The sequence below is a fragment of the Streptomyces adelaidensis genome (assembly GCF_016598475.1).
GTDB lineage: Bacteria > Actinomycetota > Actinomycetes > Streptomycetales > Streptomycetaceae > Streptomyces > Streptomyces adelaidensis.
Window position 1 is genome coordinate 1 of record NZ_JAEMUX010000016.1, and the last position, 115,343, is coordinate 115,343.

The following is a 115,343-nucleotide window of genomic DNA, read 5'->3' on the forward strand; positions in this document are numbered from 1 at the left end:
GGGGCCGGATGGCCAGGGGGTCAGGGGGCCGGATGGCCAAGGGGCTCCCTCGGCGGCCTCTGACGCGTGGGTGCTTCGAGGCCCAGCCGCCGGTCCTTCAGCGCCGGGAACTGCTCCCGGGTGGTCGCGACCTTCGCCGGGTCGAGATCGACGGTGAGGACCTCCTCGCCGGAGCCCGCCTCCGCCAGGACCTCGCCCCACGGATCGACCACGATCGAGTGACCGGCCTGCGGAACTCCGGCATGCGTACCGGCCGTTCCACACGCGAGGACATACGCCTGGTTCTCGACGGCCCGGGCCTGGGCCAGCAGGGTCCAGTGGGAGCGGCGGCGCTCCGGCCAGCCCGCGCAGAGGACGAACGTCTCGGCGCCGGCGTCGACGAGGCCGCGGAAGAGTTCGGGGAAGCGGAGGTCGTAGCAGGTGGCGACGCCGAGGGTGGTCTCGGGGAGCCGGAGCGTCACCAGCTCGGCGCCCGCGCCCATCAGCACGGCCTCGCCCTTGTCGAAGCCGAAGCGGTGGATCTTGCGGTAGGCGGCGGCGAGGCCGCCGGACGGTGAGAAGACGAGGGAGGTGTTGTAAAGACGTCCATCCGGATCACGCTCAGGGATCGAGCCCGCGTGCAGCCACACGCCCGCGTCGCTCGCCGCCTTGGCCATCGCCTCGTACGTCGGCCCTTGCAGCGGTTCGGCCGCCTCCGCGAAGGATTCGTACGCGAACGCGCCGGTGGTCCAGAGCTCCGGGAGTACGACGAGATCGGCGCCGGTCTGGCCCCGTACCAGCGAGGCCACGCGCCGCCTGCGCGAATCGACCGATTCGTCCTCATCTACGCCGATCTGGATGAGCGAGGCGCGCACACTACCACCGTCCTGGCATTCGAGACGTCCACTCCGGCCTACGATCGTCACACCAAAGCACTGCCGGGGTGCCTCACAGCAGCGTAACTTAACGTCTCAGAACACCCACTGACAGCCGCCGACGCCCACTCACCGCCGTCAACGCCGACGCCCCTACCGAAACCCGCCACCCACATACTGATACGCATCGACCGTACTGACAGGTACCGACCGCCCGAGGGGTCCCGTTCCGTGAGTCTGCATCCCACTCTTCAGCCCTACGCCGACGCCTGGACCCACTCCGTGGACGCGATATCCGAGCTGGTGACGCCGCTCGTGGAGGGTGAGTGGAACCGGCGGACGCCGTGCCCCGCCTGGTCGGTGCGCGATGTGGTCTCCCATGTCATCGGCCTGGACAGCGAGATGCTCGGCGACCCGCGGCCGATCCACACCCTCCCGCGCGACCTCTACCACGTACGGACCGAGCACCAGCGGTACATGGAGATGCAGGTCGACGCCCGCCGCCACCACACGGCGCCGGAGATGACCTCCGAGCTGGAGTACACGATCATCCGCCGCAACCGTCAGCTGCGGAACGAGTCGCGGGACCCCGGTCACAAGATGCGCGGCCCGCTCAGCACGGAGCAGACCCTCGAACAGGCCATGCGGAACCGCGCGTTCGATGTCTGGGTCCACGAGCAGGATCTGCGCGCCGCGCTGGGGCAGCCGGGGAACCTGGACTCGCCGGGCGCGTACGTCGTCCGTGACGAGCTGCTCTCCGTACTGCCGAAGGTCGTCGCCGAGGACGCGCAGGCGCCGCGCAGTTCGGCCGTCGTCGTCGACGTCCACGGCCCCGTGGAGTTCATCCGCACCGTCCGCGTCGACATGCAGGGCCGCGGCTCCCTGGAGACGTCCCCGGCCCTCGGCCCCGCCGCCACCCTCACCCTCGACTGGGAGACCTACGTCCGCCTCGCCTGCGGCCGCGTGAGCGCCGACGCCGTCGCCGACCGCATCAAGGGCGAGGGCGACCCCCACCTGATCGCGACGATCCTGCGCGCCTTCACCGTGACGGTGTGACCGCCCCGGCGGCCAGGGCTCACGGCTCACGGCTCACGGCCAGGCGAACTGATCGAACGCCGGCTACGTCACCCTCCCCACCGGCACGAGCATGGCTCCCGCGGCGTCGCCCACGGCCATGGCCAGGCCCGGCAGCACGGGGATGAGCGGCATGTCGTACAGAGCCCGCCCCCTACGCCGGGCGCGGCCCCTCACGCCGGTACATGCACCGTCTCCACCCGGCTCGCCACCAGCCGTTCGCGTTCGCGGCGGGCCGCGCGGCCTCGTAGGCGGAGGATCTGGCTGAGGCCCAGCGCCTGGAGGACGAAGACGACGGAGAAGGCGGCGCGGTAGTTGTCGTCGGTCGCGTCCAGGAGGACGCCGACCGCGAGCAGGGTGGTCATGGAGGCGACGAAACCGCCCATGTTGGTGATTCCGGAGGCGGTGCCCTGACGCTCCAGCGGGTTCGCCGGGCGGGCGAAGTCGAAGCCGAGCATCGAGGCCGGTCCGCAGGCGCCGAGGACCGTGCACAGCACGATCAGGAGCCACATCGGCGCGTGCTCGCCGGGGTAGACCAGCGTGGTCGCCCAGACCGCCGCCGTCGCGAGGACCGTGCCGAGCGCCAGCGGCAGCCGCGCCGCGTGGTGCCGGGCGACGATCTGGCCGTACACCAGTCCGACGACCATGTTGGAGAGGACGACGAGGGTGAGCAGCTCGCCCGCGGTGCCCCTGCTCAGGCCCTGCGCCTGGACCAGGAACGGCAGCCCCCACAGCAGCAGGAACACCATCGCCGGGAACTGGGTGGTGAAGTGCACCCACATCCCGAGCCGGGTGCCGGGCTCCCGCCAGGACGCGGCGATCTGCCGCCGCACATACGCCGCCCCGTGGTGCGGGAACGGCTCCGGCTCGTGCCCCTCGGGGTGGTCCTTCAGAAACAGCTGGGTCAGTACGAGGACGACGAGCCCGGCGACCGAGCTGCCCGCGAACGCCGCCGTCCAGCCCACCCCGTGCAGCAGCCGGGCCAGCAGCAGCGTCGAGACGAGGTTGCCCGCCATGCCGACCAGCCCCGCGGACTGCGCGATCAGCGGCCCGCGCCGGGCCGGGAACCAGCGGCTGCCCAGCCGCAGCACGCTGATGAACGTCATCGCGTCGCCACAGCCCAGCAGCGCCCGCGAGGCCAGCGCCGTGCCGTACGACGGCGACAGCGCGAAGCCGACCTGGCCGGCCGTGAACAGCAGGATGCCGATGGTCAGCACCTTCTGGGTGCCGAGCCGGTCGACCAGCAGGCCGACGGGTATCTGCATGCCCGCGTAGACCAGCAGCTGGAGTATCGAGAAGGTCGACAGCGCGGAGGCGCCCACATGGAAGCGCTCGGCGGCGTCGAGGCCGGCCACCCCCAGCGACGTACGGAAGATCACGGCGACGAAGTAGACGGAGACGCCGATGCCCCACACGGCGAGGGCACGGCGGCCCCCGGGTGGATCCCCCGGCAGCGACGCCGCGGACGAGGATATGCCGGGGCGGCTCAACGGACCTCCCCCCGCGCCAGGTCGGAGAACCAGCTGACGTGCCGGTGCACCAGGGCCACGGCCGCCTCCGCGTCGCCCGCGCGCAGCGCCCGGAGGATCTCCTCGTGCTCGGTGAGCGTCTTGGTGATGCGGTCGGGGTGGGCGTGCATCACGGCGACGCCCATGCGCAACTGCCGGTCGCGAAGCTGGTCGTAGAGGCGCGAGAGGATCTCGTTTCCGCCGCCGCGGACGATCTCGGCGTGGAAGCAGCGGTCGGTCACCGCGGCGGCCGCCAGGTCCCCGGCGGCCGCCTGCGCCTTCTGCTGCTCCAGGAGGCCCTCCAGGCGCTCGATGAGCTGCGGCGAGGCGGGGACGACCTTGCGGACCGCGTGCTCCTCGACCAGCTGCCGGGTCTCCACCACGTCCGCGATCTCCTGCGCGGAGACGGGCAGGACCAGGGCGCCCTTCTTCGGATAGAGCCTGATCAGCCCCTCGACCTCCAGCCGCAGCAGCGCCTCCCGCACCGGCGTCCGCGACACCCCGACCGCCTCGGCCAGCTCCCCCTCGGTGAGCAGCGTGCCGCCCTCGTAGCGGCGCTCCAGAACACCCCGTTTGACGTGGGCGTAGACACGGTCGGCGGCGGGGGGCTGCTTCACGGCGGGGGCGGGGGCTGGCGCGGAGGGCATGCCCACAGCATAGATACAACACGTACGCATGGCTGCGGACGTCCAGAATCCGGGACAGTCACCCCATCCCGATCCTGTCAGGGAGCTGTCAAATGGACTTGAATTGACCCCCGCCTCACCCACCGCACAACCTTTTGTGCTACTCACTTGTCACACGAGAAGCGGCCCCGCCGTGCCTGCTCGCCGGCGCCCAAGTGGCCGCGCTCCTCAGACATTTGACGCAATCGGGGTACTTGACTTGATTACCGCCATAAAGGGCGCACGTGTCCGCAGGGCCGCCGCGGTCGTCGTGACCACCGGCGCGATGATCGCGACCGGAGTCATCGGCTCCGCACCCGCGCAGGCAGTTACGAAGCCCACGATCACCGCCAAGGGCGGGTTCGTGATGAACAGCGCCAACGGCAAGGCGCTCTTCACCAAGGCCGCTGACACCAAGAGGCTCACCGCCTCCACCACGAAGATCATGACCGCCAAGGTCGTGCTGTCGCAGTCGAATCTGAACCTCGACGCCAAGGTGACGATCAAGAAGGCGTACAGCGACTACATCGTCAAGAACGGCGCCTCGTCGGCCAATCTGATCGTCGGCGACAAGGTCACCGTTCGTCAGCTGCTGTACGGGATGATGCTGAAGTCGGGCTGCGAGGCCGCGATGGCGCTGGCCGACAAGTTCGGTTCCGGCTCGACGGTCTCGGCCCGCACCAAGAACTTCATCGCCAAGATGAACACCACGGCCAAGAGCCTCGGCATGACGAACACGAAGTTCGACTCGTTCGACGGCATCAGCAAGGGCGCGAACGCCTCGACTCCGCGCGACCTCACCAAGCTCGCGCGCAACGTCATGAAGAACGCCACGTTCAAGAAGGTCGTGGCGACGAAGTCGTACACGGCCAAGACCATCACCAAGAGCGGCAGCACCCGCACCATGGCGGCATGGGTGAACACCAACACCCTTCTCGGCTGGAAGGGCACGATCGGCATCAAGACCGGCTCCGGCACCGAGGCCAAGTACTGCCTCGTCTTCTCCGCGACCCGCAGCGGCAAGACGATCGTGGGCACCGTCCTCACCGCCTCCTCGGAGGACAACCGCACGGCGGACGTGAAGAAGCTCATGAACTACGGCTTCGCCACCCTCTAGGCCGCACAGGCCTCCCCAGAGGTACGAGAAGGGGGCCACCGCTCACCGCGGTGGCCCCCTTTGTAGTTCAGTGAGGGCGCCCCACATGCCCCGCGAACGATGCCCAAGCCCTTGGCGTGAGCCGGAGTATCGGCCCGTCGGGGTCCTTGGAGTCTCGGACAACGACGGCGCCGGGTATGTTGCAGGCGACTTCAACGCACTCACCGTGTGCATCGCCGCTGCTGTACGTGGACTTCATGAACTCGAACCCGGGCATGCCCGCCTACACCTCCTTGCGAATGCTGTCGATGAGGCTGAGGGATTCGTGCCGCGCCAGCCCCAACCGGGTGAGGCGATCGAAGATCGCGTTGTGGCGCGTGGCATCAGTCTCACTCTCCAGCCAGACCTTCGTCGAGACGGTGTCCGCCTGCACCAGGTCCAGGGCACCCGGCTCGGCGAAGGAAATCACAGTGAAGGCGCTGGTCATCCCTGGGTGGGCACCCGCGAAGAACGGGACGACCTGTACCCGAACGTTGGGCAGTTGCGCCGCTCCAAGGAGGTGGTCCAACTGGGAGCGCATGACGTCTCGCCCACCGACCAACTGGCGCAGCACGCCCTCGTGCAGCATCGCCCAGAGCTGCAACGGACGCTCACCGGTCAGCCGCGCCTGACGCGCCATCCTCGCCTCGACGAAGGACTCGATCTCACCGGGGTCGTCCCAGGTCCCGTTGCCGACCGCGAGAGCCCGAGCATAGTCCGACGTCTGCAAGAGACCTGGGACAAAGGCGAGCTGCCAAGTACGCAGCTCTGTGGCGATGTCCTCCAGGACGACATACTCCATCTGCGCCTTCAGCTGGGGGTACTGGTTCCACCAACCCTGGACCTTGCGTCGGTCTCGGTCGGCCTTGGCAATGGCCAGCAGCCTCCCGATCACCAACTCGTCGCTCTCGCCGTACAGATGACACAGCGCCCTGACGTCGGGATCCCGCAACGGCACTTGGCCACGCTCGATCTTCGCCACCTTCGTGATGGACGCCGTCAGCGCTTCGGCAGCGTGCACTTGACGCAAGGAGCAAGCCTCACGCATGCGCAGCAGCTCTCCGCCAAGCCTGCGCCCCAGGACGGTTGTGACAGTCCGTCCACGGTCAGGGTTGTTGCCCATGCAGGGATCCTTCCAGCTGAGTGACCCCAGTCTGTAGGTCTGCAAGAGGACCTCACAATCTGGGCAGGGATATTTCTGCCACGTTCGATTGCTGCCAAAGCGGGAGTGACGCTACGGTCGGTATCCGATCGCCCACTCAGCGACACCAGTTGGCGGAAGGCACCGTGCTGCCCAAGCCAGAGCCTGCACGGCAGAGCCACCACCCCCACCCACCTGGCCACCGCCACGGGCACCCGGCAACGCACAAGGAGGTGCGCCCATGACCGATTCCTGCCCTCCCCCCTTCAACCGGCCCAAGGCCTACGATCGCTACGACGCCGCCAGCTACACCCCCACGCCGGGCAACATCCCCGTCGCCCGCAGACACGTCGCCGGGCTCGCCGCCGACTGGGGCCACCCCGGCGCCGCCGGCGACGCGGCGCTACTCGCGAGCGAGCTGTGCACCAACGCCCTGCTGCACGGGTGTCTGCGAGACCGGCTGTTCCGCGTGGAGACGTCCCTGAACGGCAACACGCTGCGCGTCGCCGTCACCGATCCGAGGGGTGAGCGGCTGCCGGAGGCGCGCGGGATCGAAGACACCGATCAGTCCGGGCGGGGGCTGCTCATCGTCCGCGCGCTCGCCGCCCGCTGGGCCGTCGAGAAGCTCACCGTGGGCAAGAGGATCTGGGCGGAGCTGGACGTTCCGGGAGGAGCGGATGCGTAGGCTCCTCGGCCGTCTCCGAAAGTGCCGCGGCGGTACCTTGGCCGCACGGCGAAAGGGGACGCAGATGGCAGCCGAGTGGCAGACCGTGGTGGCAGAGGCTCTGGAAGTCACGGGATTCAACAGCGTGGTCGTCCAGCGCAACGTCGACGGCATCGGAGCCGCCCTGCGACTCGATCACCGGGCCGGCTTCTACGCGGAACTGGGCTCCCTCGCCGACTCCGGCGGCTTCGATGCCTTCCTCAACCACTGGTGGACCCAGGCGCTCGCCGACTCGGCGCCCGACGAGGACGCACGCGAGCGGGCAATCGAGTTCGCCGACGTGACCGTGTCGCTGTACGCGCGATCCACCGGCGGACCCACATCCACCCAAGCCGAAATCGAAGCCCTCGTCGCCGGAGCGGAAGCCCCTTGAGCTACACGATCATCTGGGAGCGAGCCGCTTCCGAAGGCCTCAAGCGGCTCCGGGCGCGCGACGGCGACGCCGTGAAGCCTCTCGTCCAAGCGATCAACGCACTCGCCCGTAATCCCGAACCCGCCACGAGCGGCAAGCTCGGCAACACCAACCTGCGACGCATGCGCGTCGGCGTCTACAGGGCCACGTACGAGATCGACGGTGGAACCGTCTCCGTCAAGATCCTCATGGTCGGCAGCACAGCCGTTTGACCGACAGCAGAACTGGACAGGGCTGTCCCTTCGCGGCGACGAAGGGACAGCCTTCTTCACTTTCGTGTCGTGGTTCAAGTGATCGAAACCCAGCAGTCACCAGGCCGACCCCCGCACACGGCAGGACCCATAAGGCTCTCCTCGGCCACATCCCGGAGTGGCATCGAGAGCGATCTCGGCGAGAGATTCTTGAGACCGTAACTGGAGGTTACGGTCTCAGCGTTCCCGCAGGTCAGGAGTGGTACCGAGACATGAATCTGACGGCTTCCGCGCGTTGAGGCAGAAGGGGCCTGCCGCAAGTCAAGGTTGCGGCAGGCCCCTTCGCGCTGAGCCTATCCAGTCACGCCCTCACGCCCACGTGATCAGCCTCTTCGGCTGCTCCAGGATCGCCGCCACATCCGACAGCACCTTGGAGCCCAGCTCCCCGTCCACCAGCCGGTGGTCGAAGCTCAGCGCCAGGGTCGTCACCTGGCGGGGCTTCACCTTGCCCTTGTGGACCCACGGCTGGAGCCGGATCGTGCCGACGGCGAGGATCGCGGACTCGCCGGGGTTGAGGATCGGCGTGCCGGTGTCGATGCCGAAGACGCCGACGTTGGTGATGGTGACCGTGCCGCCCTGCATCGCGGCGGGCGAGGTCTTGCCGTCCCGCGCCGTGGAGACCAGCTCGCCCAGCGACTCGGCCAGTTGGGGCAGGGTCTTCGCGTGGGCGTCCTTGATGTTCGGGACGATCAGGCCGCGCGGGGTGGCCGCGGCGATGCCCAGGTTCACGTAGTGCTTGACGACGATCTCCTGGGCGGCCTCGTCCCAGGAGGCGTTGATGTCCGGGTTGCGCCGGATCGCCACCAGCAGGGCCTTGGCGATCAGGAGAAGCGGGTTCACCCGCAGCCCCCGCATCTCCTTGTCCTCCTTCAGCTCCTCCACGAGCTTCATCGTGCGGGTCACGTCGACCGTCACGAACTCCGTGACGTGCGGCGCGGTGAACGCCGAGCCGACCATCGCCGCCGCCGTCGCCTTCCGGACACCCTTGACCGGGATACGGGTCTCGCGCGCGCCGTCGTACGACACCGCCGGCGCCGGGGCGACGGCGGGGGCGGCCGGGCCGGGCGCCTCCACCCCGGGAACCCCGGGAACCCCGGGAACCCCGGGAACCCCGGGCTCCGGGGCCTTCGGCGGGGACACCGCCGCGTGGACGTCCTCGCGGGTGATGACGCCGTCCGGGCCGGACGGGGTGACCGTCGCCAGGTCCACGCCGAGGTCCTTGGCCAGCTTGCGCACCGGCGGCTTGGCCAGCGGGCGTCGGCCGACGGAGACCTGCCCGTGCCCATGCCCGTTCAGCTCGCCCTGGATGGCCGTGGCCGCGTACAGGGTGTCCTCGGCCGGCGGGGCCACGGCCCCCTTGCGGGGGCGGCGCTTCGTGGACGACTCGGCGACCCCGTAGCCGACGAGGACCGGCTTGCGGCCCTCGGCGGTCTTCTTGGGTGCGGGCGCGGGCGCCGGCTTGGGCGGCGCCGGCTCCTCCTTGGCGGGAGCAGCCCCCTCGACGGCCACGGCGATGATCGACGTGCCGACGTCGACCGTGGTGCCCTCGGGGAAGCGCAGTTCGCGTACGACACCGTCGTACGGGATGGGCAGTTCGACGGCGGCCTTGGCCGTCTCGACCTCGCAGACGACCTGGCCGTCGGTGACGGTGTCACCGGGCTGGACGTACCACTTGAGGATCTCGGCCTCGGTGAGTCCCTCACCCACGTCGGGCATCTTGAACTCGCGCAGAGACGTGTCTGTCATCGTCGTCACCGACCTCTCCCTCAGTACGCCAGCGAGCGGTCGACGGCGTCGAGCACCCGGTCCAGGTTCGGCAGGTACTCCTCCTCCAGGCGGGCGGGCGGATACGGGGCGTGGTACCCGCCGACGCGGAGGACGGGGGCCTCCAGGTGGTAGAAGCACCGCTCGGTGATGCGGGCGGCGATCTCCGCGCCCGAGCCGAAGAACACCGGGGCCTCATGGACCACGATCAGGCGGCGGGTCTTCTCCACGGACGCCTGGATCGAGTCGAAGTCCAGCGGAGACACCGACCTCAGGTCCAGGACCTCCAGCGCCCTGCCCTCCTCGGCGGCCGCGTCGGCGACCTCCTGGCAGAGCTTCACCATCGGGCCGTACGCGGCGAGGGTGACGTCCGTGCCCTCGCGGACGACACGGGCCTTGTGGAGCGGGCCGGGAATGGCCTCCGGGTCGACCTCGGCCTTGTCCCAGTAGCGCCGCTTCGGCTCGAAGAAGATCACCGGGTCGTCGCTCTGGATGGCCTGCTGCATCATCCAGTAGGCGTCCGACGCGTTCGACGGCGAGACCACCTTCAGGCCCGCCACATGCGCGAACAGCGCTTCCGGGGACTCGGAGTGGTGCTCGACCGCGCCGATGCCGCCGCCGTAGGGGATGCGGACGACGACGGGCATCTTGACCTTGCCCAGCGAGCGGGCGTGCATCTTGGCGAGCTGCGTGACGATCTGGTCGTACGCCGGGAAGACGAATCCGTCGAACTGGATTTCGACCACCGGGCGGTAGCCGCGCAGGGCGAGGCCGATGGCGGTGCCGACGATGCCCGACTCGGCGAGCGGGGTGTCGATGACGCGGTCCTCGCCGAAGTCCTTCTGGAGGCCGTCGGTCACCCGGAACACGCCGCCGAGCTTGCCGACGTCCTCGCCCATGACGAGGACCTTGGGGTCGGTTTCGAGGGCCTTGCGCAGCGATTCGTTGATCGCCTTGGCGAGCGCCAGGTTCTTCACGGCCGGCTGCACGGCCGCTGTCTGCGTGGTCATCGCTCCTGGCCCTCCTCTACGTCCACATCGGCGAACGACTCCTGGTACGCGGCGAACTGGGCGCGCTCCTCGTCCACGAGCGCGTGTCCGTCCGCGTACGCGTTCTCGAAGATGGCGAAGTGGTCCGGGTCCGGCATGGCACGCACCACTTCGCGCACTCGCCTTCCCAACGCCTCGCTCTCCGTTTCGAGTTCCGCGAAGAATCCCTCGTCCGTGTCAGTTTCGGACTCCAGATAACCGCGCAGACGCGCGATCGGGTCCTTCGCCTCCCAGGCCGCCCGCTCGTCGTCGTGGCGGTAGCGGGTCGGGTCGTCGGAGGTGGTGTGGGCGCCCATGCGGTATGTGTACGCCTCCACCAGGGTGGGGCCCTCGCCCCGGCGGGCGCGCTCCAGCGCCCACTTGGTGACCGCGAGGCAGGCGAGGACGTCGTTGCCGTCGACGCGGACGCCCGGGAAGCCGAAGCCCTGGGCGCGCTGGTAGAGCGGGACGCGGGTCTGCTTCTCGGTGGGCTCCGAGATGGCCCACTGGTTGTTCTGGCAGAAGAACACGACGGGCGCGTTGTAGACCGCGGAGAAGGTGAACGCCTCGGCGACGTCGCCCTGGCTGGAGGCGCCGTCACCGAAGTAGGCGATGACGGCCGAGTCGGCGCCGTCCTTGGCGATGCCCATGGCGTAGCCCGTGGCGTGCAGCGTCTGGGAGCCGATGACGATCGTGTAGAGGTGGAAGTTGTTGCTGCTGGGGTCCCAGCCGCCGTTGTTCACACCGCGGAACATGCCGAGCAGGTTGGCCGGGTCGACGCCGCGGCACCAGGCGACGCCGTGCTCGCGGTAGGTCGGGAAGACGTAGTCGTCTTCGCGGGTGGCCCGTCCGGAGCCGATCTGGGCGGCCTCCTGGCCGAGCAGCGAGGCCCACAGGCCCAGCTCGCCTTGGCGCTGCAGGGAAGTGGCCTCGGCGTCGAAGCGGCGGGTCAGCACCATGTCGCGGTACAGGCCGCGCAGCTCGTCGGGGGTGATGTCGGCGACGAACGGGTCGTACTCGGGATTCTTGACGCGCTTGCCCTCGGGCGTCAGCAGCTGAACGAGTTCGGGCCCGGCGTCGGTCGGCTTCTTCGCAGCGGCGCGCTTGGTGCCGGTGGTGCCGGCCGCCCTGCTGCCGGTGGTGCCGGTCTTGCCTGCGGCGCTGCGTCGCGGCTTGCGCGCGGCGGTGCTCTCCACGGTCACGTGTGCTCCTCCGTCGGTCCGGCCCCCGGGGTTGCCGGAGACCAGTGCGGCTCGCCTGATCCCGGAAACCCGTGCACGGGGTGGGTGCCCTTGGCCGGGAACAGACGTGACAGGTGCCCCGGCGAGCGCCCTGCACGAGGCACGTTACCCAGTACGCCACATTCCTGTGAAACCCCTATTGACCTGCGATTTTCCTTGGATTTCCAAGTAATTCGGTACTAGGGGGTCCAAGTAAGTCGCGTCCGTCGGGAACAGCTGCTGGTCACAGCACTGGATTACAGCCTGACAGGGGGCCGGAACACCGGCACGTTATCCCGGCCACCCCGGCCACGGGAAGAGTTCGCCGCGGGCGGGCCGGGAGATCGTGGCCGAGAGTTGCTCCATGCGTGAACCCCGGACATCTGCACGTCGAGCCACAGTTCGGGTCTGCGCACTCTGCGACCGGTAACAACTGTCCGTGACAAGCGACAGGTCAGCGGCTCGACACGTGCCCTAACATCTGGCGCGTGCCGCGCTCATCTGTACCACCCCCTGTGCTCCACGCACCCCCTCTGGGGCCCCTGTTTCAGCAGTACGCCGCTGGTTCGGCACTGACCTGTGAACCCGTCGACGAGGGGCTGCTCAACCGCGGCTACCGGCTCTCCACCACCCGTGGCCGGTACTTCCTCAAGCACCATTTCGACCCCGAGACCGCCGGCCCGGCCGCGATCGTCCGCCAGCACCGGGCCACCCAGCGCCTCGCCGACCTGGGCGTCCCCGTGGCCCCGCCGCCGGCCGGACGCGACGGGCGTACGGTCGCGGTCGTCGGCGGCCACCCCTACGCCCCGCACCCCTGGATCGAGGGCCGGCACCGGCACGGCGGCCGGCTCACCACCGGGCAGTGCGCCCGCCTGGCGGCGCTCCTGGGCCTCGTACACGCGCCCCTGGAGCGGGTGATGCCGGCGCAGGACCCGACGCGGGAGCCGGTGCCGTCGGCTCGGAGGCCGCTGATCCCCGCCCAGCGACAGGCTCGGCGAAGGACGCCCGCCGAGAGCGTGGACCCCGTCGCCACCTTCGCCCTCATCCACGACCTGCTCGACCGGGTACGACGTCATCGGCCGGCCGACGCGTTCGACGCGCTCGCCCGGTATCGGCTGCTGGAGCGGCGAGAGCTGCTGGAACGGCACGCGCGACGGCGGCCGCCGAGGAGCGGCTCGACTGGGACCGGCTCGGCGTGCAGCCGCGCGCGGAGGAGGCCGTCCGGGCGGCGGTGATCTTCTTCGTACGGCCCGTCGGCGCCCTCGACCTGACGAACTCGACCTGACGAAAGTGCGGTCCTACGCGCGTCCCGCCGCGCCGCGGGCGTACGCGCCCTCCGAGCTCGTGGCCGCCGCCCACCGGGTGCGCCGACCCGCAGTTCCCGGCGGCCTCGGGGCTGGTGGTGTGGTGGACGCGGGAGTACGACGCGGTGTGCGAGGCGTTCGCGGAGTGAGCGCGGTGAGTGTGGGGTGAACCGGGCCCGAGGAGGGCCGCCGGGTCACTCCTCGTCGCCCCCGGTGGCGGCACCCGTCAGGCCGCCGGCGTCACTGCCGCTGCCGTCGTCGGGCGTCGGGCTCACCGGAGTCTCCGGATCTTCCTCCGAAGGCGTCGGGTCCGTGGTCGTCGGCTCCTCGTCCGTCGGCTCCTCGGTCGGCTGGCTCTGCGTCGGCGACGGGCTGTAGCTCGGGCTCTGCGAGTACGAGGGGGTGTAGTCGGAGTTGTCGCCCGAACCGGTGCTCTCGTCCGTGGGCTCCTCGGTCGCCTCGTCGCTGGGCGACTCGCTGGGGTCCTTGTCCTTGTTGGACGTCGAGACCGTGGGCGAGGGCGTGGTCCCGGTGTCGCCGTCGTCGCCGCCGCTGTTGTTCAGCGCCAGCGCGACACCCGCCGCGATGGCGACCACCGCGAGGAACGCGAGGATCCACAGCTTGCCGCGGCCGCTGCCCCGGTTGCCGTGCCCCTCGAAGCCGCCGTCGTCCCGGCCACCGCCGCCACCGCCGTACCCGGGCAGGATCGGCTGCGGGATCTGCGAGGTCCCCGGTTCCCCGGGGTGCGGCATGACCGCCGTACCGGACATACCGCCCGGCGGCGTGTGCCTGCCCTCGTGCGTCGTCACGGGCCCGGTGTTCCAGGTGCCGGTGTGGCCGCCCTGGTCGTACAGCATCTGCAGGCCGTACTGGATGAGGCCGCGCATCTCCTCGGCCGTCTGGAAACGGTCGTCCGGCTCCTTGGCGAGGGAGCGCATGACGAGCCCGTCGAGCTCCGGCGGCGCCACCCCCTCGGACACCTCGGAGGGCGGGACCGGGATGTCCTGAACATGCTGGTAGACCACCGACAGCGGCGTCTCGCCGATGAAGGGGGGCCGCAGTGCGAGGAGTTCGTAGAGCAGACAGCCGGTGGCGTACAGGTCGGAGCGGTGGTCTACGGCCTTGCCGAGCGCCTGCTCCGGGGAGAGGTACTGGGGCGTGCCCATGACCATGCCGGTCTGCGTCATCGTCGTGGACGCCCCGTGCAGGGCGCGCGCGATGCCGAAGTCCATCACCTTCACGGCGCCGTTGTGCGTGATGATGACGTTCGCCGGCTTGATGTCGCGGTGCACGATGCCGTGCTGGTGCGAGTACGCCAGCGCCTCAAGGACACCGGAGACGATGATCAGTGCCTGCTCGGGTCCGGGTGCCTCGGCGTTGAGCAGCAGGTCACGGATGGTGCGGCCCTCGACCAGCTCCATGACGATGTACGGCACGGGGGTGCCGTTCACGATGTCCTCGCCGGAGTCGTAGACAGCCACGATGGAGTGGTGGTTGAGACCGGCCACCGCCTGGGCCTCACGCGTGAAGCGGGCCTTGGAAATGGGGTCTTCGGCGAGGTCGGAGCGGAGCAACTTGACCGCGACCGTACGGCCGAGGCGCACGTCCTCGGCCGCGAACACCTCGGCCATACCGCCCCGGCCGAGTCTGTGGGTCATCCGGTACCGACCGTCGCCGACAAGCCCGCCGTTACCCCACAACTCCGGCGCATCTGACATTCCGCCGCCAGTCGCCTCGGGGTCGGACGGGCCCTGAGAGCGCTGCTGCTGTGCCATCAGTCCTCGCCGTCGTTTCTGCCCGCGGTCCGCGCGGTTCTTGTTACGGTCTCCGTCGGCCACGCTACAGCCTTCACGCAAGAGGCCGGTCCGGCTTGGCTGCGCGACCGGCAACGAGGGCTCGCGGCGGATTCAAGGTGGATCCGAGCCGGATCCGCGGTCGATCCAATGCGGATCCAATGCGGATCCAATGCGGATCCAATGCGGATCCGAAGGCCGATCGGCCATGAAACCCGCAGCGCGCGCACTCGTGCAAGTTCTGTGTACCGGGCGTACGCCCCCTGTAACGCTTCCGCGACGCTTCTTTCGCGTACGGTCACGGATCGGGCACCGCGCTTGACGTGTCAGTGCCCTGGGGCAGACTTGGCCGGGAATAGCTCAAAGGATCACCAGCATCATCAGGGATCACCGATCGCGGGAGCCGCACCAGGCGCTTTCGCGCGCGCCGATGGGGGACGCAGGAAGATGAGCCAGGACGCCGCACAGGGCCGGTACGCGGGGCGTTCGCTCGCCGGCGGCCGTTATCAGCTGCGTGACCTGCTCGGTGAGGGCGGAATGGCCTCCGTCCACCTCGCGTACGACTCGGTGCTCGACCGGCAGGTCGCGGTCAAGACGCTGCACACCGAACTCGGCCGTGAACCGGCCTTCCGCGAGCGTTTCCGCCGCGAGGCCCAGGCGGTCGCGAAGCTCACCCACACCAACATCGTCTCGGTCTTCGACACCGGCGAGGACGAGATGGACGGCATGACGACGCCGTACATCGTCATGGAGTACATCGAGGGCAAGCCGCTCGGCTCGGTGCTCGACACTGATGTCCAGCAGCTCGGCGCGATGCCCGCCGACAAGGCGCTGAAGATCACCGCGGATGTGCTGGCCGCCCTGGAGATCAGCCACGAGATGGGCCTGGTCCACCGGGACATCAAGCCGGGCAACGTGATGATGACCAAGCGGTCCGTCGTCAAGGTCATGGACTTCGGCATCGCCCGCGCCATGCAGTCCGGCGTCACCTCCATGACGCAGACCGGCATGGTCGTCGGCACCCCGCAGTACCTCTCGCCCGAGCAGGCGCTCGGCCGTGGCGTGGACGCCCGCTCCGACCTGTACTCGGTCGGCATCATGCTGTTCCAGCTGACCACCGGACGGCTGCCGTTCGAGGCGGACTCGCCGCTGGCCATAGCGTATGCGCACGTCCAGGAGGAGCCGGTCGCTCCCTCCTCGATCAACCGTTCGCTGCCGCCGGCCGTGGACGCCATCATCGCCCGCGCGCTGAAGAAGAACCCGAACGAGCGGTTCCCGAGCGCCGAGACGATGCGCGACGAGTGCCTGCGGGTCGCCGCCTCCCTCCAGCCGGTCGCGCCGAGCATCGTGCCGGGCGTGCAGACGTCCAGCGGCGCAGGCGTCGCCTCCGCGGTCTTCCCGCCGATCGACCAGACGGGCACACCGCAGTCCGGCAGCGTCCAGACGCCGTACCAGCCGCATCCGCAGACGGGCGGGTACGGCCCGCCGACCCCCGCGCCCGCCCCGTCCTACGGCTACCCGCAGCAGGGCGGTTACCAGACGCCGCCGCAGACCGCCGCGTACGCGCCCCAGCAGGGCGCGGCCACCCCGCCGCCGTACAACCTCGCTCCGCAGCAGTCGTCGCTCTCGGCGGGGCGTTCCGGGGACGGGAAGAGCGGCAGGGGTGTCGTGGTGGGCGCGATCCTCGTGTCGCTCGTCGCGATCGGCGGTCTGGTCACGGCGCTCATGCTGAACGGCGGCAGCGAGGACGAGGGCGGCGACACCAACGCGAGCGCGTCGGCCTCGCCGACCGTGGTCGAGGGGCACAAGGGTCCGGACACGTCGAAGGTCGTCGAATCGACCGCGTGCACGGAACCCACGGAGTCGTACAACGACCCCGACAAGATCGAGCTGCCGGACTTCACCTTCAAGAACATCGACTCGGTGAAGAAGTGCCTCCAGGCGGCGGGCTGGCAGTACGACACCCAGGACGTCGACGAGAACACGTACGGCGAGGGCACCGTCATGGAGCAGTACCCCGCCGCCGACGAGGACGTCGACCCCAAGGACATGCCCACGATCATCCTCAAGACGTCGACGGGCGACCCGGCCTGACACCCGGGGCCCTGTGGCCCTGTGGCCCCCTCGGCTTGGCATAGGAAGGGCCCGGCACTTCACGTGCCGGGCCCTCTGTGTACGTACGGGGGGGGTGGCCGGAGGCTAGAGGTACGGGCCTCCCGAGCGGCCGACGGTCCGCGGGTCGTCGTCGTCCTCGTGGCCGCCGACACCGGGCGGAAGGGCGCGGCGCATCTGCTCCAGCTGGGCCCGGGCGGCCATCTGCTGGGCGAACAGCGTCGTCTGGATCCCGTGGAAGAGGCCTTCGAGCCAGCCGACCAGCTGCGCCTGCGCGACCCGCAGTTCCGCGTCGCTGGGGATCGCCTCGTCCGTGAAGGGCAGGGAGAGCCGCTCCAGTTCCTCGACCAGTTCGGGCGCCAGCCCGTCCTCCAGTTCCTTGACCGAGCTGGCGTGGATCTCCTTCAGCCGGGCCCGGCTCGCCTCGTCGAGGGGGGCGAGCCGCACCTCTTCGAGGAGTTGCTTGATCATGCTGCCGATGCGCATGACCTTGGCCGGCTGTTCCACCATCTCCGTCACCGGGACCTCGCGGGAGTCCTCGCCTCCTCCGCCGCCCACCGCCATGCCGTCCTGGCCCACGACCAGGATCTGGGGCTGTTCGGGCGACCGTTCGTTCCTCGGCATCTCCATGCCGCCATTCTCTCGCACGCGTACACCTCATCAGCGTGGTGCCCCCTGCGGAGGGTGATCCGCCGTTTACGTACCACCCGTTCGTGTCACCACCGGGGGGACTTCCCGGTGGTGGGGGAGGTCGGGGAGGTCGGTGGCCGGGGTGGCCGACATGACCGGGGTCCTCGGGGTCCTCGGGGTCCGGCGGGCCGAGATGCCGGGGTGCGGGTGGCGTGTGAGTCTGGGGGCGTGGCTCCTTGGCTCCGCTTGTCGCACGTGACGGGACTGGTCCTCGTCACGGTTCTCCTCGTGGCCGGGCTGCTCGTGGTCCCGGTGGCGGGGGCCGTGCCGTCCGGGTACGCGGCCGAGCCCGACCCCGTGACCTCCCGGGCCGGCAGCCGCGCGGGCGAGGGCCGGGAACGGCCGGGGCGTCACGACGCCGGCTCCCTGGAGGCGGAGGACGAGTACGCCGAGGACGAAGGTGTCGAGGACGAGGGCGACGAGGCTGACGAGGGCGATGCCTACGCGGATCCCGGCGGCCCGGACGCCGGGATCGCCCCCGAGCCGTCGCAGAACGCCGCCCTGCCCGTCCCGGCCGCCCCGCCCGGCCCGGGCGCCGCCACCACCGAGGAGCCCGTACTGCAGGCCCTCGCGCTCGGCACCGGCCTCATACTGATGGGCCTGGGCCTGGGGCTGGCCTTCGTGGGGCTGCGGATACGGCGGGAATGAGCGGGGCGGCCGGGACGGGCAGGACACCCGTACGGCGGGCCCACGGGCCCATGTGGTCTACGTCCCTCATGGCGACGTCCTACGGCACGACCAGGAGCACCTTGCCGATGTGGCCGCTCCCCTCCAGTACCCGGTGGGCCTCGGCCGCGTCGTTCATGGGGATCTCGCGGTCGACGACCGGGCGTACGTGGCCGTCGGCGATCAGCGGCCACACGTGTTCGCGTACGGCGGCGACTATGGCGGTCTTCTCCTCCAGGGGGCGGGCGCGCAGCGAGGTCGCACTGATCGCGGCGCGCTTGGCCAGGAGGGCGCCGATGTTCAGCTCGCCCTTGATGCCGCCCTGCATGCCGATGATCGCGAGGCGGCCGTTGACGGCGAGGACCCGGATGTTGCGGTCGAGGTACTTGGCGCCCATGTTGTCGAGGATGACGTCCGCGCCCTTGCCGTCGGTGGCCTTGCGGACCTCCTCGACGAAGTCCTGCTCGCGGTAGTTGATCAGGATGTCCGCGCCCAGGGCGGCGCACTGTTCGAGCTTCTCCCCGGTGCCCGCGGTGACGGCGACCTTCGCGCCGACGGCCTTGGCGAGCTGGATGGCCATGGTGCCGATGCCGCTGGAGCCGCCGTGCACGAGGAGGGTCTCGCCGGGGCGCAGGTGGGCGATCATGAAGACGTTGGAGCTTGTGAAGTCTCCCCCACCGACTCCGAAGAGGTTGGACCAGACCGTACAGACCGCTTCCGGCAGTGCCGCGGCGGTCGCAAGGTCCACCCCCTTCGGAATGGGAAGCACCTGACCAGCGGGAACGGTGACCTTCTCGGCGTACCCGCCACCAGACAGCAGAGCGCACACCTCATCGCCAACGGCCCAGCCACCGACGCCGGGTCCAACGGCAGCGATACGGCCGGAGCACTCCAAGCCGGGGTACAGAGATGTACCGGGGGGCGGGTCGTAGAAGCCCTGCCGCTGGAGAATGTCGGCACGGTTCACGGCGCTTGCCGCTACGTCGATGAGGACTTCCCCGTTCCCGGGCACGGGGTCCGGCACGTCCGCCCACTTGAGCACTTCGGGGCCGCCTGGCTGCGTAATGGTGACTGCCTTCATGGGGCCCGACGCTACTCCTGCCACGCATGAGCCTCGTTTTCCGCCCTCAGCGAGCCGGGGCGTCGGGCTACCGCCACGCTCCGGGAACGAACCGGTACGGGCGGGTGATCACTTCCCCGTACCCAAGATGAGCCGGGTTGCCCTTCAGATGGTCAGCGGCCCACGCCGTACCGTCCTCGGCCTTGCCGCTCATCTCGGCTCATGGCCGTGCAGCCGGTTGCCCCGCACCGCATGTGAAACGTCGTCGGCTCAGCGTCCGGCCGCCCGATGTCCGGCCGTAGCACGTGCTCGCGGAACCCGTACGTTGCGCGCCTCATGCGGTCCGCCTCCGTACGCGGTCCGGGTGCCGGTTGATCAACACGTGGTGATCGCTGACCGTGCTGTGGTCACCGGCCTCCCGCGCCGCTTCCTGTTCGCTCCTCGGCCGCTCACACTCCAGGGCCCTCCCTTGCGTTGAGGGCCCCACCCCCGGCAGGGGAAGCGACCGGCGGGACGTGACGGTGGGCGCCCGCGGGTCGGTGCGCCCGTCGAGGTGTTCGCTTTCGGCGTGTACGCCGAGTTGGTCAACCACCGCTTCCTGAGGACTCGGGTCCGGGTTGCGGTCCCCGTCATGTCAGTCCGCCCGCGGACGGTCCATGTGGTCGGCTCACCTGGAAGGGCGACGGCCCCTGCGGTTGCGCCGGTCCGTTTTCTCGTGTGCGGTCGGCGGGTCGGGAGGCGGTGCCATGAGTCGGTGGGAAGCCGCGTATATGACGGCCTGAGTGCGGTCGCGCAGCCCCAGCTTCGCCAGGATCCGGGACACGTGCGTCTTGACCGTCTCGTCGCCGATACCCAGGCTGCGGGCGATCTCCGTGTTGCTGTATGCCTGGGCCACCAGCATGAGGACTTCACGCTCGCGAGCCGTCAACCTGTCGAGCCCGGTGGGGGATGCGGGCGGGGCGATGCTGTCGGCGAAGCGGGAGATGAGACGGCGGGTGACCGATGGATCGATGATGGCATCGCCTCTGGCGGCAATGTGGATGGCCGCGATCGTCTCTTCGGGAGGGACGCTCTTCAGGAGGAACCCGCTGACTCCCATATTGAGGGCGCTGTAGACGTAGCGGTCGTCGTCGTAGGTGGTGAGGACGATGACTTTCGTGGTGTTGCCCGGCCTGCCGAGGATGCGTTCCGCCGCACGAAGTCCGTCCAGCCGAGGCATACGGATGTCCAGAATGGCGACGTCAGGCGTCAGCCTGATGACCTCGTCCAAGGCCGCCTGGCCGTCGGCCACTTCCGCGACACAGCACAGGTCGTCCTGGGTATCGAGGGCCGCTCTCAGTCCCGAGCGGAACATGGCGTGATCGTCGGCCAGGAGAATACGCAGACTCATGTGCCATCCATGGAGAAGGTGACGGATGTCTTCCAGTCGGCTCCGCCGTTCACGGGTCCATACGAGGCGAAGCCACTGAACATACTCGCTCGGCTGCTGATGCCCTCCAGACCACGGCGCGGAGAGTCCTCCACGAGCCGCTTCGACGCGGCTATGGGGTTGATCGCGATGACGCTGACGCACGGAGTTTCGTAGCAGATGGTGATGTCCACACGGCCGTTGCCGTGGCGCAGGGCATTGGTCAGCATCTCCTGCACGACGCGGTAGACGGCGATGTCCAAGGACCCTTCCAGCTCCAGTCGTGCGCCTTGAACGCTGATGTTCGCCTCAAGGCCGGCGGCGGACACGACGTGGATCAGTTCGTCGAGGTTGCCCAACCCCGGTTGCCGGGCGCCCTCCACGGGGCTGTCGTGCAGGAAGTCCAGCAGGCGGCGCAGGTCGAGGAGGGCCGCACGGCTGGAGGTCTCCACCGCTGCCAGCGCCGTCGACACCGGCGAGGCCTTCTGCCCGGAGAGTCCCAGCCGGGCTGCCCCGGCATGCACCCCGATGGCGCTCACATGATGCGCGATGACGTCGTGGAGATCCCGGGCGATGGCACTGCGGTCGTCGGCGATGGCATCCGCGAGCTCTTGCCGGGCACTCTCCCGCTCCCGGGAAGCCCGCTGTTCCAGTTCGGCGATGTGCGCGCCGCGAGCCGTGGTGTAGCGGCCGACCAGCCAGGCGAGCAAAGCCTCCTTCACCGTGCCCAGCAGAACGGTGCGCCAATCGGTGATGTCGGTTGATCCGCCGAGTGTCCTGGCCCCGATGGACCCCGCGACCAGGAACAGGAGAGCCAGCACGGCCGGTCGGCCGTTCAGCCAGGCCCCCGCGCGATAGGCCGCTATGAGCATTCCGGCGTCGTTGAGGTCTCGCCCTGGGGTACCGCCGGACAGGAGCAGCGCACCGGCCACGGCCAGCGCCGCGTGGGCGAACGCCACGACTCCGGAGAGGCGGGCCGAACTCGCCAACGCCGCATCCACCAGGACGACTCCGGCCAACAGGCACCAGAAGGGCAGGGCGGGATTCACGTGCACACCCGCGTAGTAGAAAGTGAGGGTGTCCGCGAGCAGGCAGAACCCCGCCACAAGGACGGACTGCCGGGTGAGGGACCCACTCATGTCCCGAATCTGAACCAACACGGCCCCCATCGTGCACGAGCCCAGCGGAAAAACATTCCTGCCCCCGGGGGAGGTCGTGTCCCCCGGGCGGGGGACATGCCGTAACCCGAATGCGTGACGACACCGCATGGGGGCTGTTTCTACTGTCTGCCGCGTGAACGAGAACGCACCCCCCACAGCGGTTCGCCACAGATTCACCGGTCTCAAGTGTCTTGGCATGACGTGTGTGACACGCGTGCTGGTGGCCGTGCTCTGTGTCCTTGGTCTGTCCGTCACCGCGGGCCCCTCCGCGTGGGCGGACTCCGCGGCCGGGGGTGACCTGCAGGTGGCGCAGACACTCGGCGACCGCGACCTGACCATCATTCTGCGGCGGGTCACCGGTCTGCCCGGCCCGCTGCAAGTGGATGTGCTCACCCATCAAGGCACTGCGGCGGGCACCCTGCGTCTGGGCACCGTTCCCACAGGTGCGTCGGCGGATCCTGCGGAAGGTTCCTCGGTGGGGACCATCACCAGTAGCGCCTCGGTCAGTCTCGGCAGCACGCCGGGGTCCTACGGCGTCGCCCTCGACATCGATCGAGCCGGGCCCTGGGAGCTTGTCGTCGATGACGGGTCCCGCAAGGCGCGGATCCCCTTCGTGGTGCCGGGCCAGACCACGTCCCCGCCGGAACTCGCGGTGTTCGGCGGTTTCGTCACCGCTGGTGTGCTCATGCTGGTGACGCTGTTCGTCGCTGTGCGGGCCCGCCGCGGCGCCTGGGTGGTGCTGCCGGCCGGAGGTGTCGTGGCCGCGCTCGCGACAGCCGTCACCGCCGCGCTGCTGTCCGCCTCTCTGCCGATGCCGCCGGAGCCGGGCAGCCAGGTGGATGCCACGAACGACAACGTCAACGATCCCTACGCGGTCGTCCGGCCGGTGAGCAATGACTACTCCCGGCCGCCCGCCTCAGTGGAGTTGGGGCCGTACACGGCGAAGGCGGCAGAACGGGGCACGCTCCGGCTGAGCGTGACCGACGGCTCCACCGGCCTGCCCGCGGACGATCTCATCGTCCACGACGGTGCTCTGATGCATCTGCTGGTCATCGGACCGACCGGCCAGCTGTGGCACCTGCACCCCATACGTACCGCGCCCGGCGCCTACGAGGTCCAAATGCGGCTGCCCGTTGCCGGTCACTACGCCGTGTCCGCGGAGTTGGCCCGCCGCGGTGGTGGGGTCCAGCATGTGCGCTCGGCGACCGGTCTGACCGTCGGCGACGGCTCCCCACGCGGCGACGCCCCGGCCACGCCCGCCGAACTCACCCCGCAGGGGCCGGGAACGCGGACGGTCGACGGTGTACCGGTGCGCCTGTCGGCGTCCTCTCCCACGGCGGGAGCGGCGAGCACCCTGACCGCGCGCGTCGGCGACACACCGACGCTTCAGCCCTGGCTCGGAATGATCGGCCACATGATCGTGGTCGGGCCGCTCGACAAGGCGGACGCGACCAGCGCGACGCGTATGGGCCAGGCCGCCCAGGATGCCCCCGTCTGGGCTCACGCGCACTCCATGGGCGGCGACATGAGCGACCACTCCGAACACGGTGCGGGACAGGCTTCGGATAGCGGTGGGGGCGACGCGGAAGACGGAAGCGGGACGAGCACGGACGCGATGAGCGGCCTTATGCCACTCAACGGCGACAGTCCTGCGGACGAGACCGTGGCTGCCTATGGACCGGACGTCTCCTTCGTCTACACCTTCTCCGCCCCCGGCTACTACCGCGTGTGGATCCAGGCCGAGCGCGACAGCACCGTCCTGACCATCCCTTATCTCCTGCACGTGTCGCCGGCGGGAGGAGTGCGGTGAACGCCCTCAGCACTTCCGGCAACCCGACGGTCCGGTTTCTTCGTGCGGGCGCCGCGGTCCTGCTGGCGGTGTGCCTCGCTCTGGCAGCCGTCGCGTTCCTTCCCTCCTGGACGGACGACGCCGTTTCACTGACCGGGGGCAACGCCACCGATGAAGTGACACTGACCGTGGCCCGGCCCCGCAGCGGCACGACGGACGTCGACATCCGCCTGACCTCGCGCCAGGGGGAACGCCGACGGGAAGGGGACGGAGGCTCGCCCACCGTCACACTGCAGGCCGTGCTGCCCACCCACGGACACGCGACGCCCGCGGCACCCGCACAGGTTCACAGCCCGGGCAACTACTCCACAACCCTCCACCTGATGATGCCGGGGCGCTGGACCTTCCACGTCAACGTCGACTACGGCACGCGCAGCGACCAGTTCGAATTCCCCCTGGTGATCTCCGGCTGACCAACCGACCGCGCGACGACGTCAGTAACCGCTCATGCACGGCCAGGAGAAAGGCATATCCATTGAGTACAGCACTTCCCGTCAGCGGTACCAGGAGGGCATCCCAGCCGTCCCCCGCTGTCAGACTCTCCCTCGACAGCCGGACGGGCCCCATCGCCGCGAACACCGTCCTCTTCGGGGTCATGATTTCCCTGTTCGGCCTGAGCTGGGACATCCAGTGGCACGTCGACGTCGGCCCGGACACGTTCTTCACACTCTCGCACGTCATGTTGTACGCGGGCAGCGCCTTCGCCGGTCTCGCCAGCCTGGCCATGGTCCTGATCGCGACCGCCGCTCAGCGCGCAGGCCAGTCCGTGGACCAGTTCCCGGGCGGCAAGCCCGTACGTGTCCTCGGCGGAGCCTTTCGAGCCCCGCTGGGCTATCTGATCGCCGGTACGGGTGCCGCGCTGTTCCTTCTCTTCGGGCTTCTGGATCTGTGGTGGCACTCGCTGTACGGCTTTGACGCGGTGCTGGGCTCGCCGCCCCACGTCGGGCTGTTCCTCTCGATCTCCTTCACCATGGTGGGGAGCATCATCGTCTTCGCCGCGGCGCATGACACCCGTTGGGGCCGAGCAGGCCTGATCGTCAGTATCCCGGTGCTCATCGTCTTCACCCCGATCACGACGGCGGCTTTCAACGGGCTCCCGCTGCCCGTCGACCCGCAACTCGTCGGCAACATCCTGTTCGCCACCCTGCTGCTGATCATGGGTACGCTCATCATCGGCCGGCGGAGCACCGCGCTGATGATCGCTGCGGCCCTCGGTTCCCTGCAACTCGTCCTGTGGTGGTTCTCGCCCTGGGCGGCCCACGCCTACGCCGACTCGCAAGGCCTGCCCCTGCGCGACAACCTCCGTGACGAAGCGCCCCAAATGCCTGCCGGCATTCCGGCGTTCATGCTCCTCGCGGCAGCGACCGTCACGGCACTGCTGTGGCTGAGCAAGAAGCAGGGCTGGTCGGGCCGCATCGCGCCGCAGATCATGGGCGCCGCAGGCGGAGCCGTCATCGGCCTCTCCCTCCCCATCCAGGCTGCCCTGTTCGGCGATTCCAGCCCGACCGCGGGCGAGTTGCTGACGATGACAGCGGTCGGTCTGGTGACAGGCGTCCTCGCGGGATTCGTCGCCGCCCGACTCGCTGTCCTGCTGCGGGAAAATTCCACCGGACCCGTCACGAAGGACCGATGACCCATGAGCTCCTCACGTTCGCGACTCTCCTTCGCCGTAGCGTCGACATCCCGGCGGGTCCTGGGCCACGCGCGCCGTCTGGTGCCGGCCGTCATCGTCGCAGTCGCCCTGTTGGGGGTGTCGACCGCACCGGCCTCGGCGTACGCCCCGGTCGGCATCGTCCACACCGAGCGGGTGCAGGCAGGGCCCTACACGGTCACCGTCGGGTTCTCCGAGTGGCCCCTGCGGGCCATGCAGTCACTCGACTTCACGTTCGCGCCGGACGGCGGCATCGCGGGAAAGTCAGGCACGCTCACTGTCGACGGGCCCGGCGTCGAAGCCAACATGCAGGAGAACCCGCTGAGCCGGCACCCCCGCAAGCGGGATGTATGGGGCCTGGACGTCCAGGCCCTGCCGGAACCCGGTACGTGGAGCTTCACTTTCGACATCGACGGCCGGGCCGGCCACGGCAGCGGTACCCTGCGCGACGTCCCTGTGCTCGAACAGCCGGGCCCGCCGTTGGCCGTCAGCTGGGCCGTCTGCGCGCTCCCGCTCGTCGGAATGCTCACTTACCTCACGGTGGGCTGGCGACGCAACAAGCCTTCGGAGAAGGTGGCCACACTCATTTGATCCGGCCCAGGTCGTACCACGGTCACTGTCGGCCGGGCTCAGCTCGACTCCCGCACTACCAGGGGGCGGCCGAGGGGAGACCCCGGCCGACGATCCCTCCTCTCCCCGGAGTGAGGAGGCGAGAGGTCGGGCGGCGTTCGACTGGTCCAAGGGCGAGGTGGTGAGCGGCGGGGCGGCAAAGCGGCCGTGGGAATGTCGTCGACGCCGAGACGGCAAGGTCGCCGGGCAGGGCGAGAACCCAGCCTGCGGGCGCCCGCGGCGACCGCACATGACGCCGCGCGGCTGCTCCGTCGCCCTGAAACGCGGGGCCTGCCCGGTAGGGCGTCACCGACGCAGCGATGGCCGGGACAGCAGGTGTTCGGCCTGGAGCCGCCCAAACGTCCGCCAGCGGGCGGATGCGGTGAATTCGAGGGGTCGTTGCAACACGTGGTTGGTTGTTCAGGCCGCGAGCAGTTTAGACAGGCGCTCGGCTGGGGTTTCCCAGCCGAGTGTTTTGCGTGGGCGGCTGTTGAGTTCGGCGGCCACTGCGTCGAGGTCTTCGCGGGTGTGCCGGGCCAGGTTGGTGCCCTTGGGGAAGTACTGGCGGAGCAGGCCGTTGACGTTCTCGTTCGAGCCGCGCTGCCAGGGACTGCCGGGGTTGCAGAAGTAGACCGGGATGTCGGTGGCGATGCTGAAGGCGTGGTGAGCGGCCATCTCGGATCCCTGGTCCCAGGTGAGGGACCGCAGCAGGTGGGGCGGCAGGGTCTTCACGGTGTCGGTCAGAGCGTCGCGCAGACTCTCGGCGCTGTGGTCGCCGGGCAGGTGGACCAGCATCAGGTAGCGGGTGCTGCGTTCGACCAGGGTACCGATCGCGGATCCTCTGTTCGCTCCGATGATGAGGTCCCCTTCCCAGTGGCCGGGCACGGCCCGGTCGTCGGCCTCCGCGGGGCGGTCGCTGATCATGACCATCGGGGTGGAGAAGCGGGGCTGGCGCTTGGCTGCCTGGCGGTGGGGCCGGCGGCGCGCGCGTCCGGTCCGCAGGGCCCCGGTGAGTTCGCGCCGTAGTTCGCCGCGGCCCCGGACGTAGAGGGACTGATAGACCGTCTCGTGGGTCACATGCATCTCCGGCCGGTCGGGGAACCGTCTACGAAGAGCGTGGCAGATCTGTTCAGGGCTCCACCGCAGGGTGAGGTGGTCCTGGATGAACTCCCGCAGTTCGGGGTTCTGGCCGATCTTGCCGGGCTTGGGACGGGGCCGTCGTTGCTCGGCGCGACGCTGGGCGGCATGCGGCCGGTAGACCCATCGGGAACCGTCCCCGCGCAGGGCCATGCCGTTGCGGCGTATCTCCCGGCTGACGGTGGACGGACTACGGCCCAGCTCGGCCGCGATGGCCCGGACGGTGGCCTTCTCCCGCAGCCGGTCGGCTATGTGGATGCGCTCGTCCTCGCGTAGGTGTCTGGACACGCCGGAAGCCGAAGCCTCCTCGGTGACCGGAGGCTTCGGCTTCCCGGTGGGCGGCGAGTGCCAGCCGTTGCGCCATCTCTTGCCGGTCCGCACGTTGATGCCGACGATCCGGCAGGCTTCCGTGCTGCTGTACCCCTGCTGCATGAGCTGAAGGTATGCCTCGCGCTCACGCGTCAGACGGCGCCCCTTCCGGTTCCGGTCCTCCCGGATCTCGAAGTCCATCGCATCCCCTGAGCTGGGGTGTTGCGACAACCACTAGAACTCAAGGTATGGCCGGGGGCGTTCCCATGCCCACGACGGCCACAACCGCCAGAACGGCCACGACGGCCTACGCGGCCCTCCACCGGCCGTGACGGCCTCGCCCGTCCCGCTACGGCAGATGCTTGGTCTCGGGGGTGACCTTCGTGCTCGGCGTGGCGCGGACGATGGTGATGAGCCGGTCCGTCAACTGGAGCTCGCCGATGGACTGATCGTCGTAACCGAGCACCCGGTGGCCGCGCAGCACGCTGACCACCAGATCCTCCGTCTCCCGTACGTTGCGCCCCACCTCGGCTTTTATGACCGGCCGTTCGACGATGTCGAGCCCACTGCCCTGCTGGATGAGGTCCTCCATGACCATGCCGGCGGCGGGGCTGAGCACGGAGAGCCCGAGGAGCCGTCCGGCCGCGCTGGCACTGGTGATGACGACATCGGCCCCGGACTGCTTCAGCAGCGGCGCGTTCTCCTCCTCCCGTACGGCGGCCACGATCTTCGCCTTGCGGTTGAGCTGGCGGGCGGTCAGCGTGACCAGTACGGCGGTGTCGTCCCGCGCGGTCGAGATGATGATCTGCCGCGCCTTCTGCGCCTCGGCCTGCAACAGCACATCGCTACGGGTCGCGTCGCCGACGACCCCCGTGTATCCGTCGGCCGTCGCCGCCTCGATGACCTTGGAGCTGGGGTCCACGACGACGACCTGCTCCTTCTTCAGCCCCGTCGCACAGACGGTCTGGATCGCCGAGCGCCCCTTCGTCCCGAAGCCGACGACAACGGTGTGCTCCCTCAAGGCCGCCCTCCAGCGGTTCAGTCGCCATTCCTCACGCGTGCGCTCCGTGAGGACCTCCAGCGTGGTTCCGACCAGGATGATCAGGAACAGCACACGCAGCGGCGTGATCACGAAGATGTTGGTGAACCGGGCGGCGTCGCTGACCGGGGTGATATCGCCGTATCCGGTGGTGGAGAGGGTGACGGTGGCGTAGTAGAACGCGTCGAGCAGGTCGACGGCGCCGTCCGAGTTGTCGGTGTATCCCTCACGGTCGGCATAGACGATGAACGCGGTCGCGAACAGCACGAACAACGCCATCGCCAGCCGCTTGCCGACCTGACGGATCGGGCGCTCGACCTCTCTTCTCGGCATTCTCACCTGGTGGGTCACGAGACGCTCGTCCGCGTTGCGGGCGATCACGTCATGGCCCGGCAGTTTCACGTGAAACACTCCCCGTTTCGGCGTACGTCCCCTGGCGGCGCTTCGCCCCGGCCTCCCCGTTGTTTCACGTGAAACACCTTGGTCCCATGGTCAGTTGGGCGGGTGGATGTTTCACGTGAAACACACCTGGATCCCCGCTGTCGCCCAGGGCAGATCGAGCAGTTCCAGCTCCTGTCCGGAGCGGGCGCCGCCGGGCGGCACAACAGCGAGGGCGTCGGCGGTGGCGATGCCGCGGAGCATAGCGGGGCCGTTGTAGTGCAGCGGCACGGCATCGTCACCACGCAGGGAGACGGGGATGAGCCGGGTGTCGTACGGGTGCCCGTGCACCCCCTCCCGCAGCGGCATCGCGTACGGCTCCGGGGCGGCGCGTCCGGCGAGGGTCCGCAGCAGGGGCTCGGCAAGCGTGAACAGTCCGGAGACGGCGGCCAGGGGATTGCCGGGCAGCCCGACGAGGTGCTGGTCCTGCTTGATACGGGCCAGCAGCATGGGGTGGCCCGGGCGCACCTTCACACCGTTGACGAGGAGTTCCGCGCCGACGCGGCGCAGGGTGGGGTGCACGTGGTCGACGGGTCCGGCGGCCGTGCCGCCCGTGGTGACGATGAGGTCGGCTGAGGACTTCTTCACGGCCCGGTACAGGGCGTCGGCGTCGTCCCCGAGGCGGCGTACGGCGGTGACCTCGGCGCCGAGTGCCCGGAGCCAGGACGGCAGCATCGGGCCGAGGGCGTCCCGGATCAGGCCCTCGCGCGGGAGGCCGTCGGTGAGCAGTTCATCGCCCAGGACGAGCAGTTCGACGCGCGGGCGGGGGAGCACGGTCAGCGTGTCGTACCCGGCGGCCGCCGCGAGTCCGAGCGCGGCCGGGGTGATCTGGGTGCCGAGCGGCAGCAGTTGGTCGCCGTTGCGGCACTCCTGGCCCCGTGGGCGGATGTCCTGCCCGTGTGCCAGGTCCCGGGTCGGGTGAAGCCGCCCGTTGGCGTCCGTGCGGCCGTGCTCACTGCGCAGGACGGCGGTCGTGTCGGGCGGGATGCGCGCGCCGGTGGCGATGCGGACCGCCTCGCCGTCGGTGAGCCGCCCGGGCCCGGCGTGCCCTGCCAGCACACCGTCCTCCCGTACGTCCCAGGGGCCGGGGCCGGCGACCGCCCAGCCGTCCATCGCGGAGGTGTCGAAGGAGGGGAGGTCGGTGAGGGCGGTGAGAGGGACGGCGAGGACGAGCCCGAGGGCTTTGTCGAGGGTGACGGACACGGGGGCCCGGCGCCCGGCCGAGCGGGCGGCGCGCTCGGCGACGGCGCGGGCCTCGGGCCAGGAGGTGGCCTGGTGGTGGGAGTCGTCCTTGGCGGGGCGCGCGGGTTCGCCCGCTGCCGGGGCTACTCGGGCGGAGCGGGGCTCACCCGGTCCGTGGGCGGCCCTGTCGTTGGCCACGGCCAGTGCCTCCTCCACGTCGAGTTCCTCGGCGTCCTGGGCGGTCATCCGGCGTCCGGGGCGGCGTCGGGGGCGGGGGTGGTGTCGGGGGCAGGGGTGGTGTCCGAGCCGGGCCCAGGCTTGGCGTCGGGGGTTTCGGGGGTGTCCTCGTCGGCCCAGCGGAGGGCCAGGGCCGAGGCCTTGCGGGCAGCTTCGCTGACCGCCTCGGGGCCTCCCCCGGCCAGGGCTGCCGCGTAACCGGCGAGGAACGTGGTCAGCGGGGCGGCGGGCCGGGCCACGCTGTGCGCGGCGTCACGGGCGAGATCGAGCAGCTCGGTGATGTCGACGTCGAGGTCGATACCCAGCTCGTCCTTGACTGCGGAAATCCATTCATCCAACACGTGGCCATGCTCCCTGATCCGTGCGCGGGCGGCGGCGATGTCGTCCCAGGTGTCGCAGTCGAAGGACGCGACCGGGTCGGTGATGCGGGTGAGACGGAGCGCGGCGGTCAGCCGCCTCAGCGGAAGCCCGGCCAGGCCTTCGTGCTCGTCGGCGAGCCGGGCGAGCTCCCGGCGCAGGGACTCGGCCCGGTAGGCGGCCACGAGGGGCTGGTCACGGCCGTCGGGGTCGGTGACCAGGACGCCGTCGGCGGAACCCGCGCTGCTCCGGAGGGCATCGAGCAGTCGCCGTACCTTCTCCTCGTCCAGGAACGGCAGGTCGGCGGAGAGGACGACGACCGAGGGCGCGGTGGTATGCCGGAGTCCGGCGTCCAGCGCGGCGAGCGGTCCGCCGCCGGGCGGCTCCTCGCGGGCCCAGCGCACGGGCCGCGCGGTGGGGCGGGGGCCGGCGACGACGACGGTCGCCCCGGCTCCGGCGCAGGCGGCCAGGACTCTGTCGAGCAGGGCCCGTCCGCCCACGCGCACACCGGGTTTGTCGGCGCCGCCGAGCCGCCGGGCGGCGCCTCCGGCGAGCACGACGGCGTCGAACGCCTCGGTACCGGGGCCGCCCGGGGGCTCGTACACGGTCACCCCCCGAGTATGCGTGCCGTCACGATCACAGGGAACGCTGGGGAGGCCGCGCCGTCCCGGTCGATCGGCGCCGGGGAAGGGGGAGAAGCCGGTGGATCAGAGTGTGCGCAGGAGCACCGCCGGCTGTTCGACGCAGTCCGCCACGTACCGCAGGAAGCCGCCCGCCGTACCGCCGTCGCACACCCGGTGGTCGAAGGTGAGCGAGAGCTGCACGACCTGCCGTACCGCCAGTTCGCCTTGGTGCACCCAGGGCTTGGGGACGATACGGCCGACGCCGAGCATGGCTGCCTCGGGATGGTTGATGATCGGCGTGGAGCCGTCGACGCCGAAGACTCCGTAGTTGTTGAGGGTGAAGGTCCCGCCGGTCAGCTCGCCGGGGGTCAGCGTCCCCGTCCGCGCGGCCTCGGTGAGCCGGGCGAACTCGGCGCCCAGCGACTCCGCGTCCCTGCTGTGCGCGTCCCGTACGACCGGCACGACCAGGCCCCGTTCCGTCTGCGCGGCGAACCCGAGGTGCACCCGGTCGAGCCGTACGACTTCGCGGGCCTGCAGGTCGACCGTCGAGTTGAGCTCCGGGTGGCGGGCCAGGGCGGCGGTGCAGATCCGGGCGAGCAGCGCGAGGAGGGAGATCTTCGGGCCGCCGGCCGCGTTCATCGCCGTGCGGGCGGCCATCAGCTCCGTCGCGTCGGCGTCCACCCAGCAGGTCGCGTCGGGGATCTCGCGCCGGCTCCGGGAGAGCTTGTCGGCGACGGCGCCCCGGATGCCGCGCAGGGGGATGCCGGTGCCGGAGAGGGGCTCCGCGCGCGTGGGTGCGGTGACGCCACCCGACTGCGCGGCCGACTGCCCGCCCGGCCGCACGGCTGGCTGCGCGGCCACGGCCTGCGGCGCCCGGGCCGAGAGGGTGGCGGCCCGCAGCGCGTGCTCCACGTCCGCCCGCAGGATCAGCCCCTCGGGGCCCGAGCCGTGCAACTTCCGCAGATCCAGGCCGTTCTCGCGGGCGAGACGGCGGACGAGCGGGGAGATGACGGGCACGGGTCCGTCCGGCCCGGCCGGGCGCGCGTGGGCGGCGGGCGGCGGCGCGGTTGCCGTCTCGACGAGAGCGGGCCGTGCCGCGGACATCGCGGGCATCGGCGACCGGACGGGTTCCCCCGGCCGCACCCGCCTGCGCCGCGCCGGAGGCGCACCGGTGCCATAGCCGACCAGCACGTTGCCGGAGCCCTCGTCGGCGGTGGCGCCGGAGGCGGGCGGGCCCACGGCGACCGTCAGGAGGGGCGCGCCGACGGGCAGTTCCGTGCCCTCCTCGCCGAAGCGGGCGGTGACGACGCCGCCGTAGGGGCAGGGGACCTCGACCATCGCCTTGGCCGTCTCGACCTCGACGACCGGCTGGTCGATGGCGACGACGTCCCCGACCTGGACGAGCCAGCGGACGATCTCGGCCTCGGTGAGCCCCTCGCCGAGGTCGGGCAGCTTGAACTCCAGCACCTGTGCCATCAGTTCCCCGCCTCCCACTGCAGGCGCCCCACCGCGTCCAGGATCCGGTCGACGCCGGGCAGGTGGTGGCGCTCCAGCATCGGCGGCGGATACGGGATGTCGAACCCGGCGACGCGCAGCACGGGCGCCTCAAGGTGGTGGAAGCAGCGCTCGGTGACGCGGGCCGCGATCTCACCGCCCGGTCCGCCGTAGGAGCCGGACTCGTGGACGACCACCGCGCGCCCGGTCCGTCGTACCGAGGCGGCGACCGTCTCGTCGTCGAAGGGCACCAGGGAGCGCAGGTCGACGACTTCGAGGTCCCAGCCCTCGGCCGTGGCCGCCTCGGCGGCCTCCAGACAGACGGGCAGGGACGGCCCGTAGGTGATGAGGGTGGCGCTGCGGCCGGCGCGGCGCACGACCGCGCGGCCGATCGGCTCGACGGCCTGCGGTTCCTCGGGGTTCCAGGAGTCCTTCGACCAGTACAGGCGCTTGGGCTCCAGGAAGACGACCGGGTCGTCGGAGGCGATGGCGGCGCGCAGCAGCCCGTAGGCGTCGGCGACCGTGGCTGGCGTGACGACATGGAGCCCCGGAGTCGCCATGTAGTACGCCTCGGAGGAGTCGCTGTGGTGCTCGACGCCGCCGATGCCGCCGCCGTACGGGACGCGGATGGTGATCGGCAGCGGCATCGCCCCGCGCGTGCGGTTGCGCATACGGGCGACATGGCTGATGAGCTGCTCGAACGCCGGGTAGGCGAACGCGTCGAACTGCATCTCCACGACCGGCCGGAGCCCGTACATGGCCATGCCGACGGCTGTGCCGAGGATGCCCGCCTCGGCGAGCGGGGTGTCGGTGACCCGGTCCTCGCCGAACTCCTTCGCTAGCCCCTCGGTGACGCGGAACACACCGCCGAGGGCGCCGACGTCCTCGCCCATGACGTGCACGGCCGGATCGGCCGTCATGGCGTCGCGCAACGCGCGGGTGAGCGCCTGCGCCATGGTGGCGGGCTTGAGCGCGACGGTGGTCATCGGTGCGCCCCTTCTTGCTCCGCCGCCAGCTCGGCCCGCAGCAGGGCCTCCTGCTCGCGCAGCTGAGGGGTGGGCTCGGCGTACACATGGGCGAACAGGTCCATGGGGTCGAGCACCGGGTCCTGGTTCATGCGCTCGCGCAGGTCGGCCGCCATCGTCTCGGCGGCGTCGCGTGCGGCCCGGACGCCGTCCTCGTCGAGGAGTCCACGCTCGGTCAGCTCGTGCTCCAGGAGCGCGATCGGGTCGTGCGCGCGCCAGGTCTCGACCTCGTCGGCGCCTCGGTAGCGGGTCGCGTCGTCGGCGTTGGTGTGGGCGTCGATGCGGTACGTCACCGCCTCGACCAGCGTGGGACCGCCACCCGCGCGCGCGTGGGCGACGGCTTCGCCGAGCACCTGGTGCACGGCCGCCGCGTCGTTGCCGTCGACCAGGCGGCCCGGCATCCCGTAGCCGACGGCCTTGTGGGCGAGCGACGGGGCGGCGGTCTGCTTGGCGAGCGGCACGGAGATCGCGAAGCCGTTGTTCTGGACGAGGAAGACGACCGGGGACTGCCAGACGGCGGCGAAGTTGAGCGCCTCATGGAAGTCGCCCTCGCTGGTCCCGCCGTCGCCGACCAGGGCGAGCGCGACCACGTCGTCGCCCTTGAGGCGGGCCGCGTGCGCGAGGCCCACGGCGTGCGGGAGCTGGGTGGCGAGCGGGGTGCACAGGGGCGCGATGCGGTGCTCGTGGGGGTCGTAGCCGGTGTGCCAGTCACCGCGCAGCAGCGTGAGCGCCTGCACGGGGTCGAGGCCCCGGGCGACGGCGGCGAGCGTGTCGCGGTAGCTCGGGAAGAGCCAGTCGCGCTCCTTCAGGACGAGCGCGGCGGCGACCTCACAGGCCTCTTGGCCGGTACTGGAGGGGTAGACCGCCAGCCGGCCCTGCTTCGTCAGGGCCGTGGCCTGGGTGTTGTAGCGGCGGCCGCGCACCAGCTCGGCGTAGAGCCGGCGCAGCAGCGCGGGGTCCACGTCGGCCGCGGCCTCGGTGCCGAGCACCCGGTACGGCCGCGCGTCGGGCAGCAGCGGCGCCGGGTTCGTGCGGGGCCGCCAGGCGGGCGGCGGTGTCGGGCGGTACGCGCCCCGCTGCTCCATGACCGTCATACGGCACCTCCTCATGGGAGTGGCTCCGGGAGACGGCACGGCTGTGACGCGTCTCACCTACCGATTGTTCGGTCGTTGACGCATTTTGGCTACAGGCACCCTCAGGCTGTGGACAAACGGTTCTGCACAGCCTCAAATGAACGCAGTACGTCCATGGTAGAGAGGCGGGGGCGCATGGCACCTGAACAAATGGCCGAGCCGCCGGAGCACGGCCCGGCCCTGCCGGCCCCTCGACCGCTGGACGCCATAGATCAGGACATCCTGCGCATGCTCCAGGGCGACGGCCGCGCCTCGATACGGTCCGTCGCCGAACGTGTGCACGTCTCCCGCGCCAATGCCTACGCCCGCATCAACCGCCTCATCGAGGACGGCGTGATCCGCGGCTTCGGGGCGCGCGTGAACCACGAACGCGCCGGCAAGGGAACCTCGGCCTACATCACCCTCAAGATCGTGCAGAACTCCTGGCGCACGGTCCGCGAGCAGCTGCGCCAACTGCCCGGCGCCGCCCACATCGCGCTGGTGGGCGGCGACTACGACGTCCTGCTCCTGGTCCACACCTCGGACAACCGGGCCCTGCGCGAGGTCGTACTCACCAAGCTCCAGGCCATCCCGGAGGTGCGCAGCACCCGGACGCTGCTGGTGTTCGAGGAGGAGGACGTGGAACCGGAGGGGTGAGCGGAGGCGGAGGGCGTGAGCGGAGGCGCAGGGCGTGAGCGGAGGCGCAGGGCGTAAATGGGGGGCGCGTGGGGTGATCAGTCCTGGGCGCGCAGCCCCGTGAACACCAGGTGTGCCACCGCCTCGGACACTTCCCGCTCGCCCATGCCCCGCCCCTCCGGCCGGTACCACTCCACGATCGAGTTGATCATCCCGAAGACCAGCCGGGTCGCGAGCCGCACCTCCACATCGCCGCGTACGTCGCCGTCGGCGGCCGCGGCCTTCAGCAGCTCGGCGACCTGGTGGTCGAAGTCGCGGCGCCGCTCCAGGGCCCAGCGCTCGGTGCCGGTGTTGCCGCGCACACGCAGCAGCAGCGTCACATAGGGCAGGTCGCTGATGAGGACCTCGACCATGCGCCGTACGACGTGCTCCAGACGCTCGACCGCCCGTCCCGCGCGCGCGGGTTCCTCGTCGAGGATCCCGAAGAGGCCGTCCAGCGCCCGGCTGACGGCCCGGCGCAGCAGCTCCTCCTTGCCCGTGACGTGGTGGTATATCGACGACTTGGAGATGCCCGCCGCCTTGGACAGGTGCTCCATGGAGGTGCCGTCGTAACCGCGTTCGTTGAAGACCCGGACGGCGACGGAGAGCAGCGTCTCCGGGGTGTACGTGTCGCGCTTGGCGGTGGTCATGAGGAGGTGCCCTCCCGCTTGTCGGAGGCGTAGGCGTGGCGGTAGAGCGCCAGGGACGGCGCGTAACGCCCGGAGGGGTCGCGCAGGTGCAGGTCGTCCAGGAGGGCGTACGCCCAGTTGCGGCCCAGCTTCCGGCTCCATTCGAAGGGCCCGAGCGGGTAGTTGACGCCCAGGCGCATCGCCGTGTCGATGTCCTCCTCGGTGGCCACGCCCTTGGCGACGGCGTCGTGCGCCAGATCGACGATCCGGGCCACCGTGCGGGCGACGATCATGCCCGGGGCGTCCCCGATGACGCTGACGTCCTTGCCGAGCGCCTGGAAGAGACCGATGGCCTCGACGAGCGTCTGTGAGGACGTGTCCTGGGACGCCGACAGGGCGATACGGGTGGCCCGGCGGTAGTCGAGCGACAGGTCGAAGTAGACGACGTCCCGGAACTCCACGGAGGTCTGCCCGTCGGCGAGGGCCAGCTGGCCGCCGCCCGGCAGCACCAGCCGTGTGCCGTGGTCCTCTTCCTCCTCCCGGATGCCGATGCCCGCCTCCCGGATCAGCGTGAGCAGTTCGGCCGCGGGACCCAGGTCGCCCTCCACGACGACGTACGCGGGCCGCTGGGCGGGCTCCGCTGTGTGCGGCTCGGGGCTCTCGGCGTCGTCCGCGTAGTCGTACCAGCCCTGTCCGGTCTTGCGGCCGAGCCGGCCGGACTCGACGAGCCGCCGCTGGGCCAGCGAGGGCGTGAAGCGCACGTCCTGGAAGAAGGCCTGCCACACGGAGTGGGTGACGGATTCGTTGACGTCCTGCCCGATGAGGTCGGTCAGTTCGAAGGCGCCCATCCGGAAACCACCGCACTCGCGCAGGATCGCGTCGATGGTGACGGGATCGGCGGCCTGCGCCTCGTACACCGCGAAGGCCTCGGCGTAGAACGGCCGTGCGAGACGGTTGACGATGAAACCCGGGGTGTCGGCGCAGGCGACCGGCGTCTTGCCCCAGGCGCGTGCCATCTCGTACGCGCGCGTGGCCGACGTGACATCGGTGGCGAACCCGGATACGACCTCGACGAGGGGCAGCAGTGGCGCGGGGTTGAAGAAGTGCAGGCCCACGAGACGGCCCGGGTTGCGCAGCGCGCCGGCGACGGCCGTGACGGAGAGGGAGGAGGTGTTGGTGGCGAGCAGGCAGTCCGCGCCCACCACGTCCTCCAGCGCGCGGAACAGCTCCTGTTTCACATCGAGCCGTTCCAGGACCGCCTCGATGACGAGGGAGCAGTCCGCGAGGTCGGCGAGGCGCTCGGCGGGGAGCAGCCGGACACGCGCGGCGTCCCGGTCGGCGCCGGTCATGCGGTCCTTCGCGACGAGCCGGTCGAGCCGGGCGCCGATCGCGTCGGCCGCCTCCCGGGCCCGGCCGGGGACGGTGTCGTACAGCCGTACGGAGTGGCCCGCTACCAGCGCGACCTGGGCGATGCCCTGGCCCATGGTGCCGGTGCCGACGACGGCCACGGGGCTGCTGAGGTCGAGTGCTGTCATGTGCGCGATCCTCCCGCACGGGGTTGTCCACAGATGCGGCGGACCCCCTTGTCCCGACCGATCGTTCGGTTACTCTAGCCCTGTCAGCCTGTTCCTGCCCAGGTCAGAGCCCAACGAAGAGCCCCTGACACGAGGAGTTGGTCACGCATGGCCGCCGAACCGTCCGCGCACTCCCTGATCGCCGAGCACCGGCCGACCCTCGACCAGGCGCTGGAAGCTATCCGCACGCGCGCGTACTGGTCCCCCCACCCCGAGCACCCCAAGGCGTACGGCGAGAACGGCAGCCTGGGCATGGCCGAGGGCAAGGCCGCCTTCGACGCCCGCCTCGGCACCCGCCTCGACCTCGGCCAGCCCGGCACCGACGACTGGGTCGGCGGCGAGACCTCCCCGTACGGCATCGAGCTGGGCGTCACGTACCCGCACGCGGACATCGACACGCTGCTGCCCGCGATGAAGGCCGGCCAGCGCGCGTGGCGCGACGCGGGCGCTCAGGTGCGCGCGGTGGTGTGTGTGGAGATCCTCAAGCGGATCAGCGACCGCACCCACGAGTTCGCGCACGCGGTCATGCACACCAGCGGCCAGGCCTTCATGATGGCCTTCCAGGCCGGCGGCCCGCACGCCCAGGACCGAGGCCTGGAAGCGGTGGCGTACGCGTACGCGGAGCAGGTCCGCACCCCCGACAACGCCGAGTGGACCAAGCCCCAGGGCAAGCGCGACCCGCTCGCACTCAGCAAGCGGTTCAAGCCCGTCCCGCGCGGCATCGCCCTCGTCATCGGCTGCAACACCTTCCCCACGTGGAACGGCTACCCGGGCCTCTTCGCCTCCCTCGCCACCGGCAACGCGGTCCTCGTGAAGCCCCATCCGCGCGCGGTGCTGCCCCTCGCCCTCACCGTCCAGGTCGCCCGCGAGGTCCTCACCGAGACCGGCTTCGACCCCAACCTCGTCGCCCTGGCGGCCGAACGCCCCGGTGAGGGCATCGCCAAGGACCTGGCCACCCGCCCCGAGATCCGCATCATCGACTACACCGGATCGACGTCCTTCGGCGACTGGCTGGAGGCCAACGCCCGCCAGGCGGAGGTCTACACGGAGAAGGCCGGCGTCAACACGGTGCTCGTCGACTCCACCGACGACTACAAGGGCATGCTCTCCAACCTGGCCTTCTCCCTCTCCCTGTACAGCGGCCAGATGTGCACCACCCCGCAGAACCTGCTCATCCCCCGCGACGGCATCACCACCGACGCGGGCCCCAAGTCCTACGACGAGGTCGTCGCCGATCTCGCCAGGTCCGTCGGCGGACTGCTGGGCGACGACGCGCGCGCGAACGCCCTGCTCGGCGCGATCGTCAACCCCGACGTCAAGGCCCGCCTGGAAGCCGCCGCCGGACTCGGCGAAGTCGCCCTCGCCTCACGCGAGATCAGCAACCCGGACTTCCCCACCGCGGTCGTCCGTACGCCGGTGATCGTCAAGCTCGACGGCGCGCGGAAGTACTGGGAGCGGACCGACGACGAGGCCGCCTACATGAGCGAGTGCTTCGGGCCCGTGTCGTTCGCCGTCGCCGTCGACTCGGCCGCCGACGGGGTGGAGCTGCTGCGCCGGACCATCAGCGACAAGGGAGCGATGACCGTCGGCGCGTACACCACCTCGGACGAGGTCGCCGAGGCCGTCGAGGAGGTCTGCCTGGAGGAGTGCGCGCAGCTGTCCCTGAACCTCACGGGCGGCGTGTACGTGAACCAGACCGCCGCGTTCTCCGACTTCCACGGGTCGGGCGGGAATCCGGCGGCGAACGCGGCACTGTGCGACGGGGCGTTCGTGGCGAACCGGTTCCGGGTGGTGGAGGTGCGGAGCGAGGCGTAGGGCTCCGCGGGGCAGCCCCTGAAGAGCGCGGTCGCACGGTCAAAGGGCGCGATGCGTGCCCTGCGCCGCGCTCCAGTGGTACAGCGTCATCGCCACGCTCGTCGCCAGGTTGTAGCTCGACACCTGGGGGCGCATCGGCAGGGACAGCAAGTGGTCGGCTCGGGCGCGGAGTTCGGCGGAGAGGCCGCCGCGCTCGGAGCCGAAGGCGAGGACCGCGTCGTCCGGAAGCTTCAGACCGCGGATGTCGTCACCCTCGGGGTCGAGCGCGAAAAGCGGCCCCGGAGGCAGGTCCACCACCTCCAGGCGCTCCACGGCGGTCGCGAAGTGCAGGCCCGCCCCGCCGCGCACGACCGTGGCGTGCCAGGGGTCCAGGGTGCCCGTGGTGACCACTCCGGTCGCCCCGAAACCGGCGGCCAGCCGGATCACGGCGCCCGCGTTGCCCAGGTTGCGCGGGTTGTCGAGGACGACGACGGGGGCGGTGCGCGGGGTGTGGGCGAGGGCCGCCAGATTGGTCGCGCGCGAGGGCCGTACGGCCAGAGCAGCGACCGCTGTGGGGTGCGGACGCGCCACGAGCGTCCGGTACGTCTTCTCCGGGACCTCCTGCAAGAGACCCGCCAGCCGGTCCCGTACATCAGGGGCCAGCTCGTCGGCGAGCGCGAGCGCCGCCGCACGATCGGCGGTGACCGCCACCGGGACCTCGGCGCCGAAACGCACGGCGTGCTTGAGGGCGTGGAAGCCGTCCAGCAGAACGGAGGTGCCGGCGAGGCGGCGCCAGGTGGGTAGGGGGTCGGCCGCCGGACCCCCTGGCGGCTCATCCGCTGGTGCGCTCGCCGGATCGTTCATGCAGTGAAGCCTACGTGCGCCTCCTCGGACGCCTCCTGCTGGTTCTGCTTCTGCTGGTTCTGCTTCTGCGACGGGGGCGGTGAGTCCTGCTCACGCGGACCAGGCAGCGCACGGCCGCGCCCCGGCAGCACGCGACGCACCACGCGGTCACGCGCGCCTGCCACCCAGCCGCCCAGGCGCTTCAGGAAGGGCGTCGGCAGGAAGACGGCGTCGGCCGCGATCATCGCGAGCGAGAAGAACGGCAGCCCCAGCACGACGGCGATCACAGCGTGCTCGGTCATCATGACCGCCAGCAGGATGTTCTTGACGCGCCGGTTGAAGAGCGTGAACGGGAAGGCGACCTGCGCGATGACCGTTCCGTACGTCACCAGCATCACCATCGTGCCGCTGGACGTCATCAGGTCGGAGAGCGCGGCCCAGGGCGAGAAGTAGTCCAGGTGGAGCGGGTAGTAGGCGGCCGTACCGTCCTGCCAGCGCGCCCCCTGGACCTTGTACCAGCCGGCGGCCGCGTAGATCAGACACGCCTCGGCCATGATCACGACCAGCGCGGCGTTGTGCACGAGATTGCCGACGATGTCGAGCAGCACGCGGGGCTTGATGTCCGACTCGGCGCGCCGCACGGCCCACCACAGGCCGTGCACCGCCCACAGCCCCCAGAAGATCGTGAGCCAGCCGCCCAGGAGGCCACCGGGCACGAGGCCCCCGAACGTCGCCACGAGCAGCGCGAAGCCGAGCGCGCACCACAGGATGGGGCCGACGAGGTCCTCCGGCGCCCGGCCGTCCCGCTCCTGGCGCTCGCGCGTGCGCCGTGCGCGCCGCGCGTCCAGGGACCAGACCTGGGCGCAGCGGGTGAAGACGAGGTAGATCGCCATGAGGTGGATGACGTTGTCGCCGCCGTCGCCCATGAAGACGCTGCGGTTCTGCAGCGAGAGGACGCCCACCATGAACAGCACGCTCGCGGCCCGGGTCCGCCAGCCGAGCAGCAGCAGGAGACCCGACAGCATGGCGAGGGCGTAGACGATCTCGAACCACACCATGCTGTCCGACCACATCAACACCGAGAAGGCGTCGTTGTTCGCGGTCAGCTGCTGGGCCAGCTCCCAGCTCCAGGGCCCGTCGGGGCCGTACAGCTCACGCCGGTGCGGGAACTCGCGCAGCAGGAACAACAGCCAGGTCGCGGCGAAGCCGATCCGGACGATCGCGCTCTGGTACGGGCCCAGGGCACGGTCCGTGACCCGGGGGATCCCGTTGCCGACCACGGCGGCGAGACGGTTCATGGGGCCTACCGGGGGGTTCGGGCGCGTGGCGTCCGGCGAGTTCGTGGAGCTCATTCGGCGCTCGCCTCCGTCCGACCGGTGACGGCCTGGTCTGCGGCGTCGGCGTCGGCGTCGGCGTCGGCACGGGGCTTGGCGTCGGCGTCCGCGTCCGCGTCCGTCCTGTCGTTGTCGGTGACCGACCACCAGGACAGCTCACGGACGACCGGCTTGTCGGACACCTGTTCCTCGCTCCACTCGGGTGACGGCACGTTGGTGCTTCGGGACCGGACCTGGATCCGCGTGATGACACCACCGGGGCCGGCGGCCTGCTCGCGGTCCAGGCGCATCACCACGATGCGGCGCAGATAGCGCTCGGACAGGCCGCCGCGCGATCCCGTGGCACGGTTCTCGGCGTCATGCGTGGCGAGGAAGAAGTCCCAGGCCCGGCGCAGCTCGTTCTGCTGGGTGTGGCTCGGCATCAGGTTGCGGTCGATGGCGTCGCCGTCCAGCGCCGACAGGTCGTACCAGCCGGTCTCGCGGACCTCTCCGTCCGCGGTGCGAACCTCGGCGCGCACCTGCACCGCGATGTTCTGTTGCAACGGGTTCGGCGCGAACAGCTTCCAGTTCTGCTCGAACTCCGGGTACACCCACTCGTCGACCGCCCGGCCGTGCTGCTTCGTCAGCGTGTTCGAGGGCGCTATATGCAGAAACACCAGCCCGAGGTGCGCGCAGGTCCCCACCGCCACGACGGCGAGCACCAGCGCCACGGTGATCTGGTACGGGAGCGAAAGCGCGGCGATACCGGCGGCCGGCCGTGCCGCTTCCGCTATGTGCTCGGCTTGCGGCGGGGGTGCGGGTGCGGGGGGCGGTGCCGGGGCGTGGGGGGAGAGCTCGGCCTGCGGGTTCTCATCGCCGGGTGCGGGCTTCTCGGGGACGGCCGGTTCCTTTGCTTCCGCACCGGAGTCGCCCCGGGAAACTCCGGAGGCGGACCGCCGATCACCGGAACGCCGATCGCCGGCATCGTCGCCGGTGGAAGCGTCGCTGACGGAAGCGCGGCTGGTAGAACCCTCGCTGACGGAAGCGCGGCTGGTGGAAGCCTCGTCGGCCGAATCGTGGCTGGTAGAAGCCTCGTCGGCGGGCTTCGCGGCGGCGGACCCCTCGGCCTCGTCCGGCCCACGCCGGGTATTCGAGACCTCGTCGTACGCGTCCATTCCGCCCCGCTCCCCGATTCCCACTACCTGGCCCGCTTCCCCACCGGAACCTACTCAGCCGCGCCCCTCCGGCACAGCCCCGATGGCCCCAGCAGTCACATCGTCACACCGCTCACACGGCACCCACGAGGTTATCCACAGCGGGGGCCACCTTACGGCGCGGTGGTCCATCATTGAGCCCCACGGCCGAGCTGACCGAACGCTCGGTAGGTACGCTTGGGTCGAGGCAGTGCTTCCGGCGCCTCGGGCTGAAGCCGCACTCTCCCATCTGGCGGATGCCGAATGTCTGACCCTGCGGGTCAGGCCGACCACCGACATGGATCCGGAGGGCGGCCATGGCCATCCGGCACTCGGCTTCGGAGTCAAGGCTGATCGAGTCGCCCTGCTCGCCGAGCCGCCAGTCGGGTGACCTCGCGTGGCGAAGTGGCCGACGGTCGAGGGTTGGTGGTCGGGAGTTGGTGGTCGCGAGTTGGGAGTCGGCGGTCGGCGGTCGGCGTAGCGAGGGGAAGTGGGGGAAGTGGGGCCCGCCCTCGGCCACCCCACACCATTCCCTTCTTCTAGAACCTGTTCTATCTTGACGCCCCGTCATCGGCGACACGGAAGGGCGGAACCGTGGACTTCACCTTCACCGAGGAGCAGCAGGCGGCGGCCGAGGCGGCGAGGGCGGTGTTCGCCGGGGTCGTGCCGGACGGGGTGCCCAGTCCGTCGCTCGTGCCAGGGGCCGTGGCCGACGGCTTCGACCGGCCGCTGTGGGCGAAGCTCGCCGATGCGGACCTGCTCAGCCTGCTGCTGAGCCCCTCCTACGGCGGCTCGGGGCTCGACGCCATCGCCCTCTGCCTGGTGCTGCGCGAGTCGGCGAAGGTGCTGGCCAGGGTGCCGTTGCTGGAGAGCAGCGCGGCTGCGGTGACCGTACAGGCGCACGGGAGCGAGGAGTTGAAGACGGAACTGCTCGCGCGCGCGGGCCGGGGCGAGGTCGTACTGACCGTCGCCGCACACGGCCGCACCGGCCACGACCCGGCCGAACTGGCCGTGACCGCGCGGCGGGAGGACGACGGCGCCTGGGTCCTGGACGGCGTCCAGACCGCGGTGCCGTGGGCGTACGACGCAGACTTCCTCGTCGTACCGGCGACGATCGCGCCCGAGTCCGCCGCACCCCACGTCTCCGGCCACTCCGGCATCTCTGACATCTCCGGCGACGAAGCCGCGCACGGCGCCGACGGCCGGGTCGTGCTCGCGCTCGTGCCCCGGGGCCATGAGGGGGCGACGCTCGCCGAGCAGATCTCCACGGCCGGTGAACGGCTGGCCGAGCTACGGCTGGAGTCGGCTCGGATCGCCGGACGGAACGTCATCGACGCGGAGGGCGCGTGGGAGCGGCTACGGGAGTTGCTGGCCACCGGGACGTGCGCGCTGGCGCTCGGGCTCGGCGAGGGCGTACTGGACATGACCAGCGATTACGCCGGCAAGCGGGAGCAGTTCGGGTTCCCGATCGCCTCGTTCCAGGCCGTCGCCGTACAGGCCGCCGACCGCTTCATCGACCTGCGCGCGATGGAGGCGACGCTGTGGCAGGCCGCCTGGCGGATCAGTTCGGGTGCGGGGGGCGCCCTGCCTTCGGCCGGTGATGTCGCCGTGGCCAAGATCTGGGCCTCGGAGGGCGTACGACGGGTCGTGCAGACCGCCCAGCATCTGCACGGCGGCTTCGGCGCCGACGTCGACTACCCGCTGCACCGCTACCACGCCTGGGCCAAGCACCTCGAACTGTCACTCGGCCCGGCAGCGGCATACGAGGAGGCACTCGGCGACCTGTTGGCCGCACACCCGCTGGGCTGAGCGCCGCGCACGCCGCCACTGGGAGCGCGCACGCCTTGTCTGCGCGCTCCAGCTCGCCCGGCCCGGCGCACATTCACCCGTTCCTAGAGGACGAACCCCGCCCCGCCCTTGTCATCCACCACCGGGCGGCCGGCGTCGGCCCAGACCTGCATGCCGCCGTCCACGTTCACGGCGTCGATGCCCTGCTGGACGAGGTACATGGCGACCTGCGCCGAACGCCCGCCCGAGCGGCAGATCACATGGACCCTGCCGTCCTGCGGCGCCGCCTCGGTGAACTCGCCGTACCGCGCCACGAACTCGCTGATGGGAATGTGCAGTGCCCCGTCGGCATGACCCGCCTGCCACTCGTCGTCCTCCCGGACGTCCAGCAGGAAGTCGTCGTCCTTGAGGTCCGCGACCTCGACCGTGGGCACACCAGCTCCGAAATGCATGCGTACGACGCTACCCGACCGAACAGCCGACGGTCCCGGGCCCCCGACAGTCCAACCGAACCGCCCGCACCGCCCGCACCGCCCGCACCGCCCGCACCGCCCGCACCGCCCGCACCACCCGCACCACCCGCACCACCCGCACCACCCGCACCACCCGCACCACCTGTCACCCGTCCTGGCTGAGGAACCCCGCCAGCTCCGCCTCCCGCTGAGAGACCTCCGCCAGCAGCTGGTCGGCGATCTCGTCGAGAAGGCGGTCGGGATCGTGCGGGGCGAGGCGGAGCATCGAGCCGATGGCACCCTCCTCCAGCTCGCGGGCGACGAGGGCGAGGAGTTCCTTGCGCTGGGCGAGCCATTCGAGGCGGGCGTAGAGCTCCTCGGCGCGACTCGGCCTGCGCTCCTCCGGCACGGGCCCCGCCGCCCATTCCTCGGACAGCTCCCGCAGCAGTACCTCGTCACCACGGCCGTACGCGGCGTTCACCCGCGATATGAACTCGTCCCGCCGCGCCCGCTCCTTGTCGTCCTGCGCCAGGTCGGGGTGGGCCTTGCGGACCAGCTCGCGGTAGAGCCTGCGGGCCTCGTCGCTGGGACGCACCCGCTCCGGGGGGCGCACGGACTGGTCGGTGAGCATGGCCGCGGCCTCGGGAAACAGGCCTTCGGAGTCCATCCAGCCGTGGAAGAGCTCCTCCACGCCCGGCATGGGCATGACCCGGGCCCGCGCCTCCTGCGCCTTGCGCACGTCCTCCGGGTCTCCCGTGCGCGCGGCCTTCGCCTCGGCGATCTGGGCATCCAGTTCGTCGAGCCGCGCGTACATGGGGCCGAGCTTCTGGTGGTGGAGCCGGGAGAAGTTCTCGACCTCGACGCGGAAGGTCTCCACGGCGATCTCGTACTCGATCAACGCCTGCTCGGCCGCCCGCACCGCCCGTTCCAGCCGCTCCTCGGGCCGCTCCGAGCCCTCGCTCACACCTGACGTCCCGCCCACACCGGACGCCGCACCCTCGCCGGACGCCGCCCCCTCAGTGGGCGCCGCGTCCGCAGTGGACGCCGCGTCGCCGGCAGACCCCGCCTCGGCAGGCTCCGCGCTCCCATCGGACTCTGTTGGCTCCATGGGCTCGGCGGGGCGCTCGGACGGTGTCTGCTCGGCTTCCGGGGTCGTCACCCGACCCAGCCTAGGCCACGGCTCCGACCCCTATCGAAAGTCACCGGGAACCTGGACGAAGTGCGCTCACTCACCCACTCAAGTCTCCACCCACCCGGGCACCCCCATCGGCCGCTCGCCGGGTCGTCACCCGCCGCTCCTTCCGTCAGACCCCGATCTCCGCGGCGATCCGCCCCGCCCGTACCGCCGCCACCAGATCCGCGTGGTCCGCCTCCGTGCGGTCCGCGTAGGTCGTGGCGAACGTGGCTATCGCCTCGTCGAGTTCGTCGTTCTTGCCGCAGTAGCCGGCGATGAGGCGGGGGTCGGCGCTGTGGGCGTGGGCGCGGGCGAGGAGGGCGCCGGTCATGCGGCCGTAGTCGTCGATCTGGTCGGCGGCCAGGGCCGCGGGGTCGACGCTGCCCTTGCGGTTGCGGAACTGGCGGACCTGGAAGGGAAGTCCGTCGACCGTGGTCCAGCCCAGCAGTATGTCGCTGACGACCTGCATGCGCTTCTGGCCCAGGACCACACGGCGTCCCTCGTGGTCCACCTCCGGCACCTCGAAACCGGCGGTCGCGAGATGCGGTTCAAGAGCCGAGGGGCGGGCTTCCTTCACCTGGAGGACGAGTGCTTCGCCCCGGTGGTCCAGGAGCAGGACGACGTAGGAGCGGGTGCCCACGCTGCCGGTGCCGACCACGCGGAACGCCACGTCGTGCACGGCGTAGCGGGCGAGCAGCGGGTGTCGGTCCTCCGAGAGCGTGTTCAGGTACCGCGCGAGGGAGGCGGCGACCACCGCGGCCTCTTCGTCGTCCACGCGGCGCAGCACCGGTGGGGCGTCCACGAAGCGGCGGCCGCCGCCCTCGACGGGCTGGGTGGCCTTGGCCGCGAATCGGCCGCTCGTGTTGGCGCGCGCCTTCTCCGAGACCCGTTCCAGCGTGCCGAGCAGATCGTGTGCGTCGGTGTGGGAGACCAGCTCCTCGTCGGCGATGGCGTTCCAGGCGTCGAGTGCCGGGAGTTTGGCGAGGAGCCGCATCGTGCGCCGGTAGGCGCCCGTCGCGTCGTAGGCCGCCTTGCGGCAGATGTCCTCGTCCGCGCCCGCCTCGCGGCCGGCGAGCACCAGCGAGGAGGCGAGACGCTTGAGGTCCCACTCCCAGGGGCCGTGCACGGTCTCGTCGAAGTCGTTCAGGTCGATGACGAGGCCGCCGCGGGCGTCGCCGTACAGGCCGAAGTTCGCCGCGTGGGCGTCGCCGCAGATCTGGGCGCCGATGCCGGTCATGGGCGTACGGGCGAGGTCGTGTGCCATGAGGCCGGCCGAGCCGCGCAGGAACGCGAAGGGGGTGGCCGCCATGCGCCCGACCCGTATCGGGGTGAGGCCGGTGATCCGGCCGCGATTGGACTCCTCCACCGCGGACACCGCGCCGGGCCGGTCGGTGGTGAGCGCCAGGTCCGCGTGCGCGCTGCGCGAAACCCGGGCGCGCAACGCCTTGCCCTCGTCCTTGGGCGACCCCTCCGAGGGCCACCGGGCGAATCCCGGCACCCACGGCGCACGCGCCCCGGCAGCGCGCGGCACCGCCGCCTCTGCCACGGTCTCCCGGGATGCCGAATCCGCCTCGGCCACCGGCCCCGCCGTCGTCGTACCGGCCTCGCTCATACCGACCGCCTCCCCCGCACACGTTCTCGCTACGAACATCAACTCGTGACGACGGTACAGCCGGTGACGAAAACGCGTCAGACCCTGTGGACAACTCCGTGCCCGCCCTGGGCCACACCTGTGGATAACCCGGCTCGCAGCCTGGTTCGGCCCTCAAACGCCGTCCCGCGACCGCAGCGCCCTACTCCCGCGCCGCCCCCGCGCACGGCCAGCTCCGCGGCAGATGGACCTTGGCCCAGTTCCTGAGCTCCAGCATCGCCGGATCAAGCGCGGCCCCGGCCTCGGTGAGCCGGTAGATGACACGCAGCGGTGGGCCCTCGTCGACCTCGCGCAGGACCAGGCCGGCCGCGGCGAGTTCGGTGAGGCGGTCGGAGAGCATGCGTTCGCTGATGCCGGGGATCGCCCTGCGCAGGTCGACGAAGTGGGCGGGATGCGGCATCAGCACGGCCACGATCAGGCCCGTCCAGCGCTTTCCGAGCAGGGCGAACACGCGGGTGATGCCGTCATCGACCTGCTGGCACGGTCCGGCGCCATGGATGTCCTGCTGCTCCGCCATGGGTCCAGGGTACTGGGCCTCCGTGAGGGAATGAAAAAAAGTAAGTGACTATGTTATATATAGTCAAGTACGAAAACGAAGCCACTTCCTTTGGAGTTTCCATGGCCACGCTCCTGCACCTCGACTCGTCCGCGTTCCCCGCCGGTGCCTCGACCTCGCGCACGGTGACGGAGACCTTCCGCAAGGCCTGGGAGGACCAGCACCCGGGCGGCACGGTGATCTATCGCGATCTGCACGCCGCTCCCGTGCCGCACATCAGCGCCGACGCGCACACCGCCGGCTTCGCCGACCCGGCCACGCACACTCCGGAGCAGGCCGCGGCCTTCGCCGAGCGCGAGAAGCTCATCGCGGAGCTGGAGCAGGCGGACGCGATCCTGATCGGCGCCCCCATGTACAACTTCTCGATCCCGTCGACCCTCAAGGCGTGGCTGGACAACGTGGTCCTCATGGGGCGCACCGCCATGGCCGAGGACTCGAAGGTGAAGGGCACCCCCGTCACGGTCGTCGCCAGCCGCGGCGGCTCCTACGCGGCGGGGACGCCGCGTGAACCGTTCGAGTACGTGCAGAACTACCTGACGGCGGTCCTCTCCGACGCCCTCGCCCTGGACGTCGACTTCATCGTCCCGGAGCTCACGATGGCCCCGCACAACCCCGCGATGAGCGAGCTGATCCCGCTCGCGGAGGCCTCTCGCACCAAGGCCCTCGACGACGCCGCCCACAAGGCGAAGAGCCTGGCGGAACGCCTCGCCGCGTAACTCCTGCGCCCCTCAGCCCCTCCACGAACGCGAAGGGCGGCCACCCCCCACCGAGGGAGCAGCCGCCCGTGGCACAGGCCGCCATGGCCCGCGCACATCGCCGCGTCGCGGTCAGGCCGCGTACGTAGCGTTCTGCGCGGTGGTGACCACCTTCTGCCCATCGGCCTGGCTCAGCAGGCCGGCCGACACCCAGGAGCCGACGCTCGACTGGACGTGGGCGACCAGGCCGCTCTTGTCGGCGAACGGCGCCCCGGTCCAGATCTCGTCGAGCAGGGTCGTACCGTCCGGCTTCGCGGGGTTGGTGACGCCCGAGTCCGTTCCGCCGAGGACGACCTTCGGTTCGGCGCGCTTGACGTAGGCGTGGGTCGGATCCTCGCTCCCTTCGTAGAAGGGAGCGAATTCGGTGCCGTCCAGCGTGTAGTGCAGCGGTTTCCCGCTCACCGGGGTGAAGGAAGGTCGCAGGTCGCCGGAGAGCCCCGCGTTGCGGTACAGCCCGAACGACAGGTAGCTCGTACCGCTGTTCCTGCCGACCAGGTTGACGGGGCCGTAGAACAGTGTCTGGAGCGACGGGTCGTCGAGCGCCTTCTCCACGCGCATCCGGAACGGGATCGTCACCCGTACGACGTCGCCGCTGCGCCAGGTGCGGGAGGGGACCGTGAAGTAGCTCCCCGCGGCCGGAGTGCCACTCACCGCGCTGCCGTTGACGGTCACCCGGAAGCCTGCGGTCGCCCAGGTCGGCACCCGCAGCCGCAGCTCGAAGGCAGCGCTGCCGCCCCCGATGGTGATCGTGGAACCCTGCTCCCGGGGATAGTCGGTGCTCTGGACGACCGTCACACCCTTCGCGGACCAGTTGAGCGTGGCCGCGCTGTACAGGTTGACGTACAGCTCGCTGCCATCCGCCTTGGTGAAGTACACCGAGTCCTGGTACTTGGTGGCACTCTCCATGCCGGTGCCCTCACAACAGGTGGTGCCCTGCTTGGGGGTGTAGTCGCGCACATGGCCGGGCTTCAGCCCGATGAAGTACGTGACCAGTGGCTTCTCCGCGTCGGCCTTGTCCTGCTTGGAGCCGAGGACCTGGTTGAGCAGGGCCCGCTCGTAGTAGTCCATGTACTTCGGGTCCTGCTCGTGGAAGAACAGGCTCCGGCTCAGCTTGAGCAGGTTGTACGCGCAGCAGGTCTCGGCATTGGTGTCGCTGACGGTCCCAGAGATGACCCCGCGCGCCTTCCAGAACTCGGCCGTGCTGGTGCCGCCGATGCCGTACATACGCGGCGGGATCACCATGCCCCAGAAGTTCTTCGCGGCGGTCAGATACCGCGTCTCACCCGTGGCGTCGTACAACCGGGTGAGCCCCGTGAAGATGGGGATGTGCTGGTTGGCGTGCAGGCCGTCGAGCGTGTCCGTGTTCGCGGCGCAGGCGTCGATGAGCTTGTCGAGATCGAGCAGCTTGGCCAGAGCGAGGTGTTCCGCCTTGCCGGTGACGGCGTACAGGTCGACGATCGCCTCGACCAGGCCCCCGTACTCGCCGCTGGAGAAAATGCCCCACATCCGCTGGAGGGTGGCGTCGGGCAGCTCCGACAGCCGGGAGTACATCCAGTCGCACAGACCCGACGCCAGATCCAGCGCCCGCGCGTCGTCGACGTGGAGGTACGCGTCCAGCAGCCCGCGAAGGATCTTGTGCGCGGTGTAGTAAGGCGCCCACACGCGCGTGTAGTCGCCGCTCGTCATCGACTCCAGCTCGATGAACTGCGTCTCCGGATACGCGGCCAGGAACCCGGCATGGCTGGGCGCGCCCCAGGTGCGGCGCAGGGTCGCGGTCAGGCCGCGCCCGGAGGAGTCCGCGAAGGTACCACCACTGGTCTCGAAGAAGTCGTACGAGACCAGGTTGCCCCTGCCCGCGGCGGAGGCCGGCGCGCGGTTGCTCTGCAGTGAGGTGATCTCGGCGGCCGTCAGCGCCCGAGACCAGACGTTGAATTCGTCGAAAGCGCCCGCGAAGACCGGGTCGGTTGGAAAATTGGACCGACCCAACCAGTTGTTCGCCAGGGTGCCGAGGGCGGCGGGAGTGAGGGACATCGAGGTGTTCCGCGCTACAGCCGTGCCGTTGACGTAGAGCGTGCCGGTACCTCCGCCCAGCGTCACCGCCAGGTGGCTCCACTGGTCGAGCGGCAGTGCGGCGGTGCCGTTGAGCCCCTGCTCCCCGCCGGGCCCATTGGTGGTGACGGCGAAGCGCGGGAAGCCGCTCGCGTTGCGAGCGGCCAGGTACATGTAGCGGGTGCTGTTGTCGCCGAAGTCGAAGACACGGGTCCAGTCGGCATTGTGAGTGGGCTTCACCCAGCCCGACAGGGTGATCGCCGAGGCGCCGCCCAGCACGCTGTTCGGCAGGTCGACGTACTGGTAGGAGCCCCGGCCGTTCTCCTGGGCGGTGCCGAACTTCCCGGTGACGGCAAGCATGCGCGGATCGGTGCGCAGCGCGGCGCGCACCTCGGTCAGCGCGCCGATCATGTAGCGGATCTTGTCGGAGTAGGCCGTGTCCTTGGTGCTCGCGTAGGCCTGGGCGAGCATCGTCAGGAAGTGTCCGGTGTAGTGGCCGCGGAGGTTGCCGTTGGCCTCTCCATCGAGGCCTTCCCAGCCGCCGGGGGCGACCGCGCCCTTGGTGGAGAGCCCCGCGTTGGCGCGGAAGACCTGCAACAGCCGGTCCACGTCGTAGCCACGGCCGTGGTCGAGCATCAGCTGCCGTTTGTCGGCGAACACGCCCTGGCCGAGCGTCACGTCCTTGAGCTCGAACGGCCGCACCGACCAGGTGGACGGCACCGGAACGGTGGCGGCGGCCGCGCGCCCGCCGCCCGCTCCCAAGGAGACTCCGGGTACGGCCGCGGCGACTATCGCGGACCGGAGGAGAAAGCGTCTGGAGAGGGGCGGTGCCATGTGCGCCTCGTCTCTGGCAGGGAGTGGGGGTGACTGAAGATCACAAAACAAGAACTTCGTTCGAGATTGCGAACGTTGTGCGATTTCCCGACCAGAAGATAGGCGTGAGGCAGGCGAGCGTCAACGGCGCTGACGTGTTTCGCCGGGCCACTCTCCAGGGCCACCCAGCGCCGTTTCACGTGAAACATCGCCCGTATCCACATCTGCGACACTTCACCCCCGCACCGAACGCCCTGAGAGACTCCTCACACTTCAGAGCCCCTAAGTCGAGCCGCCGAGAGCCCGCCATCGCAGATGCGGAGACAAAAAAAGAAGCGGTCTCATCGTGATCACGATGAGACCGCTTCGCTACTGTGCGCGAGGGGGGAGTTGAACCCCCACGCCCTTGCGGGCACTGGAACCTGAATCCAGCGCGTCTGCCTATTCCGCCACCCGCGCATTGGGTGTGTCCTCAGGCCTTGCTCCTCGCGGTGCTGGCGCCTTCCGACACGCAGAAGATTAGCACGGTGGAGAGGATGGATTCACATCCCTTATCCACGGCCGACCCCACGTCACAGCGGCGTGACCCGGCCGACCAGCGCGGACCGAACACCCGGCCCCTGCGGCCACGTATCAACGAGTGCTGGTTCACGTATCAACCTCGTACCGGTCCCGGCCATCTCTCCTGGAGAGGGACAGGGTGCACAGCCGGGTGCGGGACACTGGTCTCGTGCCGCCTCTACGATCCTTGACAGGAGTTCGGAGGGGGTAGTTCGAAGAGGAGCTCCGGTGGGAATCCGGGAGGGGACTTCAGTGGGCGTCAACCGGTGACACCGGTCGACCGGGCCGACAGGCGGAACCAGCCGATTTCCCGGCGCGTGGATACGATCAGTAAGCAGTACCGACGCAGTACCCAGAGCGGTGACGACGGAGGAGGTGCCCCATGGGAGTCCTGAAGAAGTTCGAGCAGCGTCTCGAAGGCTTGGTCAATGGCACCTTCGCCAAGGTGTTCAAGTCCGAGGTCCAGCCCGTGGAGATCGCGGGAGCACTCCAGCGGGAGTGCGACAACAACGCGACCATCTGGAACCGCGACCGGACGGTCGTCCCCAACGACTTCATCGTGGAGCTGAGCACACCCGACTTCGAGCGGCTCAGCCCCTACTCCGGCCAGCTCGGCGACGAGCTCGCCGGCATGGTGCGCGACTACGCCAAGCAGCAGCGGTACACCTTCATGGGGTCGATCAAGGTCAACCTGGAGAAGGCGGACGACCTCGACACCGGCCTGTACCGGGTGCGCAGCCGTACGCTCGCCTCCTCCACCGACCAGCAGGCGCCCGCGGGCGCCCCGGCGGCGAGCCCCGCCGCGAGCCCCGCCGCGAGCCCCGCCGCGAGCCGCCCCGGCGGCTACGGCTACCCGCCCACCGCCGCGCCCTCGGGTGCCCCGCCCATGCCGGCCGCACCGCCGCCCAGCGGTGGCCGCCCCGGCGGCGCCGCGTTCAGCCAGCGGCCGCCCGCCGCTCCGGCGGCCGGTGGGCGCATGCGCTACTGGATCGAGATCAACGGCACCCGCCATCAGATCTCCCGCGCGACGCTGGTGCTGGGCCGCAGCACCGAAGCCGACGTGCGGATCGACGACCCCGGCGTCTCTCGCCGGCACTGCGAGATCCGGACCGGAACGCCCTCGACGATCCAGGATCTCGGGTCCACCAACGGCATCGTGGTGGACGGGCAGCACACCACCCGCGCTACGCTCCGCGACGGCTCGCGGATCGTCGTGGGCAGCAGCACCATCATTTACCGGCAAGCCGAAGGGTGAAGCGGGGGCAATGTCAGAGCTGACCCTCACGGTCATGCGGCTAGGTTTCCTGGCCGTACTGTGGCTGTTCGTGATCGTGGCCGTGCAGGTCATCCGCAGCGACCTGTTCGGTACGCGCGTCACCCAGCGGGGGTCGCGCCGGGAGAGCGCGCGGCCACAACAGGCCGCCCGTCAGGCCGCCCCCCCGCAGCAACGCGGCCAGCAGCCCGCCGCCACCGGCGGCCGCCGCGGGCGCAACGCCCCGACCAAACTCGTCGTCAGCGAGGGCACGCTGACGGGTACGACCGTGGCACTGCAGGGCCAGACCATCTCCCTGGGCCGCGCGCACGACTCCACGATCGTGCTGGACGACGACTACGCCTCCAGCCGACATGCCCGGATCTACCCGGACCGCGACGGCCAGTGGATCGTCGAGGACCTGGGGTCCACCAACGGCACGTATCTCGACCGGAACCGACTGACGACTCCCACGCCGATTCCGCTGGGCGCGCCGATCCGCATCGGCAAGACCGTCATCGAGCTGCGGAAGTAGTGCTACATCATGAATAGGCGCGAGCGGAGCGAGCACGCAGCGGTGGCCCCCACCAAGGGCCCCGGCGCGCTCCCGACCGGAGGGTGGGCACCGTGCGGATGTACCCGGAGCCGACGGGCGAGGTGCGCATGAGTCTGTCACTGCGCTTCGCCGCCGGATCGCACAAAGGCATGATCCGCGAGGGCAACGAGGACTCGGGCTACGCCGGTCCCCGGCTGCTCGCGATCGCCGACGGCATGGGCGGCCAGGCGGCCGGCGAGGTCGCCTCCTCCGAGGTGATCTCCACCCTCGTCACGCTCGACGACGACATCCCCGGCTCCGACATCCTCACCTCGCTCGGCACCGCCGTGCAGCGCGCCAACGACCAGCTGCGCGCGATGGTCGAGGAGGACCCCCAGCTGGAGGGCATGGGCACCACGCTCACCGCCCTGCTCTGGACCGGCCAGCGCCTGGGCCTCGTGCATGTCGGCGACTCCCGCGCGTACCTCCTCAGGGACGGCGTCCTCACCCAGATCACCCAGGACCACACCTGGGTGCAGCGTCTGGTCGACGAGGGCCGTATCACCGAGGAGGAGGCCACCACCCACCCGCAGCGCTCCCTGCTGATGCGCGCGCTGGGCAGTGGCGAACATGTCGAGCCCGACCTCTCCATCCGTGAGGTCCGCGCCGGCGACCGGTATCTGATCTGCTCCGACGGTCTGTCCGGCGTCGTGTCCCACCAGACGATGGAGGACACCCTCGCCAGCTACCAGGGCCCGCAGGAGACCGTGCAGGAGCTGATCCAGCTCGCGCTGCGCGGCGGCGGCCCGGACAACATCACGGTCATCATCGCCGACGTCCTGGACCTCGACACCGGGGACACCCTCGCCGGGCAGCTCTCCGACACCCCGGTCGTGGTCGGCGCAGTCGCCGAGAACCAGCTCCACCTGCAGGACAACGGCATCATGCAGACCCCCGCCGGCCGCGCCTCCGGCCTCGGCCGTCAGGGGCACGGACAGGGCGGCGGCGAGTTCGGCCCGCCCGGCTCCGGCGACACCACCGGGTACATGCCGGCGGCGGGCAGCTTCGGGGACTACTCCGACGACGACTTCGTCAAGCCGCGCAAGAAGGGCCGCTGGTTCAAGAGATCCTTCTTCGGTATCCTCGCCCTGGCCGTGATCGGCGGGGGCTTGTACGGCGGCTACCGCTGGACGCAGACGCAGTACTACGTCGGTACCAACGACGACCATGTGGCGCTGTACCGCGGCATCAGCCAGGATCTGGCCTGGATCTCGCTCTCGAAGGTCGAGAAGGACCACCCCGAGATCGAACTCAAGTACCTGCCGCCGTACCAGCAGAAGCTGGTCGAGGCGACGATCGCCGAGGGCGGTCTGAGCTCCGCCGAGAAGAAGATCGACGAGCTCTCCACCCAGGCGTCGGCGTGCGAGAAGAACGCCGAGCGCCGCCAGGCGGACAGCGACAACGCCAAGACGGGCGAGGGCGAGGCCGGCGGCACCACGGGAACCACGAAGACCTCCCTCACGTCCAAGGCCACACCGACCCCGACGTCGACATCGTCGACGTCCCCCAAACCGACCCAGACCGCACCCACACCGTCGACCGGCCCCAGCCTCTCGGAGGAGGAGCAGGAACTGGTCTCGCGGTGCGGTGAGCAGTAGGCAAGCCGCGAGGGGCCCACTCATACGATGAGCAGTACTACCAACACGTCGACGCAGCACACGTCCACGATCGGTGCGATCGGCACCCCGAGCCGCCGCAACACCGAGCTGGCGCTGCTGGCCTTCGCGGTCGTCATCCCGGTGTTCGCCTACGTCAACGTCGGACTCGCCCTCAACGACCAGGTGCCGGCCGGCCTGGCCGCCTACGGCATCGGCCTGGGCGTGATGGCCACGATCGGCCACCTCGTCGTACGCAAGTTCGCACCGTACGCGGACCCGCTGATGCTGCCGCTGGCCACGCTGCTGAACGGACTGGGGCTGGTGGCCATCTGGCGGCTGGACCAGTCGGAGCGGCTGCAGCTCAGCAAGACATACGTCGAGGCCTCGCCGCGGCAGCTGCTGTACTCCGCGATGGGCGTCGCCCTGTTCATCGTCGTGCTGATCTTCCTCAAGGACCACCGCGTCCTGCAGCGCTACACCTACATCTCCATGGCCGCCTCGCTCGTCCTGCTGATGCTGCCACTCGTTCCCGGCCTCGGTCTGGACGTCTTCGGCGCGAAGATCTGGATCTCCATCGCCGGATTCACCATCCAGCCCGGTGAGTTCGCGAAGATCGTCATCGCGGTCTTCTTCGCCGGCTACCTCATGGTGAAAAGAGACGCCCTGGCACTCGCCAGCCGCCGCTTCATGGGCCTGTACCTGCCGCGTGGCCGGGACCTCGGTCCCATCCTGGTCGTCTGGGCGATGTCCATCCTGATCCTGGTCTTCGAGACCGACCTCGGTACGTCGCTGCTGTTCTTCGGCATGTTCGTGATCATGCTGTACGTCGCCACCGAGCGGACCAGCTGGATCGTCTTCGGTCTGCTGATGTCCGCCGTCGGCGCCGTCGGCGTCGCCTCCTTCGAGATCCACGTCCAGCAGCGTGTCCAAGCCTGGCTGGACCCCATGGGCGAGTGGGAACTCTCCAAGACCGTGCTCGGCCACTCCGCACAGTCCATGGAGGCCCTGTGGGCCTTCGGCTCCGGCGGCACCCTCGGTACCGGGCTCGGCCAGGGCAACTCCGACCTCATCGGCTTCGCCGCCAACTCCGACTTCATCCTCGCCACCTTCGGCGAGGAACTGGGCCTGGCCGGCGTCATGGCGATCCTGCTCCTCTACGGGCTGATCGTGGAGCGCGGCATCCGCACCGCCCTCGCCGCCCGCGACCCGTTCGGCAAGCTACTGGCGGTCGGTCTGTCCGGCGCCTTCGGGCTCCAGGTCTTCGTGGTCGCCGGCGGCGTCATGGGCCTGATCCCGCTCACCGGCATGACGCTGCCCTTCGTGGCGTACGGCGGTTCCTCCGTCATCGCCAACTGGGCGCTGATCGGCATCCTGCTGCGGATCAGCGACACCGCGCGCCGCCCGGCGCCGTCCCCCGCCCCGAACCCCGACGCCGAGATGACCCAGGTGGTCCGACCGTGAACAAGCCCCTGCGCCGGATCGCGATCTTCTGCGGGCTGCTCGTCCTGGCCCTGCTCATCCGCGACAACTGGATCCAGTACGTCCAGGCCGACTCCCTGAAGACGGACTCCAAGAACCGCCGAGTGGCCATCGAGCGCTATGGCACCCCGCGCGGCGACATCATCGTCGACGGCAAGGCCATCACCGGGTCGGCCGCCACCAAGGGCACGGACTACAAGTACAAGCGCACGTGGAAGAACGGCGAGATGTGGGCGCCGGTCACCGGCTACTCCTCGCAGATCATCGGCGCCTCGCAGCTGGAGAGCCTTGAGGACGGCATCCTCACCGGCAACGACGACCGGCTGTTCTTCCGGAACACGCTGGACATGGTCACCGGCAAGAAGAAGGAGGGCGGCAGCGTCGTCACCACCCTCAACGCCGCCGCGCAGAAGGCCGCCTTCGAGGGCCTCGGTGACAAGAAGGGCGCCGTCGCCGCGATCGACCCCCAGACCGGCGCGATCCTCGCCCTGGCGTCCACACCCTCGTACGACCCGTCGACCTTCGCCGGCATCAGCAGCAAGGACAGCAAGACCTTCCAGAAGTTGGACAAAGACTCCGACAAGCCGATGCTGAACCGCGCGCTGCGCGAGACCTACCCCCCGGGCTCCACGTTCAAGGTGGTCACGGCCGCCGCGGCGCTGGAGAACGACGCCGTCACAGACATCGACGCCAAGACGGACTCCCCCGACCCGTACCAACTGCCCGACACGAAGACCAACCTCACCAACGAGCACGGCGTGTGCAAGAACGCCACAATCCGCTACGCGCTCGAGCAGTCCTGCAACACGGTCTTCGCCAAGCTCTCCAACACCGTCGGCAACGAGAAGATGCGCGAGCAGTCCGAGAAGTTCGGCTTCAACGAGAGCGAGCTGGACATCCCGGTCCGCGCCGCGGAGAGCGTCTACCCCGAGGACAACCGTCCGCAGAACGCCATGGCCGGTATCGGTCAGGCCTCCAACCGCGCCACCCCGCTGCAAATGGCCATGGTCGCCTCGGCCGTCGCCAACGACGGCGAGCTGATGAAGCCGTACATGGTCGACCAGCTGCGCGCCTCCAACCTCGACGTCATCGAGTCGCACGACTCCGAGCCGCTGTCCCAGGCGGTCTCGCCGGAGACCGCCCAGAAACTGCAGGAAATGATGGAGACCGTCGTCAAGACCGGCACGGGCACCAACGCGCAGATCGACGGCGTCACCGTCGGCGGCAAGACCGGTACCGCCCAGCACGGGGTGGACAACAAGGAGAAGCCGTACGCCTGGTTCATCTCGTACGCCAAGCTCAGTGACGGCAGCTCGCCGGTCGCCGTGGCCGTGGTGGTCGAGGACGGCAGTGCCAACCGCGGCGACATCTCCGGTGGCGGTCTCGCCGCCCCGATCGCGAAGAGCGTGATGCAGGCAGTGATCAACAGCAAGAAGTGACCCCGCTCACGTCACCTTCACATCGGTGCACGTTGCGATACCGGTCCTGTATCGGGTGACGCGGTTGGCCAGGTCACAGAAGGCGAGCCGGGTACCGTATGCCCGGAGCACAGCCGCCGGACCACACACGAGTGCGGTCGGGACCGACGAGAGGGCTGGTAGGAAGCTATGGAAGAGCCGCGTCGCCTCGGCGGCCGGTACGAGCTGGGCCAGGTGCTCGGCCGTGGTGGCATGGCGGAGGTCTACCTCGCGATGGACACCCGCCTCGGCCGCACCGTGGCGGTGAAGACGCTGCGAGCGGACCTCGCGCGCGACCCCACCTTCCAGGCCCGGTTCCGCCGGGAGGCCCAGTCTGCCGCCTCGCTCAACCACCCCGCGATCGTGGCGGTCTACGACACGGGCGAGGACTACATCGACGGGGTCTCGATCCCGTACATCGTCATGGAGTACGTCGAGGGCTCCACCCTCCGTGAGCTTCTTCACAGCGGCCGCAAGCTGCTGCCGGAGCGCGCCATGGAGATGACCATCGGCATCCTCCAGGGTCTGGAGTACGCCCACCGCAACCAGATCGTCCACCGTGACATCAAGCCGGCCAACGTCATGCTGACGCGCAACGGCCAGGTCAAGGTGATGGACTTCGGTATCGCCCGTGCCATGGGCGACTCCGGCATGACGATGACGCAGACGTCCGCGGTCATCGGCACCGCCCAGTACCTCTCCCCGGAGCAGGCCAAGGGCGAGCAGGTGGACGCCCGTTCCGACCTGTACTCGACGGGCTGTCTGCTCTACGAGCTGCTGACGGTCCGCCCGCCGTTCATCGGCGACTCCCCCGTGGCGGTCGCCTACCAGCACGTGCGGGAGGAGCCGCAGTCTCCGAGCGTCTTCGATCCGGAGATCACGCCGGAGATGGACGCCATCGTCCTGCGTGCCCTGGTCAAGGACCCGGACTACCGCTACCAGTCGGCCGACGAGATGCGCGCCGACATCGAGGCCTGTCTCGACGGCCAGCCCGTCGCGGCCACGGCGGCCATGGGCTCGGTCGGCTATGGCGGCTACCCGGACGACCAGCCCACCACCGCCCTGCGCGCCGACGCCGGTGCCACGACGATGCTGCCGCCTGTCGGTCCGGACGACGGCTACGGCTACGACGACCGCCAGGGCCGCCGCCGCCAGCCGAAGAAGAACAACACCTCGACGATCCTCCTGGTCGTCGCGGGTGTGCTGGTGCTGGTGGGCGCGATCCTCATCGGTCGGTGGATGTTCGCGGGCGACGGGGTGAGCAACGACACCCTCACGGCCCCGAACTTCATCGGGCAGACGGAGGCCGAGGCCAAGGAGGCGGCGACCAACGTCGACCTCAAGGTGACGACCACCAAGGACGAGTGCGAGGACCAGAGGACCGGCAACGTCTGCAAGCAGACCCCGGACGCGGACACCGAGGTCAAGAAGGGCGACACCATCGCCCTGGTGATCTCTACGGGCGCGCCGAAGATCGCGGTCCCCGACGTCAAGGGCCTCGACTTCGACGAGGCAGAGGCCCAGCTTGAGGACAAGGGCTTCGAGGTCGAGAAGAAGACCCAGGAGTCCGACCGCACGCCGAACGTCGTGATCGACCAGGATCCCGTCGGCAAGAAGATCGAGAAGGGCTCCACGGTCACGCTGACGGTCGCCACGGAGGCGGCGAAGGCCACCGTGCCGGACGTCTCCGGCAGGAGCTGTGACGACGCCAAGGCCCAGATGCAGGCCAACAACCTTGTCGGCACCTGCACCGATGTCGAGACCGACGACGACAACCTCATCGGGAAGGTCATCGCGACCAACCCCGAACAGGGCACCGAGCTCGACAAGGGCGACACGGTCACCATCCAGATCGGCAAGGAGGCCGAGGAGCAGGAGGCCGAGGTCCCGAACGTCGTCGGCCAGACGGTGGGTCAGGCCAAGCAGACCCTCCAGGCAGCCGGTTTCACGAACATCCAGTTCGCGAACGGCAGCGACCAGAGCGACACCGCGCTCGTCACCGACCAGGACCCGGACGGCGGCAACGACGCCGACCCGAGCCAGACGACGATCACCCTCGCCTCGGTGAGCTTCAACAACAATGGCGGCAACAACAACGGCGGCAACAACGGCGGCTTCTTCGGAGGCACCGGCTTCGGCGACGAGGACTGACCCACCACCCCGTCCCGTACAACGACGGAGCCCCGGCACCCCCTTCAGGGAGGGCGCCGGGGCTCCGTCGTAGTCCCGATGTTTCACGTGAAACATGCTGTTTCAGGTGAAACGGGCATCCATCGTCAGTCGGACAGGCCGTCGCACGGCCTACCGCAGTTCCTTCGGCAGCGTGCGCTCCGCGTTCACCCGCTCCACGCGCTCCAGCTCGCCCCACACGATGTACCGGTACCGGGACGTGTAGACGGGTGTGCAGGTGGTGAGGGTGATGTATTTGCCGGCCTTCTTCATGCCGGATTCCTTGGGGACGTTCGACAGGACCTTGACGTTGTACTTCGAGGTCTCGGTGAGGGTGTCGTAGACCTTGTAGACGTACCAGTTGTCGCGGGTCTCGAAGACGATCGAGTCGCCTTCCTTGAGCTTGTCGATGTTGTGGAACTTGGCGCCGTGGCCGTCGCGGTGGGCGGCGAGGGTGAAGTTGCCGTCCTTGTCGGAGCCGGGAAGGGTCGCCTTGACAGGGTTGGTGTAGTAGCCGGCGACGCCACCGTTGAGGATCTTGGTGGACGTGCCCTTCTTGACCAGGACCTCGCCGTTCCTCATGGCGGGGACGTGCAGGAAGCCGATGCCGTCCTTGGTGTCCAGGGCGCCCGGGCCGCCGTCTCCCGACGCCCAGTTGTCGCGGACATTGTTCGCTTCCTTGCCCGCCTCGCGATCGGCGAGGACGTTCGTCCACCACAGCGAGTAGACGACGAACAGGCCGAGCACCAGGCCCGCGGTGATGAGCAGTTCGCCGAAGACACTGACCGCCATGGCGATCCGGCCCGTGCCGCGGCGGCGCGGCACGGTCTCGGGCGCGCGCGTCTGCTCTTCGGTTTCGTCGGTGGTCACTGCCACAGTTCATCCGCCCTTGGTCGAGCCCCTACTGAACGAGCGCGTCGGGCTTTCCCTCGCTGCGCGGCCGTTCCTCCACCATCTTGCCCCACACGATCATGCGGTACTTGCTGGTGAACTCCGGCGTGCACGTCGTCAGCGTGATGTAGCGGCCCGGCCCGGTGAAACCCGAACCCGGCGGGACGGGGTTGAGCACGCTCACGTTCGTCGGCGGTGTCACCGGCAGGATCGAAGCCATGTCATAGACGTAGTACTTGTCCTGGGTCTCCACGACGATCGGGTCGCCCGGCTCCAGCCGGTTGATGTAGCGGAACGGTTCTCCATGCGTATTGCGATGGCCCGCGATCCCGAAGTTGCCCGTCTTTTCCTCGGGCATCGCCGTCTTGATGCTGTTCTCGTCGTAGTGTCCGACCATTCCGCGGTCCAGGACCTTCGACTTGCTGATGCCCTCGGCGATCGGCACGACGACATCCAGTTTCGGAATGTGCAGGATGGCGAAGCCCTGCCCCGGCTCGAACGCGCCCGGCGCCCGCTTGCCGCTCTTCCACTCCTCCTGGAGGCTCGTCGCCTCCCTGCCCGCCTGCTGGTGGGCCCGGATGTTCGACCACCAGAGCTGGTACGTGACGAACAGCAGCATCACCACACCGGTGGTGATGAACACCTCGCCGATGGCCCGGCTCGCCACCACGCCCGCGCTGGGTTTCCGCGCCCGCGCCGCGCGCCGCGCCTCGACCCGGGAGAGGGGGGTCGACGCCTCCCTGGCCGCCCCTAAGGGCCCCTCGGGCCCCTGAGCGCCTTCAGAGCCCGCGTGGGCGCCCAGGGAGACCCCGTGCCTCCCGTGCCGTCTCGCGGCCTTACGGCGGGCCGCACGGCCCCCGGGAACGGACGGAGCGGGTATCGGATCGGCCGCCGCAGCTATGCGTCGCGCCTCCTCCACCCGGAGCGCCACGGTCTCCTCGTCGATCGGAGGGTGCTCCTGGGGGGTGTCCGTCGAGGGGTGCTCGTGGACGGTCGTCGTATCGAAGGACTCGTAGCGGCCGCCGTACGGTGCCTGCGGACGCGGCTCATAGGCCTCGTACGGTTGCGCGTACGGCTGCTGCTGCCCGAACCAGTCTCCCTGGTCGTACCGCGGACTCTGCTGGGCCTGCTGCGCCTGCCATTGCCGCTGGGGCTCGACCGCGTCGGCGGCCGGCGTCCCGGGCCCGAAGGCCTCCGCCTCGAACGCCTCGGCGCCCCCGTACGCGGCCTCGCCGCCGTAGGGGGCACTCTCGCGCTCGGGGCGCAGGGCCGTCACGCCGTGGCCCTGCCCACCACAGGCGCCAGCCCCGTCGACCTCGCCACGGCCCCCTGGTCCCCGCACTCCACCAGCCAGTTGGCGAGCATGCGGTGCCCATGCTCGGTGAGCACCGACTCGGGGTGGAACTGAACGCCCTCGACGGGCAGTTCACGATGCCGGAGGCCCATGATGATCCCGTCGTGGGTGCGCGCCGTGACCTCCAGCTCGGCCGGCACGGTCGCCGGCTCGGCGGCCAGCGAGTGATAGCGGGTCGCGGTGAAGGGGGTCGGCAGGCCCGCGAAGACACCCTTGCCCCCGTGCTCCACCAGCGAGGTCTTGCCGTGCAGCAGTTCGGGCGCACGGTCCACGACACCGCCGTACGCCACCTGCATGGACTGCATGCCGAGGCAGACGCCGAAGACGGGGACGCCGGTCGCGGCGCAGTGGCGGACCATGTCGACGCAGACGCCTGCCTCCTCGGGGGTTCCCGGCCCGGGGGACAGGAGCACGCCGTCGAAGCCGTCCTGGGCGTGCGCGGTCCCCACCTCGTCGTTGCGCAGCACCTCGCACTCGGCACCCAGCTGGTACAGGTACTGGACCAGGTTGAAGACGAAGCTGTCGTAGTTGTCGACGACGAGGACGCGGGCGGGGCGGGCAGCACTCACTTGTCGTTCACCGTCGAATCGTTGAAGGGCAGCAGGGGCTCGGCCCACGGAAAGATGTACTGGAAGAGGACGTAGACGACGGCCAGGGTCAGCACGACGGAAATCAGCGCCCTCAGCCACGCGTTACCCGGCAGATGTCGCCAGATCCAGCCGTACATGCCGTCCCTTCCTTCACACCACAGCACCGGACTCACGCCGTACCGCCACCAGACTAACGGCGTAGTGCCTCCGGTTTCCCGGCCTCCACAGGCTGTGTGGATTCCAGATGGCCCCAGACGATGAGCCGATGACTGTGCCCCCACTCCGGGTCGCATGTCGTCAGCGTCAGATAACGTCCCGCGCGCGTGAACCCCGATTTCCTCGGGACGGGGTCGATGACCTGGACGTCCGCAGGCAATGTCCGATAGGGCCCCTTGTCGATGACGTACGTGAACCAGTCCGCGCCGTCGGTCAGGACGACGGCGTCGCCAGGGCGCAGCTTGGGAAGATCTTTGAAGGGATCGCCGTATGTGCGGCGATGGCCGGCGACCGCGAAGTTCCCCTTCTGCCCCAGCTGCGTGGTGTTCGCGTAGTGACCGAGCCCTTTCTTGAGAGTGGCCGTCTTCGTCCCCTCAAGGACGGGCTTGTTCCACGTGAAACCAAGCCGCGGGATGTACATGAGGGCGAAGGGTTTGCCGTCCTTGTACGGGGTGGGCGGCTCCGGGGCCGCCGAGGAGCCCGGCGTGGACGTCGGACTCACCGGCTGCTTCGCCCACTGGTCCTGGAGCAGGGCGACCTGGTGGGCCATCGCGGTGTCGGCCTTCACACCGGTCCAGAACAGCACGTAGACGACGAAGAGCACGAGCAGGGTGCCGAGGGTGATGCAGAGTTCGCTGACGGTCCTGACGATCACGCGCACCGACACGGGTCCCCCGGCTGCCGTTACTCCACGGGCTTCGCGTACTTCAGATCCACTGTGCCGGAGTAGCCGGGCAGAGTCACCGGCCCGTCCTCGGTTACTTTCCAGCCCAGCCCGTAGACGTTGACGTACACCATGTAGTTCTGGATCGCCTCGCTCGCCGCGAGCGCCTTCTGCAGCTTCTCCGGATCACCGACGGCCTGGATCTTGTACGGCGGTGAATAGACGCGGCCCTGGAGGATCAGGGTGTTGCCGACGCACCGGACGGCGCTGGTGGAGATCAGCCGCTGGTCCATGACCTTGATGCCCTCCGCGTCGGCCAGCCACAGGGCGTTCACGACGGCCTGGAGGTCCTGCTGGTGGATGACCAGGTAGTCGGGCTGGGGTTCGGGGTAGCCGGGGAGCTTGGCGGTGGCGTCCGGCGGAGCGTCGTCGAGGGTGACGGTGATGGCCTCGCCCTTGAGCTTCTGGGTGCCGGCGTTCTTCTCCAGCGCCTTGAGGCGGGCGTCCTCGGCCCTGGTGCTGCCGTCGTCCCGTTCGGCGAGGGCCTCGACGTCGTCCCGGAGCACCGCGTTGGACTCGTCGAGCTGTCCGTTCTTGTGGCTGCGCTCCTGGACGAGGTCGGAGAGCTTCAGCAGCGAGGCGTCCGTACGGATGTTCGTGCCCTTGGCGGTGTCGAAGCTGGTGAAGAAGATCAGCCCTGCGAGGGCGAAGACCCCGACGGTGAGCACCCGAGCGGGCCGGAAGCCGCCCCGGGAGGAGGCGTCGGAACCGGCCTCGGGGGAGTCGGCTGAATTGCTCAACGTACCCTTATCTCCTTAGGCGCCGCGGAAGCACTACGCTAACGGACGCCCGGGGGAGCATTCAGTGTCCCCTTGTACGCTGCCCCGGAGCCCGCCACCGTTCCCTGCGCGGCCACGCAGCGCATCGACAGGAGAGACCCTCGTGCCGAAGTCACGTATCCGCAAGAAGGCCGACTACACGCCGCCGCCGTCCAAGCAGGCCACGGCTATCAAGCTGAACAGCCGCGGCTGGGTGGCGCCCGTCATGCTGGCCATGTTCCTCATCGGGCTCGCCTGGATCGTCGTCTTCTATGTGACCGACGGCACGCTGCCCATCGACTCGCTCGGCAACTGGAACATCGTGGTCGGCTTCGGCTTCATCGCCGCGGGATTCGGCGTCTCGACCCAGTGGAAGTAGCGGTCTCCACTCGGTGGAAGTAGTTCTCCCCAGAGCTATCCACGGAGTTATCCACAGGTGTTTTCCACAGTGGGGAAAAAGAACGACGATCTGTGGATAACTCATCGAGGGTTGACGCCGGTACGACAGACCTACCGGCACCAGCAAACATGTTCGCCCCCTGCCTGACCTGCGAAAACGCAGGTGAGCGCCAGGGGGCGCACCTGTTCCCGCACGCTATGCACAAGATCCGCCACGGTCTGTGGACAACAGTTCCACATCAGGGCCGACCGGGTGTCGGCGAGCTGTCGGCCGGCCTCGATCCGAGCCGCCTCAGGTGAGCTGTGCGGTCCTGACCAGCGTGATGACCACCACGGCAGCCAGCATCAGGGCGCAGACGCCGTACTGGATCAAGGCCCGCCGCTCGCGCGGTGCGTGGACCATCGCATAGCCGATCAGGACGCCGCCGACGAGGCCGCCGACATGGGCCTCCCAGGCGATGCCGGACCAGCCGAAGGTGATGATCAGGTTGATGACCAGCAGGATGACGACCGGGCGCATGTCGTACTTCAGCCGCCGCATGAGGATGGCCGTCGCGCCGAAGAGCCCGAAGATGGCGCCCGAGGCGCCGAGAGACGGCTGGTTCTGCTCAGCAAGCAGATAGGTGAGCGCGCTGCCCGCGAGGCCCGAGGCGAAGTAGAGCGCGAGATAGCGGGCGCGGCCGAGCGCCGCCTCCAGCGGGCCGCCGATCCACCACAGGCTGAGCATGTTGAAGGCGATGTGCATGATGCTGCCGTGCAGGAACATCGATGTCACCAGCCGGTACCACTGGCCTTCGGCGACGCCCTGGAGCGAGGAGCCGAGCTCCGGGACCCAGGCCCGTCCGATGAGGTCGAACCGGTCGGTGAAGCGGTCGCCCACTGACATCTGCACCAGGAAGAGCAGCAGGTTCACACCCACGAGGATCTTGGTGACGAGCCGGGGGTCGGCCGCGACCGTGCCGCCCGCGAGGGTGCGCGGGGCGGAGGCGGACGGGGCGTGTCCCGTGCCGGAGCCGTTCCGGACGCATTCCGGGCACTGGAAGCCGACGGAGGCGCTCACCATGCACTCGGGGCAGATGGGGCGCTCACAGCGGGTGCAGCGGATGCCCGTCTCGCGGTCCGGGTGCCGGTAGCAGGTGGGCAGGCTCTGCGCGTCCTGCGAGCCGCTCGGCACCTGGTCCATGAGTCCCTCCGTCTCGGGTGAGGCACGCATCGCCCCGCTCATCCTTACGGACGGGCGGGGCGATTGGTTCCCTTCCGGGGCCTTGTGAACCTTTCGGGTTCAGCCCTGGCGGGTCTCCACGACGACCGACTCGATGACCACGTCGTTGACCGGGCGGTCGGTGCGCGGATTGGTCTGCGCGCCGGCGATCACGTCCACGACCTTCTGGCTGGCCGCGTCGACGACCTCCCCGAAGATGGTGTGCTTGCGGTTCAGCCACGCCGTCGGGGAGACGGTGATGAAGAACTGCGATCCGTTGGTGCCCGGGCCGGCGTTGGCCATGGCCAGCAGGTAGGGCTTGTCGAAGCCGAGGTCCGGGTGGAACTCGTCCGCGAACTGGTAGCCGGGACCACCGGTGCCGTTGCCCAGCGGGTCACCGCCCTGGATCATGAATCCACTGATCACCCGGTGGAAGACCGTGCCGTCGTAGAGCTTGTCCGTGGACTTCTGCCCGGTGGCCGGGTTGGTCCACTCACGCTCGCCCTGGGCGAGCTCGACGAAGTTACGGACCGTCTTGGGCGCGTGGTTCGGCAGCAGCCGTACCTCGATGTCGCCATGGTTGGTCTTCAGGGTGGCGTACAGCTGCTCTGCCACGATCTGCCTTCCGTTGTCCTCTGTGACTTCCCAGATCCTCGCACGGACCACGCCGTCCGTCCCCCGAGGCCCACACCTCCTGGACGGCGGGCACGCGGAAAACCGGTCGAGTACCCCCGTACCGGCGCGCTTCGCGGCGATCCGTGGCATTGTCGGCACTGTCGTGGACAAGTTCCCGTTGTCCCGTATTCATCCTCTATTGCACGTGACCGGTTCATGAGCGGCTCTTGCTCGATGATCTCCCGGAGTCGGCGCCATGACCCGGATGCCCGCCCTCACATGCCCCGGAGCGTTCCAGGAGGCATGATCCCCAAAAGGGTGGAAAGTCGAATTACGTACGCCACCGAGGAGGAGGATCCCGTGACCCGCATCGACAGCGTGCGCGCCGCGACCGGCTCGGCGAAGGACAGCGTGCTGCACGCCGCGGAAGTGGTGGCGCCCTACGCCGACACGGCCAAGGACAAGGCCTCGCACTACGCGCACGAAGCACGCGTACGACTCGCGCCGAAAGTGTCACAGGCCGCGGGGCAGGCACGCGTGCAGTACGACGCGTATGTCGTCCCGCGCCTGGAACAAGCCCGCACGCATGTGCCGCCGAAGGTCGACCACGCGGCCCACGAAGCCGCCGTCCGCACGCGACAGGCGGCCCGCCAGGCCGCCGACTACTCACGTCCACGTATCGAACAGGCGGTGGCCGCCGCGGGCCCCGCCCGCGGCGAGGCAGCTGCCCGCGGTGCCGCGGCGTTGGCCGCACTGCGCGGGCAGGTCTCGCCCCAACAGATCCACAGGCTGGTGCGCAGGCAGCAGCGCCGCGCGAGGCTCGGCCGCGCCGTCAAGGGCATGGCCGTGCTCGGCGTCCTGGCAGGCGGCGCCTTCGCCGCCTGGAAGTGGTGGGACAAGCAGGCCAACCCTGACTGGCTGGTCGAGCCCCCCGCTGCCACCGAGGTCTCCGACCCCGGCCACCTGTCCTCCGTCGACGGCAGCGGTCAGTCCGCCCTCGACCCCGAGGTCCAGGCCAAGCAGGCCGAGCAGGAGGAGGCCGACCGCGACGACCGCCGCTGAGAGCCGGCAGCCGAGGCCATTTTTCCGAGGCCACCGCTGTCCCAGGGCGCCGTCATCCCCAGATTGCCGGTGCCCGAGGGTGCGTTCGACCAGGCACCTTTCAACAGCCCTGTGGGGCAGAAGACTTGAAGATCTTCTGCCCCACAGGGCTGTTTCACGTGAAACGTCCCCCCTTCCCGACTGCGGGAACACATAGCCGGAATGTATTGATCCGGTTGCAAAGGGTGATGCACACACTTGGCCGCGTCCCGTTGTGATCCGGACCACTGATTTCGCAAATGCGCACGTCGACACGTGCCACCGCACGTCACCCCTTCCAGCGGGCTTCTCATGACGCAGTGCACAGATAGCGATCGCGACGATCCCTGCCCTGAAGGCGCCGGGGCCTTCGGCGCCGACGGCAGACAAAAGACCGGGCCGGATGTCGTGAGACATCCGGCCCGGTCAATCCACTGTGGAGCCTAGGGGAGTCGAACCCCTGACATCTGCCATGCAAAGACAGCGCTCTACCAACTGAGCTAAGGCCCCGGAAGGGAAACATCCACCCGGCGGAACCGACCACCGGAGGGCTTCGCAGACCAGAGTACCGGGTCACCCCCGGGATCTCGCAAAAAGATTGGGGGTCCCCGTGAACGACCACTCTCCGTAAGATGCTCGTCGTGGTTCGCTACAGCGAACCACGGTATTTGGGGAAGCGATGGGGAGACGCAATGGACGCCGCACAACAGGAAGCGACCGCAAGAGCCCGGGAGCTGCAGCGGAACTGGTACGGAGAGCCGTTGGGGGCGCTCTTCCGTAGGCTCATCGAGGACCTGGGTCTCAACCAGGCCCGTCTCGCGGGGGTGCTGGGCTTGTCCGCACCGATGCTGTCGCAGCTGATGAGCGGTCAGCGTGCCAAGATCGGCAACCCCGCAGTGGTCCAGCGGGTGCAGCTGCTGCAGGACCTCGCGGGTCAGGTCGCGGACGGCAGCGTGAGCGCTGCCGAGGCGACCGAGCGTATGGACGAGATCAAGAAGTCACAGGGGGGATCGGTGCTCAGCAACACCACACAGTCGACGACGAGTTCCGGGGCGCCCACGGTCAAGCGGGTCGTCCGTGAGATCCAGTCGCTGCTGCGCTCGGTGGCGGCCGCGGGCGACATCATCGAGGCGGCGGACACCCTCGCCCCGACCCACCCGGAACTGGCAGAGTTCCTCCGGGTGTACGGCGCGGGCCGCACCTCGGACGCGGTGGCGCACTACCAGTCCCACCAGAACTGAGCCCAAGGCCCGGTCCCCGGAAGGGGGTTCGGCGACCGGGCCGGAGCCGAAAAGAAGGGGGCGCGGGGCCTGCGGGCCCCGCGAGAGCCACACAGACGTGGACGTAGGCTCCAGGAGAGCCGGAGAAGAACAGCGGAACAGAGCGGCAGGGGGACAGGGGCTGGAAGACAAGCTCCGGGGGAAGCCGGGCACATGAGGCCGGCTCCGCGGAGGGCGGCGCGAACGCCGTGTCCTCCGCCGACGGGCAGGCAAGGGGGGAGCCGAAGGGGGAACGACGCACAGCCATGGGTGAGGTCTTCGCCGGCCGGTACGAACTGGTCGACCCGATCGGACGCGGGGGAGTCGGTGCGGTCTGGCGCACGTGGGACCACCGCCGCCGCCGTTATGTGGCCGCCAAGGTCCTGCAACAGCGCGACGCGCACGCGTTGCTGCGCTTCGTCCGCGAGCAAGCCGTGCGGATCGACCATCCCCATGTGCTCGCGCCCGCCAGCTGGGCCGCCGACGACGACAAGGTCCTCTTCACCATGGACCTGGTGGCCGGAGGCTCCCTGGTCAACCTCATCAACGACTACGGTCCTCTGCCGCCCGCCTATGTCTGCGGCCTCCTCGACCAGCTGCTGTCCGGCCTCAGCGCCGTACACGCCGAGGGCGTCATCCATCGCGACATCAAGCCCGCCAATGTGCTGCTGGAGGCCACCGGCACGGCCAGGCCCCGCCTGCGTCTGTCCGACTTCGGCATCGCCATGCGCCTCGGCGAGCCCCGTCTGACCGAGACCAACTACGTGGTGGGAACGCCGGGTTACTTCGCCCCCGAGCAGATGCTGGGCGCGGACCCGGACTTCCCTGCCGACCTCTTCGCGGTGGGCCTCGTCGCCCTGTACCTCCTGGAGGGCGCCAAACCCGACGCCAAGGCCCTCATCGAGCACTTCGCCGCCCACGGCACACCGAACGCTCCCCGGGGCATCCCCGAGCCCTTGTGGCAGGTGATCGCCACCCTGCTCCAGCCGGACCCCGACTCACGCTTCCGCACCGCCACGGGCGCCCGCAAGGCCCTCGCCGCAGCCATCGAGCTCCTGCCCGAGCCGGGGCCCGACGACGAGATGGTGGAGGTCTTCGACCAACTCGGCCCACTTCCCAAGGGGTTCGGCCCCGAAGGTCCACTGCACAGGGCGTCGGGGCTGGACAAGACCGGCACAAGCACCGCCGGTACGTCTTCGCCAACCCCTCACCCGGGTACGGGCACTCCTTCCAACTCGCCGGGATGGCAGGGCTCTTCGGCGTCCTCCTCGTCCGCGATCGCGCGGCCGGTCACCGGAGGCGCTTCACCGTCCGGCTTTGACGTGACGCCACCGCCCCACCCCGATCCGCCGGACCACCATCCGTCGCCCCACAATCCGCCGTCGTACAGCCCGCCGCCTCAGGACCCACCCTCGCAGCCCGGCACAGGCACACCACTACCGGCGTCGCACCCCGGCTCGGCTCCCCGATCTTCGTACACCGGCTCCATATCGCCACCGCCCCTGCCTCCCAGCGCCCCACCCCTGACCGGCTCCTCCGGCTCTGGCACCGGCACCGGCACCGGGCAGTGGTCTCAAGGACCGGGCTCCTTCACTTCCGCAGCTGCGGCGGCAGCCGCAGCTCCGCCGCCCCCCGGTCCCATATCGCCGGAGTCGCCCCCCAGCGCCGTACCGCCGCGGCCCGAACGCGACCCCATACCACCGCGACCGTCCACGATGTCGGACACCGGCAGCTTCCATCTGCCGCCGCCCCAACTGCTCGCCGCCCACGCGACGTCGCACGAGGCGGAACAGCACGCCCCCGGCTCCGGCTACCCACAGCACCAGCCGGAGCAACAGGCCACTCACCCCGCCACAGCGTCCGTCCAGCCTGCCCAAGCCCTGCGCCCCGACCCCACGCATGTCCCCTCCCCTCAGCCGCACCCGCCGCTGGGCCTCTCTCAGGCGCCGACCGCGGGGGTGCACCAGCACGCGTACGCCTCTACTGGTTCATACACCGCTCGGCCCTCGCAGGTTCCACGTCGGTCGAGGGCTCTTTCACGGCGCCGTCCGGGCCCGCCCGCCAAGGTGGTCGTTCCGGTCCTGCTGCTCGCACTGGCCTGCTTCGCGGTGGGGTTCTGGGCCCTGGGCCAGCTCTGAAGCCCGCCACCCGCCCGCCGACCCTGAGCCGCCCGTCGGCTCTGCAGCCGTCCGCCGACGCCTGTCGGCCGGCTCAGGCTCAGGCGCCGGCCGCGGACCGGGCAGTACCTGGCCTCGGCTCAGAAGACCGCCTGTCCTACCGCCCACCCGCCCTATCGCCCCCGGGACGCCCCATGCCGCCCCCGCGAGGTCGCGCCCGCACCCGGCGGCCGCGCCGAATCCGCAGCGGCGGACGACCGCCTGCGCGCCACGAGTGTCCACACCACAAGCCCCAGCACCAGCAGGCTCCCCGTGCCGATACCGCCCGCCGCGACGACCGTCATGGCGAGACGCCGGTCTCCGGTTCCCGTGGAATTCCCGGAGCCCTCCCCGCTGCCGGAGGTGTCCCCGCCCCCTTCACTGCCGGTGTCCCCCGTACCATCCAGCCTGTCCCCGGTCGCGCCGCTCTCGGCGACCTCCTGATCCTGCTCGGTGACCTCGAAGACGCCGCGCGGTTCGGCCGTACCCAGATAGCCCGGCCCGCCGACAGCCTTGCCCTCCAGCCGCACCCGCAGAGTCAGACCGAGAGGTTCCTCGCCGAACCGGTCGGCGACCGACTCCCCTAGATGTACCGCCAGGTAGTACCAGCCCGCGAACCTCATCCCGCTCACCTCGTCATCGAGGGAGAAACGGTTCTCGTACGCGACAGGGGGCAACGAGTCCAGGACAACGGACCGCTGTTCGCCGCTGTAGTTGGCGACCTTGTCGTCCACGAATCCGCGTACGGGGTTGTAGAGCGACATGACGAACGCGTTGCCCACATACCCGTCACCGCCGGTCGTGCTGCCCAGTTCGGCGGTGGCGTAGAGCTGCTGCCCCCAGCCGACCGGCACCTTGTAGAAGAGCGTCTCGCCGGCCCTGATCCCGTTCTCGTCCTGCCAGGCACCCTGCGTCACAGGACTCGCCGCGGCGAGCCCGCTCCCCCCGTTACGGCGCTGCGCGTCGCCCGACAGGCCCTCGGGTGACGCGGAGTTCCAGCTCTCGGGGGCACTCGTCGAACCCCCCTTCCGCACGGCGGGCTCCACCACGATGCCGAGTTCCAGCCCCCACTCCGCCGACGAACCCTCCGACGCGGAGCCTGAGGACGAAGCCCCCGAACCGACCCGCTCGATGACGACGTAGTACACGCCGGCCTCCTGGCACATGTACTCGTCGCTGCCGATCTCACGCGAGGCCCAGGCGGTGACGGGGTGCGCGCTGCGGGTCGGGCCGAAGCGGGCGGTCTCGTAGGAGCAGCGGTGCGCGTCCGCGTCCTGTACGGACACCCTGACGCCGTCCGCCGAGCCGACCGTCGCTCCCGCCCCGGGCACGACCGTGGCCGAGACGTACGCGTTGGCGACGGCGTCGAGGTCGAGGCGGTAGTAGAGCTTGCCGCCCGGATCGATGGAGCTGCGGTACGTCTTGCCGGGTGCCAGCCGCACCGCTCCCGTGCTGCTCGTCGCGCCCTCGACCGCCGTGGCGTCCTCGGCGTAGGAGTACGGGGTGGGTACGTCGGCCGCCGCGGCGGGCCCGGAGAGCGCTGTCGTCACACACAGGGCCGCTGTCACAACCGCCCCCATGGCTGCCGCGGCTCGCCACCAGACCGTGCGCCGCCCCATCACGCGCCACCCATCGTCGTAGAGCCGAAGCCACAGCACGGAAGTCGCGGCTCCGAACGCGCCTATCCTGCCGGGCCGTAGGCGCCAATACCTGCCTTCCTGCGGACGAGCGGCCAAAAACATGCTTTATAGAGACGCCCACTTTGCTGCAGCAACGAAATTGTTAGCCAAAGCGAATCAGCGCTTCACGGAATGAGCCGAAATGTCCGGGGCGATGCGCCCGGGCAACACAAAACCCCGACCGCGAGCGCGGCCGGGGTCTGCTCTGAGACTGATGTCGATGTTCACGAACCCGTGGGCACGGAGTCAGTCGCCTCCGTCCACAGATCCTGCTCGGCGCGATCCGCCTGGATCTGGCGGTACACGAGGAGCCCGCCGATGGCGGCCAGTGCGACCAGGAGAAGCTTCTTCACCGCGCGACCTCGTCTTTCCTTGACATAGGGGACCTCTGGCGCCCGACTATACACACCGACCGAGACCGATCGGTGACCTGCGTCGGCCGCTCAACTGCCGCCGGGAATGCCGTAGTAGAACCGGACACCACCCTTCCGATCACAGGTTCATCACACAGGTCCATCACATCTCGCACACGCCGACGGACCCATCGCCCCCGACCTTTCACTCCCTTCCTACGGCTTCTTGGAACATCCCGCACCCCTTGCGTCCATCCGAGTGGTGTTCATCTGAACATCGACGCGCCAATGAGCGTCGGTCCATGATTTCGGAGCCCACATACACATCATGAGGAAAGTACGCAAATCGCCCGACCCGAAAGTGAGGGGCCATGGCCCAGAACAAGGTCATGAAGCTGTGGACCGCCATCGTCGCCGTCTTCCTCGCGCTGTGCACGGCGCTCGGACTCGCCACGACCACGGCCGCCGCCGCAGTACCGCGGACCGAGACGATCCGCAACTGCGCGACGACGCCGGCGATGTCCCTCCCGGCGCGGTCCCCCGACCGCGCCCTGCCCCCCACGATGAAGCAGCGCATCCGCGCCGAGGCTCACGGCTCCTCACCCTCCTGCCGCCGGCGCACGGTCCTGGATACGGCCACGAACACCGCCACGGACATCAGTGTCCCGGCCTCCGTCCCGGACACCCCCGTCCCACGGCCCCAGCCGCTCGCACGCCTCCAGCGCTGATCCTCGATCGCCCCCCCACCCACACAGCGGCGATCTTGCGACAACCACTAGAACTCAAGTACCGACCGGGGGCTTCTCGCATCCTGGATCCGCTTCCACAGCCGCTTCCGCGATGTCGACCGACCACACCACCCGGGAACGACAAAGACCCTCAACCGATACCGGTTGAGGGTCTTCATGCTGGTGGGGCTAACAGGATTTGAACCTGTGGCCTCATCCTTATCAGGGATGCGCTCTAACCAACTGAGCTATAGCCCCGCCGCGCTCTGCGGTGTGTGTCCCGCGCGCTGACCCCTGAAGATTAGCGCACGACGTGGGCAGTCCCAAAATCGATACGGGGAGGGGGCCGGTGACGCGCTCGGGCACCCCATTGGGGACGGCGATTCACGCCGTCCCCTGTGTCGTCCCCTCACACAGCTGAGGTCACTCGTCCTCGGCGAGCGTCAGCTCGATACCGCCCACGAAGCCGGCGGAGAGGTTGTAGATGAAGGCGCCGAGCGTGGCGAGGGCGGTGGCGAGGACGACGTCGATGACCGCGATGATCGTGGTGAAGATCAGCACATTGGGCAGTGACAGGAACGACTGCAGGTCGAATCCGTTGGACTCGTTCGAGCCGGTGGCCTCGGAGATGGTCGCGCCGACCGAGGAGAAGACGCCCATCGCGTTCATGACCATCCACAGCACCGCAGCCGCGACGACCGTGCAGATACCGAGGGCGATGGAGAGCAGGAAGCTGACCTTCATCACGGACCACGGGTCGGCCTTGGCCACCCGCAGCCGGGCCTTGCGCGTACGAGGCGTCGTACGGGCCCCCGTGCGCGGTTTACGGGACGAACCCTCCGGAGCAGGCTGGTAGGCCTGCGGCGGGTGGTACGGGCCCGTCTGCTGCTGCGCCTGCCGCTCCCCGGGCAGTGCGGACGCACCGGCCTGAGCCGGTGCCTGCGGCTGGGCGGGAGGCTGAGGCTGCGCCGGAGCCGGCCGGCCGGGCCCGCCCTGAGCCGCGGCCGGTTTGCCCGGCCCGGGCTGCTGGGTCTGCGGACCTCGGGTGTCCGTCACAGTTCCCCCCTGGGATCCATGCCCGTCGGGCGAAGGCGCGGCCGAGGGCGACGCCGAATCGGTCGTACTCGGCTTGATCGCCTTCAGTTGGGTCGTGTGCGTATCCATCGCACGCGCGGCGGAGCCACGGCCGCCGCCGTCCGCCTCCGATCCGGTCGAAGTGCCGGCCGAAGTACCGGACGACCCGGCGCCCGTGGCTCCGCTCACGCTGACTCACTCCTCGTGCTACTCGGAGGAGGGCGCCTCGCCCTCGTCCGTACCGACCGTCACAACACCCTCGGCGGTCTCGTCCACGGCGTCGTCGCCGTCGACCGCTTCCGCCTCACGCCCCGCCTCGGCGTTACGAGCGATACCGACCACGGCATCGCGCTTGCCCAGGTTGATCAGTTGGACGCCCATGGTGTCACGGCCGGTTTCCCTGATCTGGTTGACTCGCGTACGAATCACACCGCCCGACAGCGTGATGGCGAGGATCTCATCGGTCTCCTCGACCACCAGCGCGCCGACGAGGGAACCGCGGTCCTCGACGATCTTGGCGGCCTTGATACCGAGGCCGCCACGACCCTGAACGCGGTACTCGTCGACGGCGGTCCGCTTCGCGTACCCACCGTCTGTGGCAGTGAACACGAACGTACCGGGTCGAACAACATTCATCGAGAGCAGCTCGTCCGCCTCACGGAAACTCATGCCCTTGACACCCGAGGTGGCCCGGCCCATGGGCCGCAGTGCCTCGTCCGTCGCCGTGAAGCGGATCGACTGTGCCTTCTTGCTGATCAGAAGGATGTCATCTTCTGCCGAGACGAGTTCGGCTCCGATCAGTTCGTCGTCGGAACCGTCCTCCTTTTCACGGAGGTTGATCGCGATGACACCGCCGGAACGGGGCGAATCGTAATCCTTCAGAGGCGTCTTCTTCACAAGACCGCCCTTGGTGGCGAGCACCAGGTACGGCGTGGCCTCGTAGTCACGGATCGCGAGGATCTCGGCGATGGCCTCGTCCGGCTGGAAGGCCAGCAGGTTCGCGACGTGCTGGCCACGCGCGTCCCGTCCGGCGTCCGGCAGTTCGTAGGCCTTCGCGCGGTAGACGCGGCCCTTGTTGGTGAAGAACAGCAGCCAGTGGTGGGTCGTGGACACGAAGAAGTGGTCGACGATGTCGTCTTCCTTGAGCTTCGCGCCCCGTACACCCTTGCCGCCGCGCTTCTGCGAGCGGTAGTCGTCCGCCTTCGTCCGCTTGACGTAACCGCCGCGCGTGATCGTGACGACGATGTCCTCCTCGGCGATCAGGTCCTCCATGGACATGTCGCCGTCGAAGGGCACCAGCATGGTCTTGCGGTCGTCGCCGAACTTCTCGACGATCGCGGCCAGTTCCTCGCTGACGATGCCGCGCTGGCGGATCGGGGAGGCGAGGATCGCGTTGTACTCGTTGATCTTCGTCTGGAGTTCGGCGTGCTCCTGGAGGATCTTCTGGCGCTCCAGGGCGGCCAGGCGCCGCAGCTGCATCTCCAGGATCGCGTTTGCCTGGATCTCGTCGATCTCCAGGAGCCCCATCAGGCCCGTGCGCGCGATCTCGACGGTGTCGCTGCGCCGGATCAGCGCGATGACCTCGTCGATGGCGTCCAGGGCCTTCAGCAGGCCGCGCAGGATGTGCGCACGCTCCTCGGCCTTGCGCAGCCGGAAGCGCGTACGGCGGACGATGACCTCGATCTGGTGCGTCACCCAGTGGCGGATGAACGCGTCCAGGGAGAGCGTCCGGGGTACGCCGTCAACCAGCGCCAGCATGTTGGCGCCGAAGTTGGTCTGCAGGTCCGTGTGCTTGTACAGGTTGTTCAGCACGACCTTGGCGACCGCGTCGCGCTTCAGGACGATGACCAGGCGCTGGCCCGTACGGGACGACGTCTCGTCACGGACGTCCGCGATACCGCCGATCTTGCCGTCCTTCACGAGGTCGGCGATCTTCTGCGCGAGGTTGTCCGGATTGACCTGGTACGGCAGCTCCGTGACCACCAGGCACTGGCGGTTCTGGATCTCCTCGACCTCGACGACCGCGCGCATCGTGATGGAGCCGCGGCCGGTCCGGTACGCCTCCTCGATGCCCTTGCGGCCGACCACCAGGGCGCCGGTCGGGAAGTCGGGGCCCTTGATGCGCTCCATGAGCGCATCAAGGAGCTCCTCGTGCGAGGCCTCCGGGTTCTCCAGGTACCACTGGGCGCCGGACGCGACTTCGCGGAGGTTGTGCGAGGGGATGTTGGTGGCCATGCCGACCGCGATGCCCGCCGAACCGTTGATCAGCAGGTTCGGGAAGCGCGCCGGCAGAACCGTCGGCTCCTGGTTGCGGCCGTCGTAGTTGTCCTGGAAGTCGACGGTCTCCTCGTCGATGTCCCGGACCATCTCCATGGACAGCGGCATCATCTTGCACTCGGTGTACCGCATGGCGGCGGCCGGGTCGTTGCCCGGGGAACCGAAGTTGCCGTTGGAGTCGACCAGCGGCATCCGCATCGACCACGACTGCGCGAGGCGGACCAGCGCGTCGTAGATCGAGGAGTCGCCGTGCGGGTGGTAGGTGCCCATGACGTCGCCGACGACACGGGCGCACTTGTAGAAGCCCTTCTCGGGCCGGTAGCCGCCGTCGTACATGGCGTACAGCACGCGGCGGTGGACGGGCTTGAGACCGTCGCGTACGTCCGGCAGCGCACGGGACACGATGACGGACATCGCGTAGTCCAGGTACGAACGCTGCATCTCCGTCTCGAGCCCGACGGGCTCGATACGCAGGGTCGTCTCGCCGGCCTCGTCGGACGTGACGGGAGTGTTCTCGTCGGCCATTGCTGGTGGGGATCCTTCCTGGTGCGGTCAGCTGAGACCGACTCAGATGTCGAGGAAGCGGACGTCCTTGGCGTTGCGCTGGATGAACTGGCGCCGGGCCTCGACGTCTTCACCCATGAGGACCGAGAACAGTTCATCGGCCTGGGCGGCGTCGTCGAGCGTGACCTGGCCGAGAACACGGTGGTCCTGGTCCATGGTCGTCACGCGCAGTTCCTCGGCGTTCATCTCGCCGAGACCCTTGAAGCGCTGGATCGAGTCGTCCCTGACGCGCTTGCCGTTCTGCCGGCCGAGCTCCATCAGAGCGTCACGCTCGCGGTCCGAGTACGCGTACTGGAAGTCGTCCCGGCCCCACTTGATCTTGTAGAGCGGGGGACGCGACAGGAATACGTGTCCCGCCTCGACCAGCGGCCGCATGAAGCGGAACAGGAAGGTCAGCAGCAGGGTGTTGATGTGCTGGCCGTCGACATCGGCGTCCGCCATCAGGATGATCTTGTGATAGCGGAGTTTGGAGATGTCGAAGTCCTCGTGCACACCGGTGCCGAAGGCGGAGATCAGCGCCTGGATCTCCTGGTTCTGCAGGATCTTGTCGATCCGCGACTTCTCGACGTTGAGGATCTTGCCGCGAATCGGGAGGATCGCCTGGTATTGCGGGTTGCGGCCGGACTTGGCCGAGCCACCGGCGGAGTCACCCTCGACGATGAAGATCTCGCACTTCACGGGATCGTTCGACTGGCAGTCGCTCAGCTTGCCCGGCAGAGACGCCGTCTCGAGGAGGCCCTTGCGGCGGGTCAGGTCACGGGCCTTGCGGGCCGCCACGCGCGCGGTGGCCGCCTGGATGGACTTGCGGATGATGTCCGCGGCCTCGACCGGGTTGCGGTCCAGCCAGTCCGTCAAGTGCTCGTGGACGACCTTCTGCACGAAGGTCTTGGCCTCCGTGTTGCCCAGCTTGGTCTTGGTCTGGCCCTCGAACTGGGGCTCGCTCAGCTTGATCGAGATGATCGCGGTCAGACCCTCGCGGATGTCGTCACCCGTGAGGTTGTCGTCCTTCTCGCGCAGCAGCTTCTTGTCGCGTGCGTAGCGGTTGATCAGACCGGTCAACGCCGCACGGAAGCCCTCCTCGTGCGTACCGCCCTCGTGCGTGTGGATGATGTTGGCGAAGGAGTACACACCCTCGCTGTAACCACTGTTCCACTGCATCGCGACCTCGATGGACAGGAGCTTCTCCCTGTCCTCCGCCTCGAAGTCGATCACGGACGGGTGTACCACGTCCCCCTTGCGGGAGTTGAGGTGCGTCACGAAGTCGACGATGCCGCCCTCGTAGTGGTACGAGACACTCTTGACCTCGTACTTCTCGTCCTCGCCGGCCTCGTCCGCACCGGCGGTGGCCTTCGCGGACTCGCGCTCGTCAGTGAGTTTGATAGTCAAACCCTTGTTGAGGAACGCCATCTCCTGGAAGCGCCGCGAGAGCGTCTCGAAGGAGTAGTAGGTGGTCTCGAAGATGTCCGGGTCGGCCCAGAAGGTGACCGACGTGCCGTGCTCGTCCGTGGCCTCGTGCTTGGCGAGCGGGGCCGTCGGGACGCCGAGTTTGTAGTCCTGCGTCCAGCGGTAGCCGTCGGTCTTGACCTCGACGGCGACCTTGCTGGACAGGGCGTTCACCACGGAGACACCGACGCCGTGCAGACCACCGGAGACCGCGTAGCCGCCGCCACCGAACTTGCCGCCCGCGTGCAGCACCGTCAGCACGACCTCGACAGCCGGCTTTCCCTCCGAGGGGACGATGCCCACCGGGATGCCGCGGCCGTTGTCGATGACCCGGACGCCGCCGTCGGGCAGGATCGTCACGTCGATGGTGTCCGCGTGCCCGGCCAGGGCCTCGTCCACGGAGTTGTCGACGACCTCCTGCACGAGGTGATGCAGGCCACGCTCACCGGTCGAGCCGATGTACATGCCGGGCCGCTTGCGGACCGCGTCCAGCCCTTCGAGGACGGTGATGGCGCTGGCGTCGTACGAGGCTGTGACCTCGCCATTGGCGCCGACGTCGGTGGACGGGATGTTCTCGTTGGGGTTGCCGGAATCGGCCACGAAGCGCCCTTTCTGGCACAGCACAAGCCAGGCTCCAGGCAGGTTTGCCGGAGCGGCTGCGGCATGTTGCGGTGGAAGCCTTTGTCAGCGTTGCACAGTGTTTCCGAAGCGAGCCCCACGAATGGGGCGGGATTAGCCTCCAGTCTACCGGTAGCGCCGACAGTGATGGGGGTTTGCCGGTACCTGAGTCCTCATGTGCCGCCCTGAACCGGTCTCTCCCGACTCCCCATATGCGGAGCGGGGCTCCAAGAGGCTCACAGCGGCACTCAGCGCTTCCGGGTGTCAACCCTTTGCTACCCCCGGGTCAGGTCGCCGTTCGCAACCGCATGCGAACGCGCGCGCCGGAGCACACGGCCGTGCGGGCGGGGCCGCGCAGGCTCTCGGGCAGGGCCCGAGATGTGACTACGGTCACCCGTAGGTGTCGCCGGGCCCGGTGCTCCCGTGGGCGCGCAGGGGCCCGTAGCGACGGACCGAACCGCTGGGACCGTGCACCTTGAGCAGTTGCACGGTGCCGTGGCCGAGGTCCTCGTTGAGCCGGGCAACCAGTTGCGGGGCGAGCAGTCGCAGATTCGTCGCCCACGCCGTGGAGTCGCACCGCACGTGCAGGACCCGCTCGTCCTCGTCGTACCGCTCCGGTACGCATTTCCTGGCCAGGTCCTCGCCGACGATCTGCGGCCAGCGGCCCATGACCCCGCCGACGGCGGCCGGGGTCTCCCAGCCGCGCTCGGTGATCAGCCGGTTGATGGCGGAGCCGAGGGCCATCGGGTCACGGCCGTCGGCGCGCGCTCCGGAGCGCAGCCCGCCGCCGCGCCTGGCCTGCTTCCGCTGCTGGGTGGCTTCGCCACGCGCGCGTGCGGCTTCCTTCGCGGCGCGCAGCGCCACGCGCGCGAGGTCCACTCCGGAGGGCTCGGGGGGCTTCGGGGCTCCCTCTGATGCGCTCATACGCGCTCCACCGTCCCGTCGGACACGACATACCGGGCCCCCGCCAGTACGTCCGGCACGTCGTCGTCGACCGCGGCCGTCACCAGCACCTGCTCACCCGGCGCGACCAGCCCCGCCAGGCGCTCGCGCCGGGTGGTGTCCAGCTCGGCGAACACGTCGTCGAGGATCAGCACCGGCTCATTGCCCTCGGCCCGCAGCAGGTCGTACGAGGCGAGCCGCAGCGCCAGGGCGTACGACCAGGACTCGCCGTGGGAGGCGTAGCCCTTGGCCGGCAGCTCACCGAGTTTGAGAACCAAATCGTCCCGATGGGGCCCTACAAGGGTGACGCCCCGCTCGATCTCCTGCTTGCGGGCGTCGGCGAGGGCCGCCATCAACTGCTCATACAACTCCTCGCGTGCGTGGCCGACGACGCCGAGGGAGGAAGGTTTGTATTCCAAACTCACGGCGCCGCCGCCGGGCGCCAGCTGGTCGTAGGCCTTGTCGGCGAGCGGCTGGATCGCGGCGATCAGATCCAGCCGCTGGGCCAGCAACTCGGCGCCCACACGCGCGAGGTGCTGGTCCCAGACGTCGAGCGTGGACAGGTCCATGGTGCGACCGCCGTGCCGACGGGCCAGCGCAGCCGACTTGAGGAGAGTGTTGCGCTGCTTGAGGACCCGCTCGTAGTCCGAACGCACGCCCGCCATGCGCGGGGTCCGCGTGGTGACCAGCTCGTCGAGGAACCGTCGCCGCTCACCCGGATCGCCCTTGACCAGGGCGAGATCCTCCGGAGCGAACAGCACAGTTCGTACGATGCCAAGGACGTCACGGGGTCTGACCTGCGAGGATCTGTTGATGCGAGCGCGGTTGGCCTTGCCGGGGTTCAGCTCGAGCTCGACCAGCTGCTGCCGCTCGCCCTGCCGCACCTGCGCCCGGACGACCGCGCGGTCGGCGCCCATACGGACCAGCGGCGCGTCGGAGGAGACGCGGTGACTGCCGAGGGTCGCGAGATAGCCGACCGCCTCGACCAGGTTTGTCTTGCCCTGCCCGTTGGGGCCCACGAACGCGGTGACGCCCGGGTCGAGCGGGACCTCGACCCGGGCGTACGAGCGGAAGTCGGCCAGCGACAGATGCGTGACGTGCATGGTCGGGTGCCGACCTCCCCCATGGGTTGTGGACCGCTGTGCGGTCCTGTGGATGACTTCTCGTCAACCGTTGTTCGTTCTTGCTGTGTGTTATTGCCGCGGGCTACTTCTTCTCGACCGCGTGGCCACCGAACTGGTTCCGCAGCGCCGCGATCATCTTCATCTGCGGAGAGTCCTCTTGGCGCGACGCGAACCGCGCGAAGAGGGAGGCCGTGATCGCGGGCAGCGGCACGGCGTGGTCGATGGCGGCCTCCACGGTCCACCGGCCCTCGCCGGAGTCCTGTGCGAAGCCCTTCAGCCGGTCCAGGTGCTCGTCCTCGTCGAGGGCGTTCACCGCCAGGTCGAGCAGCCAGGAGCGGATGACTGTGCCCTCCTGCCAGGAGCGGAAGACCTCGCGGACGTCCGTCACCGAGTCGACCTTCTCCAGGAGTTCCCAGCCTTCGGCGTACGCCTGCATCATCGCGTACTCGATGCCGTTGTGGACCATCTTCGCGAAGTGCCCGGCGCCGACCTTGCCGGCGTGCACCGCGCCGAGGTCGCCCTCGGGCTTCATCGCGTCGAAGACCGGCTTCACCCTGGCGACGTTCTCCGCGTCGCCGCCGTACATCAGCGCATAGCCGTTCTCCAGGCCCCAGACGCCACCCGAGACGCCGCAGTCGACGAAGCCGATGCCCTTGGCCGCCAGCTCCTCGGCATGCTTCTCGTCGTCCGTCCAGCGCGAGTTGCCGCCGTCCACGACGACGTCACCGGGCTGCAGCAATTCGGCCAGCTCGTCGACGGTCGACTGGGTGGCGGCACCGGCCGGGACCATCACCCAGACGACGCGCGGGCCCTTGAGCTTGCCCACAAGTTCTTCCAGGCTGTGGACATCGGCGAGATCCGGGTTCCGGTCGTATCCGATGACGGTGTGGCCTGCGCGGCGGATCCGCTCGCGCATGTTGCCGCCCATCTTGCCGAGGCCGACGAGACCGAGCTCCATCAGTTGTTCCTTAGGTTGCGACGTGGCATGAGGGCACCTGCGTACCCACGCACGAGCCTAAACCCGGACTCTCACGCACACCTGTGGGCATACCCGCTCATACGTACACCCCGACCTGCGGCTTCACACCCAGGGCCCGGTGATCCACCGGGCCTCACAGCGCTGTGGACGACCGCCGACGGCTCGGGCCGCGGCGGCGTCCGGCCGGTCAGCCGCTGAGCCGCACCGGCATGATCAGGTACTTGTAGGCCTCATCCGCCTCGGCGTCCACGGCCGGCTTGCCGCTGAGCAGCGCGGGCTTGGTGGACGTCGTGAACGACAGCTGGGCGACCGGGGAGTCGATGGCGCTCAGGCCGTCCAGCAGAAACGTCGGGTTGAAGGCGATCGAGATGTCGTCGCCCTCCAGGTGGGCGTCGACCCTTTCCACAGCCTGTGCGTCGTCGCTGGAACCGGCCTCCAGGATCAGCACCCCCTGCTCGAAGCTCAGCCGCACCGGGGTGTTGCGCTCGGCGACCAGGGCCACACGCTTGACGGCCTCCACGAAGGGGGCGGTCTCGATCACGGCCACGCTGTTGAACTCCGTCGGGAACAGCGTGCGGTACTTCGGGAGGTCGCCTTCGAGGAGACGGGTCGTCGTACGACGGCCGGCGCCCTCGAAACCGATCAGGCCCTCGCCGGAGCCCGAGCCGGAGAGCGCCAGGATGACGCTGTCGCCGCTCGTGAGGGCCTTGGCGGTGTCCAGGAGCGTCTTGGCGGGCACCAGGGCGACCGCGGACGCCTCGGGGTTCTCCGGCTTCCACAGGAACTCACGGACCGCGAAGCGGTACCGGTCGGTGGAGGCCAGGGTGACCGTGTCGCCCTCGATCTCGATGCGCACACCGGTGAGGACGGGCAGCGTGTCGTCGCGCCCGGCGGCGATGGCCACCTGGGCGGCGGCGGAGGCGAAGACCTCGCCGGGGACGGTGCCCGTGGCGTTCGGCATCTGCGGCAGGGACGGGTACTCCTCCACAGGCAGTGTGTGGAGCGTGAACCTCGAGGAGCCGCAGACCACGATCGCCCGTACACCGTCTGTGGAAATCTCCACCGGGCGGTTGGGGAGGGCGCGGCAGATGTCTGCGAGGAGCCGACCGGAGACGAGCACCGTGCCCTCCTCGTCGACCTCCGCCTCCACGGACACCCGCGCCGAGACCTCGTAGTCGAAGCTGGACAGACTCAGCTGGCCTTCCTCGGCCTTCAGAAGGAGGCCGGCGAGGACCGGCGCCGGCGGACGGGCCGGAAGGCTGCGCGCCGCCCAGGCCACGGCCTCCGCAAGTACGTCGCGTTCCACCCGGATCTTCACTGTTGCCGCCTCCTGCTGTTGCCGGCGCTTCTCGCCCTGCCTGGCCTTCGTCGTCTGTCTCGGTGTCGTCGGACCCTGTGACGGGAAGGACACCGGGGAACAGTCTGACGCACACCACTGACACTCGGAGCCTCTCGGGGTCAAGTCGTGACGAGGCGCGGTCAGGCAGCTCAGAGCGAGTTGTGCACAGGACCCACTTCGAAACGGATTCCCAGCTCTCTCTAGTTGCTAGTAGTAGTAGGGCCTGTGGAAACCGTGGATAACCCCGTTTCCCCAGCTCAGGCGGCAAATTTTGTCCACCGGGCCTGTGGGTGGAGGCGGTGGACAACCAGGGGTATCTGTGGAGAACAGAAAGTTCTGCACACACCGTGCACAGCCTCGGGGCACTTGTCCCCAACGGCGTCCCCAGCTTTACCCGCCTTTCCCACAGGCCAACCAGGCAACTTCGTGTGACGCCTTTCACTCGACATGGTGAGGAGGCGCTTTGGCTTGCCGAACAGTGGACAGGCGTGTGGAGAAGCGGGGGATCGCTGGGGACAACAGGTCCGAGCCTGTGGGCCGTCGGTGGACAACTGCGTCCACAGGCTGTGGAGCCTCTCTTTGTCCACAGGCTGTGGATATCTTTCGTCCACGGATCCACAGGCAGTTGACCTGGCTCGATGATCTCTCGTCGCCTCCCCCTGTGGACACGATCTGCATAACTTCCCGGTCCCCAGGGTGTGGACGGAAAAAAGTCCCCCAATCTGTGGAGGGCGGCCGTAACGCGGCGGGTATTCGAACACTTGGTGACGGCCCGGCGATGGCGGAAGCCGTCGGCAACCAGGCCCACAGACCACGAAGGCGCCCTCGGGAACTCGTCCCGGGGCGCCCTCAGCGACGTACGACGGCTTCCGTCAGCCGTTCTTGATGCGGTTGGTCAGCTCCGTCACCTGGTTGTAGATGGAGCGTCGCTCGGCCATCAGCGCGCGGATCTTGCGGTCGGCGTGCATGACAGTCGTGTGGTCGCGGTTGCCGAACTGCGCGCCGATCTTGGGCAGCGACAGGTCGGTCAGCTCGCGGCACAGGTACATGGCGATCTGCCGGGCGGTCACCAGGGCGCGGCCACGTGAGGTGCCGCACAGGTCCTCGACCGTGAGACCGAAGTAGTCGGCCGTCGCACCCATGATCGCGGTCGCGGTGATCTCGGGGGACGCGTTCTCGCCTCCCGGGATCAGATCCTTGAGGACGATCTCGGTCAGACCGAGATCGACCGGCTGCCGGTTCAGCGACGCGAAAGCCGTCACGCGGATCAGCGCGCCCTCCAGCTCGCGGATGTTGCGCGAGATGCGGGACGCGATGAACTCCAGTACCTCCGGCGGGGCGTTGAGCTGCTCCTGTACCGCCTTCTTGCGGAGGATCGCGATACGCGTCTCCAGCTCGGGCGGCTGGACGTCGGTGATCAGCCCCCACTCGAAACGGTTCCGCAGCCGGTCCTCCAGGGTCACCAGCTGCTTGGGCGGCCGGTCGCTGGAGAGCACGATCTGCTTGTTCGCGTTGTGGAGCGTATTGAAGGTGTGGAAGAACTCCTCCTGCGTCGACTCCTTGTCCGCGAGGAACTGGATGTCGTCGACGAGCAGGATGTCCATCTCGCGGTATCGCTTGCGGAAGCTGTCGCCCTTGCCGTCGCGGATGGAGTTGATGAACTCGTTGGTGAACTCCTCGGAGCTCACGTACCGCACCCGCGTGCCCGGGTAGAGGCTGCGCGCGTAGTGCCCGATCGCGTGCAGGAGGTGCGTTTTGCCTAGTCCCGACTCCCCATAGATGAAGAGGGGGTTGTATGCCTTCGCCGGCGCCTCGGCGACCGCTACCGCTGCCGCATGCGCGAAGCGGTTCGAGGCGCCGATGACGAACGTGTCGAAGAGGTACTTCGGGTTCAGGCGTGCCGTCGGCTCACCGGGACCTGGCGCCGGCGCGGGCTTCGCCGCCATCGGTCCGGGCGCGCTGCCGGCCGGGCCGCCCCGGTGTACATGCCCCGAACCCGGCGGCTCGGGGCGCTCACGCCGGTCGGGCCGCTGATAGTCGGAATCGGCACCCGGCCGGTCGTAGTCGCCGCGAGGCTGGTCGTAGTCGGCGCGCTGCTGGTCGTACGGCGGCCGCTCCATCGACTGCGGGCGGTAGTCCTGCGACGGCGACGCGTACGGATCGCGGTCCGGGAAACCCAGCCGCTGCTGCTGCCAGCCGTAGTCGTCCTGCGACGGCCGCGGCCACGCGCCCGGCTCGGGCCGCTGGTATTCGGACGGATAGGCGGGGCGCGCGGTCGGAAGCTGGTCCGTGCGGCCGTTGGGGAGCTGATCCGGGCGCGGGGGCGGCAGCTGGTCGCCGGGCCCGCCGGTCTGCTGCTCGCCGCGACCCGGACCGCGGTCGTCGGCACGGTGGCGGCCGTAGCCCTCGTAGGGACCGCGGCCCTGGCCGTCGTACCCGTTCTGGTTGTCGTACGAATTCTGGTTCTCGTACGCACCGCGCGAGTCGCGCCCCTGACCGTTGTACGCGTCTCTGCCGTCGTAGGCGTCGCGGCTCTGGCCCGGGGCGGAGGGGAGCTCGGGCTCCTCGAAGCGGGGCTGGACCGGCGGGGGCGGGGGCTCGCCCACCGAACTGTCGACAGTGATCGCGATGCGGATCGGACGGCCGCACTCGCGGCTCAGGGTCTCACTGACGATCGGCGCGAGACGGCCTTCGAGTACGCCCTTCGCGAACTCGTTCGGGACCGCGAGAAGAGCCGTGTCCGCGACCAGCGCGAGCGGCTGACAGCGCTTGATCCAGCGCTCGTCCTTCACCTCGACGCCTTGACCGCGGCCCTCACCCAGGAGCTTTTCCAGTACTCGTGGCCACACTGCGGCAAGATCGGCAGGTACGTCAGCCACAGGGCACGCTCTCTCACAGGTCCCACGAACGTGTGGTTCTGGGACGGGTCGGTTTGAAACTCGGGTGGTGCGCTCGGAACGAGGTGCTGGTGGGGGAGTCGGGGCCCAGCGGCCTGAGTGAAGAGAACGAATCGGAGTTCAGTCACGGTAGTCACGGCGGCCGGTACGGTTCAAGTTGTTGTCCCCAGGCTGTGGATAGTGTCTCCCGGTGACCTCTGGTTTGACCGGATGGCGTAGCCGCGCGTACCGTAACCAGGTCGAGTTGTCGATGGCTGCTGCCGCCTGCCTCCGATGGGCCAAGATCGCGTCAGGTGATCGGGAAGCGGTGCACTCGGGCGTAACGAGAGCTACTCGTGGGCGCACGGTGACAGCCAGGACGGCACCCGCCACCACCGATTGATTTCTGGAGCCCCCGAGTGAGCAAGCGCACCTTCCAGCCGAACAACCGTCGTCGTGCCAAGACCCACGGCTTCCGCCTGCGGATGCGTACCCGTGCCGGTCGCGCGATTCTCGCGAACCGCCGTGGCAAGGGTCGCGCAAGCCTGTCCGCCTGATCCTGATCAGGTCATGACGTCGTGCTGCCTACCGAGCATCGGCTGAGGCGGCGCGAGGACTTCGCGACCGCAGTACGACGAGGGCGCCGGGCCGGCCGCCCGCTGCTCGTCGTCCATCTTCGTAGCGGTACCACGGACCCGCACGCGCCTGGGGAGAGCGCTCCCCCGACGCGTGCGGGTTTCGTCGTCAGCAAGGCTGTCGGCGGCTCGGTCGTACGGAACAAGGTGAAGCGCAGGCTTCGCCATCTGATGCGCGATCGAGTCGCTCTGTTGCCCCCCGGTAGCCTGGTAGTCGTACGAGCGCTGCCCGGCGCGGGCGACGCCGACCACGTACAACTGGCCCAAGACCTGGATGCCGCCATACGGCGGCTGCTGGGAGGGGGCGCACGATGAAGTACCCGCTGCTGGCGCTGATCAAGCTGTACCAGTGGACGATCAGTCCGCTGCTCGGGCCGGTGTGCAAGTACTACCCGTCGTGCTCCCACTACGGCTTTACGGCCATCGACCGGCACGGTGCGATCAAGGGAACGGCACTGACCGCCTGGCGCATCCTGCGGTGCAATCCGTGGTCGCTCGGCGGTGTGGACCATGTCCCTCCGCGTAAGCGGCCACGGTGGCACGAGATGTTGCGTGGCGCCTGGCGTGCACGCAAGGGCGGGACCTCCGCCGCCGAACCGGCCACCGAGGGGCATGTCTCCTCGGGCCCGGCCGCAGAGACCCCGTCCCATGCCCAAGGAGCATGATTAGTGGACACGATTGCCAGCCTCTTCAGCTTCATCACGACACCTGTCTCCTGGGTCATCGTCCAGTTCCACAAGGTGTACGGCGCCCTCTTCGGCGACGACACCGGGTGGGCCTGGGGCCTGTCCATCGTGTCCTTGGTGATCCTGATCCGTATCTGCCTGATCCCGCTCTTCGTGAAGCAGATCAAGGCGACCCGGGCCATGCAGACGCTGCAGCCCGAGATGAAGAAGATCCAGGAGCGCTACAAGAACGACAAGCAGCGTCAGTCCGAAGAGATGATGAAGCTGTACAAGGAGACGGGCACCAACCCGCTCTCCTCGTGCCTTCCCATCTTGGCGCAGTCACCGTTCTTCTTCGCGCTGTACCACGTGCTCAACAGCATCGCGAACAACGACACCATCGGTTCCATCAACCAGAGCCTGCTGGACAGCGCGCAGAAGGCGCACATCTTCGGGGCCCCGCTGGCCGCGAAGTTCACCGACAGCTCCGCCGATATCACCGCACTCGACGCCTCGCTGACCACCGTCCGCATCGTCACCGCGGTCATGATCGTCCTGATGTCGGCGTCGCAGTTCTACACGCAGCGCCAGCTGATGACGAAGAACGTCGACACCACAGTGAAGACGCCGTTCATGCAGCAGCAGAAGATGCTGATGTACGTCTTCCCCATCATGTTCGCCGTCTTCGGTATCAACTTCCCGGTCGGTGTCCTCGTCTACTGGCTGACCACCAACGTGTGGACCATGGGCCAGCAGATGTACGTCATCCACAACAACCCGACCCCGGGTTCCAAGGCTCAGGCCGCGTACCTGGAGCGCCTCTTCAAGCACGTCACACGGCACGGCAAGACCCGCAATCGCCGTGAGCGCGCCATCGTCAAGGCGATCGTCGTCAAAGGCCGTGACCGTAACGAGCACGAGCGGAAGTTCATCAACGGCCTGAGCAAGGAGAACCTCGCTGCCCAGGCCGACGGCACCGTGGTCACGAGCGAGGCCTCCGCCGTCGAAACGGCCGAGGACGGTACGCCGACGACCCCCAAGCGCCAGCAGCCCAAGCGTCAGACCAAGGCCCAGCGCCAGTCCGGTGGTGCGAAGACCACCGACGACGACGAGCCGAAGAACGAGCCCATCTCGCTGAGCAAGACCGACGAGCCGGAGGACGCCAAGCCGGCGGCCGCTGCCAAGAAGGCCGCGCCCAAGCCCGGCGCCGGTGGCCGCAGCAAGGCCCAGTCCGGTCAGCGCAAGGGCCAGCAGCGCCCCAAGTCCCCGTCCAAGAAGTAAGAAGGAGCCCATCCCGTGACGGAAGGCACCACATCCGCCGACGCCTCCGAGGGCGGCGACACCCTCACCCGCCTGGAGCAGGAGGGTGAGATCGCGGCGGACTACCTCGAAGGTCTGCTGGACATCGTCGATCTCGACGGCGACATCGACATGGACGTCGAGGCCGACCGTGCCTCTGTCTCGATCATCAGCGACTCCGGTGGCCGTGATCTGAACAAGCTCGTCGGCCGCGAGGGCGAGGTGCTTGAGGCGCTCCAGGAGCTCACGCGTCTGGCCGTGCACCGTGAGACCGGTGACCGCAGCCGTCTGATGCTGGACATCGCGGGCTACCGCGCCAAGAAGCGCGCCGAGCTCTCGGAGCTGGGCGCCAAGGCCGCGGCGGAGGCCAAGAGCACCGGCGAGCCCGTGAAGCTCCAGCCGATGACGCCCTTCGAGCGCAAGGTCGTGCACGACGCGGTCAAGTCCGCCGGCCTGCGCAGCGAATCCGAGGGCGAGGAGCCGCAGCGCTTCGTCGTCGTGCTTCCCGCCTGATTCGGTACGTACGTTCCTCCGGCCCCGTCTGTTGCGCAGGCGGGGCCGAACTTTGTCAGCCTGTTGTTCTGGTGTCAGCGCCCAGTGCGCTTTTGCGGTACGGAAGGACGGTCCCCGTGACGGAGGCAGCGGAGCTCCCCCCTGCGCCCGAGGAGGCGCGCGACGTATTCGGTGATCGCTACTCGGACGCGGTCCGGTACGCCGAACTCCTGGCTGAGACGGGAGTGCAGCGGGGGCTCATCGGCCCGCGGGAGGTGCCCCGCCTGTGGGAGAGGCACCTGCTGAACTGCGCGGTGCTCTCTGAGGTCGTTCCCGAGGGGGTGACGGTGTGCGATGTCGGATCCGGTGCCGGACTGCCTGGCATTCCGCTGGCCCTTGTCCGGGAAGACCTGAAGATCACGCTGCTGGAGCCGCTGCTTCGGCGCACGAACTTCCTGACCGAGGTCGTCGAGTTGCTGGGTCTCGACCATGTGACCGTCGTCCGCGGCCGGGCGGAGGAGGTCTTGGGGACACTTCAGCCTGTGCACGTGGTGACGGCACGAGCGGTCGCTCCGCTGGACCGGCTGGCTGCCTGGGGCATCCCGCTGCTCCGCCCCTACGGAGAGATGTTGGCGCTGAAGGGGGACACCGCCGAGGAGGAGCTAAAGAGCGCTGCCGCCGCCCTGAGCAAGCTCGGCGCGGTGGAGACCTCCATCCTCCATGTCGGCGAAGGCGTGGTCGATCCGCTGTCCACGGTCGTCCGTGTGGAGGTCGGGGAGAGCCCGGGTGGCGTGCGCTTCGCGGCGAAGCGGGCGAAGGCGGCCCGGGCGGGGCGGGTACGTCGACGCCGGTGAAGGCCGGGAAGTCGGGAGAGCTCTGCTCGGGTGCGGTCAGCGGCGTCGTTGATCTGGACGTTGGCTGATCCGTCCTGACGACGAGTCGTACTCCACACAAGCTTCCAAACCTATGCATCTCGGAGTGTCGCGCGGTTGTGGGCGTTGCCGCTAGGCATCGTGTTTCACGTGAAACGTCGCTCACTGCTTCACGGCATCATCAGTCGTGGCCGCGCCGCGGCCGAACCGCGCGACCGGAAGCCTCTCGGGTCACTCGGAGAGGTAACGGAGTTTTCCACAGAGGTGGTTTTCTCCACAGAACACCAGGCCTCACTGGTTCGCGACCCCGAAGACATGGGAGGCTCTGTTCATTGCGAGCCTGAAGTCGAGGAGAGTGAATCCTTGCGGTCCGACGCCAACATCGCGGGACCGATGACCGATCCGGTCCCCGGCCCCCGTACCGAGTCGATGGGGGAGGATGTTTCACGTGAAACACCGCCCCCGATGGACGACACTCCCATCGGTCGTGCTGCCCAACTGGCGGTAGAGGCTCTGGGGCGCGCCGGTGAAGGTCTGCCACGGCCCGAGCAGACCCGAGTCATGGTGGTGGCCAACCAGAAGGGCGGGGTCGGCAAGACCACGACGACGGTGAACCTGGCTGCTTCACTGGCCCTGCACGGCGCCCGCGTTCTGGTCGTCGACCTCGATCCCCAGGGCAACGCGTCCACGGCGTTGGGGATCGACCATCATGCCGACGTGCCGTCCATCTATGACGTGCTGATCGACAGTAAGCCTCTGGCGGAAGTCGTCCAGCCCGTTCTTGATGTCGAGGGTCTCTTCTGTGCCCCTGCCACGATCGATCTCGCCGGTGCGGAGATCGAGCTGGTCTCCCTGGTGGCAAGAGAGAGCAGACTGCAGCGAGCGATTCAGGCGTACGAGCAGCCCCTGGATTACATCCTCATCGACTGCCCGCCCTCGCTCGGCCTGCTGACGGTCAACGCGTTGGTCGCCGGCCAGGAAGTCCTCATCCCGATCCAGTGCGAGTACTACGCGCTGGAGGGCCTCGGACAGCTCCTCCGCAATGTCGACCTGGTACGGGGGCACCTCAACCCCGTCCTTCATGTGTCGACCATCCTGCTCACCATGTACGACGGCAGGACGCGTCTGGCGTCCCAAGTCGCCGACGAGGTGCGCACCCACTTCGGTGAGGAGGTGCTGAGGACGAGCATTCCACGCTCGGTCCGTATCTCCGAGGCGCCGAGTTATGGGCAGACGGTACTGACCTACGATCCAGGATCGAGCGGTGCCCTCTCCTACCTTGAGGCAGCCCGTGAAATCGCGCTGAAGGGCGTGGGCGTCGGGTACGACCCGACGCAAGCCCATATCGGTGCTCAGAACAATCCGAGTGTGGTGGAGGGGATCCAGTGAGTGATCGACGAAGGGGGTTGGGCCGAGGTCTTGCCGCGCTGATCCCAGCGGCCTCGACAGGAGAGAAGGAATCTCCCGCTCAGGGAGGGCCCGCGACCGCAGCACCGGCGGCGGCATCCGTCTTCATTCCCGAACGTGGGCTGGGGTCCGCGAAGGTGGCTACGCTCCCGCCTGTTTCACGTGAAACAGAGGAGCTGTCGTCGAACGGTGCAGTGGAGGCGCCCGCAGCGCCGATCGGTGCCTACTTCGCCGAGCTGCCTCTCGACTCCATCACCCCGAACCCCCGCCAGCCGCGTGAGGTGTTCGACGAGGACCTGCTCCAGGAACTCGTCACCTCCATCAAGGAGGTCGGCCTTCTCCAGCCCATCGTCGTACGGCAGGTGGGTCCGGCTCGCTACGAGCTCATCATGGGCGAGCGGCGCTGGCGTGCCTGCCATGAGGCCGAGCTGGACGCCATCCCGGCGATCGTGCGGGCCACGGACGACGAGAAGCTTCTGCTGGACGCGCTCCTGGAGAACCTGCACCGTGCCCAACTGAACCCGTTGGAAGAGGCGTTCGCCTATGACCAGTTGCTCAAGGACTTCAACTGCACGCACGACCAGCTGGCGGACCGTATCGGTCGGTCCCGCCCGCAGGTCTCCAACACCCTGCGTCTGCTGAAGCTCTCGGCGGCGGTCCAGCGCCGGGTGGCTGCCGGTGTTCTCTCCGCGGGGCACGCCCGGGCACTGCTCTCTGTCGAGGACTCGGAGGAGCAGGACAAGCTGGCTCACCGGATCGTGGCCGAGGGACTTTCGGTCCGAGCCGTCGAGGAGATCGTCACCCTCATGGGTTCGCGGCCGCAGACTGCCGCGCGCTCCAAGGGACCACGACCCGGCTCTGTGCCCTCCCCGGCTCTGGGTGACCTGGCGACGCGCCTCTCGGATCGCTTCGAGACGCGGGTGAAGATCGATCTGGGCCAGAAGAAGGGCAAGATCACCGTTGAGTTCGCCTCCACGGAGGACCTCGAACGGATCCTGAGCACGCTGGCTCCGGGCGAGCAGCTGAGCCTCCAGAAGAGTCTCCTCGACGATGACTCCGAGGAGACCGAGGCCTGAGTCTTTCGGCTGGAAGGACGACTGTCGGCTGGTCGACCGCCCGAGCGGGCTGTATCCGATGTATACCGGACACAGCCCGCTCTTTGCTTTGAGGCGGTATCTAGGCAATCGCATCGTGGATACGATGCGTTCGGGTATGGCGCATCGACCTGGCGGATCTTCATTGGAGAGGCGGGGGCCATGCGAACCGTGAGCCGTTCCGGACTGGTGACCGCAGGCCTGGGACTGGGGGCGGTCGGCGGCTTCGTCGGCAGTCTGCTCAGGGAGCGGAGCGCTCTGACAGCCGCTCGCAACGCCGCGGGCGAAGGAAGCGAGGAACAGCCTTCATGGGGCGTCGGCTCGTACCGCTCACGCTGGACAACCTTCAGGACCTTCCCAAGCGCTGCCGCTCGTGTGTCTTCTGGGAGTTGGACCCAGTCAGCGGCGAGGCAGCGGTAAGGGCGGGCACCCCCGCCCTGGAGAAGGAGGCGTGGATCTCCGCCGTCCTGCTGGATTGGGGGTCCTGCGGTCGGGTCGTCTATGTGGACGAGGTACCGGTGGGCTTCGTGCTGTACGCGCCTCCGGCGTATGTGCCCCGCTCCACGGCGTTTCCCACGAGCCCGGTGTCTGCCGACGCGGTCCAGTTGATGACCGCTTTCATCAGGCAGGACTATCAGGGCCAGGGACTTGGCCGCGTCATGGTCCAGACGGTTGCCAAGGATCTGCTGAGGCGGGGCTTCAAGGCGATCGAGGCCTTCGGGGACGTCAGGTGGAAGGAACCGGCGTGTGTTCTTCCCGCCGACCATCTGACAGCGGTGGGCTTCAAGACGGTCCGCCCCCATCCCACGTATCCCCGGCTGAGGTTGGAGTTGCGGACGACTCTCTCCTGGAAGGAGGACGTCGAGCTGGCTCTGGACCGCCTGCTCGGAGCGGTCCAGAAGGAGCCTGCTCTGCGTCCGCTCTGACGCGTTGGAGCGGTGTTGTCTGCTTGACGGGTGCGGTGGTCGGTGCATGCGAAGGGGCCGGCCCGACCGGGCCGGCCCCTTCATGTTTCACGTGAAACATCGCCGCTGCCGTGAAACAGCGGCACCGATCACACGGTTTCGGTGATGAAGTCTTCGAGGTCCCGCACGATCGCTGCCTTCGGCTTGGCACCGACGATGGTCTTGGCGACCTCGCCACCCTGGTAGACGTTCAGGGTCGGGATGGACATGACGCCGTACTTGGCAGCCGTGGCCGGGTTCTCGTCGATGTTGAGCTTGACGATCTCGATCTTGTCGCCGTACTCCTGGGCGATCGCTTCGAGGGACGGCGCGATCTGGCGGCACGGACCGCACCAGGCGGCCCAGAAGTCCACCAGGACGGGCTTGTCGTTCTTGAGGACGTCCTGCTCGAAGGAGTCGTCGGTCACGTTCTTCAGGGTGCCGGCCACGGAGGGCTCCTAACTGGTTGGTGCGGTGGGGCGGACGGAGGTCAGACGGTGGTCTTCTCGGGCTCGGCGGCCTGGTCGCCGTCTGCGAGGGCGGCGAGGTAGCGCTCGGCGTCGAGGGCGGCGGAGCAGCCGGTGCCGGCCGCGGTGATCGCCTGGCGGTAGGTGTGGTCGACGACGTCACCGGCACCGAAGACACCGGTCAGGTTCGTCCGGGTCGAGGGGGCGGCCACCTGCAGATAGCCCTCGTCGTCCAGGTCGAGCTGACCCTTGAAGAGTTCCGTACGCGGGTCGTGGCCGATCGCGATGAACAGACCCGTCACCGGCAGTTCGGAGGTCTCGCCCGTCTTGAGGTTGCGCAGCTTGAGTCCGGCGAGCTTCTGGTCGCCCTGGATCTCGGCGACCTCGCTGTCCCACACGAAGGAGATCTTCGGGTCGGCGAACGCGCGCTCCTGCATCGCCTTGGAGGCGCGCAGCGTGTCCCGTCGGTGAACGATGGTCACGGACTTGGCGAACCGGGAGAGGAAGGTGGCCTCTTCCATCGCGGTGTCACCGCCGCCGATCACGGCGATGTCCTGGTCCTTGAAGAAGAACCCGTCACAGGTGGCGCACCAGGAGACACCGCGGCCGGAGAGGGCGTCCTCGTTCGGCAGCCCGAGTTTGCGGTGCTGCGAACCCGTGGTGACGATGACGGCCCTGGCGCGGTGCACAGTGCCCGCGGTGTCCGTGACGGTCTTGATCTCGCTGCTCAGGTCCACGGCGACGACGTCGTCCGGAATGAGCTCGGCACCGAAGCGCTCGGCCTGGCCGCGCATGTTGTCCATGAGGTCGGGGCCCATGATGCCGTCCCGGAAGCCGGGGAAGTTCTCCACCTCGGTGGTGTTCATCAGCGCGCCACCTGCGGTGACGGCGCCCTCGAACACCAGCGGCTTCAGCGACGCGCGCGCGGTGTAGAGCGCCGCCGTGTAGCCGGCGGGCCCGGAGCCGATGATGATCACGTTACGGACGTCGCTCACGGCTTGATTCCTCGTCTCTGGAGACTGCTGCGTACTGCCGGTGGGAGCTGCTCTCGGAACTCTCACCCGACCCAACGGATCCTAAGGGGCAGGCATTCCCGGTGTGTCCGGGCACACGGAGCCCGACACTGCACAGGGATGCCAGGGGTGGGAGCGATGTGAGAGACAGTACTCAGGAGCTGGGGTAGTGCTGCTTCAGCAGCACGTCACCGGCGGCCTCGGAAGACCTGTCCAAGCAGGAGGCGTCGACGACGTAAGCGATGACGCGGGTGGCGTCGGCACTGTCGGGCAGCACGACGAGATACGCGTCAGTTCCCTCATAGGTGCCCTGCTTGGACGCGAGGGTGCCTGTGATGTCGCCGATGCCCTTCGCGATACAGGGGGGCACCTTCGTCGTGAAGACCGAGTTCCTGCTCGGCTCGGGGGATTTCGACGATTCGGGGTTGTCCTGGGTGCCGAACGAACCCCCGTCGGGCGAACTCTGGCTCTCGGAGCCGGCCAGAAGTTCCGTCACCTGTTTCTCGAGTTTGACGCCTGAGAAGGTGTCGGAAGCCGGAGTCTGAGCTTCCTGCTCCGGGCCGGAACCGTTGTCGTTCATCGACTGGACCAGGACCGTGCCGAGGCCCAGGGCGGCGACTGCGAAAACGGCACTGAGGATCGTCCCACGCCGGGTGCGGCGCTTCTGGCTCGTGCGGCCCGGTCCGGTGGATGCGCGGGAGTGGCCGACGGGGCGATCCGCCGCCGATGATGTTTCACGTGAAACATGCATCGGGTCGTGCTCGTCCGACGCGGCACTGAAGGTGCCGGGCCGAACCTCCGTGGTATCGAGACCGCCGGCTGTGGCGTCCAGGAGGGCTTCGGCGGCCAAGGCAGCGTCGATCCGGCCCGCCACGTCGTCGGGCATGCGCGGCGCGCCCGGCAGGGTGCCGAGCATGCTGCGGATCTCTTCCAGGGAGGCGTAGACGTCGGCGCAGAGAGGGCACTCGTCCAGGTGCTGACGGACATCCGCGGTACGGGACGGCGGGAGCAGACCCTCGGTGAGGTCGGAGATCTCTGCGACTTCCGGGTGTCCGGCCGTGTCGGTCGTGGATGTCACGCTCGCCCACCTCCGCCCTTCACAGCAGCTGAATCGCTTGGCCCTGCATCATGTGGTCCCGCTGCGGGTGGGACGGATGTCCCCTGCGTCCGGTTCCTTCCACGCCCCGACTTTTCGCGGCCGCCACCCTCACCATTCACTCGGAGATGGGTCAGGAGCGGCAGAAGTCTGGCTCTGCCGCGGGCACAGCGGCTCTTGACGGTGCCGGTCGGCACGCCCAGGACCCGCGCGGCCTCCGCCACCGGATAGCCCTGCATGTCCACCAGGACGAGAGCCGCCCGCTGGTCCTGCGGCAGCGTGCCCAGAGCCTCCAGCAGCTGCCGGTGCAGATCATTGCGTTCGGCCGGAGCGGATGCCGACTCGTGCGGCTCCAGGAGCTGCTCCAGGCGCTCCGTGTCGTCGACGGGCGACGTCTTGCGGGAGGCCGTCTTGCGGGCACGGTCCAGGCAGGCGTTCACCGTGATGCGGTGCAGCCAGGTCGTGACGGCCGACTGACCACGGAAGGTGTGGGCGGCCCGATAGGCGGACACCAAGGCGTCCTGGACGGCATCGGCGGCCTCCTCGCGGTCTCCCAGTGTCCGCAGCGCCACCGCCCACAGCCGATCCCGGTGCCGGCGGACGAGCTCACCGAAGGCGTCGGGGTCTCCCTCGACATGTCGGGCCAGGAGATCCTGATCGCTTGCCTCGCTGTGATCAGCGCCGTGCGCCATCGGACCCCCTCCCTCGGTGAGCCGTCAGCCCGTGAACTTCACGTCGGTGATCGCCTGCTTGTATCCGGCGTTGCTGAACTGGTCACCGGCCGCCTTGGGCACGTCGGTGAGCCAGACGAGAACGTACCGGGTCTTCACCGCCTTCTTGGCGGAGATCTTCAGATCCGTCCCGCTCGTCTGATTCGTGGCGATCTTCGACATGGAGCTGAGCGGAGCGGACGACGACAGGGAATCTGCCGCGTAGAGCGTGGCCGTCGTGTGGTCGCCGGTGTAGTACAGCCCTATTGAGGCTCCTGACACCTCCTGGGCCGATCCGAGGTCGTAGACGATGCCAACGCCCTGCTTGAACGGCGCCAGCGTCGGGCCGGCGGTGTAGGAGTAGGTCCTCCAGTACGTCGACGCGCTGTTGTCGTACGTCAGATCCGCGTCGTTCGCGTGCTGGGGCTTTCCGTCCGGGTAGTACTCCGCGGCGTCCTTGATGCCGAGCGTCGTGACGGGCTTGGCTTTGTCGGTGCCCTTGTCGTTGCCGTCCGCGGTCTGGCTCGTGTCCGGCTCGCTGGACTGGTCCGCACGGTTCATGAGCGCGTCGGCGAGCTGCCAACTGCCGAGGCCGAGCGCGGCGATCAGCAGCGCCGAAACAGCCCACTTGAGGGCCTTGCCGGTACGGCTCTGCAGCGGGGGCGGCGGGGTCTGCATCATCGACTGGGTGACACCCGGGTGCTGCGCCTGACGGCCGTACGTCCCCTGCTGGTAAGTCGTGCGCTGGTAGTCGGGCGGGGCGGTGAACGCGGGCTCCGGGGGGCGGATGCGCGGCATCTCACCGATCGCCTTCACCAGTTCCTCCGGCGCCGTGCACGGAGACTCGTGGCGGGAGGCGGTGGCCCCGTCGTTGACGAGCGCGCGCATGGCGAGCTCCGACAGGCCCCGGTGGACGCCCGCCCGTACCTGGTCGGGTGCGATGAGCCCGACGCCCTTGGGGAGCCCCGAGAGGCCGTGCGCGTCGTTCTCGTACGGCCAGCGCTGGGTGAGCGACGCGTACAGCAGCGCGCCGATCGCCTCCGTGTCCGTGCGTTGCGGGGTGTCCGAAACGATGCCGCGCAGCGCGGCGTTCACCGCGAGACCACGGATGCGCCACTGCCCGGAGGCGGAGCGCAACACGGCGCTCGGGTTGAGCCGCAGATGGGAGAGGCCTTCGCGGTGCGCGGCCGTCATGGCGTGGGAGATCTGGGTGACCATCTGGTACGCGTCGTGCGGTTCGAGCGGGCCTGACGCCAGCAGGGCTGTCAGCTCCGTGGCGTCGGGAAGCCACTCGTGCACCACGTACACGAGGTCGTTCTCCTCGACCGCGTCCAGCACCTGGACGAAGCGGGGATCGCCCAGCAGCGCCGAGGAGCGGGCAGCCGCCAGCACGGAACGGGCGCGCGCGTGGTCGGCGGGCAGCACGTGCACCCCGACCGCGCGACGCAGTTTCTCGTCCACGGCACGCCAACTACTGAAACCGTCCAGACGGGTGACGCACTCTTCGAGGCGGTAGCGCCTGGCGAGCTTGTGTCCGCTGTGCAGTTCGGGCGGTGTTGTCTTCGAAGGGCTCTCGGTACCGCCGCTCCCCTGTGCCTCTTCGCTCGCCGAGCTTTCCGTGTCCCGCTCCCGGTTCTGGGCCTCCCCGTCGGCCGTGGACTGGTCCGCTTGTGCGGTCAGCGGCTTGTCGCCGCTGTTGTCTGCCACGTCGACGGCAGCCGTGCTCCGTTCCGCCACCGTCGTTCCTGCCTCCCCATCCGTTGAGCGCTCTACGGCGCCAAAGCCAATTGTGCCCACAGTCCGCCGCTATGAGCGACACGCGTCGGCGGACGATGGTTGTGCGCGTACCCCAGCCTCAGCGCCCCAGCCGCCCTCGGACCATACCGACCATCGAGTTGAGCTCTTCGATGCGCATGCGCCTCGCGGCGACATAGAAGACACCGAGCAGAACGATTCCTCCTCCGACCAGTGCGAGCATCGAGCCGCCGACGCCCTGTCCGAGCGTGCGACTGATGCCGTAGCAGGCCGCGCCGCTGAGCAGCGCCGCCGGCAGCGAGGCGATCGACAGCCGAGCGTACGTCCGCATGACCCTGGCTCCGTCCAGGTCCCCGCCCAGCCGCTTGCGCAGCCGCCGCCAGGCGATCCCGACACCGATCATGTACGCCAGACCGTAGGAGGCGGCCATACCGACCACGGCCCAGCGGGCCGGGATCACGAAGAAGCAGATCGCCGAGGCGCTCGCGTTGACGGCGGCCACGATGACCGTGTTGTAGAAGGGGGTCCGGGTGTCCTCGTACGCGTAGAAGGCGCGCAGGACGACGTACTGCACGGAGTACGGGATCAGGCCGAGACCGAAGGCCATCAGCATGAAGCCCATGTTCGTGGCCGCGCCGGTGCCGGACGAACCGAAGATCAGGGTGCACATGGGGATGCCGAGGGCGAGGAAACCGAAGGCGATCGGCACGATGGCGACCGCCGTCGTGCGCAGGCCCTGGGAGATGTCGTCCCGCACGGCGCCCGTGTCGTCCTCGGCGGCCGAGCGCGAGATGCGCGGCAGGAGGGCCGCCATGAGCGAGACGGTGATGATGGCCTGCGGCAGGCCCCAGATGAGCTGGGCGTTGGCGTAGGCGCTGAAACCGGTGCCGGCGATCCTCGTGTCCGTGACCGCCGCGGTCGCCAGCTGGGTGACGACGAGGGCACCCGCCTGGTTGGCGAGCACGAACAGGATCGTCCACTTGGCGAGCATCGCGGCCTTGCCAAGACCGTGGCCCTTCCAGTCGAAGCGCAGCCGCATCCGGAACCCGGTCTCCCGTAGATACGGGATCATCGCGAGGGACTGGACCACGAGGCCCAGAAGGATGCCGATACCGAGCAGCCGCTCGCCCTCCGGCGGGATGCTCTCGACCGACATGCGGGAGTCGGCCGCGCTGCCGTAGACCCAGAGGAACGCGCCGAGGGTGACGATGATGACGATGTTGTTCAGGACCGGGGTCCACATCATCGCGCCGAAGCGGCCACGAGCGTTGAGGATCTGACCCATCACCACGTGGATGCCCATGAAGAAGATCGACGGCAGGAAGTACCGGGTGAAGGTGACCGCGACCTCGTTGGCCGCGGGGTCGTTGGCGAGGGGGGTCGACAGCGCGCGGACGAGGAGCGGTGCGCCGAGCATGGCGAGAGCGGTGAGCAGACCGAGGATGACCATGACCAGGGTCAGCAGCCGGTTGGCGTATGCCTCGCCGCCGTCCTCGTCGTCCTTCATCGCGCGCACGAGCTGGGGCACGAAGACGGAGTTGAGACCGCCGCCGACGGTCAGGATGTAGATCATCGTCGGCAGCTGGTATGCCACCTGAAAGGACTCACCGAGGAGGCTGAGGCCCAGTGCCGAGACGATCATCGCCGAGCGGATGAAACCGGTGAGGCGCGAGACCATGGTGCCTGCGGCCATCACGGCACTCGACTTCAGCAGGCTCGAGGCGCGCCCGCCCTTCTTCGCGGGCGGCGCAGGCGGCGAGGGCGTGGCGGCGGGCGGGGGCTCCTCGTACGCCGGGCGCCCCGGACCGGGCGTCGGGGCGGGGGTGGGCCCGGGCACGGACGGCTGCCCCACCGGAATGTGGCCACTCTGCTGCTGGTCACGGAAGAGATGGGCGAACGCGTCCGGCTCGTGGCGCTCCTCGCCGGCCTGCGTCACCAGGTCGTCCACGCCGACGAACTGTGTCGTGCGGGCGTCGTCGCCGTACGGCAGATGGCGCGTCGGGCCTTCCGGCTCGGGCGCCGGCGTCTGGGCCCACACGCGCGGGTCGGGGGCGTACTGCGGCGTCGACGGTTGTGCGTAGAGCGGCTGCTGCGGCTGGTAGGTGCCCGGGGCCGGCGGTGGGTGCGCGGCACGGTCATGGAGTGCCTCGGCCACCGGGTCCTGGGCGGCCAGATCGCGCGCGCGATAGGGGTCCTGGTCGTAGGCGTCCTGGAGGTACATGTCCGCGGGGGGCTGCGGCGGCACCTGGCCCGGCCCGGGCAGCGAGCCGTCGGGGTACCCCGAATCGGCCGCGCCCTGGCCGCGGTCACCGTCGTACGGCGCGTTCATGGTTACCCCACCTCATCGTCCCCGGGCCACACCGGCCACGACAATCGCTCAACGGTCCACTCTCTCACCCGTTCCGGACGGGTCGGCGCTTCCCGGTGCGGTGTCCGGTGCCGGGTCACTCGGGTGCTCCGGCACGTCTGCCCCGGACTTCACCGGGGACTCCTCCTCGGCAGTGTGTACGACTGAGGCCCCCTCGGCGTTCGCGTCCTCCTCCGGTGAGCCGCTTTGTGACGGGTCGTCCTCCGTCGAAGTTCCCTCCGCCGCCAGCCGGGCTGCGGCGCGCTTGCGCTGGGTGTACATCCGGAATCCGGCGAGGACGAGGAGGAGAACACCACCGGCGATGACCAGCATCACCGTGGGCGTGATCTCCGTGACCTTCACGGTGAAGGTGACCGCCTCGCCGTACGCCTGGCCGTCCGCCGTGTAGAGCTGGGCGACGACGGTGACCGGTCCGTTGGCCTCGGCGTTGGTGGTGAACTTCACCGACTCGCTGTGCCCGCCGGAGATGTCGACGGTCCGCTCGGCGAAGGTATCCTCATCGATCTTCAGGCGCTTCGGGGCCTTCGACGTGAGACGCAGCGTCAGGTTGTCGACACCCTGCACGAGGTTGTTCTGCACGGTCACGGGGATCGTCGCGCTGCGGCCCGAGAGCTTCGTCTCGGACTTCTCGATCAGCCGGACCTGGTCAGTGAGCGTGTCGAGGTACGACTGCACGTCGTCGCGGTAGACCGCCGCCGCCAGGGAGCTGTCCCGCCAGGAGGTGGACATCTCCCGGTCCATGGTCCGGCCGAAGGGCGTGACCACGCGGGACGGGCTGGTGAGGATCACCTGGAAGCGGTCGAGGCCGGCCTGCGTGACCTGGATCTCTTCGAACGCGGACTTCGGCAGCGCCTGCTTCCGCAGCGACGAGGGGTACGCCGAGGCGGACGGGATCTTGGTGGCGGCACCCGGATCGGGCTTCGCGGCGGCGGCCGCGGACAGCTTCTGGGACTGCGACCAGGTTCCCCCCTGGAGCGCCGTCAGAGCCTGGGCCATCGTCTGTGCCTGGCTTGCCGACGGCATGCGCTGCGGGGCGATCACCACGCTGCGCTGCTTGTTGGTCTGGAGGTCGGTCATCAGGCTCTGGGCGAGGAACTTCTGTACCGCCAGTGTGGAGCTCTCGGCCTTCGTCATATCGCCCTGGAAGGCCGTCGAGAGCCGGGCGTCCGCGACCACGGCGGTGGTACCGCCACCGATGGGCCGCGCCGCGTTGGGCGTGTAGGGCAGGGCGCCGGTCTCCTGCAGGCTGTCGCTGCGCGTGATCACCTTGTCGGCGCCCGCGGAGATGGCGACCTTGACGATCGACGGGTCCACGGCGCCGTTCACGGGCCAGGCGAAGTCCGTGTCCGGCTCCACACGAAGGATGTTCCGCACGGTGTCTGCGGCCACGTCGGTGGCGTCCTTCAGACGGCTGAGGGAGCCGGTGATCGTCTTGCCGTTGTGCGCCAGCGACGCGAGGTCGGGGTCGGCGAAGGGAAGGGCGATCACTTCCTCGTCCTGGACCGCCGTCTCCAGTTCCGCCAGCCATTCCTCGGCGACGGCCTGGTTCTTGCCCGCCACAGTGGTGGCGCCGCTCCGGACGCGGTAGCTCTCCGTCATCGCGACGACGGACGCCAGCAGGTCCGGGTCGATCACCCAGGTGATGTCGAGGTCCTTGCCCAGCGTCAGCATCTGCTCCAGGCGGCCGCCCGCGGAGATCTCCTTGGCCAGGTCGTCGTTGAGGAAGACGGGCGTCTGCTGCTCGCCGGGGCCCGTCTCAGCCGTCAGATGGGTGGTCGAGATCAACGGCCAGAGGTACGTCGTCCTCGTCGTCGTGTCCGCCTCGTCTGGCTGCCACGGCAGGAATGTGCGCTGGATGCCGAGAACCTGGTCGTACGGAGCGGCGGAGGTTTTGCCGGAGAGTGAGACGCCGAGCTGGTAGACCCCGTCCGAGCTGAGATCCAGCTGCTTGATGGGCACCGAGATGGTGAAGGGCTGAGCCACACCGGAGGCGAGCTCGGAGAACTTCTCCACGTACTTCCCGCCGACCTCCGATCCGTCGGTGAACTGGTCGAAGCCGGTGCGCTTGGCCGCGTCGTCGATGGCCGAGCGGTTCGTCATGGCCGCCGAGGCCACGTGCAGGCCCACATGGGCGTCGGTGACCGTCTGCTTGCCTTTGTTCGTGACCGTGCCGGAGACGGTGACCGTGTCGCCGTCGGTGGGCACGCTGGGACTGAGCGAGTTCAGGGCCACCTCGACGGTGCTTGCCCCTGTGGCGTCGGCCAGGGAGGCCTTCTGCGCCGCCTGTGCGCCCGGAGCCGCAGGCAACTGCAGCACACCGGTCAGCAGAGGCGCTCCGGCGAGCAGTGCTCCGGCGCGCAGCAGCCACCGGCGGGCAGGTGAGGGACTCATCCCCTGGAAGTCTGCCGCCTCGGCCACGCGCTCGCCCGTCCCTCGTCATCGTCAGTGGTCGTCGGAATGTGCGTCCACGCATGGTAACGATGCGCGCTGAGGGGAAGTGCCGCGGTCCGCTCCACAAGATCGGGGACATGGCCGGGCTGTCCCTGTATGTGCACGTATCAAGAGGGTCGGCCATGGGGTCGTCCGCGCGAGGCCCTTCTGCACGTTCAATGGAGGAGACTGCTGCCACTGGCGGCACGTACCCTTTTCTGTTGTGCCGAACGCCAACGAAGACCTCAGTGCCCTGAGCCAGGTGCAGCGCCGCGCGGTGAGCGAACTGCTGCGGGTGTCCCCTGTCGCCGACGACCTCGCCCGCCGTTTCCAGGAGGCCGGGTTCTCGCTCGCCCTGGTCGGCGGTTCGGTCAGGGACGCGCTGCTCGGCCGGCTGGGCAACGACCTGGACTTCACGACGGACGCCCGTCCCGAGGACGTGCTGAAGATCGTGCGCCCCTGGGCGGACGCCGTCTGGGAGGTCGGTATCGCCTTCGGCACCGTGGGCGCCCAGAAGGACGGCTATCTGATCGAGGTCACGACCTACCGGTCGGAGGCCTACGACCGGACCTCGCGCAAACCTGAGGTGTCCTACGGCGACTCGATCGAGGAGGACCTCGTACGCCGTGACTTCACCGTGAACGCGATGGCGGTGGCGCTCCCCGAGAAGGAGTTCATCGACCCCCATGGCGGGCTGGAGGACCTCTCGACGCGAGTGCTGCGCACCCCGGGAACCCCTGAGGAGTCCTTCTCCGACGACCCGCTGCGCATGATGCGGGCAGCGCGGTTCGCCGCGCAGCTGGACTTCGAGGTGGCTCCCGAAGTCGTCTCGGCGATGACCGACATGGCCGGGCGCCTGGAGATCGTCTCGGCGGAGCGGGTGCGGGGCGAGCTGAACAAGCTGATCATGTCTGTCTACCCTCGCAAGGGGCTGACCCTGCTGGTTGACACCGGCCTCGCCGAGCACGTCCTGCCCGAGCTGCCGGCGCTGCGCCTGGAGCGGGACGAGCACCACCGGCACAAGGACGTCTACGACCACACGCTGATCGTGCTGGAGCAGGCGATCGCGCTGGAGGACAGCGGACCGGATCTCACTCTCCGGCTCGCCGCGCTGCTGCACGACATCGGCAAGCCCCGTACGCGCCGCTTCGAGGACGACGGTCGGGTCTCCTTCCACCACCACGAGGTGGTGGGCGCCAAGATGACCAAGAAACGCATGGCGGCCCTCAAATACTCCAACGAGCTCATCAAGGATGTCTCGCACCTGGTCGAACTCCACCTGCGCTTCCACGGGTACGGCACCGGTGAGTGGACGGACTCCGCTGTCCGCCGCTACGTGCGCGACGCCGGTCCGCTCCTCGACCGGCTCCACAAGCTGACGCGCTCCGACTGCACCACGCGGAACAAGCGCAAGGCGAACACCCTGTCCCGCGCGTACGACGGTCTCGAGGAGCGCATCTCTCAGCTTCAGGAGCAGGAGGAACTGGACGCCATCCGCCCGGACCTCGATGGCAACCAGATCATGGAGACCCTGGGTGTCGGTCCCGGCCCGGTGATCGGGCAGGCGTACAAGTTCCTGCTGGAGCTTCGGTTGGAGAACGGACCGATGGAGCACGACGAGGTCGTGGCGGCACTCAAGGAGTGGTGGACTGAGGCGTCGCAGGTTTCGTGACGGCGGATCCTCCGCCATCTTCGGACGACGGCAGCGGGCCGCAATGTTTCACGTGAAACATTGCGGCCCGCTGCCGTCGTCACCACGGGGTCGAACAGAGGCGGCACAGGAATTGGAGGGGCGATGTTTCACGTGAAACATCGCCCCTCCCCGCGTCACTCCCGCCTCTCCACCCCGAAGCGCGCCATGACCGCGGCGGTCATTCCATAGATCACGGCGACGGTGACCACCAGGGCGGCCGAGCGGCCGTCCGGCGGGAGCATCAGGGCGGCCATGGCGGCGGCACTGACGAAGGCCACGTTGAACAGGACGTCGTAGAGGGAGAAGATCCGGCCTCGGTAGCCGTCGTCGACCGAGGACTGGACGATCGTGTCCGTGGCGATCTTCGCCCCTTGAGTGACGAGCCCCAGGACGAACGCCGCGATCAATATGGGCACTTCCGTGAAGGGGAGGCCGAGAGCCGGTTCCAGCACGGCCGCGGCCGTGGCGCAGGTGACGATCCAGAGACCCGGGCCCAGTCGGCCGGCCGCCCAGGGCGTCAGCACCGCCGCGGTGAAGAATCCCGCCCCCGAGATCCCCACGGCGAGACCGAGGAGGGCCAGCCCATCCTCGGAGTCGGAAGATCCTGAACTCTCGGACGACCATGCATATCGGCAGAGCATGAGCACCATGACCGTCAGGGCGCCGTAGCAGAACCGCATCAGCGTCATCGAGGCCAACGCCCAGGCCGCCGCCCGCCGTCCTGGCTCCGCGAGATGCCGTATGCCCGAGACGAGGCCCCGTGCGGTGCCGGCGATCGCCGCGCCCAGTCGCGGCTGCACCAACTCGGAGTCCGGGCCAAGTAGTCCTCTGGCGATGCGCAGCGATGCGAGGGCCGCGCACAGGTACAGGGCCGAACCGAGGAGGACCACGGCCGCGTCTGAATCCGAGGCCACCAGCCGTACGGCGAAGGCGAGTCCGCCCCCTGCGGTCGCGGCGAGCGTTCCCGCTGTGGGGGAAAGTGAGTTGGCGATCACCAGACGGTCGGCGTCCACCACACGGGGCAGGGCCGCGGAGAGTCCCGCCAGGACGAAGCGGTTGACCGCTGTGACACACAGCGCGGAGACATAGAAGAGCCAGTCGGGCACGTGGCTCAAGACCAGAACGGCTGTCACCGTCGCCAGCAGGGCGCGCAGCAGATTGCCGTACAACAGCACCTGGCGGCGCCGCCAGCGGTCCAGCAGGACGCCCGCGAAAGGCCCGACGAGGGAGTACGGGAGGAGCAGGACCGCCATAGCGGAGGCGATCGCGGCCGCCGATGTCTGCTTCTCGGGCGAGAAGACGACGTACGTGGCGAGCGCCACCTGATAGACGCCGTCGGCCCCCTGGGACAGCAGCCGTACGGCGAGCAGACGCCGGAAGTCCCGGAAGCGCAGGAGTACCCGCAGGTCACGTACGACAGCCATGGGGCACAGCCTCACATACGGGGAAGGTCCCCGGGAGTACGACCCCGGGGACCCTCAACAGCCCGGAAAACGAGCCCGCTTGGCGCGCTGAACGGTGTCCCGCCGACGCGCCTCGCTATGACTCGTCAGCGCTCGACCTCGCCCTTGATGAACTTCTCCACGTTCTCGCGGGCCTCGTCGTCGAAGTACTGCACCGGCGGGGACTTCATGAAGTACGAGGAGGCCGACAGGATCGGGCCACCGATGCCGCGATCCTTGGCGATCTTCGCGGCGCGCACCGCGTCGATGATGACGCCGGCGGAGTTCGGGGAGTCCCAGACCTCGAGCTTGTACTCCAGGTTCAGCGGGACGTCACCGAAGGCGCGTCCCTCCAGGCGGACGTACGCCCACTTGCGGTCGTCGAGCCAGGCGACGTAGTCGGACGGGCCGATGTGGACGTTCTTCTCGCCGAGGTCCCGGTCGGGGATCTGGGAGGTGACGGCCTGCGTCTTGGAGATCTTCTTGGACTCCAGCCGGTCGCGCTCCAGCATGTTCTTGAAGTCCATGTTGCCGCCGACGTTCAGCTGCATCGTGCGGTCCAGGACGACGCCCCGGTCCTCGAACAGCTTCGCCATGACGCGGTGCGTGATGGTGGCACCGACCTGCGACTTGATGTCGTCACCGACGATCGGGACGCCGGCCTCGGTGAACTTGTCCGCCCACGCCTTGGTGCCGGCGATGAAGACCGGAAGGGCGTTGACGAAGGCGACCTTGGCGTCGATGGCGCACTGGGCGTAGAACTTCGCCGCGTCCTCGGAACCCACGGGCAGGTAGCAGACGAGGACGTCGACCTGCCTGTCCTTGAGGATCTGGACCACGTCGACCGGGGCCTCGGCGGACTCCTCGATGGTCTCGCGGTAGTACTTGCCGAGCCCGTCGAGAGTGTGTCCGCGCTGCACGGTCACACCGGTGTTCGGCACGTCGCAGATCTTGATGGTGTTGTTCTCGGAGGCGCCGATGGCGTCCGCGAGGTCGAGACCGACCTTCTTCGCGTCGACATCGAATGCGGCGACGAACTCCACGTCACGGACGTGGTAGTCACCGAACTGCACATGCATGAGACCCGGGACCTTGGACGCCGGGTCGGCGTCCTTGTAGTACTCGACTCCCTGTACCAGCGACGCGGCGCAGTTGCCCACGCCGACGACGGCTACGCGAACCGAACCCATTCGGTTGCTCCCTGTGTGTACGAGTGAGGTCCTGGCAGGGACCTCACGTGGTGGTGTCGCCGGGCGCATCCGGCCCGGGGATGTCCCCGGGCCGGGGCAGGGCGCCCGGCGCTCCCTCTGTGGTGTCGCGAGCGGGTTCTTCGTGGGCGGGGCCCTTGAGGTCCCGGCCCGCCCGCTCGCTTTCGATGAGCTCGTTCAGCCAGCGCACTTCGCGCTCCACGGACTCCATCCCGTGGCGCTGGAGCTCAAGCGTGTAGTCGTCGAGGCGCTCGCGGGTGCGTGCCAACGAGGCGCGCATCTTCTCCAGCCGTTCCTCCAAACGGCTGCGACGGCCCTCCAGGACGCGCATGCGCACATCACGGGAGGTCTGCCCGAAGAACGCGAAGCGAGCGGCGAAGTGCTCGTCGTCGTAGGCATCGGGACCCGTCTGCGAAAGTAGCTCCTCGAAGTGCTCCTTACCTTCCGCCGTCAACCGGTAGACGATCTTGGCGCGGCGACCCGTGAGCGGGACGGCGGGAGCTTCGTCCGGGGTACCCACCGATTCCTCGATCAACCAGCCGTTGGCGACCAGCGTCTTGAGGCAGGGGTAGAGCGTCCCGTAGCTGAACGCACGGAACACTCCCAGCGACGTGTTGAGCCGTTTGCGCAGCTCATAGCCGTGCATCGGGGCTTCGCGGAGCAGGCCGAGTACAGCGAACTCAAGTATCCCGGAGCGCCGGCTCATCGTCGCCTCCTGTCTCCCGCTGGCCCTGTCGGCACGTTTATGCCGAGCTGATGTATCGACTCGATACATCCAGACGATAGAACGCCCCTACGGATGCGACAAGTGCGGACGCAGTGAACGGGATCACATCACCGATCAGTAGAAAGCAAGTTCCCTGTTTTGGGGTGAAGTTCGGTGCTCAATGGGTTTTGGCGGTGCGTAGTCTGTGCGGCATGCACACCACTGGGAGCCGAGTGACGTTTGAGCACGTCCTCGTCCTGGGTGCGGTACGGATGAATGCCAACACGACCGCATCCGTACTTCGGGGGGACCGGAAACCAGCCGCCGTTTCCAGGCGCGCAGGGGTGCGCCTGCCCGAGGAGTAGTCGTTCGATGAGCGAGCACCGTCGCAAACCGCCGCAGCCGCAGGGAGGCGGACGTGCCGCGGCCCGACGCGGCCAGTCGGCGTCCGCCGGCCGCCGCGCGGCACCGCGGGACGCCACCGGGTCACTTTCCGACACCTATGGCTCGGGGGGTGAGGAGAACCAGTACGAGGGCCGTGCCGCGGCCCGACGGTCGACGCAGAGAAGCACCGGCGTCGGTCCCGGCGGCGGCCGTCGTAGAGCGGTCGAACCCGCAGGGCGCGGACCCGGTCGTGGTCGTGGCCGCGCCGCTCCACCGGGCAAGAAGCGCTTTATCGACTACCCGCGTGCCGGCAGGTACGGGGCTATGCGGTGGGTGCCGTCGTGGCGCCAGGTCACAGGTCTGTTCATCGGGTTCTTCGGATGCCTGGTGGCGGCGGCCGGCGTCGGCTACGCCGTCGTGGCCGTGCCCAACCCGGCCGAGGCCGCGACCGCGCAGAACAACGTCTACTACTGGTCGGACGGCTCTCAGATGGTCGCGACGGGTGGTGAGGTCAACCGCCAGATCATCGCGTACGAGAAGATCCCCAAGGAGATGCGGTACGCGGTCATGTCGGCCGAGAACAAGACGTTCGAGAACGACAGCGGCGTCGACCCGATGGGTATCGCCCGTGCCGTCGTCAACATGGCCAAGGGCGGTCAGACGCAGGGCGGTTCGACGATCACGCAGCAGTACGTGAAGAACGCCATGCTCGACGACCAGTCTCAGACCCTGTCTCGCAAGGTCAAGGAACTCTTCATCTCGGTCAAGGTGGGCACCGAGCTCGAAAAAGAAGACATCATGCGGGGCTACCTGAACACGGCCTACTACGGCCGTGGTGCCTACGGCATCCAGGCGGCCGCCCGCACCTACTTCGGCGAGGACGCGGACAAGCTCGACGCGAGCCAGTGCGCGTTCCTCGCCGCCGTTCTCAAGGGCGCCACGTACTTCGACCCGGCCGGCGCGACCTCGATCGACCCGGCGGCCACACGGGAGGCCAACACCAAGCGGGCCACGGAACGCTGGGGCTGGATCCTCGACGAGATGGTCAAGGACAACCGCCTGTCGGCGGCCGATCGGGCCAAGTACCCCGAGTTCCCCGAGATCCAGAGTCCTCGGTCCAACGCTCAGCTGGGCGGCCAGATCGGTTACCTCGTCGATACGGCCAAGGGCTACATCCTCAACAACACGGACATCACCCAGAAGGAGCTCGAACGGGGCGGCTACGAGATCCACACGACCTTCGACAAGAACAAGGTCAAGGAACTCGAGAAGGCCGTGAACAAGGTCCGCAAGGAGAACATCAAGCCGGACCAGCGCCCGAAGACCGATACCCATGTGCAGTTCGGTGGCGCGTCGGTCGATCCGACGTCGGGTGCCATCGAGGCGATCTACGGTGGTGAGGACGCCACCAAGCACTTCACCAACAACGCCGACGTCACCGGTGCGGCGGTCGGGTCGACGTTCAAGCCGTTCGTCCTGGCAGCGGCCATGACGTGGGGCAAGCGTGACCCGGAGCTCGGGGAGACGCAGGCGCAGGACGAGGTCACCATCGTCTCGCCGAAGAGCCTCTACAGCGGCAAGAACAACCTCAAGATCAAGGACTACCAGGGCAACACCTGGACCAACGAAGATGACAAGGAGTGGCTGCAGGCCAACGACGACGACGAGTCGTACGGCAGCCCGCCGAAATACCAGATCGACCTCCGTGAGGCGATGCGGGTCTCGGCGAACTCCGCCTTCGTGCAGCTGGGCATGGACGTCGGTCTGGACCGGGTGAAGGAAGCGGCCGTAGAGGCCGGCCTCAAGGAGGACAGCCTGACGGGCACCAGTTTCCCGTCCTTCTCCATCGGCATCTCCGACCCCAGCGCGATCCGTATGGCGGGCTCGTACGCGACTTTCGCCGCCAGTGGCAAGCAGAACGACCCGTTCTCCGTGGAGACGGTGGAGTACGACGGCCTCAAGCGGTTCGACCACGAGGACATCGCCGACCCCAAGCGGGCCTTCACGTCAGAGGTCGCCGACAACGTCACCGATGTCCTCAAGACCGTTGTCGACGAGGGGACGGGTACCTCGGCCCAGCTGACCAACCGTGAGGTGGCCGGCAAGACCGGCACCACCGACGGCAACAAGTCGGCCTGGTTCGTCGGGTACACGCCTCAGTTGTCGACGGCCATCAGCATGTACCGCATGGACGACGACGAGTCCAACAAGAACCGGACTTTCTTGGAGATGTACGGCACCGGTGGTCAGGAGACGATCCACGGTGCCTCGTTCCCGGCCGAAATCTGGCACGACTACATGGAGGACGCGCTCAAGGGCGTGGCACCGAAGGACTTCCCGGAGCCCGAGCCGATCGGTGTGATCATCAATGACGACCCGGACCCGACGCCGACCCCGACGGTGACCGAGTCCGAGGAGGAGAGCCCCGAGCCGAGCCCCTCGCCGACCGAGAGCGAGATCTTGCCGTCGCCGTCGCCCAGTGAGACCTGCCGTAATCCGTTCGACACCACGTGTGACGACACTGGTACTACGGTCACGGGCGGTACGGACACCGGCGGCACCGATGAGGGTGTGACCTCGTCACCGACGGAGTCCGAGGACGATTCGAGAGGCAACCAGAACGGGGGTCTCTTCGGAGGCCCCAGCGGGTAGCTCATCGCCCGGCAGAACGTGTTTCACGTGAAACAAGGGCCACCGCACCGATCAGGTGCGGTGGCCCTTGCCATGTCCGACGAGGCGCTCGGACAGAACGGCTGAGATGTGTTTCACGTGAAACATGGGCCCTCAGCCGACGATGGGATGCGGTGGTCCTGGGCGTATTCCCAGGCATGTGCGGCAGGATGTGCGGCATGCCCAGTGCAGAGACGACGCGAGTGAGCGTGGACGAGCCGGAGATGGTGCGGCCGACCAAGGAGGACGAGGTCGCTTCGACCGGCAGTGAGCTGATTGGCGGCCCCATCGGTCGGCGGGCGCTGCTCGGGACGTCATGGTGGACCCCTGTGCGGGTTGTCGCCCTCGTAGCGATCGGCATGTTCGCCCTCGGCATGGTGCAGAAGCTGCCCTGCTACGACGGAGCATGGTTCTTCGGCGCCAGCTCGCAGTACACCCACGCGTGCTACTCGGACATCCCGCACCTCTACCAGGGGCGCGGCTTCGCCGATGGTCTCGTGCCGTACTTCGACAAGATCTCCGGCGACATGGAGTACCTCGAGTACCCGGTGCTGACCGGCGTGTTCATGGAGGTCGCCGCCTGGCTCACGCCGGGCAGCGGCACCATCCAGGAACAAGAGCAGTGGTACTGGATGGTCAACGCCGGGATGCTGATGGCGTGCACGGCGGTCATCGCCGTCTGCTCGGCGCGCATTCACCGCCGACGCCCCTGGGACGGCCTTCTGGTGGCCCTGGCGCCCGCCTTCGCGCTGACCGCCACCATCAACTGGGATCTCCTCGCCGTGGCCCTGCTGGCCGCCGCGATGCTGATGTGGTCGCGACAGCGTCCGCTCGCCTTCGGCGTGCTGATCGGCCTCGCCACGGCCGCCAAGTTCTACCCGTTCCTGCTGCTCGGACCGCTCCTCATCCTCTGCTGGCGGGCAGGCAGGGTGCGCGCGTACGTGACCGCGCTGCTCGGCGCTGTCGGGGCCTGGGTCGCGGTGAACCTTCCAGTGATGCTCCTGGCACCGGAAGGGTGGGCGAAGTTCTACCGCTTCAGCCAGGAACGCGGTGTCGACTTCGGCTCCTTCTTCCTCGTCATCGCGCAGCGGATGAACATCCAGATCACCGCTGAGACGGCCAACGCGTACGCGATGATCTCGATGCTGCTCGTCTGCGCGGGCATCGCCGCGCTCACGCTGACCGCTCCACGCCGACCGCGTTTCGCGCAGCTCGCCTTCCTGATCGTCGCGGCCTTCATCCTCACCAACAAGGTCTACTCGCCGCAGTACGTGCTCTGGCTGGTCCCGCTCGCCGCGCTGGCCCGGCCACGCTGGCGGGACTTCCTGATCTGGCAGGCGTGCGAGGTCGCGT

The 115,343-nt window shown here is 68.9% G+C and carries 98 protein-coding genes, 3 tRNA genes and 1 pseudogene (1 of these 102 running past the window's edge); 39 read left to right on the top strand and 63 right to left on the bottom strand.

Annotated elements, in window-relative coordinates; genetic code table 11:
• Positions 1–20: 20 nt before the first annotated feature.
• The gene (locus I8N67_RS11905; RefSeq protein WP_200302880.1) at positions 21–854 is read right to left on the bottom strand and encodes a carbon-nitrogen family hydrolase; all 834 of its coding nucleotides are present in this window, start codon (positions 852–854) and stop codon (positions 21–23) included.
• 231 nt (positions 855–1,085) lie between these two features.
• On the opposite strand from I8N67_RS11905, the gene I8N67_RS11910 reads away from it, so the two are divergent.
• Positions 1,086–1,910 (top strand): maleylpyruvate isomerase family mycothiol-dependent enzyme, encoded by an 825-nt coding sequence (locus I8N67_RS11910; protein WP_200302881.1) that lies wholly within the window; start codon positions 1,086–1,088, stop codon positions 1,908–1,910.
• A gap of 191 nt (positions 1,911–2,101) precedes the next feature.
• Here the strand turns inward: I8N67_RS11910 and I8N67_RS11915 are convergent, their stop codons facing one another.
• On the bottom strand, positions 2,102–3,418 hold the full coding sequence (locus I8N67_RS11915) for an MFS transporter (protein ID WP_200302882.1): 1,317 nt from the start codon (positions 3,416–3,418) through the stop codon (positions 2,102–2,104).
• The gene (locus tag I8N67_RS11920) at positions 3,415–4,083 is read right to left on the bottom strand and encodes a GntR family transcriptional regulator (RefSeq protein ID WP_200302883.1); all 669 of its coding nucleotides are present in this window, start codon (positions 4,081–4,083) and stop codon (positions 3,415–3,417) included. The genes I8N67_RS11915 and I8N67_RS11920 overlap by 4 nt, the downstream gene beginning before the upstream one ends.
• A 289-nt stretch (positions 4,084–4,372) precedes the next feature.
• Between I8N67_RS11920 and I8N67_RS11925 the strand changes: the two genes are divergently transcribed.
• A complete protein-coding gene (locus tag I8N67_RS11925) occupies positions 4,373–5,218 on the top strand; it encodes a D-alanyl-D-alanine carboxypeptidase family protein (protein ID WP_200303008.1) in 846 nt (281 codons plus the stop codon).
• Between the two features lie 67 nt (positions 5,219–5,285).
• On the opposite strand, the gene I8N67_RS11930 is transcribed toward I8N67_RS11925, so the two are convergent.
• Together I8N67_RS11930 and I8N67_RS11935 are read right to left on the bottom strand one after the other, a co-directional pair.
• Positions 5,286–5,474, bottom strand: a complete 189-nt coding sequence (locus tag I8N67_RS11930) for a DUF397 domain-containing protein (RefSeq protein WP_200302884.1) — start codon at positions 5,472–5,474, stop codon at positions 5,286–5,288.
• A 6-nt stretch (positions 5,475–5,480) separates the two neighbouring features.
• Complete coding sequence (locus I8N67_RS11935; RefSeq protein WP_200302885.1) at positions 5,481–6,359, bottom strand: helix-turn-helix domain-containing protein; 879 nt, start codon at positions 6,357–6,359, stop codon at positions 5,481–5,483.
• A gap of 259 nt (positions 6,360–6,618) precedes the next feature.
• Here I8N67_RS11935 and I8N67_RS11940 point away from each other — a divergent pair, with 259 nt between their 5' ends.
• The 3 genes from I8N67_RS11940 to I8N67_RS11950 all read left to right on the top strand — a co-directional run bounded on the left by I8N67_RS11940 (position 6,619) and on the right by I8N67_RS11950 (position 7,725).
• On the top strand, positions 6,619–7,062 hold the full coding sequence (locus I8N67_RS11940; RefSeq protein ID WP_200302886.1) for an ATP-binding protein: 444 nt from the start codon (positions 6,619–6,621) through the stop codon (positions 7,060–7,062).
• A 64-nt stretch (positions 7,063–7,126) separates the two neighbouring features.
• Positions 7,127–7,474 carry a hypothetical protein gene (locus I8N67_RS11945; protein ID WP_200302887.1) on the top strand — a complete coding sequence of 116 codons (348 nt, stop codon included), beginning with the start codon at positions 7,127–7,129 and terminating at the stop codon, positions 7,472–7,474.
• Positions 7,471–7,725, top strand: a complete 255-nt coding sequence (locus I8N67_RS11950; RefSeq protein WP_200302888.1) for a type II toxin-antitoxin system RelE family toxin — start codon at positions 7,471–7,473, stop codon at positions 7,723–7,725. The genes I8N67_RS11945 and I8N67_RS11950 overlap by 4 nt, the downstream gene beginning before the upstream one ends.
• 348 nt (positions 7,726–8,073) lie before the next feature.
• On the opposite strand, the gene I8N67_RS11955 is transcribed toward I8N67_RS11950, so the two are convergent.
• The 3 genes from I8N67_RS11955 to pdhA (I8N67_RS11965) are packed head-to-tail and all read right to left on the bottom strand — an operon-like array spanning position 8,074 to position 11,758.
• Entirely contained in the window at positions 8,074–9,519 is a 1,446-nt protein-coding gene (locus tag I8N67_RS11955; protein WP_200302889.1) for a dihydrolipoamide acetyltransferase family protein, read from the bottom strand.
• A gap of 11 nt (positions 9,520–9,530) precedes the next feature.
• Positions 9,531–10,538 (bottom strand): alpha-ketoacid dehydrogenase subunit beta, encoded by a 1,008-nt coding sequence (locus tag I8N67_RS11960; RefSeq protein ID WP_200302891.1) that lies wholly within the window; start codon positions 10,536–10,538, stop codon positions 9,531–9,533.
• Entirely contained in the window at positions 10,535–11,758 is a 1,224-nt protein-coding gene (gene pdhA / locus I8N67_RS11965; protein WP_200302893.1) for a pyruvate dehydrogenase (acetyl-transferring) E1 component subunit alpha, read from the bottom strand. Before pdhA (I8N67_RS11965) ends, I8N67_RS11960 begins: the two co-directional genes overlap by 4 nt.
• Before the next feature lie 533 nt (positions 11,759–12,291).
• On the opposite strand from pdhA (I8N67_RS11965), the pseudogene I8N67_RS11970 reads away from it, so the two are divergent.
• Positions 12,292–13,229 (top strand): annotated as a pseudogene (locus tag I8N67_RS11970) (phosphotransferase).
• A 45-nt stretch (positions 13,230–13,274) separates the two neighbouring features.
• Here I8N67_RS11970 and I8N67_RS11975 read toward each other — a convergent pair.
• Positions 13,275–14,855 (bottom strand): protein kinase domain-containing protein, encoded by a 1,581-nt coding sequence (locus I8N67_RS11975; protein WP_200302895.1) that lies wholly within the window; start codon positions 14,853–14,855, stop codon positions 13,275–13,277.
• Positions 14,856–15,320: 465 nt separating this feature from the next.
• On the opposite strand from I8N67_RS11975, the gene I8N67_RS11980 reads away from it, so the two are divergent.
• Positions 15,321–16,967: a protein kinase domain-containing protein gene (locus I8N67_RS11980; protein WP_200302897.1), complete on the top strand. Its 1,647-nt coding sequence runs from the start codon at positions 15,321–15,323 to the stop codon at positions 16,965–16,967.
• Between the two features lie 105 nt (positions 16,968–17,072).
• Here I8N67_RS11980 and I8N67_RS11985 read toward each other — a convergent pair whose 3' ends face one another.
• Entirely contained in the window at positions 17,073–17,615 is a 543-nt protein-coding gene (locus tag I8N67_RS11985) for a bacterial proteasome activator family protein (RefSeq protein ID WP_200303010.1), read from the bottom strand.
• A gap of 255 nt (positions 17,616–17,870) precedes the next feature.
• Here I8N67_RS11985 and I8N67_RS11990 point away from each other — a divergent pair, with 255 nt between their 5' ends.
• The gene (locus I8N67_RS11990; RefSeq protein ID WP_307835217.1) at positions 17,871–18,323 is read left to right on the top strand and encodes a hypothetical protein; all 453 of its coding nucleotides are present in this window, start codon (positions 17,871–17,873) and stop codon (positions 18,321–18,323) included.
• Between the two features lie 79 nt (positions 18,324–18,402).
• On the opposite strand, the gene I8N67_RS11995 is transcribed toward I8N67_RS11990, so the two are convergent.
• The 5 genes from I8N67_RS11995 to I8N67_RS12005 all read right to left on the bottom strand — a co-directional run bounded on the left by I8N67_RS11995 (position 18,403) and on the right by I8N67_RS12005 (position 21,948).
• On the bottom strand, positions 18,403–19,422 hold the full coding sequence (locus I8N67_RS11995) for an NAD(P)H-quinone oxidoreductase (RefSeq protein ID WP_200302901.1): 1,020 nt from the start codon (positions 19,420–19,422) through the stop codon (positions 18,403–18,405).
• A 67-nt stretch (positions 19,423–19,489) separates the two neighbouring features.
• The gene (locus tag I8N67_RS44895) at positions 19,490–19,615 is read right to left on the bottom strand and encodes a DUF7848 domain-containing protein (RefSeq protein ID WP_443729040.1); all 126 of its coding nucleotides are present in this window, start codon (positions 19,613–19,615) and stop codon (positions 19,490–19,492) included.
• Complete coding sequence (locus tag I8N67_RS44900) at positions 19,575–19,739, bottom strand: DUF7848 domain-containing protein (RefSeq protein WP_443729041.1); 165 nt, start codon at positions 19,737–19,739, stop codon at positions 19,575–19,577. Before I8N67_RS44900 ends, I8N67_RS44895 begins: the two co-directional genes overlap by 41 nt.
• Before the next feature lie 329 nt (positions 19,740–20,068).
• Positions 20,069–20,791: a response regulator gene (locus tag I8N67_RS12000; RefSeq protein ID WP_200302903.1), complete on the bottom strand. Its 723-nt coding sequence runs from the start codon at positions 20,789–20,791 to the stop codon at positions 20,069–20,071.
• Positions 20,788–21,948, bottom strand: a complete 1,161-nt coding sequence (locus I8N67_RS12005; RefSeq protein WP_200302905.1) for a sensor histidine kinase — start codon at positions 21,946–21,948, stop codon at positions 20,788–20,790. The genes I8N67_RS12000 and I8N67_RS12005 overlap by 4 nt, the downstream gene beginning before the upstream one ends.
• 217 nt (positions 21,949–22,165) lie before the next feature.
• On the opposite strand from I8N67_RS12005, the gene I8N67_RS12010 reads away from it, so the two are divergent.
• The 4 genes from I8N67_RS12010 (at position 22,166) to I8N67_RS12025 (ending at position 26,060) form a co-directional block, all read left to right on the top strand.
• On the top strand, positions 22,166–23,779 hold the full coding sequence (locus I8N67_RS12010) for a hypothetical protein (RefSeq protein ID WP_200302907.1): 1,614 nt from the start codon (positions 22,166–22,168) through the stop codon (positions 23,777–23,779).
• A complete protein-coding gene (locus I8N67_RS12015) occupies positions 23,776–24,231 on the top strand; it encodes a hypothetical protein (protein ID WP_200302909.1) in 456 nt (151 codons plus the stop codon). The genes I8N67_RS12010 and I8N67_RS12015 overlap by 4 nt, the downstream gene beginning before the upstream one ends.
• Before the next feature lie 182 nt (positions 24,232–24,413).
• Positions 24,414–25,451, top strand: a complete 1,038-nt coding sequence (locus I8N67_RS12020) for a hypothetical protein (RefSeq protein WP_200302910.1) — start codon at positions 24,414–24,416, stop codon at positions 25,449–25,451.
• 3 nt (positions 25,452–25,454) lie between these two features.
• Entirely contained in the window at positions 25,455–26,060 is a 606-nt protein-coding gene (locus I8N67_RS12025) for a hypothetical protein (RefSeq protein ID WP_200302911.1), read from the top strand.
• Between the two features lie 438 nt (positions 26,061–26,498).
• On the opposite strand, the gene I8N67_RS12030 is transcribed toward I8N67_RS12025, so the two are convergent.
• The 7 genes from I8N67_RS12030 to pdhA (I8N67_RS12060) all read right to left on the bottom strand — a co-directional run bounded on the left by I8N67_RS12030 (position 26,499) and on the right by pdhA (I8N67_RS12060) (position 35,013).
• Positions 26,499–27,725 (bottom strand): IS30 family transposase, encoded by a 1,227-nt coding sequence (locus tag I8N67_RS12030; RefSeq protein ID WP_200302912.1) that lies wholly within the window; start codon positions 27,723–27,725, stop codon positions 26,499–26,501.
• A gap of 148 nt (positions 27,726–27,873) precedes the next feature.
• On the bottom strand, positions 27,874–28,965 hold the full coding sequence (locus I8N67_RS12035) for a potassium channel family protein (RefSeq protein WP_200302913.1): 1,092 nt from the start codon (positions 28,963–28,965) through the stop codon (positions 27,874–27,876).
• A 111-nt stretch (positions 28,966–29,076) separates the two neighbouring features.
• Positions 29,077–30,429, bottom strand: a complete 1,353-nt coding sequence (locus tag I8N67_RS12040; protein WP_200302914.1) for a molybdopterin molybdotransferase MoeA — start codon at positions 30,427–30,429, stop codon at positions 29,077–29,079.
• Positions 30,426–31,388 carry an NTP transferase domain-containing protein gene (locus I8N67_RS12045; protein WP_200302916.1) on the bottom strand — a complete coding sequence of 321 codons (963 nt, stop codon included), beginning with the start codon at positions 31,386–31,388 and terminating at the stop codon, positions 30,426–30,428. The genes I8N67_RS12040 and I8N67_RS12045 overlap by 4 nt, the downstream gene beginning before the upstream one ends.
• Positions 31,389–31,484: 96 nt before the next feature.
• Positions 31,485–32,876, bottom strand: a complete 1,392-nt coding sequence (locus I8N67_RS12050) for a dihydrolipoamide acetyltransferase family protein (protein WP_200302918.1) — start codon at positions 32,874–32,876, stop codon at positions 31,485–31,487.
• The gene (locus tag I8N67_RS12055) at positions 32,876–33,880 is read right to left on the bottom strand and encodes an alpha-ketoacid dehydrogenase subunit beta (protein ID WP_200302919.1); all 1,005 of its coding nucleotides are present in this window, start codon (positions 33,878–33,880) and stop codon (positions 32,876–32,878) included. The genes I8N67_RS12050 and I8N67_RS12055 overlap by 1 nt, the downstream gene beginning before the upstream one ends.
• Entirely contained in the window at positions 33,877–35,013 is a 1,137-nt protein-coding gene (gene pdhA / locus I8N67_RS12060) for a pyruvate dehydrogenase (acetyl-transferring) E1 component subunit alpha (RefSeq protein ID WP_200302920.1), read from the bottom strand. Before pdhA (I8N67_RS12060) ends, I8N67_RS12055 begins: the two co-directional genes overlap by 4 nt.
• 189 nt (positions 35,014–35,202) lie before the next feature.
• On the opposite strand from pdhA (I8N67_RS12060), the gene I8N67_RS12065 reads away from it, so the two are divergent.
• Positions 35,203–35,688, top strand: a complete 486-nt coding sequence (locus tag I8N67_RS12065; RefSeq protein ID WP_200303011.1) for an Lrp/AsnC family transcriptional regulator — start codon at positions 35,203–35,205, stop codon at positions 35,686–35,688.
• A gap of 77 nt (positions 35,689–35,765) precedes the next feature.
• Here the strand turns inward: I8N67_RS12065 and I8N67_RS12070 are convergent, their stop codons facing one another.
• A complete protein-coding gene (locus tag I8N67_RS12070) occupies positions 35,766–36,356 on the bottom strand; it encodes a TetR/AcrR family transcriptional regulator (protein ID WP_200302921.1) in 591 nt (196 codons plus the stop codon).
• Positions 36,353–37,870, bottom strand: a complete 1,518-nt coding sequence (locus I8N67_RS12075) for a 3-hydroxyacyl-CoA dehydrogenase (protein WP_200302922.1) — start codon at positions 37,868–37,870, stop codon at positions 36,353–36,355. Before I8N67_RS12075 ends, I8N67_RS12070 begins: the two co-directional genes overlap by 4 nt.
• 147 nt (positions 37,871–38,017) lie before the next feature.
• On the opposite strand from I8N67_RS12075, the gene paaN reads away from it, so the two are divergent.
• Positions 38,018–39,724, top strand: a complete 1,707-nt coding sequence (gene paaN, locus I8N67_RS12080) for a phenylacetic acid degradation protein PaaN (protein WP_200302923.1) — start codon at positions 38,018–38,020, stop codon at positions 39,722–39,724.
• Between the two features lie 39 nt (positions 39,725–39,763).
• Here the strand turns inward: paaN and I8N67_RS12085 are convergent, their stop codons facing one another.
• The 3 genes from I8N67_RS12085 to I8N67_RS12095 are packed head-to-tail and all read right to left on the bottom strand — an operon-like array spanning position 39,764 to position 43,034.
• Positions 39,764–40,567 carry a TrmH family RNA methyltransferase gene (locus I8N67_RS12085; protein WP_200302924.1) on the bottom strand — a complete coding sequence of 268 codons (804 nt, stop codon included), beginning with the start codon at positions 40,565–40,567 and terminating at the stop codon, positions 39,764–39,766.
• The gene (locus tag I8N67_RS12090) at positions 40,564–41,844 is read right to left on the bottom strand and encodes an HTTM domain-containing protein (RefSeq protein ID WP_200302926.1); all 1,281 of its coding nucleotides are present in this window, start codon (positions 41,842–41,844) and stop codon (positions 40,564–40,566) included. The genes I8N67_RS12085 and I8N67_RS12090 overlap by 4 nt, the downstream gene beginning before the upstream one ends.
• Before the next feature lie 50 nt (positions 41,845–41,894).
• Positions 41,895–43,034: a DUF5819 family protein gene (locus tag I8N67_RS12095; protein ID WP_200302927.1), complete on the bottom strand. Its 1,140-nt coding sequence runs from the start codon at positions 43,032–43,034 to the stop codon at positions 41,895–41,897.
• A 612-nt stretch (positions 43,035–43,646) separates the two neighbouring features.
• Between I8N67_RS12095 and I8N67_RS12100 the strand changes: the two genes are divergently transcribed.
• Positions 43,647–44,861 (top strand): acyl-CoA dehydrogenase family protein, encoded by a 1,215-nt coding sequence (locus I8N67_RS12100; protein ID WP_200302929.1) that lies wholly within the window; start codon positions 43,647–43,649, stop codon positions 44,859–44,861.
• An 83-nt stretch (positions 44,862–44,944) separates the two neighbouring features.
• On the opposite strand, the gene I8N67_RS12105 is transcribed toward I8N67_RS12100, so the two are convergent.
• The 4 genes from I8N67_RS12105 to I8N67_RS12120 all read right to left on the bottom strand — a co-directional run bounded on the left by I8N67_RS12105 (position 44,945) and on the right by I8N67_RS12120 (position 48,634).
• Positions 44,945–45,274, bottom strand: coding sequence for a rhodanese-like domain-containing protein (locus I8N67_RS12105; RefSeq protein WP_200303013.1), 330 nt, complete (start codon positions 45,272–45,274; stop codon positions 44,945–44,947).
• Positions 45,275–45,458: 184 nt separating this feature from the next.
• The gene (locus tag I8N67_RS12110) at positions 45,459–46,451 is read right to left on the bottom strand and encodes a J domain-containing protein (RefSeq protein WP_200302930.1); all 993 of its coding nucleotides are present in this window, start codon (positions 46,449–46,451) and stop codon (positions 45,459–45,461) included.
• A 145-nt stretch (positions 46,452–46,596) separates the two neighbouring features.
• On the bottom strand, positions 46,597–48,078 hold the full coding sequence (locus I8N67_RS12115) for a DUF2252 domain-containing protein (RefSeq protein WP_200302931.1): 1,482 nt from the start codon (positions 48,076–48,078) through the stop codon (positions 46,597–46,599).
• 181 nt (positions 48,079–48,259) lie between these two features.
• On the bottom strand, positions 48,260–48,634 hold the full coding sequence (locus I8N67_RS12120) for a winged helix-turn-helix transcriptional regulator (RefSeq protein ID WP_200302932.1): 375 nt from the start codon (positions 48,632–48,634) through the stop codon (positions 48,260–48,262).
• Positions 48,635–48,735: 101 nt separating this feature from the next.
• On the opposite strand from I8N67_RS12120, the gene I8N67_RS12125 reads away from it, so the two are divergent.
• The gene (locus I8N67_RS12125; RefSeq protein WP_200302933.1) at positions 48,736–49,389 is read left to right on the top strand and encodes an FMN-dependent NADH-azoreductase; all 654 of its coding nucleotides are present in this window, start codon (positions 48,736–48,738) and stop codon (positions 49,387–49,389) included.
• A gap of 111 nt (positions 49,390–49,500) precedes the next feature.
• On the opposite strand, the gene I8N67_RS12130 is transcribed toward I8N67_RS12125, so the two are convergent.
• Positions 49,501–52,311, bottom strand: a complete 2,811-nt coding sequence (locus I8N67_RS12130) for a beta-L-arabinofuranosidase domain-containing protein (RefSeq protein ID WP_200302934.1) — start codon at positions 52,309–52,311, stop codon at positions 49,501–49,503.
• A gap of 354 nt (positions 52,312–52,665) precedes the next feature.
• Positions 52,666–52,749, bottom strand: a tRNA-Leu gene (locus I8N67_RS12135).
• A 484-nt stretch (positions 52,750–53,233) separates the two neighbouring features.
• Between I8N67_RS12135 and I8N67_RS12140 the strand changes: the two genes are divergently transcribed.
• From I8N67_RS12140 to pknB, 6 genes are all read left to right on the top strand, one after another.
• Complete coding sequence (locus I8N67_RS12140) at positions 53,234–54,106, top strand: FHA domain-containing protein (RefSeq protein ID WP_200302936.1); 873 nt, start codon at positions 53,234–53,236, stop codon at positions 54,104–54,106.
• Between the two features lie 10 nt (positions 54,107–54,116).
• Positions 54,117–54,638 (top strand): FHA domain-containing protein FhaB/FipA, encoded by a 522-nt coding sequence (locus I8N67_RS12145; protein ID WP_200302938.1) that lies wholly within the window; start codon positions 54,117–54,119, stop codon positions 54,636–54,638.
• A gap of 98 nt (positions 54,639–54,736) precedes the next feature.
• Complete coding sequence (locus I8N67_RS12150) at positions 54,737–56,296, top strand: Stp1/IreP family PP2C-type Ser/Thr phosphatase (protein ID WP_200303015.1); 1,560 nt, start codon at positions 54,737–54,739, stop codon at positions 56,294–56,296.
• Between the two features lie 27 nt (positions 56,297–56,323).
• Positions 56,324–57,757 carry an FtsW/RodA/SpoVE family cell cycle protein gene (locus tag I8N67_RS12155; protein ID WP_200302940.1) on the top strand — a complete coding sequence of 478 codons (1,434 nt, stop codon included), beginning with the start codon at positions 56,324–56,326 and terminating at the stop codon, positions 57,755–57,757.
• On the top strand, positions 57,754–59,214 hold the full coding sequence (locus tag I8N67_RS12160) for a peptidoglycan D,D-transpeptidase FtsI family protein (RefSeq protein ID WP_200302942.1): 1,461 nt from the start codon (positions 57,754–57,756) through the stop codon (positions 59,212–59,214). The genes I8N67_RS12155 and I8N67_RS12160 overlap by 4 nt, the downstream gene beginning before the upstream one ends.
• A 168-nt stretch (positions 59,215–59,382) precedes the next feature.
• A complete protein-coding gene (pknB, locus tag I8N67_RS12165; protein ID WP_200302944.1) occupies positions 59,383–61,383 on the top strand; it encodes a Stk1 family PASTA domain-containing Ser/Thr kinase in 2,001 nt (666 codons plus the stop codon).
• Between the two features lie 150 nt (positions 61,384–61,533).
• Here the strand turns inward: pknB and I8N67_RS12170 are convergent, their stop codons facing one another.
• The 6 genes from I8N67_RS12170 to I8N67_RS12195 are packed head-to-tail and all read right to left on the bottom strand — an operon-like array spanning position 61,534 to position 65,916.
• On the bottom strand, positions 61,534–62,277 hold the full coding sequence (locus I8N67_RS12170; RefSeq protein ID WP_200302946.1) for a class E sortase: 744 nt from the start codon (positions 62,275–62,277) through the stop codon (positions 61,534–61,536).
• Between the two features lie 25 nt (positions 62,278–62,302).
• The gene (locus I8N67_RS12175; protein ID WP_200302948.1) at positions 62,303–63,568 is read right to left on the bottom strand and encodes a class E sortase; all 1,266 of its coding nucleotides are present in this window, start codon (positions 63,566–63,568) and stop codon (positions 62,303–62,305) included.
• The gene (locus I8N67_RS12180) at positions 63,565–64,215 is read right to left on the bottom strand and encodes an aminodeoxychorismate/anthranilate synthase component II (RefSeq protein ID WP_200302950.1); all 651 of its coding nucleotides are present in this window, start codon (positions 64,213–64,215) and stop codon (positions 63,565–63,567) included. Before I8N67_RS12180 ends, I8N67_RS12175 begins: the two co-directional genes overlap by 4 nt.
• Positions 64,212–64,373 (bottom strand): hypothetical protein, encoded by a 162-nt coding sequence (locus I8N67_RS12185; protein ID WP_200302952.1) that lies wholly within the window; start codon positions 64,371–64,373, stop codon positions 64,212–64,214. The genes I8N67_RS12180 and I8N67_RS12185 overlap by 4 nt, the downstream gene beginning before the upstream one ends.
• A 53-nt stretch (positions 64,374–64,426) precedes the next feature.
• Positions 64,427–65,119 carry a class E sortase gene (locus tag I8N67_RS12190; protein WP_200302954.1) on the bottom strand — a complete coding sequence of 231 codons (693 nt, stop codon included), beginning with the start codon at positions 65,117–65,119 and terminating at the stop codon, positions 64,427–64,429.
• A 17-nt stretch (positions 65,120–65,136) separates the two neighbouring features.
• Complete coding sequence (locus tag I8N67_RS12195; RefSeq protein ID WP_200302956.1) at positions 65,137–65,916, bottom strand: DUF881 domain-containing protein; 780 nt, start codon at positions 65,914–65,916, stop codon at positions 65,137–65,139.
• 142 nt (positions 65,917–66,058) lie between these two features.
• Here I8N67_RS12195 and crgA point away from each other — a divergent pair, with 142 nt between their 5' ends.
• A complete protein-coding gene (crgA, locus tag I8N67_RS12200) occupies positions 66,059–66,313 on the top strand; it encodes a cell division protein CrgA (protein ID WP_200302958.1) in 255 nt (84 codons plus the stop codon).
• A gap of 312 nt (positions 66,314–66,625) precedes the next feature.
• On the opposite strand, the gene I8N67_RS12205 is transcribed toward crgA, so the two are convergent.
• Together I8N67_RS12205 and I8N67_RS12210 are read right to left on the bottom strand one after the other, a co-directional pair.
• Positions 66,626–67,516, bottom strand: coding sequence for a rhomboid family intramembrane serine protease (locus I8N67_RS12205; RefSeq protein WP_200303017.1), 891 nt, complete (start codon positions 67,514–67,516; stop codon positions 66,626–66,628).
• Between the two features lie 99 nt (positions 67,517–67,615).
• Positions 67,616–68,149: a peptidylprolyl isomerase gene (locus I8N67_RS12210; RefSeq protein ID WP_200302959.1), complete on the bottom strand. Its 534-nt coding sequence runs from the start codon at positions 68,147–68,149 to the stop codon at positions 67,616–67,618.
• A gap of 360 nt (positions 68,150–68,509) precedes the next feature.
• On the opposite strand from I8N67_RS12210, the gene I8N67_RS12215 reads away from it, so the two are divergent.
• Positions 68,510–69,211 (top strand): DUF5324 family protein, encoded by a 702-nt coding sequence (locus tag I8N67_RS12215; RefSeq protein WP_200302960.1) that lies wholly within the window; start codon positions 68,510–68,512, stop codon positions 69,209–69,211.
• 455 nt (positions 69,212–69,666) lie between these two features.
• Here I8N67_RS12215 and I8N67_RS12220 read toward each other — a convergent pair.
• Positions 69,667–69,739, bottom strand: a tRNA-Ala gene (locus I8N67_RS12220).
• 182 nt (positions 69,740–69,921) lie between these two features.
• Between I8N67_RS12220 and I8N67_RS12225 the strand changes: the two genes are divergently transcribed.
• Positions 69,922–70,470: a helix-turn-helix domain-containing protein gene (locus tag I8N67_RS12225; RefSeq protein WP_033530590.1), complete on the top strand. Its 549-nt coding sequence runs from the start codon at positions 69,922–69,924 to the stop codon at positions 70,468–70,470.
• A 284-nt stretch (positions 70,471–70,754) separates the two neighbouring features.
• Positions 70,755–72,626 carry a serine/threonine-protein kinase gene (locus I8N67_RS12230; RefSeq protein WP_200302961.1) on the top strand — a complete coding sequence of 624 codons (1,872 nt, stop codon included), beginning with the start codon at positions 70,755–70,757 and terminating at the stop codon, positions 72,624–72,626.
• A gap of 152 nt (positions 72,627–72,778) precedes the next feature.
• On the opposite strand, the gene I8N67_RS12235 is transcribed toward I8N67_RS12230, so the two are convergent.
• Complete coding sequence (locus tag I8N67_RS12235) at positions 72,779–74,263, bottom strand: hypothetical protein (protein WP_372443695.1); 1,485 nt, start codon at positions 74,261–74,263, stop codon at positions 72,779–72,781.
• Positions 74,264–74,547: 284 nt separating this feature from the next.
• Positions 74,548–74,676: a DLW-39 family protein gene (locus I8N67_RS42535; RefSeq protein ID WP_003999697.1), complete on the bottom strand. Its 129-nt coding sequence runs from the start codon at positions 74,674–74,676 to the stop codon at positions 74,548–74,550.
• Positions 74,677–75,047: 371 nt separating this feature from the next.
• On the opposite strand from I8N67_RS42535, the gene I8N67_RS12245 reads away from it, so the two are divergent.
• A complete protein-coding gene (locus I8N67_RS12245; protein WP_234045546.1) occupies positions 75,048–75,404 on the top strand; it encodes a DUF6344 domain-containing protein in 357 nt (118 codons plus the stop codon).
• Between the two features lie 181 nt (positions 75,405–75,585).
• Here the strand turns inward: I8N67_RS12245 and I8N67_RS12250 are convergent.
• The 9 genes from I8N67_RS12250 to dnaA all read right to left on the bottom strand — a co-directional run bounded on the left by I8N67_RS12250 (position 75,586) and on the right by dnaA (position 88,643).
• Positions 75,586–75,662: transfer RNA gene (locus I8N67_RS12250), tRNA-Ile, on the bottom strand.
• 165 nt (positions 75,663–75,827) lie between these two features.
• On the bottom strand, positions 75,828–76,667 hold the full coding sequence (locus I8N67_RS12255) for a DUF3566 domain-containing protein (protein WP_200302962.1): 840 nt from the start codon (positions 76,665–76,667) through the stop codon (positions 75,828–75,830).
• 18 nt (positions 76,668–76,685) lie between these two features.
• Positions 76,686–79,280, bottom strand: coding sequence for a DNA gyrase subunit A (gene gyrA / locus I8N67_RS12260; protein WP_200302963.1), 2,595 nt, complete (start codon positions 79,278–79,280; stop codon positions 76,686–76,688).
• 42 nt (positions 79,281–79,322) lie between these two features.
• Positions 79,323–81,386: a DNA topoisomerase (ATP-hydrolyzing) subunit B gene (gyrB, locus tag I8N67_RS12265; protein ID WP_307835218.1), complete on the bottom strand. Its 2,064-nt coding sequence runs from the start codon at positions 81,384–81,386 to the stop codon at positions 79,323–79,325.
• Positions 81,387–81,770: 384 nt separating this feature from the next.
• Positions 81,771–82,304 (bottom strand): DciA family protein, encoded by a 534-nt coding sequence (locus I8N67_RS12270; RefSeq protein WP_200302966.1) that lies wholly within the window; start codon positions 82,302–82,304, stop codon positions 81,771–81,773.
• Positions 82,301–83,425 carry a DNA replication/repair protein RecF gene (recF, locus tag I8N67_RS12275; protein WP_200302968.1) on the bottom strand — a complete coding sequence of 375 codons (1,125 nt, stop codon included), beginning with the start codon at positions 83,423–83,425 and terminating at the stop codon, positions 82,301–82,303. The genes I8N67_RS12270 and recF overlap by 4 nt, the downstream gene beginning before the upstream one ends.
• A 103-nt stretch (positions 83,426–83,528) precedes the next feature.
• Positions 83,529–84,404, bottom strand: coding sequence for a phosphogluconate dehydrogenase (NAD(+)-dependent, decarboxylating) (gnd, locus tag I8N67_RS12280; RefSeq protein WP_200302970.1), 876 nt, complete (start codon positions 84,402–84,404; stop codon positions 83,529–83,531).
• 208 nt (positions 84,405–84,612) lie between these two features.
• Entirely contained in the window at positions 84,613–85,743 is a 1,131-nt protein-coding gene (dnaN, locus tag I8N67_RS12285; RefSeq protein WP_200303021.1) for a DNA polymerase III subunit beta, read from the bottom strand.
• 893 nt (positions 85,744–86,636) lie between these two features.
• The gene (gene dnaA, locus I8N67_RS12290; RefSeq protein ID WP_200302971.1) at positions 86,637–88,643 is read right to left on the bottom strand and encodes a chromosomal replication initiator protein DnaA; all 2,007 of its coding nucleotides are present in this window, start codon (positions 88,641–88,643) and stop codon (positions 86,637–86,639) included.
• Between the two features lie 416 nt (positions 88,644–89,059).
• Between dnaA and rpmH the strand changes: the two genes are divergently transcribed.
• The 9 genes from rpmH (at position 89,060) to I8N67_RS12335 (ending at position 96,030) form a co-directional block, all read left to right on the top strand.
• Positions 89,060–89,197 carry a 50S ribosomal protein L34 gene (rpmH, locus tag I8N67_RS12295; protein WP_006381191.1) on the top strand — a complete coding sequence of 46 codons (138 nt, stop codon included), beginning with the start codon at positions 89,060–89,062 and terminating at the stop codon, positions 89,195–89,197.
• 21 nt (positions 89,198–89,218) lie between these two features.
• Positions 89,219–89,590 carry a ribonuclease P protein component gene (gene rnpA / locus I8N67_RS12300; RefSeq protein WP_200302972.1) on the top strand — a complete coding sequence of 124 codons (372 nt, stop codon included), beginning with the start codon at positions 89,219–89,221 and terminating at the stop codon, positions 89,588–89,590.
• Positions 89,587–89,940, top strand: a complete 354-nt coding sequence (gene yidD / locus I8N67_RS12305) for a membrane protein insertion efficiency factor YidD (protein ID WP_184906350.1) — start codon at positions 89,587–89,589, stop codon at positions 89,938–89,940. The genes rnpA and yidD overlap by 4 nt, the downstream gene beginning before the upstream one ends.
• 3 nt (positions 89,941–89,943) lie before the next feature.
• Complete coding sequence (gene yidC, locus I8N67_RS12310) at positions 89,944–91,221, top strand: membrane protein insertase YidC (protein ID WP_200302973.1); 1,278 nt, start codon at positions 89,944–89,946, stop codon at positions 91,219–91,221.
• A 15-nt stretch (positions 91,222–91,236) separates the two neighbouring features.
• Positions 91,237–91,752, top strand: coding sequence for a Jag family protein (locus I8N67_RS12315; protein ID WP_200302974.1), 516 nt, complete (start codon positions 91,237–91,239; stop codon positions 91,750–91,752).
• 116 nt (positions 91,753–91,868) lie between these two features.
• Positions 91,869–92,585 carry a 16S rRNA (guanine(527)-N(7))-methyltransferase RsmG gene (gene rsmG / locus I8N67_RS12320; RefSeq protein WP_200302975.1) on the top strand — a complete coding sequence of 239 codons (717 nt, stop codon included), beginning with the start codon at positions 91,869–91,871 and terminating at the stop codon, positions 92,583–92,585.
• Between the two features lie 333 nt (positions 92,586–92,918).
• Complete coding sequence (locus tag I8N67_RS12325; RefSeq protein ID WP_200303023.1) at positions 92,919–93,992, top strand: ParA family protein; 1,074 nt, start codon at positions 92,919–92,921, stop codon at positions 93,990–93,992.
• A complete protein-coding gene (locus I8N67_RS12330; RefSeq protein WP_200302976.1) occupies positions 93,989–95,086 on the top strand; it encodes a ParB/RepB/Spo0J family partition protein in 1,098 nt (365 codons plus the stop codon). Before I8N67_RS12325 ends, I8N67_RS12330 begins: the two co-directional genes overlap by 4 nt.
• Positions 95,087–95,412: 326 nt before the next feature.
• Complete coding sequence (locus I8N67_RS12335; protein ID WP_200302977.1) at positions 95,413–96,030, top strand: GNAT family N-acetyltransferase; 618 nt, start codon at positions 95,413–95,415, stop codon at positions 96,028–96,030.
• 128 nt (positions 96,031–96,158) lie between these two features.
• On the opposite strand, the gene trxA is transcribed toward I8N67_RS12335, so the two are convergent.
• The 7 genes from trxA to I8N67_RS12370 form a co-directional block, all read right to left on the bottom strand.
• The gene (trxA, locus tag I8N67_RS12340) at positions 96,159–96,497 is read right to left on the bottom strand and encodes a thioredoxin (RefSeq protein WP_200302979.1); all 339 of its coding nucleotides are present in this window, start codon (positions 96,495–96,497) and stop codon (positions 96,159–96,161) included.
• A gap of 41 nt (positions 96,498–96,538) precedes the next feature.
• Entirely contained in the window at positions 96,539–97,510 is a 972-nt protein-coding gene (gene trxB, locus I8N67_RS12345) for a thioredoxin-disulfide reductase (protein WP_200302981.1), read from the bottom strand.
• Positions 97,511–97,682: 172 nt separating this feature from the next.
• Positions 97,683–98,606, bottom strand: a complete 924-nt coding sequence (locus I8N67_RS12350; protein ID WP_200302983.1) for an anti-sigma factor family protein — start codon at positions 98,604–98,606, stop codon at positions 97,683–97,685.
• Entirely contained in the window at positions 98,603–99,316 is a 714-nt protein-coding gene (sigM, locus tag I8N67_RS12355; protein WP_200302984.1) for an RNA polymerase sigma factor SigM, read from the bottom strand. Before sigM ends, I8N67_RS12350 begins: the two co-directional genes overlap by 4 nt.
• 24 nt (positions 99,317–99,340) lie before the next feature.
• Positions 99,341–101,071, bottom strand: coding sequence for a protein kinase family protein (locus I8N67_RS12360; RefSeq protein ID WP_200302985.1), 1,731 nt, complete (start codon positions 101,069–101,071; stop codon positions 99,341–99,343).
• Between the two features lie 118 nt (positions 101,072–101,189).
• The gene (murJ, locus tag I8N67_RS12365; protein WP_200302986.1) at positions 101,190–103,418 is read right to left on the bottom strand and encodes a murein biosynthesis integral membrane protein MurJ; all 2,229 of its coding nucleotides are present in this window, start codon (positions 103,416–103,418) and stop codon (positions 101,190–101,192) included.
• 48 nt (positions 103,419–103,466) lie between these two features.
• Positions 103,467–105,875 (bottom strand): DUF6049 family protein, encoded by a 2,409-nt coding sequence (locus I8N67_RS12370; RefSeq protein WP_200302987.1) that lies wholly within the window; start codon positions 105,873–105,875, stop codon positions 103,467–103,469.
• A gap of 235 nt (positions 105,876–106,110) precedes the next feature.
• On the opposite strand from I8N67_RS12370, the gene I8N67_RS12375 reads away from it, so the two are divergent.
• Entirely contained in the window at positions 106,111–107,559 is a 1,449-nt protein-coding gene (locus I8N67_RS12375; RefSeq protein ID WP_200302988.1) for a CCA tRNA nucleotidyltransferase, read from the top strand.
• A gap of 155 nt (positions 107,560–107,714) precedes the next feature.
• Here I8N67_RS12375 and I8N67_RS12380 read toward each other — a convergent pair whose 3' ends face one another.
• The 3 genes from I8N67_RS12380 to I8N67_RS12390 form a co-directional block, all read right to left on the bottom strand.
• The gene (locus tag I8N67_RS12380; protein ID WP_200302989.1) at positions 107,715–109,004 is read right to left on the bottom strand and encodes an MFS transporter; all 1,290 of its coding nucleotides are present in this window, start codon (positions 109,002–109,004) and stop codon (positions 107,715–107,717) included.
• Positions 109,005–109,129: 125 nt separating this feature from the next.
• A complete protein-coding gene (locus tag I8N67_RS12385; protein WP_200302991.1) occupies positions 109,130–110,212 on the bottom strand; it encodes an inositol-3-phosphate synthase in 1,083 nt (360 codons plus the stop codon).
• A 43-nt stretch (positions 110,213–110,255) separates the two neighbouring features.
• The gene (locus tag I8N67_RS12390) at positions 110,256–110,936 is read right to left on the bottom strand and encodes a PadR family transcriptional regulator (protein ID WP_200302992.1); all 681 of its coding nucleotides are present in this window, start codon (positions 110,934–110,936) and stop codon (positions 110,256–110,258) included.
• 372 nt (positions 110,937–111,308) lie between these two features.
• Between I8N67_RS12390 and I8N67_RS12395 the strand changes: the two genes are divergently transcribed.
• Together I8N67_RS12395 and I8N67_RS12400 are read left to right on the top strand one after the other, a co-directional pair.
• Positions 111,309–113,972 (top strand): transglycosylase domain-containing protein, encoded by a 2,664-nt coding sequence (locus I8N67_RS12395; protein ID WP_200302993.1) that lies wholly within the window; start codon positions 111,309–111,311, stop codon positions 113,970–113,972.
• 197 nt (positions 113,973–114,169) lie between these two features.
• Positions 114,170–115,343, top strand: partial view of a glycosyltransferase family 87 protein gene (locus I8N67_RS12400; RefSeq protein ID WP_200302994.1) — the 5' portion only. 326 nt of this gene lie beyond the right edge of the window; the window shows 1,174 of its 1,500 coding nt (coding positions 1–1,174); its start codon is at positions 114,170–114,172; its stop codon lies off the right edge, out of view.

What these genes read in the sequence shown, in the direction of transcription:
- I8N67_RS12150 (WP_200303015.1), top strand. Translation starts at nt 54,737, where the DNA reads ATGTACCCGGAGCCGACGGGCGAGGTGCGCATGAGTCTGTCACTGCGC.
- I8N67_RS12120 (WP_200302932.1), bottom strand. Translation starts at nt 48,634, where the DNA reads ATGGCGGAGCAGCAGGACATCCATGGCGCCGGACCGTGCCAGCAGGTC.
- I8N67_RS11975 (WP_200302895.1), bottom strand. Translation starts at nt 14,855, where the DNA reads ATGGCACAGCAGCAGCGCTCTCAGGGCCCGTCCGACCCCGAGGCGACT.
- I8N67_RS12040 (WP_200302914.1), bottom strand. Translation starts at nt 30,429, where the DNA reads ATGACCGCCCAGGACGCCGAGGAACTCGACGTGGAGGAGGCACTGGCC.
- I8N67_RS12030 (WP_200302912.1), bottom strand. Translation starts at nt 27,725, where the DNA reads ATGGACTTCGAGATCCGGGAGGACCGGAACCGGAAGGGGCGCCGTCTG.
- recF (WP_200302968.1), bottom strand. Translation starts at nt 83,425, where the DNA reads ATGCACGTCACGCATCTGTCGCTGGCCGACTTCCGCTCGTACGCCCGG.
- I8N67_RS11995 (WP_200302901.1), bottom strand. Translation starts at nt 19,422, where the DNA reads ATGAAGGCAGTCACCATTACGCAGCCAGGCGGCCCCGAAGTGCTCAAG.
- I8N67_RS11930 (WP_200302884.1), bottom strand. Translation starts at nt 5,474, where the DNA reads ATGCCCGGGTTCGAGTTCATGAAGTCCACGTACAGCAGCGGCGATGCA.
- gyrA (WP_200302963.1), bottom strand. Translation starts at nt 79,280, where the DNA reads ATGGCCGACGAGAACACTCCCGTCACGTCCGACGAGGCCGGCGAGACG.
- I8N67_RS12065 (WP_200303011.1), top strand. Translation starts at nt 35,203, where the DNA reads ATGGCCGAGCCGCCGGAGCACGGCCCGGCCCTGCCGGCCCCTCGACCG.
- I8N67_RS12025 (WP_200302911.1), top strand. Translation starts at nt 25,455, where the DNA reads ATGAGCTCCTCACGTTCGCGACTCTCCTTCGCCGTAGCGTCGACATCC.
- I8N67_RS12020 (WP_200302910.1), top strand. Translation starts at nt 24,414, where the DNA reads ATGATTTCCCTGTTCGGCCTGAGCTGGGACATCCAGTGGCACGTCGAC.
- yidD (WP_184906350.1), top strand. Translation starts at nt 89,587, where the DNA reads ATGAAGTACCCGCTGCTGGCGCTGATCAAGCTGTACCAGTGGACGATC.
- pknB (WP_200302944.1), top strand. Translation starts at nt 59,383, where the DNA reads ATGGAAGAGCCGCGTCGCCTCGGCGGCCGGTACGAGCTGGGCCAGGTG.
- I8N67_RS12010 (WP_200302907.1), top strand. Translation starts at nt 22,166, where the DNA reads ATGACGTGTGTGACACGCGTGCTGGTGGCCGTGCTCTGTGTCCTTGGT.
- I8N67_RS12095 (WP_200302927.1), bottom strand. Translation starts at nt 43,034, where the DNA reads ATGGACGCGTACGACGAGGTCTCGAATACCCGGCGTGGGCCGGACGAG.
- I8N67_RS11980 (WP_200302897.1), top strand. Translation starts at nt 15,321, where the DNA reads ATGAGCCAGGACGCCGCACAGGGCCGGTACGCGGGGCGTTCGCTCGCC.
- I8N67_RS12070 (WP_200302921.1), bottom strand. Translation starts at nt 36,356, where the DNA reads ATGACCACCGCCAAGCGCGACACGTACACCCCGGAGACGCTGCTCTCC.
- I8N67_RS12235 (WP_372443695.1), bottom strand. Translation starts at nt 74,263, where the DNA reads ATGGGGCGGCGCACGGTCTGGTGGCGAGCCGCGGCAGCCATGGGGGCG.
- I8N67_RS11940 (WP_200302886.1), top strand. Translation starts at nt 6,619, where the DNA reads ATGACCGATTCCTGCCCTCCCCCCTTCAACCGGCCCAAGGCCTACGAT.
- I8N67_RS12055 (WP_200302919.1), bottom strand. Translation starts at nt 33,880, where the DNA reads ATGACCACCGTCGCGCTCAAGCCCGCCACCATGGCGCAGGCGCTCACC.
- sigM (WP_200302984.1), bottom strand. Translation starts at nt 99,316, where the DNA reads ATGGCGCACGGCGCTGATCACAGCGAGGCAAGCGATCAGGATCTCCTG.
- I8N67_RS12335 (WP_200302977.1), top strand. Translation starts at nt 95,413, where the DNA reads ATGGGGCGTCGGCTCGTACCGCTCACGCTGGACAACCTTCAGGACCTT.
- I8N67_RS12325 (WP_200303023.1), top strand. Translation starts at nt 92,919, where the DNA reads ATGGGAGGCTCTGTTCATTGCGAGCCTGAAGTCGAGGAGAGTGAATCC.
- I8N67_RS12270 (WP_200302966.1), bottom strand. Translation starts at nt 82,304, where the DNA reads ATGAGCGCATCAGAGGGAGCCCCGAAGCCCCCCGAGCCCTCCGGAGTG.
- I8N67_RS11920 (WP_200302883.1), bottom strand. Translation starts at nt 4,083, where the DNA reads ATGCCCTCCGCGCCAGCCCCCGCCCCCGCCGTGAAGCAGCCCCCCGCC.
- I8N67_RS12230 (WP_200302961.1), top strand. Translation starts at nt 70,755, where the DNA reads ATGGGTGAGGTCTTCGCCGGCCGGTACGAACTGGTCGACCCGATCGGA.
- murJ (WP_200302986.1), bottom strand. Translation starts at nt 103,418, where the DNA reads ATGAACGCGCCGTACGACGGTGACCGCGGCCAGGGCGCGGCCGATTCG.
- I8N67_RS11985 (WP_200303010.1), bottom strand. Translation starts at nt 17,615, where the DNA reads ATGGAGATGCCGAGGAACGAACGGTCGCCCGAACAGCCCCAGATCCTG.
- I8N67_RS12140 (WP_200302936.1), top strand. Translation starts at nt 53,234, where the DNA reads ATGGGAGTCCTGAAGAAGTTCGAGCAGCGTCTCGAAGGCTTGGTCAAT.
- I8N67_RS11935 (WP_200302885.1), bottom strand. Translation starts at nt 6,359, where the DNA reads ATGGGCAACAACCCTGACCGTGGACGGACTGTCACAACCGTCCTGGGG.
- I8N67_RS12395 (WP_200302993.1), top strand. Translation starts at nt 111,309, where the DNA reads ATGAGCGAGCACCGTCGCAAACCGCCGCAGCCGCAGGGAGGCGGACGT.
- I8N67_RS12155 (WP_200302940.1), top strand. Translation starts at nt 56,324, where the DNA reads ATGAGCAGTACTACCAACACGTCGACGCAGCACACGTCCACGATCGGT.
- I8N67_RS44900 (WP_443729041.1), bottom strand. Translation starts at nt 19,739, where the DNA reads ATGAGGCGCGCAACGTACGGGTTCCGCGAGCACGTGCTACGGCCGGAC.
- paaN (WP_200302923.1), top strand. Translation starts at nt 38,018, where the DNA reads ATGGCCGCCGAACCGTCCGCGCACTCCCTGATCGCCGAGCACCGGCCG.
- I8N67_RS11945 (WP_200302887.1), top strand. Translation starts at nt 7,127, where the DNA reads ATGGCAGCCGAGTGGCAGACCGTGGTGGCAGAGGCTCTGGAAGTCACG.
- pdhA (WP_200302920.1), bottom strand. Translation starts at nt 35,013, where the DNA reads ATGACGGTCATGGAGCAGCGGGGCGCGTACCGCCCGACACCGCCGCCC.
- I8N67_RS12130 (WP_200302934.1), bottom strand. Translation starts at nt 52,311, where the DNA reads ATGGCACCGCCCCTCTCCAGACGCTTTCTCCTCCGGTCCGCGATAGTC.
- I8N67_RS12125 (WP_200302933.1), top strand. Translation starts at nt 48,736, where the DNA reads ATGGCCACGCTCCTGCACCTCGACTCGTCCGCGTTCCCCGCCGGTGCC.
- I8N67_RS12075 (WP_200302922.1), bottom strand. Translation starts at nt 37,870, where the DNA reads ATGACAGCACTCGACCTCAGCAGCCCCGTGGCCGTCGTCGGCACCGGC.
- I8N67_RS12185 (WP_200302952.1), bottom strand. Translation starts at nt 64,373, where the DNA reads ATGTACGGCTGGATCTGGCGACATCTGCCGGGTAACGCGTGGCTGAGG.
- I8N67_RS12225 (WP_033530590.1), top strand. Translation starts at nt 69,922, where the DNA reads ATGGACGCCGCACAACAGGAAGCGACCGCAAGAGCCCGGGAGCTGCAG.
- I8N67_RS12390 (WP_200302992.1), bottom strand. Translation starts at nt 110,936, where the DNA reads ATGAGCCGGCGCTCCGGGATACTTGAGTTCGCTGTACTCGGCCTGCTC.
- I8N67_RS44895 (WP_443729040.1), bottom strand. Translation starts at nt 19,615, where the DNA reads ATGAGCGGCAAGGCCGAGGACGGTACGGCGTGGGCCGCTGACCATCTG.
- gnd (WP_200302970.1), bottom strand. Translation starts at nt 84,404, where the DNA reads ATGGAGCTCGGTCTCGTCGGCCTCGGCAAGATGGGCGGCAACATGCGC.
- I8N67_RS12000 (WP_200302903.1), bottom strand. Translation starts at nt 20,791, where the DNA reads ATGAGTCTGCGTATTCTCCTGGCCGACGATCACGCCATGTTCCGCTCG.
- I8N67_RS12205 (WP_200303017.1), bottom strand. Translation starts at nt 67,516, where the DNA reads ATGGACCAGGTGCCGAGCGGCTCGCAGGACGCGCAGAGCCTGCCCACC.
- I8N67_RS12380 (WP_200302989.1), bottom strand. Translation starts at nt 109,004, where the DNA reads ATGGCTGTCGTACGTGACCTGCGGGTACTCCTGCGCTTCCGGGACTTC.
- I8N67_RS12085 (WP_200302924.1), bottom strand. Translation starts at nt 40,567, where the DNA reads ATGAACGATCCGGCGAGCGCACCAGCGGATGAGCCGCCAGGGGGTCCG.
- I8N67_RS11960 (WP_200302891.1), bottom strand. Translation starts at nt 10,538, where the DNA reads ATGACCACGCAGACAGCGGCCGTGCAGCCGGCCGTGAAGAACCTGGCG.
- I8N67_RS12145 (WP_200302938.1), top strand. Translation starts at nt 54,117, where the DNA reads ATGTCAGAGCTGACCCTCACGGTCATGCGGCTAGGTTTCCTGGCCGTA.
- I8N67_RS12245 (WP_234045546.1), top strand. Translation starts at nt 75,048, where the DNA reads ATGGCCCAGAACAAGGTCATGAAGCTGTGGACCGCCATCGTCGCCGTC.
- I8N67_RS12050 (WP_200302918.1), bottom strand. Translation starts at nt 32,876, where the DNA reads ATGGCACAGGTGCTGGAGTTCAAGCTGCCCGACCTCGGCGAGGGGCTC.
- I8N67_RS12385 (WP_200302991.1), bottom strand. Translation starts at nt 110,212, where the DNA reads ATGGGTTCGGTTCGCGTAGCCGTCGTCGGCGTGGGCAACTGCGCCGCG.
- I8N67_RS12005 (WP_200302905.1), bottom strand. Translation starts at nt 21,948, where the DNA reads ATGAGTGGGTCCCTCACCCGGCAGTCCGTCCTTGTGGCGGGGTTCTGC.
- I8N67_RS12115 (WP_200302931.1), bottom strand. Translation starts at nt 48,078, where the DNA reads ATGAGCGAGGCCGGTACGACGACGGCGGGGCCGGTGGCCGAGGCGGAT.
- I8N67_RS12090 (WP_200302926.1), bottom strand. Translation starts at nt 41,844, where the DNA reads ATGAACCGTCTCGCCGCCGTGGTCGGCAACGGGATCCCCCGGGTCACG.